This is a genomic window from Saccharopolyspora sp. 6M (genome assembly GCF_020176775.1).
Classification (GTDB): Bacteria; Actinomycetota; Actinomycetes; order Mycobacteriales; family Pseudonocardiaceae; genus Saccharopolyspora_C; species Saccharopolyspora_C gregorii.
Window position 1 is genome coordinate 1 of sequence record NZ_JAIUJZ010000037.1, and the last position, 88,067, is coordinate 88,067.

81 protein-coding genes are annotated in these 88,067 nt (G+C 71.3%); 20 read left to right on the plus strand and 61 right to left on the minus strand.

What is annotated here, in order from left to right:
- Positions 1 to 718 precede the first annotated feature (718 nt).
- The gene (locus LCD31_RS06425) at positions 719 to 1,813 is read left to right on the plus strand and encodes a CopD family protein (RefSeq protein ID WP_224956603.1); all 1,095 of its coding nucleotides are present in this window, start codon (positions 719 to 721) and stop codon (positions 1,811 to 1,813) included.
- A gap of 60 nt (positions 1,814 to 1,873) precedes the next feature.
- Here the strand turns inward: LCD31_RS06425 and LCD31_RS06430 are convergent, their stop codons facing one another.
- On the minus strand, positions 1,874 to 2,665 hold the full coding sequence (locus LCD31_RS06430; RefSeq protein ID WP_224956604.1) for a GH25 family lysozyme: 792 nt from the start codon (positions 2,663 to 2,665) through the stop codon (positions 1,874 to 1,876).
- Between the two features lie 484 nt (positions 2,666 to 3,149).
- Between LCD31_RS06430 and LCD31_RS06435 the strand changes: the two genes are divergently transcribed.
- The 9 genes from LCD31_RS06435 (at position 3,150) to LCD31_RS06475 (ending at position 12,310) form a co-directional block, all read left to right on the plus strand.
- On the plus strand, positions 3,150 to 3,854 hold the full coding sequence (locus LCD31_RS06435) for a DUF4232 domain-containing protein (RefSeq protein WP_224956605.1): 705 nt from the start codon (positions 3,150 to 3,152) through the stop codon (positions 3,852 to 3,854).
- A 118-nt stretch (positions 3,855 to 3,972) separates the two neighbouring features.
- Positions 3,973 to 4,776: an alpha/beta hydrolase gene (locus tag LCD31_RS06440; protein WP_224956606.1), complete on the plus strand. Its 804-nt coding sequence runs from the start codon at positions 3,973 to 3,975 to the stop codon at positions 4,774 to 4,776.
- A gap of 241 nt (positions 4,777 to 5,017) precedes the next feature.
- On the plus strand, positions 5,018 to 6,028 hold the full coding sequence (locus LCD31_RS06445; RefSeq protein ID WP_224956607.1) for a DUF2382 domain-containing protein: 1,011 nt from the start codon (positions 5,018 to 5,020) through the stop codon (positions 6,026 to 6,028).
- A gap of 213 nt (positions 6,029 to 6,241) precedes the next feature.
- The gene (locus LCD31_RS06450; protein WP_224956610.1) at positions 6,242 to 7,087 is read left to right on the plus strand and encodes a hypothetical protein; all 846 of its coding nucleotides are present in this window, start codon (positions 6,242 to 6,244) and stop codon (positions 7,085 to 7,087) included.
- 178 nt (positions 7,088 to 7,265) lie between these two features.
- Positions 7,266 to 7,526, plus strand: a complete 261-nt coding sequence (locus tag LCD31_RS06455; protein WP_224956612.1) for a hypothetical protein — start codon at positions 7,266 to 7,268, stop codon at positions 7,524 to 7,526.
- A 1-nt stretch (position 7,527) separates the two neighbouring features.
- Positions 7,528 to 7,779, plus strand: a complete 252-nt coding sequence (locus LCD31_RS06460; RefSeq protein WP_224956613.1) for a hypothetical protein — start codon at positions 7,528 to 7,530, stop codon at positions 7,777 to 7,779.
- Between the two features lie 138 nt (positions 7,780 to 7,917).
- The gene (locus LCD31_RS06465) at positions 7,918 to 10,710 is read left to right on the plus strand and encodes an FtsK/SpoIIIE domain-containing protein (protein WP_224956614.1); all 2,793 of its coding nucleotides are present in this window, start codon (positions 7,918 to 7,920) and stop codon (positions 10,708 to 10,710) included.
- The gene (locus LCD31_RS06470; protein ID WP_224956615.1) at positions 10,707 to 11,093 is read left to right on the plus strand and encodes a hypothetical protein; all 387 of its coding nucleotides are present in this window, start codon (positions 10,707 to 10,709) and stop codon (positions 11,091 to 11,093) included. Before LCD31_RS06465 ends, LCD31_RS06470 begins: the two co-directional genes overlap by 4 nt.
- A 197-nt stretch (positions 11,094 to 11,290) precedes the next feature.
- Complete coding sequence (locus LCD31_RS06475) at positions 11,291 to 12,310, plus strand: NADP-dependent oxidoreductase (RefSeq protein WP_224956616.1); 1,020 nt, start codon at positions 11,291 to 11,293, stop codon at positions 12,308 to 12,310.
- A 285-nt stretch (positions 12,311 to 12,595) separates the two neighbouring features.
- Here LCD31_RS06475 and LCD31_RS06480 read toward each other — a convergent pair whose 3' ends face one another.
- Positions 12,596 to 14,254 (minus strand): FAD-binding oxidoreductase, encoded by a 1,659-nt coding sequence (locus LCD31_RS06480; RefSeq protein ID WP_224956617.1) that lies wholly within the window; start codon positions 14,252 to 14,254, stop codon positions 12,596 to 12,598.
- Positions 14,255 to 14,270: 16 nt separating this feature from the next.
- Between LCD31_RS06480 and LCD31_RS06485 the strand changes: the two genes are divergently transcribed.
- The 4 genes from LCD31_RS06485 to LCD31_RS06500 are packed head-to-tail and all read left to right on the plus strand — an operon-like array spanning position 14,271 to position 18,676.
- Positions 14,271 to 14,927: a TetR/AcrR family transcriptional regulator gene (locus LCD31_RS06485; protein WP_224956618.1), complete on the plus strand. Its 657-nt coding sequence runs from the start codon at positions 14,271 to 14,273 to the stop codon at positions 14,925 to 14,927.
- Entirely contained in the window at positions 14,924 to 16,492 is a 1,569-nt protein-coding gene (locus LCD31_RS06490; protein WP_224956619.1) for a glycerol-3-phosphate dehydrogenase/oxidase, read from the plus strand. The genes LCD31_RS06485 and LCD31_RS06490 overlap by 4 nt, the downstream gene beginning before the upstream one ends.
- 49 nt (positions 16,493 to 16,541) lie before the next feature.
- Positions 16,542 to 17,492 (plus strand): ABC transporter ATP-binding protein, encoded by a 951-nt coding sequence (locus LCD31_RS06495; protein WP_224956620.1) that lies wholly within the window; start codon positions 16,542 to 16,544, stop codon positions 17,490 to 17,492.
- The gene (locus tag LCD31_RS06500) at positions 17,489 to 18,676 is read left to right on the plus strand and encodes an ABC transporter permease (RefSeq protein ID WP_224956621.1); all 1,188 of its coding nucleotides are present in this window, start codon (positions 17,489 to 17,491) and stop codon (positions 18,674 to 18,676) included. Before LCD31_RS06495 ends, LCD31_RS06500 begins: the two co-directional genes overlap by 4 nt.
- A gap of 234 nt (positions 18,677 to 18,910) precedes the next feature.
- Here LCD31_RS06500 and LCD31_RS06505 read toward each other — a convergent pair whose 3' ends face one another.
- The 8 genes from LCD31_RS06505 to infA all read right to left on the minus strand — a co-directional run bounded on the left by LCD31_RS06505 (position 18,911) and on the right by infA (position 23,626).
- Positions 18,911 to 19,741 carry a tRNA pseudouridine(38-40) synthase TruA gene (locus LCD31_RS06505; protein WP_224956704.1) on the minus strand — a complete coding sequence of 277 codons (831 nt, stop codon included), beginning with the start codon at positions 19,739 to 19,741 and terminating at the stop codon, positions 18,911 to 18,913.
- 68 nt (positions 19,742 to 19,809) lie between these two features.
- The gene (gene rplQ, locus LCD31_RS06510; RefSeq protein WP_224956622.1) at positions 19,810 to 20,349 is read right to left on the minus strand and encodes a 50S ribosomal protein L17; all 540 of its coding nucleotides are present in this window, start codon (positions 20,347 to 20,349) and stop codon (positions 19,810 to 19,812) included.
- A 50-nt stretch (positions 20,350 to 20,399) separates the two neighbouring features.
- Entirely contained in the window at positions 20,400 to 21,482 is a 1,083-nt protein-coding gene (locus LCD31_RS06515) for a DNA-directed RNA polymerase subunit alpha (RefSeq protein WP_224956624.1), read from the minus strand.
- 143 nt (positions 21,483 to 21,625) lie between these two features.
- The gene (rpsD, locus tag LCD31_RS06520; RefSeq protein ID WP_224956626.1) at positions 21,626 to 22,231 is read right to left on the minus strand and encodes a 30S ribosomal protein S4; all 606 of its coding nucleotides are present in this window, start codon (positions 22,229 to 22,231) and stop codon (positions 21,626 to 21,628) included.
- A gap of 23 nt (positions 22,232 to 22,254) precedes the next feature.
- Complete coding sequence (gene rpsK / locus LCD31_RS06525; RefSeq protein WP_224956627.1) at positions 22,255 to 22,659, minus strand: 30S ribosomal protein S11; 405 nt, start codon at positions 22,657 to 22,659, stop codon at positions 22,255 to 22,257.
- 25 nt (positions 22,660 to 22,684) lie between these two features.
- Complete coding sequence (gene rpsM / locus LCD31_RS06530; RefSeq protein ID WP_224956628.1) at positions 22,685 to 23,065, minus strand: 30S ribosomal protein S13; 381 nt, start codon at positions 23,063 to 23,065, stop codon at positions 22,685 to 22,687.
- A 172-nt stretch (positions 23,066 to 23,237) separates the two neighbouring features.
- On the minus strand, positions 23,238 to 23,351 hold the full coding sequence (gene rpmJ / locus LCD31_RS06535; RefSeq protein WP_184476415.1) for a 50S ribosomal protein L36: 114 nt from the start codon (positions 23,349 to 23,351) through the stop codon (positions 23,238 to 23,240).
- Positions 23,352 to 23,404: 53 nt separating this feature from the next.
- Positions 23,405 to 23,626: a translation initiation factor IF-1 gene (gene infA, locus LCD31_RS06540; RefSeq protein ID WP_009948665.1), complete on the minus strand. Its 222-nt coding sequence runs from the start codon at positions 23,624 to 23,626 to the stop codon at positions 23,405 to 23,407.
- A gap of 581 nt (positions 23,627 to 24,207) precedes the next feature.
- Here infA and LCD31_RS06545 point away from each other — a divergent pair.
- On the plus strand, positions 24,208 to 24,849 hold the full coding sequence (locus LCD31_RS06545) for a methyltransferase domain-containing protein (protein WP_224956629.1): 642 nt from the start codon (positions 24,208 to 24,210) through the stop codon (positions 24,847 to 24,849).
- A gap of 115 nt (positions 24,850 to 24,964) precedes the next feature.
- The gene (locus tag LCD31_RS06550) at positions 24,965 to 25,567 is read left to right on the plus strand and encodes a methyltransferase domain-containing protein (protein WP_224956630.1); all 603 of its coding nucleotides are present in this window, start codon (positions 24,965 to 24,967) and stop codon (positions 25,565 to 25,567) included.
- A 118-nt stretch (positions 25,568 to 25,685) separates the two neighbouring features.
- Here the strand turns inward: LCD31_RS06550 and map are convergent, their stop codons facing one another.
- The 38 genes from map to LCD31_RS06740 all read right to left on the minus strand — a co-directional run bounded on the left by map (position 25,686) and on the right by LCD31_RS06740 (position 62,452).
- Positions 25,686 to 26,477, minus strand: a complete 792-nt coding sequence (map, locus tag LCD31_RS06555; RefSeq protein ID WP_224956631.1) for a type I methionyl aminopeptidase — start codon at positions 26,475 to 26,477, stop codon at positions 25,686 to 25,688.
- Positions 26,478 to 26,509: 32 nt separating this feature from the next.
- Positions 26,510 to 27,064: an adenylate kinase gene (locus LCD31_RS06560; RefSeq protein WP_224956632.1), complete on the minus strand. Its 555-nt coding sequence runs from the start codon at positions 27,062 to 27,064 to the stop codon at positions 26,510 to 26,512.
- A gap of 264 nt (positions 27,065 to 27,328) precedes the next feature.
- Positions 27,329 to 28,633: a preprotein translocase subunit SecY gene (secY, locus tag LCD31_RS06565; RefSeq protein WP_224956633.1), complete on the minus strand. Its 1,305-nt coding sequence runs from the start codon at positions 28,631 to 28,633 to the stop codon at positions 27,329 to 27,331.
- A gap of 518 nt (positions 28,634 to 29,151) precedes the next feature.
- Entirely contained in the window at positions 29,152 to 29,748 is a 597-nt protein-coding gene (locus LCD31_RS06570) for a hypothetical protein (protein ID WP_224956635.1), read from the minus strand.
- An 82-nt stretch (positions 29,749 to 29,830) separates the two neighbouring features.
- Positions 29,831 to 30,436, minus strand: a complete 606-nt coding sequence (locus LCD31_RS06575; protein WP_224956637.1) for a hypothetical protein — start codon at positions 30,434 to 30,436, stop codon at positions 29,831 to 29,833.
- An 89-nt stretch (positions 30,437 to 30,525) separates the two neighbouring features.
- Complete coding sequence (locus tag LCD31_RS06580; RefSeq protein ID WP_224956639.1) at positions 30,526 to 31,026, minus strand: hypothetical protein; 501 nt, start codon at positions 31,024 to 31,026, stop codon at positions 30,526 to 30,528.
- 735 nt (positions 31,027 to 31,761) lie between these two features.
- Positions 31,762 to 32,211 carry a 50S ribosomal protein L15 gene (gene rplO / locus LCD31_RS06585; RefSeq protein ID WP_224956641.1) on the minus strand — a complete coding sequence of 150 codons (450 nt, stop codon included), beginning with the start codon at positions 32,209 to 32,211 and terminating at the stop codon, positions 31,762 to 31,764.
- Positions 32,212 to 32,213: 2 nt separating this feature from the next.
- On the minus strand, positions 32,214 to 32,396 hold the full coding sequence (gene rpmD / locus LCD31_RS06590) for a 50S ribosomal protein L30 (RefSeq protein WP_224956643.1): 183 nt from the start codon (positions 32,394 to 32,396) through the stop codon (positions 32,214 to 32,216).
- A 1-nt stretch (position 32,397) separates the two neighbouring features.
- Positions 32,398 to 33,009 carry a 30S ribosomal protein S5 gene (gene rpsE, locus LCD31_RS06595; RefSeq protein WP_184476393.1) on the minus strand — a complete coding sequence of 204 codons (612 nt, stop codon included), beginning with the start codon at positions 33,007 to 33,009 and terminating at the stop codon, positions 32,398 to 32,400.
- A gap of 42 nt (positions 33,010 to 33,051) precedes the next feature.
- Positions 33,052 to 33,456 (minus strand): 50S ribosomal protein L18, encoded by a 405-nt coding sequence (gene rplR / locus LCD31_RS06600; protein WP_255614166.1) that lies wholly within the window; start codon positions 33,454 to 33,456, stop codon positions 33,052 to 33,054.
- A gap of 2 nt (positions 33,457 to 33,458) precedes the next feature.
- A complete protein-coding gene (gene rplF, locus LCD31_RS06605) occupies positions 33,459 to 33,998 on the minus strand; it encodes a 50S ribosomal protein L6 (protein ID WP_224956647.1) in 540 nt (179 codons plus the stop codon).
- 12 nt (positions 33,999 to 34,010) lie between these two features.
- Positions 34,011 to 34,409 carry a 30S ribosomal protein S8 gene (gene rpsH / locus LCD31_RS06610; RefSeq protein ID WP_184476384.1) on the minus strand — a complete coding sequence of 133 codons (399 nt, stop codon included), beginning with the start codon at positions 34,407 to 34,409 and terminating at the stop codon, positions 34,011 to 34,013.
- A gap of 221 nt (positions 34,410 to 34,630) precedes the next feature.
- On the minus strand, positions 34,631 to 34,816 hold the full coding sequence (locus LCD31_RS06615; RefSeq protein WP_184476381.1) for a type Z 30S ribosomal protein S14: 186 nt from the start codon (positions 34,814 to 34,816) through the stop codon (positions 34,631 to 34,633).
- Positions 34,817 to 34,858: 42 nt separating this feature from the next.
- Positions 34,859 to 35,422, minus strand: coding sequence for a 50S ribosomal protein L5 (rplE, locus tag LCD31_RS06620; protein WP_224956649.1), 564 nt, complete (start codon positions 35,420 to 35,422; stop codon positions 34,859 to 34,861).
- Positions 35,423 to 35,424: 2 nt separating this feature from the next.
- On the minus strand, positions 35,425 to 35,739 hold the full coding sequence (gene rplX / locus LCD31_RS06625) for a 50S ribosomal protein L24 (RefSeq protein WP_224956651.1): 315 nt from the start codon (positions 35,737 to 35,739) through the stop codon (positions 35,425 to 35,427).
- The gene (gene rplN, locus LCD31_RS06630) at positions 35,739 to 36,107 is read right to left on the minus strand and encodes a 50S ribosomal protein L14 (protein WP_224956653.1); all 369 of its coding nucleotides are present in this window, start codon (positions 36,105 to 36,107) and stop codon (positions 35,739 to 35,741) included. Before rplN ends, rplX begins: the two co-directional genes overlap by 1 nt.
- A 140-nt stretch (positions 36,108 to 36,247) precedes the next feature.
- The gene (gene rpsQ, locus LCD31_RS06635) at positions 36,248 to 36,529 is read right to left on the minus strand and encodes a 30S ribosomal protein S17 (protein ID WP_224956655.1); all 282 of its coding nucleotides are present in this window, start codon (positions 36,527 to 36,529) and stop codon (positions 36,248 to 36,250) included.
- Positions 36,526 to 36,768 carry a 50S ribosomal protein L29 gene (gene rpmC, locus LCD31_RS06640; RefSeq protein WP_224956657.1) on the minus strand — a complete coding sequence of 81 codons (243 nt, stop codon included), beginning with the start codon at positions 36,766 to 36,768 and terminating at the stop codon, positions 36,526 to 36,528. Before rpmC ends, rpsQ begins: the two co-directional genes overlap by 4 nt.
- Positions 36,768 to 37,187, minus strand: coding sequence for a 50S ribosomal protein L16 (rplP, locus tag LCD31_RS06645; RefSeq protein WP_224956659.1), 420 nt, complete (start codon positions 37,185 to 37,187; stop codon positions 36,768 to 36,770). Before rplP ends, rpmC begins: the two co-directional genes overlap by 1 nt.
- A gap of 3 nt (positions 37,188 to 37,190) precedes the next feature.
- Positions 37,191 to 38,090, minus strand: a complete 900-nt coding sequence (rpsC, locus tag LCD31_RS06650; protein WP_224956660.1) for a 30S ribosomal protein S3 — start codon at positions 38,088 to 38,090, stop codon at positions 37,191 to 37,193.
- A complete protein-coding gene (rplV, locus tag LCD31_RS06655; protein ID WP_224956661.1) occupies positions 38,090 to 38,503 on the minus strand; it encodes a 50S ribosomal protein L22 in 414 nt (137 codons plus the stop codon). The genes rpsC and rplV overlap by 1 nt, the downstream gene beginning before the upstream one ends.
- A 32-nt stretch (positions 38,504 to 38,535) precedes the next feature.
- Entirely contained in the window at positions 38,536 to 38,817 is a 282-nt protein-coding gene (gene rpsS / locus LCD31_RS06660; protein ID WP_224956662.1) for a 30S ribosomal protein S19, read from the minus strand.
- An 18-nt stretch (positions 38,818 to 38,835) separates the two neighbouring features.
- A complete protein-coding gene (gene rplB, locus LCD31_RS06665) occupies positions 38,836 to 39,669 on the minus strand; it encodes a 50S ribosomal protein L2 (protein ID WP_224956663.1) in 834 nt (277 codons plus the stop codon).
- 32 nt (positions 39,670 to 39,701) lie between these two features.
- Positions 39,702 to 40,001, minus strand: a complete 300-nt coding sequence (gene rplW / locus LCD31_RS06670) for a 50S ribosomal protein L23 (RefSeq protein WP_224956664.1) — start codon at positions 39,999 to 40,001, stop codon at positions 39,702 to 39,704.
- Positions 39,998 to 40,669, minus strand: coding sequence for a 50S ribosomal protein L4 (gene rplD, locus LCD31_RS06675; RefSeq protein WP_224956665.1), 672 nt, complete (start codon positions 40,667 to 40,669; stop codon positions 39,998 to 40,000). The genes rplW and rplD overlap by 4 nt, the downstream gene beginning before the upstream one ends.
- Entirely contained in the window at positions 40,669 to 41,319 is a 651-nt protein-coding gene (gene rplC / locus LCD31_RS06680; protein ID WP_224956667.1) for a 50S ribosomal protein L3, read from the minus strand. Before rplC ends, rplD begins: the two co-directional genes overlap by 1 nt.
- A gap of 63 nt (positions 41,320 to 41,382) precedes the next feature.
- Positions 41,383 to 41,688: a 30S ribosomal protein S10 gene (rpsJ, locus tag LCD31_RS06685; protein ID WP_009948626.1), complete on the minus strand. Its 306-nt coding sequence runs from the start codon at positions 41,686 to 41,688 to the stop codon at positions 41,383 to 41,385.
- Positions 41,689 to 42,303: 615 nt separating this feature from the next.
- A complete protein-coding gene (gene tuf, locus LCD31_RS06690; protein WP_224956669.1) occupies positions 42,304 to 43,497 on the minus strand; it encodes an elongation factor Tu in 1,194 nt (397 codons plus the stop codon).
- A 161-nt stretch (positions 43,498 to 43,658) separates the two neighbouring features.
- Complete coding sequence (gene fusA / locus LCD31_RS06695; RefSeq protein ID WP_224956670.1) at positions 43,659 to 45,761, minus strand: elongation factor G; 2,103 nt, start codon at positions 45,759 to 45,761, stop codon at positions 43,659 to 43,661.
- A gap of 76 nt (positions 45,762 to 45,837) precedes the next feature.
- Entirely contained in the window at positions 45,838 to 46,308 is a 471-nt protein-coding gene (rpsG, locus tag LCD31_RS06700) for a 30S ribosomal protein S7 (protein ID WP_224956671.1), read from the minus strand.
- Positions 46,308 to 46,682, minus strand: coding sequence for a 30S ribosomal protein S12 (rpsL, locus tag LCD31_RS06705; protein WP_009948619.1), 375 nt, complete (start codon positions 46,680 to 46,682; stop codon positions 46,308 to 46,310). Before rpsL ends, rpsG begins: the two co-directional genes overlap by 1 nt.
- A 525-nt stretch (positions 46,683 to 47,207) precedes the next feature.
- Entirely contained in the window at positions 47,208 to 48,836 is a 1,629-nt protein-coding gene (locus LCD31_RS29485; protein ID WP_224956672.1) for a TNT domain-containing protein, read from the minus strand.
- Between the two features lie 61 nt (positions 48,837 to 48,897).
- Positions 48,898 to 51,480: a type VII secretion system-associated protein gene (locus LCD31_RS06715; protein ID WP_224956673.1), complete on the minus strand. Its 2,583-nt coding sequence runs from the start codon at positions 51,478 to 51,480 to the stop codon at positions 48,898 to 48,900.
- Complete coding sequence (locus LCD31_RS06720) at positions 51,480 to 56,204, minus strand: hypothetical protein (RefSeq protein ID WP_224956674.1); 4,725 nt, start codon at positions 56,202 to 56,204, stop codon at positions 51,480 to 51,482. The genes LCD31_RS06715 and LCD31_RS06720 overlap by 1 nt, the downstream gene beginning before the upstream one ends.
- Positions 56,201 to 56,509 carry a type VII secretion target gene (locus LCD31_RS06725; protein WP_224956675.1) on the minus strand — a complete coding sequence of 103 codons (309 nt, stop codon included), beginning with the start codon at positions 56,507 to 56,509 and terminating at the stop codon, positions 56,201 to 56,203. The genes LCD31_RS06720 and LCD31_RS06725 overlap by 4 nt, the downstream gene beginning before the upstream one ends.
- A 15-nt stretch (positions 56,510 to 56,524) precedes the next feature.
- Complete coding sequence (locus LCD31_RS06730; RefSeq protein WP_224956676.1) at positions 56,525 to 57,058, minus strand: YbaB/EbfC family nucleoid-associated protein; 534 nt, start codon at positions 57,056 to 57,058, stop codon at positions 56,525 to 56,527.
- A 148-nt stretch (positions 57,059 to 57,206) separates the two neighbouring features.
- Positions 57,207 to 61,079 carry an ADP-ribosylglycohydrolase family protein gene (locus tag LCD31_RS06735; protein ID WP_224956677.1) on the minus strand — a complete coding sequence of 1,291 codons (3,873 nt, stop codon included), beginning with the start codon at positions 61,077 to 61,079 and terminating at the stop codon, positions 57,207 to 57,209.
- Between the two features lie 272 nt (positions 61,080 to 61,351).
- The gene (locus tag LCD31_RS06740) at positions 61,352 to 62,452 is read right to left on the minus strand and encodes an ADP-ribosylglycohydrolase family protein (RefSeq protein ID WP_224956678.1); all 1,101 of its coding nucleotides are present in this window, start codon (positions 62,450 to 62,452) and stop codon (positions 61,352 to 61,354) included.
- 94 nt (positions 62,453 to 62,546) lie between these two features.
- Between LCD31_RS06740 and LCD31_RS06745 the strand changes: the two genes are divergently transcribed.
- A complete protein-coding gene (locus LCD31_RS06745; protein ID WP_224956679.1) occupies positions 62,547 to 63,950 on the plus strand; it encodes a PLP-dependent aminotransferase family protein in 1,404 nt (467 codons plus the stop codon).
- 123 nt (positions 63,951 to 64,073) lie between these two features.
- Positions 64,074 to 64,577: a DUF6319 family protein gene (locus LCD31_RS06750; RefSeq protein WP_224956681.1), complete on the plus strand. Its 504-nt coding sequence runs from the start codon at positions 64,074 to 64,076 to the stop codon at positions 64,575 to 64,577.
- Positions 64,578 to 64,668: 91 nt separating this feature from the next.
- On the opposite strand, the gene LCD31_RS06755 is transcribed toward LCD31_RS06750, so the two are convergent.
- On the minus strand, positions 64,669 to 65,247 hold the full coding sequence (locus LCD31_RS06755) for a zinc-binding dehydrogenase (RefSeq protein WP_224956683.1): 579 nt from the start codon (positions 65,245 to 65,247) through the stop codon (positions 64,669 to 64,671).
- 97 nt (positions 65,248 to 65,344) lie between these two features.
- Between LCD31_RS06755 and LCD31_RS06760 the strand changes: the two genes are divergently transcribed.
- Positions 65,345 to 65,680 carry a hypothetical protein gene (locus LCD31_RS06760; protein ID WP_224956685.1) on the plus strand — a complete coding sequence of 112 codons (336 nt, stop codon included), beginning with the start codon at positions 65,345 to 65,347 and terminating at the stop codon, positions 65,678 to 65,680.
- 374 nt (positions 65,681 to 66,054) lie between these two features.
- Here LCD31_RS06760 and LCD31_RS06765 read toward each other — a convergent pair whose 3' ends face one another.
- Positions 66,055 to 69,966 (minus strand): DNA-directed RNA polymerase subunit beta', encoded by a 3,912-nt coding sequence (locus LCD31_RS06765; protein ID WP_224956686.1) that lies wholly within the window; start codon positions 69,964 to 69,966, stop codon positions 66,055 to 66,057.
- A gap of 111 nt (positions 69,967 to 70,077) precedes the next feature.
- A complete protein-coding gene (gene rpoB / locus LCD31_RS06770; RefSeq protein ID WP_224956687.1) occupies positions 70,078 to 73,560 on the minus strand; it encodes a DNA-directed RNA polymerase subunit beta in 3,483 nt (1,160 codons plus the stop codon).
- Between the two features lie 748 nt (positions 73,561 to 74,308).
- Here rpoB and LCD31_RS06775 point away from each other — a divergent pair.
- Positions 74,309 to 77,476, plus strand: a complete 3,168-nt coding sequence (locus tag LCD31_RS06775) for a CHAT domain-containing protein (protein ID WP_224956688.1) — start codon at positions 74,309 to 74,311, stop codon at positions 77,474 to 77,476.
- Between the two features lie 71 nt (positions 77,477 to 77,547).
- Here the strand turns inward: LCD31_RS06775 and LCD31_RS06780 are convergent, their stop codons facing one another.
- From LCD31_RS06780 to LCD31_RS06825, 10 genes are read right to left on the minus strand one after another with little or no spacing between them, the layout of a single operon-like run.
- The gene (locus LCD31_RS06780) at positions 77,548 to 78,603 is read right to left on the minus strand and encodes a hypothetical protein (RefSeq protein WP_224956689.1); all 1,056 of its coding nucleotides are present in this window, start codon (positions 78,601 to 78,603) and stop codon (positions 77,548 to 77,550) included.
- Between the two features lie 46 nt (positions 78,604 to 78,649).
- On the minus strand, positions 78,650 to 79,204 hold the full coding sequence (locus tag LCD31_RS06785) for a hypothetical protein (RefSeq protein WP_224956690.1): 555 nt from the start codon (positions 79,202 to 79,204) through the stop codon (positions 78,650 to 78,652).
- A 35-nt stretch (positions 79,205 to 79,239) separates the two neighbouring features.
- Complete coding sequence (locus tag LCD31_RS06790) at positions 79,240 to 80,346, minus strand: MlaD family protein (RefSeq protein WP_224956691.1); 1,107 nt, start codon at positions 80,344 to 80,346, stop codon at positions 79,240 to 79,242.
- Positions 80,346 to 81,542 (minus strand): MCE family protein, encoded by a 1,197-nt coding sequence (locus LCD31_RS06795; protein ID WP_374201643.1) that lies wholly within the window; start codon positions 81,540 to 81,542, stop codon positions 80,346 to 80,348. Before LCD31_RS06795 ends, LCD31_RS06790 begins: the two co-directional genes overlap by 1 nt.
- On the minus strand, positions 81,542 to 82,765 hold the full coding sequence (locus LCD31_RS06800; RefSeq protein WP_224956693.1) for an MCE family protein: 1,224 nt from the start codon (positions 82,763 to 82,765) through the stop codon (positions 81,542 to 81,544). Before LCD31_RS06800 ends, LCD31_RS06795 begins: the two co-directional genes overlap by 1 nt.
- A complete protein-coding gene (locus LCD31_RS06805) occupies positions 82,762 to 83,742 on the minus strand; it encodes an MCE family protein (RefSeq protein ID WP_224956695.1) in 981 nt (326 codons plus the stop codon). Before LCD31_RS06805 ends, LCD31_RS06800 begins: the two co-directional genes overlap by 4 nt.
- Positions 83,739 to 84,764, minus strand: coding sequence for an MCE family protein (locus tag LCD31_RS06810; RefSeq protein ID WP_224956697.1), 1,026 nt, complete (start codon positions 84,762 to 84,764; stop codon positions 83,739 to 83,741). Before LCD31_RS06810 ends, LCD31_RS06805 begins: the two co-directional genes overlap by 4 nt.
- On the minus strand, positions 84,761 to 86,116 hold the full coding sequence (locus LCD31_RS06815) for an MCE family protein (protein WP_224956699.1): 1,356 nt from the start codon (positions 86,114 to 86,116) through the stop codon (positions 84,761 to 84,763). The genes LCD31_RS06810 and LCD31_RS06815 overlap by 4 nt, the downstream gene beginning before the upstream one ends.
- Positions 86,113 to 86,943 (minus strand): MlaE family ABC transporter permease, encoded by an 831-nt coding sequence (locus LCD31_RS06820; RefSeq protein WP_373690092.1) that lies wholly within the window; start codon positions 86,941 to 86,943, stop codon positions 86,113 to 86,115. Before LCD31_RS06820 ends, LCD31_RS06815 begins: the two co-directional genes overlap by 4 nt.
- 15 nt (positions 86,944 to 86,958) lie before the next feature.
- Positions 86,959 to 87,708, minus strand: a complete 750-nt coding sequence (locus tag LCD31_RS06825) for an ABC transporter permease (protein WP_224956703.1) — start codon at positions 87,706 to 87,708, stop codon at positions 86,959 to 86,961.
- Positions 87,709 to 88,067: the final 359 nt, after the last annotated feature.

An 88,067-nucleotide genomic window follows, 5' to 3' on the forward strand; every position in this document is an offset into this window, starting at 1 on the left:
CCCCATGATGGCCCCGGCCCGCTCACCCCCGGGTGCACTTCCGACGATCCGACCGGTTCGCCCTGGACACCGGCGTCCGATTCGACCGAACACCGCAGCGACGACCCGTCGCCCCCGGCATCGTCCGTTCCGCGCAAGGGATCACCCGGACCACCCCGTTCGACACCCGGGCCCCGCTGCTCCCGTTCGACCGCGGCCCGCGCGATAAGACTTCCAGCTCCGCGAGAACCCGCGGGGAAACAATCAGCGAATAGCCGCGAACGGCCCGCGCGCGCGAAACGCGCGGGCGCCCCGCGGAAGCCTCGAACCGGATATCGGGAATGCGTGCCGTGAACGGTCGAACGCGGGCGGTGCCGGTTCGGTCGCTCGACGGCGCACACCTCCGGGGAATCCGCGGGCACGAGCAGCGGCGGGGTATGCGCCACATACCCCGCCCACTCATTACCTCCCGCTTGATCCACGTGCACGACTGTAGAACAAGACCCCTGAGACGCTTGTCAGCAACACAACGAACAGCGGTTTCCCGCCGCGGTCGCCGCAGCCGTTGCGAACCGCGCACATCGTTGCGCCGCAGGAATAAACGCACGCCAGCGGGCGACGACCGCACAAACAAGATCAACTAATCGCCGGTGGATCGTGATAGGACCAACACCCTGAACCGTTCCCGGTGAGCCGCGGACCGCTCCCCCGGACCTGCCGGGGGTGGGACGATGCTGCGATGCCCGCCGACCCCGGGACCGCGCCCGAACCCACCGGCCGCACCTCCCCGTCCGCCCGGCGGCCGAGCACCGGCGTCGGCCGCTCGACCCGAGCAGCCCCGGCGCTGCTCGCCGTTCCCGCACTGCTGGCCGCGGCCGCGGCCTGGGCCGCGACCCTGCACGTCGGCGCGGACGACGTACCCGGCCTGGTCGATCCCGCGGTCGCGGTGCGCTACGGCGCCCCGGTCGTCCGCGCGCTGCTCGACGTGGCCGCCGTCGCCACCGTCGGACTCGGCATGCTGCCCCGCCTGGTCCCGGACCACGGTGGCCGCGCCCGCGCCCTGCTCGCGCTGACCCGGCGCGCCGCGGTGGTCACGGCGCTGAGCTGGCTGGCCTGCTCGCTGCTGCTGCTCGGGCTGTACACGGCCGAGCTCGCCACCGGCAGCCCGACCGCGGAGGACGTGGCCCGCTACGTCAGCGGCGTCCCGGCCGGAGCGGCGCTGGCGCTGGGCGCGGGGTGCGCCGCGGGCTGCGCGGCGCTCGGCCTCACCGGGGTCGTCCGGGATGCCCGCGGGAACGGCGCGGACCGGCTCACCGACGACCTGGGCGCGGTGCTCGCGCTGCTCGGGCTGCTGCCGATGCCGCTGACCGGGCACGCCGTCGACTGGGAGTACCACGACCTGAGCATGCTCTCGGTGCAGCTGCACGTGCTCGCCGCGGCCGTGTGGGCGGGCGGGCTGGCCGCGATCGCCGCGTTCGTCGCCCCGCGCCGCGGTCTGCTGGCGAGCACGCTGCCGCGCTACTCGAAGCTGGCGACCGGCGCGATCGTGCTGGTCGCGGTGTCCGGGGTGTTCAACGGCGGCACCGAGCTCACCACCGCCGGCGCCGGGCTCGGTGGACTGATCGGCACCGGGTACGGCCGGATCGTGCTGCTCAAGGCGGTGCTGCTGGTGCTGCTGGCCGCGCTGGGCGGGCACGCCCGGTTCCGGCTGCTGCCGCTGGTGGAACGCCACCGGCGCACCGCGCTGATCACCTGGGCGGCGGTGGAGGTGGGCGTGATGGGCGCGGCCTACGGGCTGGGCGCGGTGCTGGCCCGCGCCCCCGTCCTCACCTGACCGCGCACCGGCGAACGGCCCACCCGCCGTCCGGGTGGGCCGTTGAGCACCTGAGCCGGGTCAGCGCGGGATGCGCAGCACCTGGCCGACGTAGATCAGGTTCGGGTCGGTGATCCCGTTGGCCTGGGCGATCGACTGCCAGGCCACACCGACCTTCGCGCCGATCCCGGAGAGCGTGTCCCCGGGCTGCACCACGTAGGGCGGGGGCGCGGGCGGGGGGGGGGGCGGGGGCGGCGCCTCGGTGCCGCCGGTCAGCACCGGCAGGTCCACCAGCGACACGTTCAGGTCGGTGTCACCGGCGATGCCCGGCACCTTGCCGTCGGAGGCGTGCTGGTGGATCGCCACCCGGTCGGTGAGGAAGCCCGGCTGGCCCGCGGGGCGGCCGTAGTGCGCGACCCACAGGAACACCCCGGGGTCGACCCACGAATCGGTGGCCAGCTTGTCGCTGAACCACGTGGACGAGGCGTACACGACGACCTCGTTGCGCCCCGTGTGCCCGCGCAGCGCGTCCACGAACCCCTTGATCCACGCGCCGAGGTCGGCGGCCTCGGTCTCCATGTCCAGGCACGGCGGCAGGTTCCCCGGCCCGGCCGAGCCGGTGCGGGCCAGCTGGCCCGCGAAGTCCGCGGCTTCGGCCTGCGGCGAGTTCGTGTCCGGTCGGGCGAAGTGGTACAGCCCGGTCACCAGGCCGGCCCCGCGAGCCCCGCCGAGTTGCGAATCCAGCGTCGGGCTCACATAGCCGACGCCTTCGGTCGCCTTGATGTAGGTGAAGGCGAATCCGGCGCCGCGCACCGCGGCCCAGTCCGGTTCTCCTTGATATCGCGCGACATCGATTCCTGGAATGCTCGCCATCCCCGAACCCCCTCACTTCACCGGATGCGGCCCGGTGCGCGAGTCGCGGCGCACGAACCGGATCGGCGGTCTCGTCTCGGTCTTCGGTCTGTTCCGCCGACCCCGGCGCCGGCATTTCTTCCGAAAGCGAGGAACGATCTTCGCTGCCGGGCGGGGACAGTTCTCACAGCCAACGTATCGAAGGTCAACGATCATCGAGTTCCGCCGTTCAGGTCAAGAGCTCCACCCGATCGGTCCTGTTTTCGCCAAAGCGATCATGTCGCCCGCCGACCGCCGTAGAAATCGATCATGCTCGGCCGCGCGGGTCGCGAACCCGACCGGGTGGCGGCAGAGTGGGGGCGGCCCGCACGGCGGCGCCTCCATCCGGGGGAACTCCGGGCGGACCGCGCAAGACGTGCAACCACCTGTGGCGCCGAACGTCTTCACAACAGCGGACCGGATACGACGACGGGCCGTACGAGGCGGCCGATGGAGGTGGGCAACCGTGTTCTCGCAACGACTGGACGCAAGGAAGCCGGGCAGGACGAACCGGGCGAGCCTGAGGATCGGCCCGCTCGCAGCCGCGGCACTGGGCACGGTGCTGCTCGGCGCCTGCGGTTCGCCGACCGGGCAGGTGGCCTCGACCGCGGACGCCCCGGCGTCGACCATCCCGCAGCCGACCCCCTCGGAGGCGCAGCCCGCCCCGGCGGAGACCTCCGACGCCGATCCGTCGACGGCCGCGCAGAGCAGGTCGGACGCCTCCGGCCAGGCCGCGGCGGAACCGCGCGACCAGGTGGAGCGCTGCCACACCTCGCAGCTGTCCGGCGCGGTGGGTCACGGGGATTCCGGCGCGGGCCAGCGGTACGCGGAGCTCACGCTCACCAACACCAGCGGCGAGGCCTGCACGCTCTACGGCTACGGCGGCATGCAGCTGCTCGGCGCGGACGGCCAGCAGCTGCCGACGCAGCTGGAGCGCACGCCGAACCCCGGCCCGCAGGTGGTGCGGCTGGCCCCCGGCGAGTCGGCCAGCTCGACGCTGCACTGGACCGCGGTGCCGCACGAGGGCGAGTCGGAGCAGGGCCCGTGCCAGCCGGAGCCGGCGCGCGCCCTGGTGACCCCGCCCGACGAGGAGGACCCGCTGACGGTGCGCTGGGACCTGGGCTCGGTGTGCGGGTTCGGATCGATCGACAACAGCGCCTACCACGCCTGAGCGCGGTGCGGACGTCGTGCCCGGTGCCGTCGGCACCGGGCACCTTCGCGGAACGACCAGGTGACAGGCTCATCGCGGGTGCTGGTCTTGCCGGTGCGGTTGTGCTGGGGTGGAAACCATGATCGAGGCTATTCAGCGGTCCGTCGGGGGTTCGCAGGGCGAGCTGTTCGTGCGCGAGTGGTCGGGGCGCGCCCCCGGCTGGGTGGCGCTGCTGGTGCACGGCTACGGCGAGCACTCCGGCCGGTACGAGTGGCTCGCCGAGCAGCTGGTGGCGGCGCGGGCGCTGGTGGTGGCGCCGGACCTGGTCGGGCACGGCGAATCCCCTGGTGAGCGCGTGCTGATCGGGGACGCCGAGCAGGTGGTGGCCGATCTGGGCGCGGTGCGCCGCGAGGTCTCGGATCGGTACCCGGACCTGCCGGTGGTGCTGATCGGGCATTCGCTGGGCGGGTTGTTCGCGGTGCGGTTCGCGCAGGAGCACCAGGACGGGCTGGCCGCGGTGGTGCTGTCCGGGCCGGTGCTGGGCACCTGGCACGTGCTGGACCTGCTGGAGTGCGACGAGATCCCGCAGGCCCCGATCGATCCGTCGACGTTGTCCCGCGACCCCGAGGTGGGCCGGGCGTACGAGGCGGATCCGCTGGTGTGGCACGGCTCGTTCAAGCGCCGCACGTTGAACATGATCGACCGCTGCCTGGAGGCGGTGAACGACGGCCCGGTGCTGCGGGTGCCGACGCTGTGGGTGCACGGCGAGGAGGACGAGCTGGTCCCGGAGGCCGACACCCGCACGGGCATCGACCGGGTGCGCGGGCAGGACTTCCACGAGCACATCTACCCGGGCGCGCGGCACGAGCTGTTCCACGAGACGAACCGGGCCGAGGTCGTCGACGAGGTGCTGACGTTCGTGGGGCGCGAGCTCAACACCTGAACCGGCGATCACTCGTCGGCCTGACTGCTACTACTGGCTCGCACGCAACGCTACGACCAGCTGCCGAACGCCCCCACCGGGTGCTCACCCACACGAGCGAAGTGGGCGGCACCGCCGATTGCGGGCGAATCCAGCAGGGCACCACGGGTGTACGCGGCACCGCACGAACGGCCGGGCGCGCTTCCCCGGCCGGAGCGACGAGCCCGGGCTGCGATCCCAGCAGACGAGTGAGGCGGTAGTCATGAAGGACGTCAAGCGTGCACAGGACCTCATCGGCAGCGAGGTGTACGACCGGGAAGGCGACCGGATCGGCCGGGTCGGCAACGTTTACGTCGACGACGCCGACCACCAGCCGGAGTGGGTGACGGTCCGCACCGGGATGTTCGGCACGAAGGAGAGCTTCGTCCCCCTGTCCGGCGCCGAGCGCGGTGAGAAGGGGATCAACGTCGGGGTGACCAAGGAGAAGGTGCGCGACGCCCCGCGCGTCGACGCCGAGCAGGGCCACCTGTCGGACAAGGAGGGCCACGACCTCTACGACTACTACGGCCTCGCCCGCGGTTCGGCGTCCCCGCAGCAGCGGGACGTGCCGCAGCAGCAGAGCGGCACCACCGAGTCCGGGTCGGGCACCGCGGCGGCCGGCGGCATGGCGGCCGGTGGGGCGGCCGCGGGCGGCGCCGCGCCGACCGGGGGCCGCACGTCGACCGGCGCCACCGAGCGGGACACCGCGAAGTCCGGCACGACGGGTTCCGGCAGCGGCACGGCGACGACGAAGGGCTCGACCGGCAAGACCACGTCCGGCTCCGCGACGGCGGGCTCCGCCGGGGACGCGGCGGGCATGAAGTCGATGACCCGCTCCGAGGAGCGGCTGCGGGTCGACACCGAGCAGATCGAGACCGGCCGGGTGCGGGTGCGCAAGTACGTGGTGACCGAGCAGCAGTCCGTCACGGTACCGATCAGCCACGAAGAAGTGCGCATCGAGCGGGAGCCGATCGCCGAGTCGGAGCGCGGATCGATGGGCCGGTCCGGTTCGCTCGCCGAGGACGAGCAGGAGGTCGTGCTGCACGAGGACCGTCCGATGGTCACGAAGGAGACGGTGCCGGTGGAGCGGCTGCGGCTGCGCACCGAGCTCGTCACCGAGGAGCGGACGGTGCAGGACGAGGTGCGCCGGGAGCGGTTCGACGTGCAGGACCGCACGGGCGGCGGCAAGCACGAGCGCTCCGACGAGCAGCGGGGCGGTTCGAGCAGCGGCTGACCACCGCGCGGTTCGGCCCCGCCGTCCTCCTCGGGCGGCGGGGCCGTCGCACGTCCCGGGTAGGTGCGAACGGGTGGCGGGACCACCCGTCCGGACGGCTCCGAGGCCACCGTCCGGGTCGGGTGGGCCGCTGCCGGATGAGCCGGGCGGCGACGCGGTTCACCTGATCAACCCTTCGTCCCGGGGTGCCGGATGCGAGACAATGCCCCGGCGATGGTTGAGAACTCTGGGCTGGAACTGCTCATCACCGTCGTCGTGGGCGCCGACGACGACCGATCAGCACGCGACGCGTGCCGCGCCCTGCTGCACCGGGTCGGTGGCCGGATCGTGGAATCCGGGGACTGCTCCGACGAGGAGCCGGGCTGCTGGTCGGTGACGATCGGTCGTTCCGCCGCGGAGCCGGACGAGCGGCCGGGCCCCGCGGCGCTGGCGCGCGCGGTGCGGAACTTCCTGCGCGAGCTGGGGCCGGGCTACTCGGGGCACCGGGTGGCGTGCGAGCCGCCGACGGCGTGGACGGTGATCGACGAGCCGGAGTTGCTCGGAGCCCTGGTGGCGGGCGGCGAGCGGTTGCTGGTGGAGGCGTGGGCCGGTTCGGTGCTGCCCGGCGGGGCCGGTGCCGGCCCGGCGGTGGACGACCCGGACGAGCCCGCGCCGGAACCGGAACCGGCGGTGGACGAGCTGGACGAGCACGGCAGGCCGCGGCCGCGGCTGGAGCTGCTGGTGGACGTGGTGACCGAGCGCAAGGCGGGCGCGGAGTGGCCGGCCCGGGCGTTGGCGAGCCGGTTGTCCCGGAACTCGACGATCGTGGACTGGACGGAACGACCACCGATGGTGCGGATCGTGCTGGACCTCGGCCCGTCGGTGGGCGCGCCCGCGGACATCGTGCGGGACGCGGTGCGCGTGCTGGGCGGCGGCGGCTGGTCCCGGTTGCAGGTGCGTGAACGGTCGGCGAAATCCCGGTGGTCGGCGGCGCCGACACCGCCGTCCGGGATCGCCGCGGTGGAGCTGAGCGCGGCCGTACCCGCTCCGGGCGCGGCGGAGCGGCAGCCCGCGGGATGACCGGCTGGAGATCGTCCGAGGAGGTCCGCCGCGGGCGCGGCGGCACCGCGCGGAGGGGCCTCGGCGCGGTCACCACCTCTGATCAACATCGTCCGCCCTGCGCGCGAACGGGCTAGTGGCGGGCGCTAACTTGTGGATCGACGTACCCCGATCAGCTCCCTCCGGAGGTTGGCTGCAGATGGCGAGCGTGGACGATGTTCGCAGTGGAGTTGCTCATGCCAAGCAGAAGGCCGACGAGGCGATAGGCGCGCTCCAGCAGGCGCATTCCGCGCTGGACGAGGCGCAGAACATGCTGACGCAGGCCATCCAGGGCAGCGGCCAGGACGAGATCCTGATGGCGCGCAACATGCTGGTGGAGGCGACGGAGAACCTGCGGATGGTGGGCGGCACGATCCGCAGCAGCATCGACTCGGCCGAGAGCTGGGCGGGGCGGTTGTGACGTGTCGTCGCTGACCGAACTGCTCGCCGCGGTGCGCGCCACCGAGGCGAAGCTGGACGAGGCGCGGCGGCAGCTGTCCACGGGCAGGCGTTCGCTGTCGGAGACGCGGGCGGCGCTGGCCCGGCTGGACCCGGACAACCCGGAGACGGTCGTGCCCGCGGACCTGCGCCGCGCCGACGACGGGCTGGAACGCACGCTGGACTCGATCACGCACGTGGTCGAAGCGCTGCGCGCGTTCGCGATGCGGCTGTGAGCCGGTTGCCGGGCGGGCCGCCGCCGGCCGGTCGCCGCGCGCTCGATGCGCGGTGGCCCGCGCCACCGCGCGCCGTTGACCACACATTCCGAGTGGTAGTTTCCTCACGGTCTGCAACACCAGGTGCCGAGGTGGGGTGTGCGCAAACGCAACGAGCGGCGTAGCAGCATCGAGACGGCTTTCGAGCACCTGCGCACCACCGTCGCGACCGCCCTCGGCGCCGCCGAGAACGAGCTCGAACGGGTCCGCGCCTCCTACGCCCAGCGGGAGTTCGCCCAGCGCATCGCCGCGGTCGGCCTGGCCAGGGCGGAGCGCGATCCCTCCGTGGTCTGCGATTCCCGCGACCTCGCGTTCGACGGCGCGATGCAGGAGGCCCGGTCCGAGCGCGAGCAGATCTTCACCGAGTGGAGCGGGCACGGCCCGGACCGGCTGGCCGCGCTGGTCGCCGAGGCCGCCCCCGGCACCGCCGGACGCCCGTGGCAGGACTGGCTCGGCGAACCGGGCACCGCCGAGGCGAGCTCGCTGCCGCCGCAGCTGTGGCGCATCGGCACCGGCCAGGTACCCGCCTCCCCCGACCCGCGCCCGTTCCCGGTGGCCGTGCCGATGATCGACGAGGCGCACCTGCGGATCACCTCGAACCGGCAGAACCTGGAAGCCCGCGAATCCCTGGTGCAGAACCTGGTGCTGCGGATGCTCAGCCACTACAAGCCGGGCCTGGTGCGGGTGCACGTGTGGGACGTGGCGCAGCTGACCGGGACGCTGCCGGGCCTGTACCCGCTGACGAACGCGGGGCTGCTCACCGCGCACGACCCGACGCGGCTCGGCGAGATGCTGGAGGAGCTGTCCGACCACATCCGCCGCATCCACACCAGCGCGCTCAACGGCGGGCACATCTCGCTGCGCGCGCTGGCGGAGGACACCGGGCAGCGGGACGAGCCGTGGCGGATCGCGGTGCTGTTCGGCGACGGCGAACCGTTGCGGGAGGAACAGCAGCAGCAGTTGCAGCGGGTCGCGCGCAACGGGCTGGCCTGCGGCATCCAGCTGATCGTGGCGGACCTGCCGATGACGGTGAACAGCTCCGTCGAGTCGGTGACGCTGCACGCCGAGGAGGCGCGCACCAGCATGACCGGCCCGGAAGCGGTGGTGCGGCTGGACGCACCGCCGTCGCGGGAACTGGTGACGAAGGCCTGCTCGGCGATCGCCACCGAGTTCGTGACGCGCCGCTCGCGGGTGCGCACCTTCGCGGACCTGGTGCCGGAGACGCTGTGGGTGCAGCGCTCCGCCTCCGGGCTGCAGGCACCGGCGGGGTTCCACGAGGGCGAACCGGTGAAGGTGACGCTCGGGGACGCGAGCCCGCACACGCTGATCGGCGGCCCGAGCGGCTCGGGCAAGACCAACTTCCTGTACTCGATGCTCGGCGGCATGGTGGCCCGGTACTCGCCGGACGAGCTGGAGCTGTACCTCCTGGACTTCAAGGAGGGCGTGTCGTTCGCGCAGTTCACCCCGGGCCGCCGCGACCCGACCTGGCTGCCGCACGCGCAGCTGGTCGGTGTGAACGTGAACGAGGACCGCGAGTTCGGCCTGGCGCTGCTGCGCTTCCTCGCGACCGAGATGCGCCGCCGCGCGGACGCGGCGAAGGCGCACGAGGTCACCAAGCTGGAGGAGCTGCGGGCGGAGAACCCGTCCGGGCGCTGGCCGCGGATCGTGGCGGTGATCGACGAGTTCCAGTACCTGTTCGCCGAGCGGGACACGGTGTCCGCGCAGGCCACCTCGCTGCTGGAGGACGTGGCGCGGCGCGGCCGCTCGCAGGGCATCCACCTGGTGCTGGCCAGCCAGGACGTCTCCGGCATCGAGGCGTTCTGGGGCAAGCCGGCGATCTTCGAGCAGTTCATCCTGCGGATCGCGCTGCCGAAGGCGCGGCGGGTGCTCGCCGACCAGAACGAAGCGGCGCTCGCGCTGCCGCGTTGGCACGCGGTGATCAACCACGAGTCGGGGGTGAAGCACGGCAACGAGGTCGCGCGGATCCCGGACGCGACCGCGAAAGGCACCTTCGACGAGCTGCAGCGCCGGTTGTGGGAGCGGCGGCAGGAGGGTGCGGCGCCGCCGCGGCTGTTCGACGGCTCGCTGCTGCCCGCACTGTCCGAGCTGCCGGACTTCACCGGGCTGACGACGGGCGCGGAAGCCCCGGTCGCCCTGCTCGGGCAGGTCATCGACGTGAACGGCACGGCGGCGGCGGTGCGGATGGAGCGTTCGCCGGGCCGGAACCTCGCGGTGATCGGGTCGGTGCGGGTGGACGCGGTGAGCGTGCTGGGGGCGGCGGCGTTGTCGCTGGCTCGGCAGCACGACGCGAAGAAGGCGCGGTTCACGGTGCTGGGCCTGGTCGAAGAGGTCGCGCCGGACGTCGAGCAGCTCAAGGGCAAGCTCGAAGAGCTGGGCCACGAGACGGATGTGCGGCACGGCGTGGACGCGGCAGTGGAGGTCGTCGGCGAACTCGCCCGCAAGATCGATGATCGATCCGGGTCGGTGGGGAACACCGAGACCTCGGAGTACGTCCTCTTCTACGGCGTCGACGCCGCGCACTCCGCGATGGAGAAGAAGGGCCCCGACTTCACCAGCGGCCTCGACCACCTGCGCAAACTGCTCAAGCAGGGCCCGGAGCAGCGGGTGCACGTGCTCGGCTGGTGGCGCAGCGCGCAGCGGGTGAAGACGACGCTGATGGGCCCGGTGGACGAGATCGGCGCCTGGGTGGCGTTCGACGTGCACGGCCAGGAGCTGTCGAGCTTCGCCGCCGGGCAGCTGGTGCACTGGTCGCCGCGGGCGCGGCGCGGCTTGTTCTTCGACCGCTCGGTGCACTCCCAGCCCGAGGTGGTGCTGCCGTTCGACCTGGCGGGCGCGCTGGCCGCGGACATCCCGGAGGAGGACGCGGAATGAGCGAGGCCCCGGCTTCGGCCCGCTACAAGGAGATCATCGCGACGGCGACCGGCGCGGCGGAGCGGATGCGCGAGCACGAGCGGGAGAAGTCGGCCCGGCTGGCGCAGGAGGTGGCGGTCGCCGAGCAGCGGATCGCGGCGGCGGCGGAGGCTCGCGACGAGGTCGTGGCGGGCGTGGAGCTGCGCTGGAAGCACGCGATGGAGGCGCTGTGGGACGAGCGCTGGATGCGGGTGACGCCGATGCCGCACCCGGATCGCCGGGTGGCGCCGGGCCGCGCGGCGGACCTGATCGCGTCGGTGCAGTCGGCGTACCTGGTGCTGCGCCGCTCGTTGGAGAAGTCCCGCTGGTCGCCGTCGCGGCGCCGCGGGAAGCCGCCGGAGTGATGTTGCCAAGGCTACTCGAACCTGGTTCGATTTCGTTAGCGATGCCACTGCCGCGACAGGAATAGGTCCACCTCGGAGTGGGGTTTCCCGGTGGGGCGCCGTCGGCGCGCACGCGCGGCGCCGTCGTCCCACCATGAGTGCACCCTCAGTGCGCACTATTTCCGACACGAACCAGTTTCGTATATATGGAGGCCAGCGTGACGAACCAGGAACTTCCGGACACCGGCGTCGAGATCCGGCTCGCGAGCCGTCCGCAGGGCTTCCCCACCCACGAGAACTTCGAGACCGTCGAAGCCCCGGTCACCGCGCCCGGAGAAGGCCGGATCCTGGTCCGCAACGTCGTGATGAGCGTCGACCCGTCGATGCGCGGCCGGATGAACGACACCAAGTCCTACGTGCCTCCGTTCCAGCTCGGCAAGGCCCTCGAAGGCGGCGCGGTCGGCGAGGTCATCGCCTCCGCGTCGCCGCTGTTCCAGGTCGGCCAGCACGTGCTGCACTACGGCGGCTGGCGCGAGTACGCGTCGGTGCAGGCCGAGCGCGCCGTCCCGGTCGACCCGGACGCCGCGCCGCTGAACGCCTACCTGGGCGTGCTCGGCATGCCCGGCTGGACCGCCTACACGGGGCTGTTCGAGATCGCGAAGTTCGAGGAAGGCGACACCGTGTTCGTCTCCGGCGCGGCCGGCGCGGTCGGCTCGCTGGCCGGGCAGCTCGCGAAGCTCAACGGCGCGGCGAAGGTCATCGGCAGCGCCGGTTCCGCCGAGAAGGTCCGGCACATCACCGAGGACCTCGGCTTCGACGCGGCGTTCAACTACAAGGACGGCTCGATCCGCGAGCAGCTGGCCGAAGCCGCACCGGACGGCATCGACGTGTACTTCGACAACGTCGGCGGCGACCACCTGGAAGCCGCGATCGACCAGCTCAACGACTTCGGCCGGGTCGCCGCCTGCGGCGCCATCTCGGTCTACAACGACACCGAGCCCGCACCCGGCCCGCGGAACCTGTTCAAGATCGTGAAGAAGCGGCTGAGCATCCGCGGGTTCATCGTCATCGACCACGAGGACCTGCGGGAGCGGTTCCAGGCCGACGTGGCGCCGCTGGTCCGCGACGGGAAGATCCACTACACCGAGACGGTGCTGGAGGGGCTGCGCAACGCGCCCGACGCGCTCATCGGACAGCTGCGCGGCGAGAACACCGGGAAGATGCTCGTCACCATCTGATCGGCCGTCCCCGCTCCTGCCGCGAGCGGCTCGGTCGGCGGGACCTCGGCGGCCCCTCGCCGCGTCCTCGCGGGTGGCTCAGCCACCTGCACGGGACGCCGGAGGGGCCGTCGAGAACCCGCGAGCGCCCGGGTGGCCGGCCATCGGCGGGAAGACCTCGCGCAGGCCGGTGAGCCGTGCGGCGGACCTCGACGGGCGGTTCCTCCGCGCCGACGCCCGCCAACGCCCGGGGACCGCCGCGGTCTTCGGCGGGCGCACCCGCGTCCGCGACCCGGCGGCGGGCGGTCACGGACCGACGAGCTTGCCGGGGTTCAGGATTCCGGTCGGGTCCACGGCCTGCTTGACCGCGGCGAGGACCGAGGTGCCGATGCCGCCGATCTCCGCTTCGAGCCACGGCAGGTGGTCGGTGCCCACCGCGTGGTGGTGGGTGAGCGTGCCGCGCCCCAGCTCGTGGCCCGGCACCCGCTCGGTGATGGCGCCGGTGGCGGCCTCCTTCGCCCGCCGCCACTGGTCGACCGGGTCCGCGCCGCGCGCCGCCAGCACCGTGAAGTACAGCGAGGCACCCGTCTCGTACGCGTGCGAGAGGTGGCACATCACGATCGGCGGCTGCCCGTCCCGGTCCAGCTCGCGCACCAGCGCCGCCCGCACCGCCGAGCGCAGCTCGCTGAGCCTCGACCAGCAGGTCGCCGTCTCCAGCGTCTCCACGCACACGCCCACGTCGAGCAGCGCGTCCCGCTGCCGCGGGCCCGCGAACCGGGCCGCGTGCCAGGCCTCCCCGCCGCGCGGCCCGAGCCGCAGCGAGCGGAACCCGTGCAGCGCCCGCATCGTCGCCGCGCGGCGCTGCTTGAGCTCCGCCGCGGAGGCCGCCTCCCAGCCCAGCACCAGCAGGCACGGTTCGTCGATCCGGCTGCCCAGCAGCAAGGTGCGCAGCGCCCGTGACTTCACGCCGCCGGAGAGCTCCAGCTGCACCGCCGTCTCGTCCACATCGGACAGCCGGGTGACGTCGGCGAGGACCCGCTGCTGCGCCAGCGCGCGCACCGCGTCCGCCGCCGCCTGCCAACCGTCCAGCACCAGCGCCTCGTAGCGCATCTCGGTGGGCTTCGGCCGCACCCGCACCGCCACCTCGGTGATCACGCCCAGCGCGCCCTCCCCGCCGATCGCGAGCTGCCGCAGGTCCGGACCCGCGGCCGAGGCGGGCGCGGCACCGAGCCGCCACTCCCCCACCGGCGTCGCCACCCGCACGCCCTCCACCATGTCCGCGAACCGCCCGTACCCGGCGGAGGCCTGACCGGCGGAGCGCGTCGCCGCGAACCCGCCGATGGTGGCGCGTTCGAAGGACTGCGGGAAGTGGCCCAAGGTGAACCCGTGCGCGGCCAGCAGCGACTCCGCCTCCGGCGCCCGCACCCCCGCCTGCAGCACGGCGACCCGCGACACCGGGTCCACCGACACCAACCGGTCCAGCCGAGCCAGGTCCAGCGCCACCACGGCGCGCTTCGCGCCGCGCAGCGCGGTCACCCCGCCGACCACCGAGGTCCCGCCGCCGAAGGGCACCACCGCCACGTCGTGGCGCACGCACACCTCCAGCACCCGCTGCACCTGCTCCGGATCCGCGGGCAGCAGCACCGCGTCCGGCACCGCCAGGCCCACGCCGTCGCGGCGGCGCAGCAGGTCGCTGTAGGACAGGCCGCCCGTTCGCCCCAACCGGGCGGTGGCGCCGGTCTGCACCTGATGCTCGCCGAGGAGCTCCACGAGCTCCTCGCGCGCCTCCACGGGCAGTGCGCCGTCCGGCACCTCCAGCAGCGACGCCGGCGCGGCGGGCGTGCTGGCACCGTCCAGGCCGAGGCGCCCGGACAACCAGCGCAGCGCGTGGGTGGGCAGCGGTGCGGCACCGGCCCCGGAGGGCGTCCAGCCACCGCGCAGGGTGTGGTCGATCAACTCGCTCACCAGTACAGTGTTACACATGGCGCCGCAACGTCACAGCGCCGCGGGCTGGCCGGGACTTCCCACCCGGACCGCGGCGAACCGCGTCGAGGACACCGCGATCCTGCGCGCCGCGCGGGACAGCGTCCTCGCGCACGGGGTGCGGCGCACCACCCTCACCGACGTCGCCCGCCGCGCCCGCATCAGCCGGATGACGCTGTACCGGCGGTTCCCCGACGCCACCGCGCTGGTCGGAACCCTGGTGGGCTGCGAGTTCTCCGGCATCCTGCGCAGCGCCCGGGAACGGGAGAGCGGCGGGACCGCGCGCGAGCGGCTCGTCACCGCTCTCCTCGACGTCGTCGCACAGCTCCAGCGCTCCGCGCTGCTGCGCCGGATCATCGACACCGACGCCGAGCTGCTGCTGCCGTACCTCGTCGACCACCTCGGCAGCACCCAGCTCGCCGCGGAGGCATTCCTGCTCGACTACCTCGCCGACGGCCGCGCCGACGGCTCGGTGCGGAGCTCCGATCCCGCCGTGCAGGCCCGGGCGCTGCTGCTGCTCTTGCAGTCCTTCGTGATCTCCGCCCGGCCGGGCACCACCGGCACCGACCCCGACGCGCTGCACCGCGAACTGGGCGAACTGCTCGACGCGGCACTGCGCCCCGCACCCCGACCGACCGTCCCGGAGGCCCCATGAGCACCACGCCGCTGCCCGCGGGTTCGCTGCGCGCCACCTCGCTGAACGCGGCACGGCGCGCCACCGAGCTCACCGCGGCCGCCGAGGACGCGCTGGACCTGCTGGTGGTCGGCGGTGGCGTCACCGGCAGCGGCATCGCCCTGGACGCCGCCTCCCGCGGGCTGCGGGTCGCGCTGGTCGAAGCCGAGGACCTGGCCCGGGGCGCCGCGCGCTGGTGCGGCGAGGCCGCGCACGCCGGGCCGCACGGGCTCGTTCCGGGCGACCTCGCGCTGGCCAGGGAGAACGCCGTGGAACGCGACGTGCTCATGACGCGGACCGCGCCGCACCTGGTGCGCACGCTGCCGCAGCTCATCCCGCTGCACGAGGGCACGCCCCGCCGGACCGAAGCACTGCTGACCGCCGGGCTGCACGCGGCCGACGCGCTGCGGCGCACCGCCCGCACCCCGTCCGCGCTGCTGCCCGCGCCGCGCCGAGTGCCGGCCGCCGAAGCGGGGGCGCTGGTCCCCGGACTGCGCGCCGGAAGGCTGCGCGGCGGGCTGCTCGGCTACGACGGGCAGCTCCTCGACGACGCCCGGCTCGTCGTCGCCCTGGCCCGCACCGCCGCCGGGTTCGGCGCCCGCGTGCTCACCCGGGTGCGCGCCACCGCGCTGGACCGGAACGGCGCGGACGCCGTCGACGAGCGCACCGGCCGGCGGCTGCGGCTCTCCGCGCGGGCCGTGGTGAACGCGACCGGGGCGCGGGCCGCCGAGCTCGACCCCGAGGTGCGGCTGCGCACCGTCCGCGCCGCGCACCTGGTCGTGGACGCCGAAGCGGCAGGCATCACCGCCACCGGGCTGGTGCTGCCCGCCGAATCCGGGCGGTGGACCGCGCTGCTGCCGCAGGCCGACGGCACCGCGTTGCTCGGGCTCGCCGCCGAACCGGCCACCGGCCCCGTCCCCGCCGAGGCACCCGACTCCGATGTGGACTCGCTGCTCGCCGCGGTGCGCGAAGCGCTGGACGTGCCGCTGCGCCGGGAGCACGTGCTCGGCTCGTTCGCCGCGCTGCGCCCGCGGTACGACGACTCCGCGGGCAACCGCAAGGACTCCCCCGACCTGTTCCGCAAGCACGCGATCCGCACCTCGCCGGACGGCGTGGTCACCGTCGTGGGGGGGGGGACCACCGGCTACCGCAGGCTGGCCGCCGACGCCGTCGACACCGCGGTCCGCGCCGCCGGACTGCCCGCCGGCCCGTCCCGCACCACCGCGGTCCCGCTGGTCGGAGCCGCCGAACGGGCTCGGCTGCACGAGATCGACGGTCCGCAGCGGCTCGTCGCCCGGCACGGCACCGAAGCCGCCCGGGTCGCCGCGCTCGCCGAACTCGACCCGGACCTCGCCGACCCCGTCGCACTCGGCACCGAGCTCACCGCCGCCGAAGTGCTGTGGGCGGTGCGGCACGAAGGCGCGCTCGACGCCGACGACGTGCTCGACCGCCGCAGCCGCCTCGGCATGCACCCCGAGCTGCGAGCGCGGGCCGCGCCCGCGGTGACCGCACTGGTCGACAAGGCCCTGCACGGTCTGCTCGGCTGACCCGCGGGGAATTCCCCCGGCGCCCACTCCGGCGCTGCCATCGGGGACGATGATCCGAGTCGGCAGCCGACCGGAGGAGGCGTTGCACGTGGTGGACGGCGGTCTGGAGATCGACCACATCTCCAAGCGCTACGGCGAGATCGCCGCCCTGCGCGACATGGTGTTCACCGTGGGACCCGGGGAGCTGTTCGGCTTCGTCGGCAGCAACGGCGCGGGCAAGACGACCACCATGCGCATCGCGCTCGGCGTACTCGCCGCCGACTCCGGCGAGGTCCGCTTCCGCGGCCGGCCGCTCGACCTCGACGTGCGCAGGCGCTTCGGCTACATGCCGGAGGAACGCGGGCTCTACCCCAAGATGAAGGTCGCCGAGCAGCTCGCCCACCTCGGCGAACTGCACGGCATGAGCCGTGCCGACGCCCGCGCCGCCGCCGAGCGCTGGACCGACCGGCTCGGCCTCCGGGAACGGCGCGACGACCAGGTGCAGCGGCTCAGCCTCGGCAACCAGCAGCGCGTCCAGCTGGCGGCGGCCCTCGTGCACGACCCCGACGTGCTGGTGCTCGACGAACCGTTCTCCGGCCTCGACCCGGTCGCCGTCGAAGTGATGGGCGAGGTGCTGCGCGAAACCCGCGACCGCGGCGTCCCCGTGCTGTTCTCCAGCCACCAGCTCGACCTGGTGCAGCGGCTCTGCGACCGGGTCGGCATCGTCCGCGGCGGCAGCATGATCGCTTGCGGCGGGGTGGACGAGCTGCGCGAGCGGGGGCCCGCCCGGCTCGTGGTGCACGCGCCGCAGGCCGCGCCCGGCTGGACCGACGGGCTCGCCGGCGTCCGCGTCCTCGGCCAGCAGCACGGCCGCAGCACCCTCGAACTCGCCGACGGCACCGACGACCAGGTGGTGCTGCGCGCCGCGCTCGCCACCGGGCCGGTGCACGAGTTCCGCCGGGACCGCCCCGACCTCACCGACCTGTTCCGCACCGTCGTCACCGAGGAGCACGCCGCATGAGCCCCGCCCGCACCGTGTGGCTCGTCGCCCGCCGCGAGGTCAACACCCGCATCCGCACCCGATCGTTCCTGCTCAGCACGGCAGCGATCCTGGTGATCCTGATCGGCTACGCGGGGCTGATGTTCTTCATCGGGCAGCAGAGCGGCAGCACGAAGATCGGGTTCACCGGCCAGGCCACCGCCGTCGCCACCCCGCTGCGGAGCACCGCGGCCCGGCTCGGCACCACCGTCGAGAGCAGCCGGATCCCGGACCGGGCCACCGGGGAACGGCTCGTCGCCGACGGCGAGCTGGACGGGCTGGTCACCGGAGCCCCGGACGCGCTGCACCTGGTGGTGCGCGGCGAACCGGACTCGGCGGTGCGCACCGCGCTCGACGAGGTGGTGCGCCAGCAGGCCCTCGACGCCCAGCTCGCGATGGCCGGGTTGGAACCCGCCGACGTGCACCAGGTGCTGGCCGGAGCGCACGTGGACGTGCGCACCCTGGAACCCGCGGACCCCCAGCGCGACCAACGGCTCGGCGTGGCCGTGGGCGCCGGGATGCTGCTGTACTTCTTCCTGATCATGTTCGGGCAGGCCGTGGCGCAGGGCGTCGTGGAGGAGAAGACCAGCCGGGTCGTGGAGATCCTGCTGTCCACCATCCGCCCCGCCCAGCTGCTCGCCGGGAAGGTGCTGGGCATCGGCCTGGCCGGGCTCGCGCAGTTCGTGCTGATCGGCGGCATCGGGCTGGCCGCCGCCATGGGGTCCGGTGTGCTCGCGCTGCCGTCGACCGCGCTGGCCGGGACCTTGGTGTGGACGCTGGTGTGGTTCCTGCTCGGCTTCTACCTGTACGCGACGGTCCTCGCGGCGGCGGCCTCGCTGGTCTCCCGGCAGGAGGACCTGCAGAGCGTCGTCAGCCCGGTGATCATGGTGCTGGTGGTGCCGTTCCTGGTGGGGGTCACCGTGCTGGCGCAGGACCCGGAGAGCCGGCTGGGCGCGGCGCTGTCCCTGGTGCCCGGCTTCTCACCGGTGCTGATGCCGATGCGGACCGCGCTGGGCGTCGCCGAACCGTGGGAGTGCGTGGTGTCGGTGCTGCTCGGCGTCGCCGCGCTGCTGGTGCTGCTGCGGCTCGGTGGGCGGATCTACGCGAACGCGGTGCTGCGCACCGGAGCCCGGGTCAAGCTCACCGAAGCCCTGCGCCGCACCTGACCGGCAGGCCCGACCCTCCCGCTGCCCGGCAGGTCTTGGCCGTGTCTTGTCAGCGGCGAAGCCGCTGAGCGGAGACCCAGCACGCAACGGGACCACCCGCGGGTTCTCAGCGGTTCCCTCGCGAGGACAGCTTTTTCGCATGTGGCGGAGCCACCTGCGAAAACGATCCCGCAGCGAGGGGGCCGCTGAGGTTCCGCCGCCCCACCACCCGAGCAGCAGGGGGACGGCGCAGCCTCACCCGAGCGAGCGGAGGCCGCGCGTCTGTTCGGCCCGCACCGCCAGCTCGGCCTCGTCCGGGTAGTCCACGCCGAGCAGGGTGAGCCCGTGCGCGGGCGCCACCGCGCTGGTGCGCTCCCCGGCTCCGGCGAGCTCCGCGGGCCAACCACCGCCGCGCCGCCCGTCCCCGACGAGCAGCAGCGCCCCCACCAGGCTCCGCACCATCGAGTGGCAGAACGCGTCCGCGCTCACCCGCGCCACGATCAGGTGCTCCGCCACCCGCTCCCATTCGAAGCGCTGCAGCTCCCGCACCGTCGTCGCGCCCTCCCGCGGCTTGCAGAACGCCGCGAAGTCCCGCAACCCCAGCAGGTCCAGCGAGGCCGCGTTCAGCGCCGCCACGTCCACCGGGCGGTTCCACGCCAAGGTGTCCCGCCGCCGCAGCGGATCGACTCCCCACGACGCGTCCGAGACCTGGTAGCGGTAGTGCCGCCGCAGCGCCGAGAACCGGGCGTCGAACCCCGCGGGAGCCACCCGCGCGTCCAGCACCCGCACGTCGCCCGGCAGGATCCGGTTCCAGCGGTGCCGCATCCGCTCCAGGTCCGGGATCCCGCGCTCGTCCACGGGGATCCGCACGGTCGAGCCGGGCTCGAACGGCACCACGTCCACGTGCACCACCTGACCGGTGGCGTGCACCCCGGCGTCGGTGCGTCCGGCCACCACCACCGAGCGCGGGACGTCGCGGCCCGGGGGCTGCTTGGCCAGCGCGTCCTCCAGCAGCCCCTGCACGGTGCGCCTGCCGGGCTGCTTCGCCCAGCCGGAGAAGTCGGTGCCCTCGTAGGACACGTCCAGGCGGAGACGAACGAGCCCGCCGTCCCCGTGGGGAGCGGCGGGCTCGTCCGCGGCGTCGTCGACCCGAATCAGGACTCGTCCTTCTTCGCGGTCTCCTCGACCCCTGCCTCAGCGGCGTCGTCGGCCTTGGCCTCGACGGCCTCGTCGGCCGTGGTCTCCTCGACCGCGGGAGTCTCCTCCGCAGCCGGGGTGGCCTCGGCGTCCTTGGCGAACTTGGTGCCGCGAGCGGCTTCCGCCTCGGCGGTGACGGTCTTCTCCGTCACCAGGGCGATCACGGCCATCTTGGCGCTGTCACCGCGACGCGGCATCGCCTTGACGATCCGGGTGTAGCCGCCCGGCCGCTCCGCGAAGTGCGGACCGATCTCGGCGAAGAGCTTGTGCACGACGTCCTTGTCGCGGATGGTCTTCATGACCTCGCGACGGTTGTGCAGGTCGCCCTTCTTGGCTTTGGTGATCAGGCGCTCGGCGAGCGGACGCAGCCGCTTCGCCTTCGCCTCGGTAGTCGTGATCTTGCCGTGCTCGAACAGCGACGTGGCCAGGTTGGCCAGCATCAGCCGCTCGTGCGCCGGCGACCCGCCGAGACGCGCTCCCTTGGTGGGGGTGGGCATCGCTTGCTCCTCTCAAGGCGCGGATCGGGTGGCCCTCCCGCGCAACACAGCTACAGCTGCTCTGTCTCCGCGTAGTCCTGACCGTCGTCGTAGCCGTTGTCCTCGGCCACCGACAAGGAGCCCAGCGGGGTGTCGTCGTCCGCCGACCAGCCCTCCGAGGCGTACTCGGCAGCGGCGGCCGACGGGTCGAACCCGGGCGGGCTGTCCTTGAGGGACAGGCCCAGACCCACCAGCTTCAGCTTGACCTCGTCGATGGACTTCGCACCGAAGTTGCGAATGTCCAGCAGGTCGGCCTCGCTGCGCGACACCAGCTCACCGACGGTGTGGATCCCCTCCCGCTTGAGGCAGTTGTAGGAACGCACCGTCAGGTCCAGGTCCTCGATCGGCATCGCGTAGGCCGCGATGGTGTCGGCCTCCGCGGGCGACGGCCCGATCTCGATGCCCTCGGCATCCACGTTGAGCTCGCGCGCCAACCCGAACAGCTCGACCAGGGTCCGACCGGCCGACGCGACCGCGTCGCGCGGCGTGATCGACGGCTTGGTCTCGACGTCCAGGATCAGCTTGTCGAAGTCGGTGCGCTGCTCGACGCGGGTCGCCTCGACCTTGTACGTCACCTTCAGCACCGGCGAGTAGATCGAGTCGACCGGGATGCGGCCGATCTCGGCACCGGTCTGCTTGTTCTGCACCGCCGGGACGTAGCCGCGACCGCGCTCGACGACGAGCTCGATCTCCAGCTTGCCCTTGCCGTTGAGCGTGGCGATGTGCAGATCCGGGTTGTGCACGGTGACCCCGGCCGGCGGCACGATGTCGGCCGCGGTGACCTCACCGGGGCCCTGCTTGCGCAGGTACATCGTGACCGGCTCGTCCTCCTCGGAGCTCGTGACGAGCTCCTTGAGGTTCAGGATGACGTCGGTGACGTCCTCCTTCACGCCCGGGATGGTGGTGAACTCGTGCAGCACACCGTCGATCCGCAGGCTGGTGACGGCCGCACCGGGGATCGAGGACAGCAGGGTGCGGCGCAGCGAGTTGCCGAGGGTGTAGCCGAAGCCGGGCTCCAGCGGCTCGATGACGAACCGGGAGCGGGTCTCGGTCACGGCCTCTTCGGCCAGTGAGGGTCGCTGGGAGATGAGCATGTGAGTTTCCTTTGCCTACGACGCCCGCTATTTGACGTCGGTGGAATGGCTGCCCGCGGCGAACCGCGGGCGGACGGCGGAATCCGGCTCCGCCGCCCGGACGGCCACCGCCGGCGACCTGGTGGGGCCGCCGGCGGGAAGCATCACTTCGAGTAGTACTCGACGATGAGCTGCTCGGTGACCGGGGTGTCGATCTGCGCGCGCTCCGGGAGCTGGTGCACCAGGACGCGGAGGTTCGACGGGACGACCTGCAGCCACGCCGGCACCGGCCGCTCGCCCAAGGTCTCCTTGGCGATGATGAACGGCGTGGTGTTGATCGACTTCGGCTTCACGTCGATGATGTCGAACTTCGAGACCTGGAAGCTCGGAACGTTCACCTTGGTGCCGTTGACCACGAAGTGGCCGTGGCTGACCAGCTGCCGCGCCATCCGCCGGGTGCGGGCCAGGCCCGACCGGTAGATCACGTTGTCCAGGCGGGACTCCAGCAGCTGCAGGAGGTTCTCGCCGGTACGGCCGGTGCGGCGGTTGGCTTCCTCGTAGTACGAGCGGAACTGGCGCTCGAGGATGCCGTAGGTGAAACGAGCCTTCTGCTTCTCCTGGAGCTGCAGCAGGTACTCGGTTTCCTTGATGCGCGCGCGCCCGTGCTGACCCGGCGGGTACGGACGACGCTCGAACGCCTGGTCCCCACCGATGAGGTCAACCTTCAGACGGCGGGACTTGCGGGTCGCGGGACCGGTGTAACGTGCCATCTTCTTCTACTCCTCTCCCGCGATCAGACCCGGCGCCGCTTGGGCGGCCGGCAACCGTTGTGCGGCTGCGGGGTCACGTCCTGGATCGTGCCGACCTCGAGGCCGGCGGCCTGCAGCGAGCGGATCGCCGTCTCGCGGCCCGAGCCCGGGCCCTTCACGAAGACGTCGACCTTCTTCATGCCGTGCTCGGCGGCCTTGCGGGCAGCGTTCTCAGCGGCCATCTGCGCGGCGTACGGGGTGGACTTGCGGGAGCCCTTGAACCCGACGTGGCCCGCGGAGGCCCAGCTGATCACAGCACCGGTCGGGTCCGTGATGGACACGATGGTGTTGTTGAAGGTGCTCTTGATGTGCGCCTGTCCGTGCGCGACATTCTTCTTTTCCTTGCGCCGCACCTTCTTGACGGCGCCGGTGCGAGACTTGGGTGGCATAGCTGTCGTGGTCTCCTAGCGACGCTTACTTCTTCCCGGCCTTCTTCTTGCCGGCGACCGTCTTCTTCGGCCCCTTGCGGGTACGGGCGTTGGTCTTCGTCCGCTGCCCGTTCAACGGGAGGTGGCGGCGGTGCCGCGTCCCCTCGTAGCAACCGATCTCGATCTTCCGGCGGATGTCGGCCGCGACCTCGCGGCGCAGGTCACCCTCGACCCGAAAATTGTTCTCGATGTAGTCGCGGAGCTTCGCGAGCTGCTCGTCGTCGAGATCCTTCGCGCGGGCGTCGAACGAGATGTCCGTCGCCTTCAGGATCTCCTGGGAACGGCTGCGGCCGATCCCGAAGATGTAGGTCAGCGCGACCTCCATGCGCTTGTCGCGCGGGAGGTCGACACCGGTGATCCGTGCCATTGCGGCAGGTCTCCTTCGTGTCGTTCCAGGTCTGCAACCCCAGCCACCTCCGCGCCGCGGACGGCGCGAAGCCCCGGCCTGGAACCGGGGGTCGACCGGCTCACCTCGCGAGCCGGCAGGTCAGGGGAGTTCCCTTGGATTGTCTGTAGCTACCCGTCTGCGACGGACGCGATCAGCCCTGGCGCTGCTTGTGGCGCTGGTTGTCGCAGATGACCAGGACCCGCCCGTGACGGCGGATGATCTGGCACTTGTCGCAGATCTTCTTCACACTCGGTTGGACCTTCACGGCCTGTGCTCTCCTGCTCGGACGCGTGCCCGGTCTCCCGGACACCGTGGAGGTCACTTGTAGCGGTAGACGATGCGCCCACGGGAAAGGTCGTAGGGCGAGAGCTCCACGACGACCCGGTCCTCGGGCAGGATGCGGATGTAGTGCTGACGCATCTTGCCACTGATGTGCGCGAGGACCTTGTGCCCGTTCTCCAACTCGACGCGGAACATCGCGTTGGGGAGCGGCTCGATCACGCGACCCTCGACCTCAATGGCCCCGTCTTTTTTGCCCATGTCCTCCGCGTTTCGTGACGGTGACGGTTGGTAAGGCTTGCGCCTTCGGCCACCTGACCAGGAGACTTCCCCCAGGACTGGTGGCAGGCGCACTGCGGCCGGTCCGGACGCCCTGAGCCCTGCGGCGTGAACCGCTGGACACCCGTGGGGCGACTTGGCCAGCGAGCCGGAACCGACCCCCTGCACGCGCCCCCTGCGAGCAGGACGCACGACGAACCGGCGCGATGAGTGCGCCGTTGCTCCACTGTACGCGCACGCGGATCGCGCCTTCACCCGGGGCCGGGCAACACCCCAGGTCGGCGGGCTCGGCCGGTTCGGCGGACGCCCGCGGGCCGGGTCCGTCCCGGCGCGGCGGTGGGACGGGACCGCCCACTCGGGCGGTTGCGGGGCCGCTCGCGGGCTGTCTACGTTCGATCTCACCCGGCGGCGCGACGACGACGTCGCCCGGAGCCGCGGGCACTCCGGTCACCGGTGCCTCCGCCGCGCACCCCGGCCACGGGAAGCCGCGAGGCCGCCCGCCCAGGGCATCGGCCACCCCAGCGATCCCGTTCCGACCACCGAACCGCGCTTCGAGGAGAGCAGTGACCGCCCAACAGGACCGTCCCGCCAGCACTCGCCCGTCCGGCCTGCCCGGCAAGCTCGGCGAGTACCGCGCCTTCCTCGCCGGAGCCGTGCGCAACCCGCAGAAGGTCGGCGCGGCCACCCCCACCTCGGCGGCGGTCGCCGGGGTCGTCGCCCAGGTGGTGCCCACCACCGGCCAGCCCGTGGTGCTGGAGCTCGGCCCCGGCACCGGTTCGCTCAGCGGCGGCATCCGGGATCGGCTGCCCGCCGGGGCCCGGCACGTCGGCATCGAGCTCGTCGACGAGATGGTGCGCCACCTGCAGGTGCACGCCCCGTGGATGGAGCTGGTCCACGGCGACGCAGGCGACCTGGTCCCGCTGCTGGCCGAACGGGGCGTCGACCAGGTGGACGCCGTGATCAGCAGCCTGCCCTGGTCGCTGCTGGGCGAAGCCGACCAGGACCGGATCCTCGGCGAGGTCACCAAGGTGCTCGCCCCGCACGGCGCGTTCACCGCGCTGACCTACCTGCCCGCCGAGCACAACACCGGCGGGCGGCGCTTCCGGCAACGGCTCGCCGCCACCTTCGACGAGGTCATCACGCACACCACGTGGCGCAACCTCCCGCCGATCCTGCACTACATCTGCCGCCGACCGCTGCTCTGATCGGACGGACCGCCCAGCGCACGCAATTCCCCCGCACGGCAGCGTCATCGCCCGCGCGCGGCGCCCGAGTCGCTACCGTGCCGCACGGACCGCCCGACCGATCCAGGAGCGCCGAGTGAGCAAGCGAGCCAAGCTGCACGAGTACCGCACCTTCGTCACGCGAGCCGTGCGGCAGCCCGGAACCGTAGGTGCGGTGCTGCCCACCTCCGAGCACGTGGCCCGCGCGGTCGCCGAGGTCGTACCCGCGCACGGGACGCCGACGGTCCTCGAACTGGGCCCCGGCACGGGGGCGCTGAGCGGCGCGCTGCACGAACGGCTGCCCGCGGGTGCCGACCACTTCGCGGTGGAGATCGACTCGGAGATGGTGCGCTACCTCGCCGCGACCAAGCCGTGGCTGGAGGTCATCGAGGGCGACGCCGGGCACCTCGGCGACCTGCTGCGCACCGCGAACCGCAACCAGGTCGACGCGGTGATCAGCAGCATCCCGTGGACCCTGCTGCCGGCGGACAAGCAGCGCGAACTGCTCGCGGAGGTCGCGAAGGCGCTGACCCCCGGCGGCGTGTTCACCACCGTCACCTACGTGACGACGCTGTGGCGGCGGAACACGATCGCCTTCACCGAACTGCTGCGGGAGACCTTCGAGGAGGTCCTGCCGCGCAGCACCGTGTGGCGCAACGTCCCGCCGGCCCGCGTCTACGTCTGCCGCCGCCCCCGCTGACCCCTGCCGCCGCAGCCCTGCCGCGAACGCGTGCTCGCGGGCGGGCCGGTGGCCCCGAACAGCGGAACGCCCCACCCGCCGGATCGGCGAGCGGGGCGTCCTGCGCGTTCGGGTCCGGTCAGCTCTCCGGGGCGGTCAGCACCCAGGGGCCGTTCTCGGTGATCGCGACGGTGTGCTCCCAGTGGGCCGCGCGGGAGCCGTCGACGGTGACCACGGTCCACTCGTCGTCGAGCTCCTCGGTCTCCGCGGAACCCAGCGTCAGCATCGGCTCCACCGCCAGCGCCATGCCGACCCGCAGCTTCGGGCCGCGGCCCGGCTTGCCGAGGTTCGGCAGGAAGGGCTCCATGTGCATCTCGGTGCCGATGCCGTGCCCGCCGTACTCGGCGATGATCCCGTACTGGTTGCCGTCGGCCTTGGCCGCGGCCTGGGCGGCGCTCTGCACCGCGTGCGAGATGTCGGTGAGGTGCGCACCGGCCTGGGCGCGCTGCAGACCGGCCCACATGGCCTTGCGGGTCGCGTCGGACAGCGCCTGGTCGCGGGCGCTGACGGTGCCGACGGACAGCGTGACCGCGGAGTCCCCGTGCCAGCCGTCCAGGATCGCCCCGCAGTCCACCGAGAGCAGGTCGCCGTCGGCGAGCACCTCGGACTTCGAGGGGATGCCGTGCACGACCTTCTCGTTCAGCGACGCGCAGATCGACGCCGGGAAACCGTGGTAGCCCTGGAACGACGGGACCGCGCCCGCGTCCCGGATCACCTGCTCGGCGAGCTCGTCGAGCTCACCGGTGCTCACGCCCGGCTCCGCTTTCGCGGTCACCGCGGCGAGCGCGTCGGCGACGACCAGCCCAGCGGCCCGCATGGCCTCGATCTCGCCGGTCGATTTGAGCTCGATGCCCTTGCCTCGCCGAAACACCCGTGCTCCCGTCCGTTCCTCGGTGCCGCTCGTCAGGCCTTCTGGCCCAGCGCGTCCAGCGCGCGGTCGGTGATCTCCTCGACCGAACCGAGCGCGTTGATCTTGACCACCTTGGGGCGGTAGTAGTCCAGCAGCGGCTCGGTCTCCGAGTGGTAGACCGCGAGCCTGCGCCGGATCACGTCCTCGGTGTCGTCGGAGCGGCCGCGGGCCAGCATGCGGCTCACCAGCTCCTCCTCCGGCACGTCGAACTGGAGGACCGCGGAGAGCTCCATGCCGTTCTCGGCCAGGATCTCGCCGAGCACGTCGGCCTGCGGCGTGGTGCGCGGGAACCCGTCGAGCAGGAACCCCTTCTGCGCGTCCGGCTCCGCGAGGCGCTCCCGCACCATCTCGTTGGTGACCTCGTCGGGCACCAGTTCACCGGCGTCGATGTAGGACTTGGCCTGCTGCCCGAGCGGCGTGGAATTGCCGATGTTCGCCCGGAACAGGTCGCCGGTGGAGATGTGCGGAACGGCGAGCCGTTCGCCCAGCACGGCCGCTTGGGTGCCCTTGCCCGCACCCGGCGGGCCGACGAGAACCAATCGCACCAAGGGTCTGCCTCCGAATCATTCCGGTGGTCTGCCGCCACCTTCGTCGAGCGCTCCGCACTCACCCCGTGGAGTGCGGATGCTGGTCACCGCGCGCGTTGCCCGGCGCTCCGGCGACCGTGCGGTGCGCCTGGGATCTCAGCCCAGGCAGGCACCGCGTCAGACGTCGCCGCGGACGGACACCCTAGTGCAAGCGCTGCGCGGAACGCCCGTGAGTGAGCTTCCGCGATGCGAAACGCCGTGTCCGGTATCCGTTGTCCGACGAGTTTACCGGAGGAAACCCTCGTAGTTCCGCTGCGTGAGTTGGCTCTCGATCTGCTTCACCGTGTCCAAGCCGACGTTGACCATGATCAACACAGCGGTGCCGCCGAACGGGAAGTTCTGGTTCCCGCCCTGGCCGGTCAGGCCCAGGAAGAAGTTCGGCAGGATCGCGATGATGCCCAGGTACAGCGAACCGGGCAGCGTGATCCGGGAGAGCACGAAGCTCAGGTACTCCGCGGTCGGCCTGCCGGGCCGGATGCCGGGGATGAACCCGCCGAACTTCTTCATCTCGTCCGCCCGCTCTTCCGGGTTGAACGTGATCGAGACGTAGAAGTAGGCGAAGAAGATGATCATCGCCATGTACAGCAGGATGTGCACCCAGCTGGACGGGTCGACGATGTAGGTCTGGATGAACCGCGCCCACCAGGAGTCCTGGTTGCCCGCGAGCTGCCCGAGCAGCTGCGGCAGGTACAGCAGCGAGGAACCGAAGATCACCGGGATGACACCGGCCTGGTTCACCTTCAACGGCAGGTAGGTCGAGGTGCCGCCGTACATCCGGCGCCCGATCATCCGCTTCGCGTACTGCACCGGGATGCGGCGCTGCGCCTGCTCGATGAAGACCACCGTCGCGATGATGGCCACCGCGAACACCAGGATCACCGCGAACACCAGGCCGCCGTGCGTCTGCAGGATCTGGCCGCCCTCGGCGGGGATCCGCGCCGCGATCGAGGTGAAGATGAGCAGCGACATGCCGTTGCCGATACCGCGCTCGGTGATCAGCTCGCCCATCCACATCAGCAGTGCGGCGCCCGCCGTCATCACGACCACGATCGTGATGAGGTTCAGCACCGAGCTGTCCGGGATGACGTCCGCGGTGCAGTTCGGGAAGAGCTGGCCGCGCTCGGCGAGCGCGACGATGCCGGTCGCCTGCAGCACCGCCAGCGCGATCGCCAGGTACCGGGTGTACTGCGTCAGCTTCGCCTGGCCGGACTGGCCTTCCTTCTTCAGCTGCTCGAAGCGTGGAATGACCACCTGGAGCAGCTGCACGATGATGCTCGCGGTGATGTAGGGCATGATGCCCAGCGACAACACCGACAACTGCAACAACGCGCCACCGCTGAACAGGTTCAACAGCGAGAAGACGCTCTGACTGCCCTGCAACTCCTGGTAGCACTGCTGGACGTTCGGGTACGAGACCCCCGGGGAGGGAATCGTGGCGCCGAGCCGGTACAGCACGACCATGCCCAGAGTGAACAGGATCTTGCGGCGCAGGTCCGGCGTCGCCAGAGCCGAGCGGAAGGCGCCGAGCACGCGAACCTCCTGGTGCGCAAGCCGGGAGTACCGGCCGAACGATGGCCGGCTTCCCAATTCCTCGTACACGGGGCCGGCACGGCTGGAAAATCCACAGCACCGTGCTCGGCACGGTGCTGCCTGGGCGACTCTAGCAGGTCGCCTAACGCGTCCCGCCGGTCGGCGGTGATCCGCCGCACCTCGGATCGTTCCCGTTCGACGAACACGACTGGGAACGACCCGAGCGACGCACGGTGACCGCCACCGCCGAGGCCGAGCACCCCGCTCCGCGCGACGGGGAAAACCCCCACACCGCCCGAATTCGAAACCACACGAAGAGTCGCGCGGTCCGCCATGTCAGCGGCGAAGCCGATGAGCGGAGACCACCCGAGCAAGAGGACCACCCGCGGGTTCTCAGCGTTCTCCTCGCGAGGACAGCGTTTCCTCCGGTGGCGGAGCCACCGGTGAGAACGATCCCGCAGCGAGGAGGACGCTGAGGTTCCGCCACCCCACCCCCGGAGCAAGACGAGCGGAGCAGATCAGCCGCAGTTCGCGGCGTGCTCCTCCTCCGTCATCGGGCTGGTGTCCTGGACGACCGTGCTCTGCTGGTCCTCGGCCGGGCCGGTGACCTCCATCGGCACGTACCAGATGTAGTGGTCGTAGAACTTGTCCTCGAAGTGCAGCTCGTAGGTGCCCGTCACCTTCTGCATCTTCGGTCCGTAGTAGACCCGCCCGGCGTCGCCCGGCTGCACGTCGATGTTCGTCGTCTGGCTCTCGGTGTGGGATTCCTTCCACTCGTGGCCGTAGCTGGCCTTGAAGGTCACCTTGAACACCTCGCCGAACGAGGTCGACATGGACAGCCCGAGGCTGTTGCTCTCCGAGGTGGTGTCGGACCAGCTGACGCCCATCCGCTGCGGCAGCTCGGTGCAGTTGAACGTCGGGCTGCCCACCTGCTCCGAGGTGTTCTGGAAGTACTCGGGCTCGCCCTCCGGGTGGAACACGCAGCTGTCGGTGCCGTTGTCGCACTTCTCCAGGAGTTCGCGAGCGGTCGGTTCCTCCGCGGCGGAGGCGGGCGGGGCGATCAGCAGTCCCGCGGCGGCGGTCGCGGCCGCGGCGGTGGCGATGCGTCGGATCATCGGGAGACCTCTTCTCGATGGGCGGGGGGCGGGGGCCGGGGGGCGGGGGGGGGGGGGCCGGGCGGCGGGCCCGCCGTTCCCGTCACGGGCATTGGGAGATCTCCTCCTCCGTCATGTCCCGCACGTGCTGGCTGACCGCGCTCGTCGGGTCCGGGGCCGGCCCGGTGATCTCCATCGGCACGTACCAGATGTAGTGGTCGTGGAACTTGTCCTCGAAGTGCAGCTCGTAGGTGCCCTTCACCTTCTGCATCTGCGCGGCGCGCTCCACCGAACCCACCTGGTTCGGTTCGGTGTCCACGTGGGTCGTCTGGGATTCGGTGTGCGATTCCTCCCAGGTGTGCTCGTAGCTCTGCTCGTAGGCGACGGCGAAGACCTTGCCGAACCCGGCTTCCGTGGTCATGGACAGGCCGACGCTGTTGCTCTGCGAGGTGGTGTCCGACCACTCCACCGAGAACCGCTGCAGGCCGTCGGTGCAGTTGTAGACCGGGTCGCCGACGGTGTGCCGGTCCTCCACGTAGTACTCGGGTTGCCCTTCCGGGTGGAACACGCAGCTGTCGGTGCCGTTGTCGCACTTCTCCATCAGCTCGCGGGTGGTCGGTTCGTCGGCGGCCGAGGCCGCGGGGGCGAAGGCCAGCGAGGCCAGCGAGAACGCGGAGACGAGCACCGCGCTGGTCCGGCGTGGGGACATGGCTTCTCCTCGTTGAGAGCGGGGCCCGCGGCGGAACTCGGTGCGGGGGGGGCGGATCGCGCCGCGGGGAGACCCGGCCGCCCGATCGCTCAGCTCAGCCCGACCGACTGGGTGCGGTCGTTCATCAGGTCACCGACGTAGGCGGTGTTCTCCTTGAACGGCCCGTCGCGGTCGCCGCCGAGGCCCGGCTCGGGGTACAGCCAGATCCAGCAGTCGCCCCACGGCTGCACCGAGGTGACCCGGTCCTTCCAGTCGTCCGGCAGGTCGATCTGGTAGTCGACCCAACCGTCCTTCTCGCACAACCCGGAGCCGTAGATGGTGAAGCTGTCGCCGCCGTAGTTCTCCTCGTCGAACAGCGTGCCCTGGACGACCTCGCCGTCCCGGGTGTCCGCGGCGGCGGCGCCGGCGCTGCCGGTGGCTTCGGCGAGGGTGTCGAAGCAGTGCTGCTGCCCGGTGTCGGCGTGGAAGGCGCAGTGCCGCGCGGGGGCGGCGTCCGTGGTCCCGGCCGCGGTGGCGACTCCGGGAATGGCGGCCGTCAGCAGCGACATCGCCACCAGCGGGAGTCCTGCGCGCAACGTTCGAAGCCGCATGTCCGCTCCTCAGGTCTTCGTCGATCGGAGGTGTGCTTCGGGGCACTTGCCCGATCAAGGTAGAGCGGCCCGAGATTGGTCTGCACCAGCAAATGGGAGGGCTGCATTCGGCGGAACGGCGGCGGGCGCTCACACTTTTCGCGGCGGCCGTTCGGCGCAGCACCACTGCTCCGAGAGCCCCGCGCGGCGACCGGAACCACGAGCGCCGAACGACGAAACCCCAGCGCAGCAAGGCCCTCATCCGCTCGGCGCCGACATCGGCCGCACCCGGTCGGGAACGCGGAGCGGACCGGCCGCGCACCACCGCCGTTCACCGCGGCGGCACGATCCGTTCACCACGGCGGCGCGGAAACCGCGGCGCAGCGCGCCCCGCACCCGGCTGACGAACCGGAATCGCAGGTCAGCACCTCGCGCCCGCGAGGTGGAACGGCGAAGAACCAGGAAATCACCAGAATCCGGCGTTCCGGCCCCGCACATGCGTGAGGGGCCGCCCCCCCCCACCCGGGCCCCCCCCCCCCCCCCCCCCAAACCCCCGGGTTGTGGGTCTTTTTTTGGGCGCCGCCGCGGGGCCACTTTAGCTCCCCCCGGGCGGGCGCCACAGCCGGGTTCCCCGCGCGCGCCCCCCCCCCCCCCCCCCCCCCCCCCCCCCCCCCCCCCCCCCCCCCCCCCCCCCGGCCCCCCCCCCCCCCCCCCCCCCCCCCCCCCCCCCCCCCCACGACCGGATCACCGCGTCGTTCAGCTGTCCAGCTTGGTCGCCGAACCGCCCGCGGCAGTGATCTTCTCCTGCGCGCTGCCGGTGAAGGCGTGCGCGGTGACGTCCAGCTTGACGCCCTCCAGCTCGCCGCCACCGAGGATCTTCACCAGTTCGCCCTTGTTGGCGAGACCGGCCGAAATCAGCTCGTCGAGACCGACGGTGCCGCCGTTCGGGAACGCAACGGCCAGGCGGCCGAGGTTCACGCCCTGGTACTCCACGCGGTTGCGGTTCTTGAAGCCGCGAAGCTTCGGCAGCCGCATGTGGATCGGCATCTGCCCGCCCTCGAAGCGCGGGGAGACGGTCTTGCGAGCCTTGGTGCCCTTGGTACCGCGGCCCGCGGTCTTGCCCTTGGAACCCTCACCACGGCCGACCCGGATCTTGTCCCGGTTCGAACCCGGCGCGGGCCGCAGGTCATGGATCTTGATGACCATGATCAGTCGACCTCCTCAACCGTCACCAGGTGGTGCACGGCCTTGATCAGGCCACGCGTGTTCGCGTCGTCCGGGCGAACAACCGACTGGCGGATCTTGCGCAGCCCGAGGGTGCGCATGCTGTCCCGCTGGTTGCTCTTGGTGCCCACCAGACCACGCGTCTGAGTGATCTTCAGCTGTGCCACGTCACGCCCCCTGACCGGCACGGGCGCGCAGCATGAACGCGGGAGCCACGTCCTCCAGCGGCAGACCGCGGCGGGCCGCGACCTCCTCCGGACGCTGCAGGCTCTTCAGCGCCGCCACGGTGGCGTGCACGATGTTGATCGGGTTGTCGCTGCCCAGCGACTTGCTCAGCACGTCGTGCACGCCGGCGCCTTCCAGCACCGCGCGCACCGGGCCACCGGCGATGACACCGGTACCGGCGCTGGCCGGGCGCAGCATGACGACGCCTGCGGCGTCCTCACCCTGCACCGGGTGCGTGATCGTGCCGCCGAGGCGGGGGACGCGGAAGAAGTTCTTCTTCGCCTCCTCCACGCCCTTGGCGATCGCCGCGGGCACTTCCTTGGCCTTGCCGTAGCCGACACCGACCATGCCGTCGGTGTCACCGACGACCACGAGCGCGGTGAAGCTGAACCGCCGGCCGCCCTTGACGACCTTCGCGACGCGGTTGATCGTCACGACGCGCTCGAACTGCATGCTCTTCTCTTGGGCCGCCCCGCCACGGCCACCGTCGCGGCGGTCCCGGCGGTCTTTGCCGCCGGACTCCGAACCGCCGTCACGCCGAGTGCGTCCAGGCATCAGGCGTCCCTCTCGATCGTTGTCATCTCAGTCGTACGCATGTCAGAACTCCAGGCCGCCCTCGCGAGCGGCATCGGCCAGCGCCGCGACGCGGCCGTGGTAGGCGTTGCCGCCCCGGTCGAACACGACCTTCTCGACCCCGGCGTCCTTGGCGCGAGCCGCAACCAGCTCGCCGACCTTGGTCGCCTTGGCCTTCTTGTCGCCCTCGAGGGTGCGCAGGTCGGCTTCCATGCTGGAGGCCGACGCCAGCGTGTGACCCGCGACGTCGTCGATGACCTGCGCGACGATGTGCCGCGTGGACCGGGTCACGACCAGGCGCGGACGCGCAGGCGTGCCGCTGATCTTCTTGCGGAGCCGGAAGTGGCGGTTGGCGCGGGCGATCCGACGCACGGTCGAGATGTCCTTGCCCACGGGCTTGCGCTTCGTAGCAGTGGTTGTCTCGCTCATGGTCACTTACCCGTCTTTCCGACCTTGCGGCGGATGGTCTCGCCGGCGTACCGGACGCCCTTGCCCTTGTACGGGTCGGGGCGGCGCAGCTTGCGGATCCTGGCTGCGACCTCGCCGACCAGCTGCTTGTCGATGCCCTTGACCGACAGCTTGGTCGCGCCGTCGACCGCGAACTCGATGCCCTGCGGCGGCTCGATCACGATGGGGTGGCTGTAGCCCAGGGAGAACTCGAGGTTCGATCCCTTGAGCAGCACGCGGTAACCCACGCCGTGGATCTCGAGGTTCTTCTGGTAGCCCTGGCTGACGCCGAGCACCATGTTGTTGACCAGGCTGCGCGAAAGACCGTGCAGCGAGCGGCTCTCCCGCTCATCGTCCGGCCGCTTGACCAGGACCGACCCGTCGTCATCCTTCTCGACGATGATGGGCTCGGCGATGTTCTGTTCCAGGGTGCCCTTCGGCCCCTTGACCGTCACCGCCTGCCCGTCGATGGTGACCTCGACGCCGGAGGGCACGGTGATCGGAAGCTTCCCGATGCGCGACATGCTCCTCCTCCCTTACCAAACGTAGGCGAGGACTTCCCCGCCCACGCCTTGCTTGATGGCCTGCCGGTCGGTCACCAGACCACCCGACGTGGAAATGATCGCGATGCCCAGTCCGCCGAGAACCTTCGGCAGGTTGGTGGACTTCGCGTAGACCCGCAGGCCGGGCTTCGAGACCCGTCGCAGGCCGGCGATGCTGCGCTCCCGGTTCGGGCCGTACTTGAGCTCGACGACCAGGTTCTGGCCCTTCTCGCCCTGCTCGGCACGGGAACCCGTCACGTAACCCTCGCGCTTGAGGATCTCGGCGATGTTCGCCTTGAGCTTCGAATGCGGCATCACGACCTCGTCGTGATAAGCCGAGCTTCCATTCCGCAGACGCGTCAGCATGTCTGCGATGGGATCGGTCATCGTCATGGTGACCTGGTCCACCTTTCTCACCCGGTTCCGACGGACCCGGACGCGCCCCGCGCTGCGGGAGGTCTGGATCCTGGCCTAGGCGAAGTCGGATCACGCCTGCTCGATCGGCAGGCTCATGTCAGCGGCGCGCACGCGCGCCAGCCCGCCGAAGCGGGCAAAAGACCTGGTGGTGCCCGCCGAGCGTACCCGTCACCGGGTGGCGCTCAGCGGGCGGGCACTCACCAGGAAGACTTGCTCACGCCCGGCAGCTCGCCGGCGTGCGCCATCTCGCGGAAGCACACGCGGCACAGGCCGAACTTGCGGAAGACCGACCGCGGACGCCCGCAACGCTGGCAGCGGGTGTAGCCGCGCACCTTGAACTTGGGCTTGCGGGCGGCCTTGTTGATCAGCGCCTTCTTGGCCATCGGCTCAGTTCTCCTTGTTTCGACGCCCAGCGATACCCGACATCACTGCTCCTTGAACGGGAAGCCCAGGTGGCGCAGCAGCCGCCGGCCTTCCTCATTGGTGGTGGCCGTGGTCACCACGGTGATGTCCATACCGCGAGGACGGTCGATCGAGTCGGGGTCGATCTCGTGGAACATCGACTGCTCGTTGAGCCCGAAGGTGTAGTTGCCGTTGCCGTCGAACTGCTTCGGCGACAGGCCGCGGAAGTCACGGATGCGCGGCAGCGCGATGGTGACCAGGCGGTCGACGAACTCCCACATGCGGTCGCCGCGCAGCGTGACGCGCGCGCCGATCGGCATGCCTTCGCGCAGCTTGAACTGAGCGATGGACTTGCGGGCCCGGCGGATCTCGGGGCGCTGACCGGTGATGATGGTCAGGTCGCGGACCGCGCCTTCGATGAGCTTGCTGTCCCGGGCGGCGTCGCCGACACCCATGTTGACGACGACCTTGACGACGCCGGGCACCAGCATGGGGTTCGCGTACTCGAACTCCTGCTGCAGGGCCGGGCGGATCTCGTCGCGGTACCGGGTCTTGAGCCGGGGGACGATCTTCTCTGCGGTAGTCATGATCAGATGTCCTTCCCGTTGCGGCGAGAGACGCGGACCTTCTTGCCGTCCTCGCCGATCCGGTAGCCCACGCGAGTGGGGTTGCCGTCGGAGTCGACCACCATCACGTTGCTCACGTGGATGGCCGCTTCCTGGGTGACGATGCCGCCGGACTGCGCACCGCGTTCGGTCCGGGAGACCTTGGTGTGCTTCTTGATCCGGTTGACGCCCTCGACGAGGACGCGCTCGCGCTGCGGGTAGGCCGCGATGACCTTGCCCCGGGCACCCTTGTCCTTGCCGGAGATCACGACGACCGTGTCGCCCTTCTTGATCTTCATCACAGCACCTCCGGCGCGAGCGAAATGATCTTCATGTACTTCTTGTCGCGCAGCTCGCGGCCGACGGGGCCGAAGATGCGGGTCCCGCGCGGACCACCGTCCGGCTTGATCAGCACCGCGGCGTTCTCGTCGAACCGGATGTACGAGCCATCCGCGCGGCGCTTCTCCTTCTTCTGGCGGACGATGACGGCCTTGACCACATCGCCCTTCTTCACACCGGCACCCGGGATGGCTTCCTTCACGGTGGCGACGATGACGTCACCGATACCCGCGTAGCGCCGGCCGGAACCACCGAGGACGCGGATCGTGAGGATCTCCTTGGCCCCAGTGTTGTCAGCGACGCGAAGTCGCGACTCCTGCTGGATCACGTCTGACTCCTGACCCTAAGTGCCCGCACCCTGCGCGCGGACACACTCTGGCGCGCCAAATTTCCGACCTGACGCGCGCGGTCATCACCCGAAGCGGGCCGGGCGCCGACATACCGGCGACCGGCCCGCTTCCGATGTCCTTACTTGGCCCGTTCCACGACCTCGACGAGGCGCCAGCGCTTCGTCGCGGACAGCGGCCGGGTCTCCATCAGGAGAACGCGGTCGCCGATCCCGGCCGTGTTGGCCTCGTCGTGCGCCTTGACCTTGGTGGTCTGGCGCATGACCTTGCCGTAGAGAGCGTGCTTCTTGCGGTCCTCGAGGGAGACCACGATCGTCTTGTCCATCTTGTCCGAGACGACGTAGCCCTCGCGGGTTTTGCGGTAGTTCCGCGCCACGCTCTGTCCTTCTGCCTGGCTGCTCATGCCGCGCCCTCCTCGGTCGCGTCAGGGGACACCGTCAGGCCGAGCTCGCGCTCGCGCATGATGGTGTAGATCCGGGCGATGTCCCTGCGGACCACGCGCAACCGGCGGTTGTTCTCCAACTGCCCGGTCGCCATCTGGAACCGAAGGTTGAACAGCTCTTCCTTCGACTCCCGGACGCGGGCCAGCAATTCCTCGTCGCCCAGCTCCCGGAGCTCACCAGCGGTGACACCAGCCGCCATCAGAAGTCACCACCCTCGCGGGACACGATCTTGCACTTCATCGGCAGCTTGTGCGCCGCACGGGTCAGCGCCTCCACAGCCGTCTTCTTGTTCGGGAAGTTCAGCTCGAACATGACGCGGCCGGGCTTGACGTTCGCGACCCAGGACTCGGGCGAACCCTTACCGGAACCCTGCCGGGTCTCGGCCGGCTTCTTCGTCAGCGGGCGGTCCGGGAAGATGTTGATCCAGACCTTGCCGCCACGCTTGACGTGCCGGGTGATGGCGATACGAGCCGACTCGATCTGCCGGTTGGTCACGTAGCCGTGCTCGATCGCCTGGATGCCGTATTCGCCGAAGTTGATGCGGGTGCCGCCCTTGGCGAAGCCCTTGCGCTTCGGTGCGTGGCTCTTGCGCCACTTCACCCTGCGTGGGACCAGCACTGCTCAGCCCTCCGTCTTCTGATCGGCCTGCGGCTCGGCCACGGCCGGGGCGTTGGCGGTCGCCGCGTCGCCCGCGGTCTGCGCCTGCTCCGGGCTCTCCGCCGTACCGCCCTTGGCTGCGGCGCGGCCGGCCTCGGTGCCGCCGGCACCGGTGGTGCCGGAAGCGCCGGAGCGACGGCGGCCACCGCGCTCGGAACGGCCGCCGCGCTCACCGCGGCCGCCACCCTCGCCGCGAGGCGCGCGCACCTCGGACTGCTCCTGCTTCTGCTTCAGGCCGCCGACCAGCTCGCCCTTGTAGATCCACACCTTGACGCCGATGCGACCGAACGTGGTGCGGGCCTCGAAGAAGCCGTAGTCGATGTCCGCGCGCAGCGTGTGCAGCGGGACGCGACCCTCGCGGTAGAACTCGGAACGGGACATCTCGGCCCCGCCCAGCCGGCCACCGCACTGCACCCGGATGCCCTTGACCTGCGGCGAGCGCATGGCCGACTGGATGGCCTTGCGCATCGCGCGCCGGAAGGACACGCGGTTGGACAGCTGCTCGGCCACGCCCTGCGCGACGAGCTGCGCGTCGGCCTCGGAGTTCTTGACCTCGAGGATGTTGAGCTGGACCTGCTTGCCGGTCAGCTTCTCCAGCGAACCGCGGATGCGGTCCGCCTCGGCACCGCGACGGCCGATGACGATGCCCGGCCGGGCGGTGTGAATGTCCACCCGGACCCGCTCGCGGGTGCGCTCGATCTCCACCTTGGAGATCCCTGCGCGCTCCATACCGCGAGAGAGCCGACGGCGGATCTTGACGTCCTCCGCAACGTATTCCGCGTACTGCTTGTCGGCGTACCACCGGGACTTCCAGTCCGTGGTGATGCCGAGTCGGAAGCCGTGCGGGTTGATCTTCTGACCCACTACCGGGCACTCCCCTTCTGGCTCTTCGTCTTACCGGCCGCCTTCGGCCGCGACTCCACCTCGATGGTGATGTGCGCGGTCCGCTTGCGAATCCGGTACGCACGGCCCTGGGCACGGGGCTGGAACCGCTTCAGCGTCGGTCCCTCGTCCACGTACGCCCGGTGCACCCACAGGGTGTCGGGGTCGAGCGACTGGTTGTTCTCCGCGTTGGCGACGGCACTGGCGAGCACCTTCGACACCGGACCGCTGGCGGCCTGCGGCGCGAACTGGAGCACTGCCAGGGCTTCGCTGGCGCTACGGCCCTTGATGAGCTCGACCACGCGACGGGCCTTCATCGGCGTCACGCGGACGAAGCGGGCCCGCGCCACCGCGCGGGTGTCAGCCGCAGCGGTGTCGTCGGAACGGGCTGTCATCCTGCTACCCCTTGCTCTTGGTTCGCCCCCGCTCAGCGGCGGCGCGACTTCCGGTCATCCTTGACGTGGCCCTTGAAGGTCCTCGTCGGCGCGAACTCGCCCAGCTTGTGTCCGACCATCGACTCGGTGATGAACACCGGGATGTGCTTGCGACCGTCGTGCACCGCGAAGGTGTGGCCGAGCATGTCCGGGATGATCGTGGACCGGCGGGACCAGGTCTTGATCACGGTCTTCTTGCCCGACTCGTTCAGCGCGTCCACCTTCTTGAGCAGGTGGTCGTCCACGAACGGGCCCTTCTTGAGGCTGCGTGGCATGTGCTTCTACCTCCCTGCTCAGCGCTTCTTGCCGGTGCGACGGCGCCGGACGATGAGCTTGTCACTGGGCTTGTTGCGGCGGGTGCGACCCTCGGGGCGGCCCTTGGGGTTGACCGGGTGGCGACCACCGGAGGTCTTGCCCTCACCACCACCGTGCGGGTGGTCGACCGGGTTCATGACGACACCGCGGACGGTCGGGCGCTTGCCCTTCCACCGCATGCGGCCTGCCTTGCCCCAGTTGATGTTCGAGTGCTCGGAGTTGCCGACCTCGCCGACGGTGGCCCGGCAGCGCGCGTCCACGTTGCGGATCTCGCCCGAAGGCATCCGCAGCTGGGCGTACGGGCCGTCCTTGGCCACCAGCTGGACCCGGGCACCGGCGGAACGCGCGATCTTGGCGCCGCCACCGGGGCGGAGCTCGATCGCGTGGATCACGGTACCGGTCGGGATGTTGCGCAGCGGGAGGTTGTTCCCGGGCTTGATGTCAGCCCGCGGCCCGCTCTCGACCCGGTCGCCCTGCCCGATGCCGTTCGGCGCGATGATGTAGCGCTTCTCGCCATCCAGGTAGTGCAGCAGCGCGATGCGTGCGCTGCGGTTCGGGTCGTACTCGATGTGCGCGACCTTGGCCGGCACACCGTCCTTGTCGTTGCGGCGGAAGTCGATGATGCGGTAGGCCCGCTTGTGGCCCCCGCCCTGGTGCCGCGTGGTGATCTTGCCGTGCGCGTTGCGGCCGCCGCGACCGTGCAGCGGACGCACCAGCGACTTCTCCGGCTCCGACCGGGTGATCTCGGCGAAGTCGGACACGCTGGAGCCGCGACGGCCCGGCGTCGTCGGCTTGTGCTTGCGAATGCCCATCTCTGTAGAAACCTCGTCCTAATCAGCGCCGGTCAGGCGGCCGGTCCGCCGAAGATCTCGATCGGCTTGCTCTCCGGGGACAGCGTCACGATCGCCCGCTTCGTGTCCTTGCGCTTGCCGTACCCGGTGCGGGTGCGCTTGCGCTTGCCGTTGCGGTTGATCGTGTTCACGTTGGTGACCTTGACATCGAAGATCTTCTCAACGGCGATCTTGATCTCGGTCTTGTTCGAGCCGGGGCGAACCAGGAAGGTGTACTGGCCCTCCTCCAAGAGCCCGTAGCTCTTCTCGGAGACGACCGGCGCCAGGATGATGTCTCGCGGGTCGGGGATCACTGCTGTGCCTCCTCAGCGCTCGCGGCCGTGGCGACCTGCGCAGGCCCGGCGACGAACCGCTCGAACGCGGCCTTGGTGAACACCACGTCGTCGTTGACCAGCACGTCGTAGGTGTTGAGCTGACCCGGCGTGATCAGGTGCACGTTCGTCAGGTTCCGCAGGCTCAGCCAGGAATTGGCCTCCTCCGCGTTGTTCAGCACGACCAGCACGCGCTTCGCCTGGGTCCAGGTGCGGACCGCGGCCTTGGCGGCCTTGGTCGACGGCGTCTCGCCACCGACCACGTGCGTCACGACGTGCAGCTGGCCGGCGCGAACGCGGTCGGACAGCGCACCGCGCAGCGCGGCGGCCTTCATCTTCTTGGGGGTGCGCTGGGTGTAGTCCCGCGGCTGCGGGCCGTGCACCGTGCCACCACCGGTGAACTGGGGAGCCCGGATCGAGCCCTGGCGGGCGTTACCGGTGCCCTTCTGCCGGTACGGCTTCTTGCCGCCACCGGAGACCTGGCCGCGAGTCTTCGTGGCGTGCGTGCCCTGGCGAGCGGCGGCCAGCTGGGCCGTCACCACCTGGTGCATCAGGGCCACGTTGGCCTGCACGTCGAAGATCTCGGCGGGCAGCGTCACGCTGCCGTCGGTCGCGCCGTCCGGGGTACGGACGTCCAGCGTCGCGCTCATCACGCACCACCCTTCGCGGGGCTCTTGACCAGAACCAGGCCGCCCTTGGGGCCGGGAACGGCACCCTTGATCAGCAACAGGCCGGACTCGCCTTCCACCCGGTGAACCTTGAGGTTCTGGGTGGTCACGCGGTTGGAGCCCATCCGGCCCGCCATCCGCATGCCCTTGAAGACACGACCCGGGGTGGCGCAGCCACCGATCGAGCCGGGCTTGCGGTGCACGGCCTGCGCACCGTGGCTCATCGGCTGGCGGTGGAAGCCGTGCCGCTTGATCGTGCCGGCGAAGCCCTTGCCCTTGCTGGTGCCGACGACGTCGACGACCGCACCGGACTCGAACACCTCAGCGGTGATCTCCTGGCCGACTTCGTACTCACCGGCGTCGTTCGTGCGCAGCTCCACGAGGTGGCGGCGCGGCGTGACCCCGGCCTTGGTGAAGTGGCCGGTGCGCGGCTTGTTCACCTTGCGGGGGTCGATGGCGCCGAACGCCAGCTGCACGGCCGAATAGCCGTCCTTGTCGGGGGTACGGATCTGGGTGACCACGTTCGGCCCGGCCTGCACGACGGTCACCGGGACGACCCGGTTGTTCTCGTCGAAGACCTGGGTCATGCCGAGCTTGGTGCCCAGAATCCCCTTGATCTGCCTGTCAGACATCAGTCTTGTTCTCTCCGCACTACGGCCGGCCCGCGGACGAGCCGTCTCAAGATGGGCCGACCCTTACTGGATGTTCACGTCGACGCTGGCCGGCAGGTCGATGCGCATCAACGCGTCCACCGTCTTCGGCGTCGGTTCGAGGATGTCGATGAGCCGCTTGTGCGTCCGCATCTCGAAGTGCTCCCGCGAGTCCTTGTACTTGTGCGGAGAGCGGATGACGCAGTAGACGTTCTTCTCCGTCGGCAGCGGCACCGGCCCGACGACCCGAGCGCCGGTGCGCGTCACGGTCTCGACGATCTTGCGCGCGGACGCGTCGATCGCCTCGTGGTCGTAGGCCTTGAGCCGGATGCGGATCTTCTGTCCCGCCATAGTGGCTTGCCGTTCCTCTAGTCTCGTGCCGCCAGTGGTCGGCGCTGTGGCGGTCCTCAGCTCGATGCTGACGACGGCGCCTGCGCCCATGGGCTTCGGGTGCCCGTCGCGGCCTGGGCCGGTGAGCTCCCGGCGGGATGACTCCCGCACGGAGGGCCCAGCCCTCGGTCCGCCCCTGTTCAGGTTGCTGGTGCCCGGTACACGCGGTCGGGCGTGTCGCCCACTGCGCACAGACCGGTCCCACCGAACTTCGCCGTTGGGATGGATCCGAGAGCTTCTCGAAAGACACCCTCTAAGACCCGTACACCTAGTTCTTTGCACCCTGCCGGACGGCGACGCGGGAAGACTCCCGTCGCAGCGCCCAGGCCCGGCCGAAACCGGTCCTGCTCCGAAACTCCAGGGCGCGGGGCTTCTCGTGGCGGAGCGGCCGGGACTTCCACTGACAGGTGATGAACACCCGGGAAACCGGCCGCTCCGAACGAGCAACCCATACAGGATGACACACGCCGGATGCCAGCCCGAATCGGGGGGTGGTTTCCGGGTCCGCGCCGCGGCACGACCCCGAAAACCAGCGAGGGCCTGCCCCCTGGGAAGGAAGCAGGCCCTCGCGGTGGATCACTTGATGATCTTGGTGACGCGACCCGCGCCGACCGTACGACCACCCTCGCGAATCGCGAAGCGGAGGCCGTCGTCCATCGCGATCGGCTGGATCAGCTGCACCGTCATCTCGACGTTGTCACCCGGCATGACCATCTCGGTGCCCTCGGGGAGGGTCACGACGCCGGTCACGTCGGTGGTGCGGAAGTAGAACTGCGGCCGGTAGTTGTTGAAGAACGGGGTGTGACGGCCACCGTCCTCCTTCGACCGGATGTAGACCTGGCACTCGAACTCGGTGTGCGGGGTCGTGGTCTTCGGCTTGACGACCACCATGCCGCGCTCGACGTCCTCGCGCTTGATGCCGCGCACGAGCAGACCGACGTTGTCACCGGCCTGGCCCTCGTCCAGCAGCTTCCGGAACATCTCGACGCCGGTGACCGTGGTCTTCAGCGCGGTGTCCTTGATGCCGACGAGCTCGACCTCTTCGTTGACCTTGATGATGCCGCGCTCGATGCGACCGGTCACCACGGTGCCGCGGCCGGTGATCGAGAAGACGTCCTCGACCGGCATCAGGAAGGGCTTGTCGGTCTCGCGCTCCGGGTCCGGAACGTTCTCGTCGACCGCGTCGAGCAGCTCGACGATCTTGTTGGACCACTCGGGGTCGCCCTCGAGCGCCTTCAGCGCGGAGACGCGGATGACCGGAGCGTCGTCGCCGTCGTACTCCTCGCCGGAGAGCAGCTCGCGCACCTCCATCTCCACGAGCTCCATGATCTCCTCGTCGTCGACCATGTCGGCCTTGTTCAGCGCGACGAGGATGTAGGGCACGCCGACCTGGCGAGCCAGCAGCACGTGCTCACGCGTCTGCGGCATCGGACCGTCGGTGGCGGCGACGACCAGGATCGCCCCGTCCATCTGAGCGGCACCCGTGATCATGTTCTTCACGTAGTCGGCGTGACCGGGGGCGTCGACGTGCGCGTAGTGACGCTTCTCGGTCTGGTACTCGACGTGCGCGATCTGGATCGTGATGCCGCGCTGCTTTTCCTCGGGAGCCTTGTCGATCTCGTCGAACGGCGTGAAGGGGTTCAGCTCCGGGTACTTCTCGTGCAGCACCTTGGTGATGGCCGCGGTGAGCGTGGTCTTGCCGTGGTCAACGTGACCGATGGTCCCGATGTTGACGTGCGGCTTGTCCCTCTCGAACTTCGCCTTAGCCACTGGATTGTCCTCCTGGACTTGGTTCTCTTTCCGCCGTACGACTAGCCAGTCCCCGCGTTGCGCGAAGATTCAGTGCCAGGCGGAGTCCTGTCGGGTTTGGCAGCGGAGGGCTCCGGTCCTCCCGCGGAGGCCGGAGCCACCCGCCGCCGAACTACAGGGAATTACTCGCCCGTAGCCTTCGCGATGATCTCCTTCGCCACGTTCGCGGGAACCTCGGCGTAGGAGTCGAACACCATCGAGTAGTTCGCGCGGCCCTGCGTCTTGGAACGCAGGTCGCCGACATACCCGAACATCTCGGACAGCGGCACCTGCGCCTTGACGACGCGCGCACCGCTGCGCTCCTCCATGGCCTGGATCTGGCCACGGCGGGAGTTGAGGTCGCCGATGACATCGCCCATGTAGTCCTCGGGCGTGATCACCTCGACCGCCATCACCGGTTCGAGGATCGCCGGGGAGGCCTTCTGCGCGGCCTCCTTCAGGGCGATGGAACCGGCGACCTTGAACGCCATCTCCGAGGAGTCGACCTCGTGGTACTGGCCGTCCAACAAGATCACCTTGACGCCCACCAGCGGGTAGCCGGCCAGCACGCCGTACTGCATGGCGTCCTGCGCGCCCTGGTCCACCGACGGGATGTACTCGCGCGGGACGCGACCACCGGTGACCTTGTTCTGGAACTCGTACGTCGCACTGTCCGCAGTCTGCTCGATCGGCTCGAGGCCGATGATGACGCGGGCGAACTGCCCGGAGCCACCGGTCTGCTTCTTGTGCGTGTACTCGTACTTCTCGACCGGCTTGCGAATCGTCTCCCGGTAGGCCACCTGCGGCTTACCGATGTTCGCCTCGACCTTGAAGTCCGACTTCATCCGGTTGACCAGGACTTCCAGGTGCAGCTCGCCCATGCCGGACAGGACCGTCTGACCGGTCTCCTCGTCGTGGTGGACGCGGAAGGTCGGGTCCTCCTCGGCGAGCTTCTGGATCGCCGTGGACAGCTTCTCCTGGTCGGCCTTCGTCTTCGGCTCGACCGCGACGTCGATGACCGGCTCCGGGAAGGTCATCGACTCCAGGACGATCGGGTTCTGCGGGTCGGACAAGGTGTCACCGGTGGTGGTGTCCTTGAGCCCGACGACCGCGTAGATGTGACCGGCCTGGGCCTCGTCGACCGGGTTCTCCTTGTTGGAGTGCATCTGGAAGAGCTTCCCGATGCGCTCCTTGCGCTCGCGGGTCGAGTTCATGACCTGCGAACCGGAGGAGAGCTTGCCGGAGTAGACCCGGATGTAGGTCAGCTTCCCGTAGAACGGGTGCACCGCGATCTTGGAGACCAGCGCGGAGAACGGCTCCTGGGTGCTGGGCTTGCGCTCGGCGGCGGTCTCGCCGTCCAGCAGCAGGCCCTGCACCGGCGGCACGTCCAGCGGCGCGGGCAGGTAGTCGACGACCGCGTCGAGCATGGGCTGCACGCCCTTGTTCTTGAACGCGGTACCGCACAGGACCGGGAACGCGGTGCGCTCGACGGTCAGCTTGCGGATGCCGGCCTTGATCTGGTCGGTGGTCAGCTCCTCGCCGCCGAAGTAGGCCTCCATGAGGGCCTCGTCGGTCTCGGCGACGGCCTCGATCAGCTGCTCGCGGTAGGAAGCGGCGGCCTCGGCCAGGTCGGCGGGGATCTCCTCGACCTCGTACTGCTCGCCCTTCTTGACGTCACCGCGCCAGGTCAGCGCCTTCATGCTGACCAGGTCGACGATGCCCTCGAAGTCGGACTCGCTGCCGATCGGGAGCTGGATGACCAGCGGAGTGGCGTTCAGCCGCTCGCGGATGGTCTTCACGGTGAAGTAGAAGTCCGCGCCCAGCTTGTCCATCTTGTTGACGAAGCAGATGCGCGGGACGTCGTACTTGTCCGCCTGCCGCCAGACCTGCTCGGACTGCGGCTCGACACCTTCCTTGCCGTCGAAGACCGCGACGGCGCCGTCCAGGACGCGCAGCGAGCGCTCCACCTCGACCGTGAAGTCGACGTGCCCGGGGGTGTCGATGATGTTGATCTGGTAGTCGCCCCAGAAGGTCGTGGTGGCAGCCGAGGTGATCGTGATACCCCGCTTCTGCTCCTCTTCCATCCAGTCCATCGTCGAGGCGCCGTCGTGCGTCTCGCCGAGCTTGTGGTTGATCCCGGTGTAGTACAGGATCCGCTCGGTCGTGGTGGTCTTGCCCGCGTCGATGTGGGCCATGATGCCGATGTTGCGAACCTTCGTGAGGTCCGTCAGCACGTCGCGTGCCACGAGTTTCTTCCCCGTTCCTACAGCAGATGCAAGCCGTCGAATCGGTGTGCCGAGGCGGGCAGGAGCCGACCCGACGTCACCAGCGGTAGTGCGCGAAGGCCTTGTTGGACTCCGCCATCTTGTGCGTGTCTTCGCGCTTCTTGACGCTCGCGCCGAGGCCGTTGCTGGCGTCGAGCAGTTCGTTCATGAGGCGCTCGACCATGGTCTTCTCGCGGCGCGCCCGCGAGTAGGTGACCAGCCAGCGCAGGGCCAGCGTGGTCGAGCGGCCGGCGCGGACCTCGATCGGCACCTGGTAGGTCGCGCCACCCACGCGGCGGCTGCGGACCTCCAGGGTCGGCTTCACGTTGTCCAGCGCACGCTTGAGCGTGACCACCGGGTCGGTGCCGTTCTTCTCCCGAGCGCCCTCGAGCGCCGCGTACACGATCTTCTCGGCCAGCGAGCGCTTGCCGTCGACGAGGACCTTGTTCACCAGCTGGGTGACCAGCGGCGAGGCGTACACGGGATCGGCGTTGAGCGGCCGCTTCGGGGCCGGACCCTTGCGGGGCATCAGCTCTTCTCCTTCTTCGCGCCGTACCGGCTGCGAGCCTGCTTGCGGTTCTTCACACCCTGCGTGTCGGCCGACCCGCGGATGATCTTGTACCGCACGCCGGGGAGGTCCTTCACACGGCCGCCGCGAACCAGCACGATCGAGTGCTCCTGGAGGTTGTGCCCCTCACCCGGGATGTAGGCCGTGACCTCGATGCCGCTGGTGAGCTTGACACGAGCGACCTTGCGCAGTGCCGAGTTGGGCTTCTTCGGGGTGGTGGTGTACACGCGGGTGCACACGCCACGCCGCTGCGGGCTCCCCTTGAGCGCCGCGGTCTTGGTCTTGGCGACCTTGTCCTGGCGGCCCTTACGGACCAGCTGCTGGATGGTGGGCATGGACCGGCTTTCTCTTGAGCGTTCGCGTCTTCGTGGTTGCTCTCGCCCGGCGGCGCTCGCACACGTCGGCGTCCGGGCACGTGCCCTGGCGCCGAGCACCTGGCAGGCACTGTTTACTTGGGACTCCCCCGCACCACGAGGTCGGGCGTGTCGCCCACTCCCCGGCCTTGCGGCGCTGGTGGTGCCCGCGGGAGCGCACCGACAGGAACGAACCCGATGGTTGTCAGGAGAGTTCCGCACGGCCCATGTCCGCGATCACGACCACCGAAGTGGTCACTGCTCACGCACGGGCATACGGACCGACCCGATAGCTTTCGGGTCCGATAAGCAAAGATACCCGCCCCGTTCTGAGGGGGTCAAAACGGGGTCCCCAAGACCTGCTCGATCTTCCCCGAAGCGCCGCGGACCGAGCTAGTGGTGTGGTGTTGCCCGCGACCTTACCGCCGCTGGCAAGAGCCGCCAGCGGGCGCGGCGGGCGTCCCACGACTCGGGCGGGCCGGCGTCCGACCAGGCACGAGGTGCCGATCACACCTCCGCGAGCCAGCCGCCGGCGACGAGCTCCCCGACCGGCTGCGGCAGCAGGTGCGCCGTGCCGCCGCCGACCTGCCCGTGGTCCGGCCTCGCCACCGCGGTGAGCACCTCGAAGCTCCGCACCACCCGGTACCGCCGGTACTCCCCCGGCTCCCGCCCCGGCGGCAGCGAACGCTGCGGCAGCGTCGTGCCCGCGACGAAGACCGCGTTGCCGTCGGGCGCGCCGAAGCGGTCCACTTCGGCCCCGTCGGGGAGCATCGCGTGCCGCCGGTCCTCGTAGGCGGACAGCGGCCGGTCCGGTCCGAGCGGCACGATCCGGCACTCGTACTCGGCCAGCGGCTCGTCCGGCTCGCGCTGCATCGAGTCCCGGGTGAGCGCGACCGCGCCGATCAGGTGCGCCGCCGCAGCGTGCGCCTCCGGGAAGCGGGAGCTGTTGCGCACCTCGCCACCGTCCACGCAGAACACCGACCACCAGCCGTCCGCCTCGCGCAGCATGCTCCAGCCGCCCTCGACCGGTTCCGCGAAGCTGTAGAAGCGGCGGCTCACGCCCAGCGCCGCGATGAAGCGGCGCGCCAGATCGATCGCGCCCGCGGTCCGCTCCGCGTCGAACGCGTCCGGTTCGGACCCCAGCACCAGCGCCTTGGCCTGCTCCACCGCGTGATCGGCGACGACCTCCGGCAGCCGGTGCGCCCGCGCCCGGACGTGGTCCAGGAAGTCGCGCGGCGGGGAGATGTCGTGCACGTCCAGGTAGTAGGCCATCGACAGCGGCCACACCCAGGTGCCGTCGGTGTGGAAGCGCTTCGGCACCTCCGGCGGACGGCCCGGGTCGACCTCGTCCGCCGACGTGCTGCGGGCGGCCAGCACCACCGCGCCACCCGACAGGTACTCGATCAGCAGCCGCTTCTCCACCCACGGCAGCACCGGCCGGTACGCCAACGGCCGGCCCTCCGCGTCCGCGCCGTCGAACAGCCGCGCCATCCGCACCGGGCCCGCTCCGGCGTCCGCGCGGTGCTGCTCGTAGTGGTGCCACGCGGGCCCCAGCAACCACTCCGCCGCCTGCGCGCGCGGGAAGAGGCGGAGCTCGTCGAACGCGTCCTGCGGAGCCACCTCGGCGGGCCGGTCCTGTCCGAACTCGACGACCGGCGCACCATCCGGCGCCACCGAGCAGCGGGTCGTCGTCCACGCCCCGGACTCCGGGCGGTACTCGACGTCCCGGGCGCGGCGCAGCGCGTCCAGCACCTCCTGCGGCGGGATCCAGGCGTGCTCACCGGTGTCGGTCGTGGCGGTCCCGGAGACCTCGAAGCGGGTGCCGAGCGCCGTGCACTCGACGCCGACGCCCCACGCCCCCGCGGGCACCGCGCCCCGCAGCACCGCACCCAGCTCCGCGCGCACGTCCGGGCGCAGCGCGGGCTCGGTCGGCGCGCCGTGCGCGGCCGGAGCCGGGAACGCCCGCCCCGGCTCGGGCGGCTCGCCCTGCACCACGACGACGGACCCGATCCGCTCCACCGGCACCGGCGCCTCGAATCCCGTCAGCACCGCGGACCCGTCCCGCGACTCCGACCACCCGTGCCACCGGCCGTCCACCAAGGCCAAGGTCCCCGCCACCGGCGTCCCGACGATCACCCTGCACTCCCCCTCGTCACCGACCCGACTCCGATCATCCCGCCCCGCACCGACCCACCCCTCACCAACCCGGGTAGCGCTGGAACCAGGTGGGGTCGGTGGGGGGGTGCGGGCCGAACTCCGCCTGGGCGTCCCGTGCCGAGACCTCCACGACGTCCCGCAGCTCCAACGGGCCCAGCCACTCCGGTGGCAGCGCCTCGACCCCGTGCAGCGCGCCCGCGATGTTCCCGCACACCATCCCGGTCGACGCCGAGTCGCCGGAGTGGTTCACCGACAGCAGCAGCGCCGAGCGGAGATCGCCGGTCGCCAGCGCCGCGTACAGACCGATCGCCAACACCTCCTCGGCCAGCACGCCGTGGCCGAGGACCGCGTTGATCTCCTCCGGGCTCACCGGCCCCTTGCCCCCCAGCTGCACCGCGGCGTCCAGGCGCCACAACTGCTCCTCGTGCAGCGGCCAGCGCACCAGCAGCTCGCGCGCCGTGCGCACCGCGTCCGGCAGCGGCACCTCCCGGATCAGCTGGTGCACCACCACCGCCAACACCCCGGCGGACAGGAAACCGCTCGGATGGCCGTGGGTGAGCGCCGCGGTGCCCACTGCGACGCGGAACACCTCGGCGGGATCGTGCGACCACACCGCCACCGGCGCCGCTCGCACCACACCGCCGCAACCCTTCGAATCGTTGAGCCGGTGCTGCGGAGTCGCGAAGCGGTGCGTTCGCGCGAAGTTCTCCACCGCCTGCAGGCAGGTGCCGCCCGGCGACCGCTGCGCGAACAATCCGGGGTTCGTGATCAACCATCCGTCCGGCCGCTGCAGGTGGTGCGCGTACGGCCCGCCCGCTTGCGCCCACGGGCGGCCCTGAGCGTGCAGCCAACGCTGATAAGCGTGCTGCACCTCGGGAATCGGATCGTCGTCCGCGGGCTGAGCCCGCCGTGCCACGTGCGCCCGGATCAGCCCCTCCACCGTGAACAGCATCAGCTGCGTGCCATCGGAGACCGGCGCGACACCGCCGTGCAGCACCGGTCCGGTGAGGCCGGCCGGACCGTGCTGCTGCCGGATGACCGCGACGTCGTGGAACTCGAGCGCGTAACCGAGCGCATCACCGGCAGCGCCGCCGAGCAGAGATCCGGTGAAGCGCTCGTGCGGTTCCGGGGCCGTCCGTGCGGAACCCGCCCCAGCCTGCGCGACGGCTCGCGAGGTCAACACCGCCGCGTCGAAGGAGAACAGCTCGTACCTGCCGCAGTAGTCGCTGATCGCTCCGCCTTCGTCCAGCACGCTGGTCACGGTTCCCCAGCGCTTGTGGACGAAGTGCAGCTGCGCCGAGCCACCCGACTCCCGCACGACGTAGGCCGGGCCGACATCGGCGACATCGGCAGGACCGGTCAACCCCGTTGCCGCGCGGACCCGCTCGATGGCGTGGTCGTCGGAGGCGACCGCCGGAACCGGACGCGGAGCCGCGCGGAACGAGATCAGATCCGAAGGATCGGCCCCGGCCAGCTCGGCGACCTGGTTCCGCAGCGCTTCGGGCAGATCCTGCGCGCAGGACAACAACGGCCCTGCCAAGTCGGCTCGCGAGACCTCGCGCCGTTCAGGCGGCAGGAACGGGGAGGTGAGGTCTGCGACCCGGTGGGCGAGCACGATTGCGCGCACCTGCCACGGCAGCTCGTTGAGATGGCCCGAGTAGTCCTGGAAAACCAGCTCCGGGTTCACATCCCCTGGCACTTCCGGGCTCACCGCCGCCCGCAACAACATCGCCACCGGCAGCCCTTCGTCCGGGACCTTGGTCACCCGCTCGCGCAGGCCGGCGTACCGGGGTTCCACACCGCGGAACGCCGCTGCCGCCGCGAGCACGTCCGGATCGGTGACACCACTGGCCACCAGCACCTCGACCGCGACGATCCCCAGCACAGCGGATCGAGCGCCCTCTCGGTTGAGCGCGCTTCCGAGCGTGCCCCAACGCGCCAAAGCACGTTCCGCCGCGGCGAAGGTCTCCTCGCCCACCGCTTCGACCAACCTCGGGCCGTACTCCGCCCAGATCGGAGGCCCGACGCAGGTACCGCCCTCGGGATCGTCCAACAGCATCTGCGCCGCGCGCATCGCCGCCACCAGATCCGGGACCGGATACCTCGCCTGCACTCCGGCAGTTCCCGTCAACACCACGGACGCCTCGGTCGGCAGCTTCGGCACGACCCGGGGGAGGTACATTCGCTCGATCCGCACGTCCTCCGGCACGGCCTTCGGCGTGCTGTACGTCATCAGGCAAACGCCGTCGTCGGCGTCGAGCAGGAGCGGGTTCCCCTGCTCCGACACGAGGACCGGCAGCACCGCGCCGGCCACGTAGCGCAGGAACTGCTCCTGGTCGAAGCGGCCCGCCAGCGTCTCGCGCAAGCCGTGATCGACCAAGCCCGCCGGCGGCTCCGCCTCCTCCACCCGCGACGGTCGATAGTTCGGATTGGGGTGGAAGTCCCCGATCTCCCCGTTCTCGTCGACGCCGAAAGCGCCCTTGATCCCGTGCGGGGGCACGTCGCCATCGGGGTCGTAAGCGGGATCCGTGACGTAGAGGTATCCGCCCGCACGCGCCCTCGCCGCTTCCCGCATCGACGCCGTGATCACCGGAGTCCCGGGAGTCTCGTTCGACGAGCTCATCAACCTGATTCCTTCCAAAAATGCGGGTTGTGGTGGTGGTTAATCACCTCACCTGTCCTCTTGTCCACCTCCATGCACTTTCGGATGAATCTGACATCGATGTTCTTCACGAACGCCACTTCCGACTCTCGTGAGTCCCCGAGATTCATCTCGTCGACGTCGACACCGCCGGGAGCTTCGATCACGTACACGTACGACACGCCCCCCTTTCCGCTGCCAACAGCGCGGTCGAAAGCATGGGACTCGCTACGCGTGGTCGCGACCAACCCGCCTCTCGAATTTTCCAAGTGTTGCCAGAGATCAACGCGCTCCCCCCGTGCACGGAACCCTCCTCCGTCAGCGAAGATCTGTTCCGGAGGTCGGTCATCATGGCGGTAGAGCGTGTCTCGATCGGCGCGCCACACAACGTCGCGCTCACCCGAGTACTGCCGCGTCAAGGACCTCTCAACGCTAGCCTGGTCGAGTTCAGCACCATCAGATAGGTGGCCGAGCGGCTCACTGAAATCAGGCTCTCGAATCGGGGTTCCTGGAACGCCACCCTCTCCGGGCGAATCCGGATCAGCCCTGTCGGTTCTCGCAACCGACGGCTCGGATGCGGAATTCGCCTGCTCATGCCTCGCAGGCGATTGAGCCAGGTGCGGCGCGCCTCGTCCGCCGAGATCGCTCTCCCACGTCCGCGGGTTCGGCTCGCCCTGCTGCCCTCGGGTGGTGCTTCGTGGTCCGCCAGGCCCGCTCCGAGTCGTATCGGCATGGGCGGAGTCCCGCGATCGTGCGGTCGTCTCACCGAGGCCTCCCGCATCACGCTGCGGGTACCGTGGATCTGCCCCCTGTCCGTCTCGCGCTCGCATGCGCGGCAGAGCCGGGTCGGTAGCACCGTCCAAGGACCGCCGCTGCGCGGCGAGGTCCGCGTTCGACTGCGACTGCTGAGGGGGCTGCTGGCCCGGGGCATCGTGGCGGCCGAGGTTCTGCTCGGAAGATCGTCCAGCCGGGCCGAGTCCGCTCCGGCCCTGGAAAGGCTGCTGCGGCGCAGGGTTGCGCGGCGACCCGACGCGCGGATCCCCCGGGTTGCTCGGCGACGCCTGCACCGGTCTCGGGCGCTGCGCTTCCGGCTGCGCGCCGGGGTGCAGGTGGGACTGCCGTTCCTGCGGGAGATGCCCACCGCCCTGCGGGCGGGGCACCGAGTTCGGGTGGGCCGCAGGGTGCGGGTAGGGGCCCGCAGCCGGAGGCTGGGCCTGTTGTCCGCGGGCGAGGTCGTGGCCGCCGGGCTGCTGCTGGAACTGCGGCGGGCCCTGCTGCACGCGTCCCGGCGGCTGTGCCGGTCCTGGTGCTTGCGGGCTCCCGGGCTGCTGCGCGTATCCGGTCGACTGCGGGTGACCGGGCTGCTCCGGGTGACCGGGCTGCTGCGGATATCCGGGGTGCTGCGGGTGCCCCTGGGCCGCCGGGTAGCCCTGCGGGTGTTCCTGCGGCAGCAGGTGCCCTTGGTGCTGCCACGGCGTCCTGGGGTCCGGCCACATCTGCTGGTGCCCGGGTGGCGGGCTCGGATCTCGGGGCCGGAAGCCGAAGAACTCGGCCAGCTTGCGCAGCAGGCCCCGCTGCTCGGCGTCGTCGGCGAGCCGGCCGTTGCGGACCCATTCAGGTTCGTGGCCGGGCGGGTAGGGGCTGTCGTGGACGGCGGTGGTGCCGTCGGGGCGGAAGGCGGTCCACTGGCCGGGTTCGTCGAAGCGGGGCTGCGGGGCGCCGGAGGCGTCGGGTTCGAAGGAGGCGCGGTCCTTGCTGGCGTAGACGTTGCCGAAGTTGTCGACCCAGGCGTCCGTGGACGGCGCCACGACCTCGGCGTCCAGTTCCTTCGCCAGCTGCTGCGCGAAGTTCGGGGTGCCGTCGCCGGTGTCGGCGCCGGTGCGGCAGGAGATCAGGCGGACCGGTTCGCCGGGGCGGTAGCCGGGTGCGGCCTTGATGACCTCGGCGAGTTCCTTCGCGTCGAGGTCGCGGTCGCCGAGCCGCACACCGTCCGGTCCACCGTGGACTTCGACGGTGAAGCGCTTCGGGTCGACGGCCGCACCGGGCGGCGGTTCGACACCGGAACCGCTGCGCACCATCGAGATACCGGACTCCGTCGCCCCGATGTCGTGGGCGTCGTCGCCGAGCTTCGCGCGCAGCTCCGGGGACAGGTCGAGCTCGGCAGGCCCGTCACCGGGGCGGTTCCAGGCGTGCTGGACCTGCTCGTGCCGCGGCACCGGACGTTCGGCGGCCATCGATTCGGCGGTCGACCGCTCCGGTGCGCGCTGCGGCTGCGCGTCGGGATGGCTCCGGTGGCCCGTGCCCCACGGCACGGCCGAGTTCGGGGCGACGTGGGCGAAATCCGACCCGTCGAGCCGCGACCACGGCCGCTCGTCCGGGAACCTCGGCTGCGGCGCGGCGGGACGCGGGGCGGATGTCTGGTGGCGCGCTCCCGGCGAGTCCGGGCCGGGAGCGTGCGGCGTGCCGGGGCCGTCCGGCCGGGGCGAGGGTGCCGCGGGGGCGTCTCCTCGCGGCGGTACCGGTGGATCCGTCCGAGGCGGTACCGGCGCGGCGGCACGAGGCGGAGTCGGCGCATCCGCCCGCGAAGGCACCGGCCCATCCGCCCGCGGGGACACCGGCGCGTCGGCCCGCGGCGACACCGGGGCATCCGCCCGAGGCGGAGTCGACCCATCCGCCCGCGGCGGCACCGGCGCATCCGCCCGCGAAGGCATCGGCGCATCCGTCCGAGGGGACACCGGCCCGTCCGCCCGCGGCGGAGTCGGCGCATCGGCCCGTGGCGGAGCGCTCGGTGTTTGTGGCGCATCCGCTCGTGATACCGCGGCGCGCGGATTCCCGGGCTGCTGCGGCGAATTCCCTTGGTCGGGCGCATCCCGGTGCGCGTGCGCGGCTCGTTCCGGCGCCGTGCGGGGGCCGTCCGGCGCATGCGGCGCGCGAGGCCCGCTCGGCAGGTGGGCGGCGCCGGGGCTGCCCGGGGTGCCGGTCCAGCCGGCCGGTCGGGCGCCGCGAGCGCCGGGCGCGCCCGGCGCACCCGCCTGCGGAGCTCCTCCGGCGGGGCCGCCGCCTGCCGACGATCCGCTGGAGGGCGCGGCACCCGGCTGGTCCGGCTGGCGTGGCGGAGTCGGCGCCGCGGCGGGCGCGTCCGCGTTCGGCGGGCGCACCGGGGCATCGACCGCGGCGGACGTCGTCGCCGCGGGCCTGCTCGGCACGTCGGCGTGCCCGGCGGACGAGCCCGGCAGGTACCCACCGGCACCACCACCGTCCGATGTGGACGTCGCGGGGCCGCCGGCGGGCGCCTCGCCGCTCTGCGCGGTGAACCGGCCCGCAGCCGAACCGGCCTGCTCGCCCGGTGCGGTGCCGCCCGAGCTCGCGGTGTCCGGCCCGCCACCTGCGCGCCCGCCCGCGTCGACCGGGGCGCTCCGCACCTCGGCCGAGGTCCCGCTCTCGGGCGCGTGCCCGACCGGTGCGCCGCCCGCGTCCGAGCGGAACGAGGAACCGCCACTCGCCTGTCCGCCGGACGTGGAACCGCCGCCGGACGCGCTCTCCGCGTCCGCTCGACCCGGCGCCGCATCCCCCGCGGATCGCATCGACGTGCCAGCGCCGGTCGGCGTCTCGGGCCCGTCGCCGGTGGACCTGCCGGTCGGCGCCTCCGGCCCGTCGCCGCTGGACCTGCCCGCGGCGGTCCGCACCTCCGACCCGTCCGCACTCGACCTGCGCGCGTCCGCGGGGGAATCGGTTCCGCCACCGTCCGAGTCCGAGCCTCCGGAGTCGCCGCCACCGGCCCTGGCGTGGTGCCTGCCCGCCACGTCGGTGTCGAAGACGTCGTCGAGCTTGCGCCAGGCCTTGTCCGCGGCCTTGTCCGCGATCTTCCCGGAGACGTCGAGCTTGTCGGCGACCTTCGAGGCGATCTTCCCGGCCGCCGCGACCTTCTCCGCGGAGAACTTCGCGCCCTTGCCGAGCATCTTCATGAGGTCGCCGAAGACCTCGACCATCCGCGCCATCTTCGGCCCGACGTTGCCGATGGTCTTGATCAGCTTCCCGACGATGTCGGCGATCTTCGTGACGGTCCGGGCGATGAACGCCACCGCCTGCGGCACGACCCAGGCGAGGGAGACCACGGGTGGCGCGAGCGCTTCCAGCGCGTAGGTGATGAGCCGGGAGATGCAGTCGGCGACGAGGTCCCGGACGAAGTCGCGCACGAAGGACACGACCATGCCCATCGTGCCCACGACGCTGGAGATGGTGCCCGCGAGCTCGCCCGCCCCGGTCAGCGCCGTCGCCCGCTCCGCGGCGTGCCGCCGGTACGCGTCGCCGGCAGCGCCGGTCCAGTGCGCGGTGTCGGCCCGCACGGAGTCGCGGTACTGCGTCGCGGCCGCACCGACCGAGGTCGCGACCTGCTGCCACTGCTCGGAATAGGCCTGCACCCCGTCGGGGTCACCGGCGAACCAGTCGAGGGCTTCCTGCAGCGGCTGGATGTGCTCGATCAGCCACGCCACCCCGTAGGAGAGCAGGGTGCCGACCGGGTCGACGACGACGCTGACCGCTTCCATCGCGAGCCCGCCGTAGCCGAGGCTGCTCTCCAGCCAGGTGGACTCGTCGTTGAGGCTGGTGACGTCGTGCCAGGACTCCACGATGCCGATGCCCGTGATGCCGTCCGGCGGTTCCGAGGGATCGACGGCGTTCTGCGCGTTGACGAGCGGATTGCTCACGCCTGCATCCCGTCGAAGTTCCGGCTGTTCCCGTCGTCGGTGGCCTGGTACTCCTCAGCCGCGGCGCGCACGTCCGAGGCGGTGCCCCGGATGGCTTCGGCAGCGTGCTGGAGGGTGTCGATGCCGTGCTGCTCGGCCTGGTCGACCATCCATGCGAAGGGGCGGCACAGGATCCCGTAGGCGTCGTTGTCCATCGTCACGGCCCGCGAGGCGTCGACGGCGGCGTCCAGCGCCTCCGCCACTCCGTCCACTTTGGACGCATGGGCGCGGAGGTCCTCGATGACGACGTTCATGTCTTCGGACATCGGTTCTCCCCGTCGTCAGCGCAGGAACGAGCCGCGGCTGAAGTCCTCGTCGTCGAAGTCGTCCGGGCCGGGCCGCCGCGGTGCGCGGTTCGGCCGGCGCGGCGGCCGCGGACCGTCGTCCTCGGGGCCGATGCGCATCTCCTGCACCCCGGGGCGGCGCGGCGGCTCCTCCGGTTCCTCCGGCGGCTCCGGGAAGAATCGCTTGGCCTGGCCCAACATGTGGCGCACGGCTTCGTCGCCCTCACCGACGGTGCTCGCCGCGGCTTCCTGCATGCGTTCCGGCAGCTTCGACTGGGCCAGCCGCACCGTGCGCATGATCTCGCCCGCGAGCTTCGCCATCGGGCGGTTCCCGGCGTTCTCGGCGAGCACCAGGTCGTCGAGCATGCCGCTGGAGCCGACCGTCACCCGCACCGCGCCGTCGCGGGAGGACTCGGTGACCGAGATCTGCTCGATCTGGGCCTGCATGCGGCCGAACTTCTCGGCCTTCTCGGTCGCGCGTTCCTGCCACTCGCGGACCATCCGCTCAGCCGCGCTGATGTCCTCAGGCACTCCGCCCCCGAACGTGTGCGGAGGTCGGGCGCCGCGGCCCGACCGATCCGATCTTCTCCTCGTGCGGCGGGAACGCTACCAACACGCCTCGGCGGCCCGGGCCGGATCACGCCGATCCCGGTGTATCCCTGCTCACCTGGCCCGGTGGTCAGCCCTCGCCGTCGTAGGCGGGCTGCGGGCCCTGGATGCGGCGCGGCGACGGCTTCGGCGCCGGGAACGCCGCCAGCGGCTCCGGTTCCGGTTCGGGCGGCGCCGGTGGTTCCTGCTCCGGCGGCTCGACCCCGACTGCGGGCAGCAGCGCGGTAGGCGGATCACCGGGGTCGTCGGCACGCGGTTCCGGCTGGACGGGCGGCGCCGCTTCGGCCGCGATCGGCAGCCTCCGCACCGGGTAGCGCTCGTCCCACTCCTCGTCGGCGGGGCGCTCGCTCGCCGGCGGTTCCGGCGCGTCCGGGTCGCGGGACAGCGAGTCGCCGAACTCGGCCACGCAGTCCAGCGCGATCTGCTCCACGACGTCGCGCAGCTCCAAGTCGGCCAGCCAGCCGACCGGCAGCCCGCTCACCCCGATCAGCGCGCCGACGATGTTGCCGCAGATCGCCCCGGTCGAGTCGCTGTCGCCGTCGTGGTGCACCGCGATGCGCAGCGCCTTCGCCACGTCGTCGCCACCGGCCAGCGCACCGCACACCGCGATCGCCAGCGCCTGCTCGCCGACCCAGCCGCCGCCGAGGGTTCCGGCGATGTCCTCGGGCGTCGGATCGCCCCGCTCCGCCAGCTCGACGGCCTGCTTGAGCAGCGCGCTCGTCTCCTCGTGCCCCTCCCAGGTCTCCAAGACCTGCAGCGCCAGCCACACCCCGTCGTCGAGGGTCTGGCCCAGCAGCGCCTGCTGCACGATCACCGCCAGCGCGCCCGCCGACAGGTAGCCGGACGGATGGCTGTGGGTGAGCGCGGCGGCGCGCGCGGCCAGCTCGAACGCCACTGGCGGGTCCGGCGAGTACAGCGCCATCGGCGCCGACCGCATCACCCCGCCGCAGCCCTTCGAGTCGTTGATCGGCTCGGTGATCGACCCGGCCGACTGCCCGTCGCCGAACCGGGCCAGCGCGCGGAAGATCGTCTTGCCGGGAGCGCGGTTCGAGAACAGCCCCGGCACCTCCACCAGCCAGCCGTCCGGCTCCGGGTACACCGAGCGGAACGCGCCCGCCGCGGCCTCCCATTCCACGCCCTGGGTGTGCAGCCAGCGCTGGTAGGCCAGCTGGATCTCCGGAAGCGGGTCGGTGCTGCCGAGGGTGCGCCGCGCGATGCCACCGCGGATGAGGCCTTCCGCGCTGAACAGCGTCATCTGGGTGTCGTCGGTGATCGCGCCCTGCACGCCGTAGGCCTCCCGGAGACCTTGCGGGCCGTCCGGGCCGAACCGCTCGGTGATCTGCTCGGCGGTGACGAACTCCAGGTCGGAACCCATCGCGTCGCCGAGCGCACCGCCGAGGAAGCAGCCCAGCACCCGCTCGGTCAGCGCGGGCGCGACCTCGTCGACGGCCTCCGACTTGGCGTGTCCGCCCGCGCCCGGCGATTTCGCGATCCGCGCCTCGACGGGCGCCTCCGCGTCGGCGGCGTGGTGCGCCGGTTCCTCGCGATCGGCGGCGAAGTCCGGCTCCTCCGGTTCGGCCTGCTCGTGGCGGTCGTGCGGTTCGGGGTCCGGGCGCTCGGCCCACTGCTCGGGAGACGCGTCCACTCGACCCGCGGGGAACTCGGCCGTTTCGGGACCGGCCTGCTCGCGGTCGTCCGGTTCCGGAGCGGTGAGCGGTTCCTCGTGCGGCGGGTCGCCGTGGTGGTGCGGCGGTTCGCCGTGATGGTGCGGCGGGTCGCCGTGGTGCGGCAGCGCGCCGTGCTCGTGGTGCGGCGGTTCCCCCCGGTGCTCGTGCTGCGGCGGTTCCGCGTAGGGCTCGTGCTGCGGCGGCTCCGCATCGTGGTCGTGGCGCGGAGGTTCGCCGCCGTGGTCGTAGCGCCGCGAGTCGTCGGGCCGGTCGTGCTGCGGCGGTTCCGGTTCCGCGGCGGGTTCGGGGCGCGGGGGCACCGGCTCCTCCCGCGGGATCCGCCCGGCCGCCTCCGGCCGGATCGACACCAGCTTCGCCAGCCGGGCGAGCTCCTCGCGGTCGGTGCGATCCGTCGAGAGCTGGAAACCGCCCGCGCCGAAGTCCGGCATCGGCCGCGCTTCGTCGGCGTCCTCGGCGGGCGGCCGGTGCGCGGCCAGCATCGACAGGTCGGTGCGGTCGGTTGCCTGGGTGAACGCGTTGACCGGTTCCGGTTCGGGTTCCGGCCGGGGGACGGGCGGGGCCTGCGGCGGCTCCGCGCGGAGGTCGGGCCGGGATGGGGATTCCTGCCGGAGCTGGGATTCCGGCCAGGACTGGGATTCCCCGCGCGGCTGGGCTTCCTGGCGGGACTGGGCTTCCTGGCGGGACTGGGCTTCCTGGCGGGACTGGGCTTCCTGGCGGGACTGGGCTTCCTGACGCGGCTGCGAATCCTGATGGGCCGGGGATTCCGGGCGAGGCCGGGATTCCTGCCGGGCCGGGGGCTCCTGCCAGGGCTGCGGTTCCCGCGGCTCGGCTTCGTGCCGGACGTGGTGCTCCGCGCTCGCCTCGACGACCGGTTCCGGCGCGGGTTCGGCGGCCGGGTCGCCGAACTCCGGTGCGTCCGGGTGCGAGTTCAACCGGCTCAGGTCGATGATCATCGTTTCTTCGTTGCTGCCGTCCACCGGCCGCACCGGCTCCGGCCCGCGGCCGCTGTCCACCGTGGTCGTCAGCGGGGCGTCCAGCTCCCGCGGCCCGGACGAACCGCGCGGATCGCCCACGTAGCGCTGCGCCCACTTCGGCAACGGCGGCGGGGGCGGCGGCGGGGCGAACGCCTCGGCCGCGTCGGCGCACAGCGTCTCGATGATGTCGCCCAGTTCCAGCTCGTCGCGCCACCGCGGCGGAATCGCGTCCGGCCCGTGCAGGGCACCGGCGAGCTGACCCGCCATCGCACCCGTGACGCTGCTGTCCGCCGACACGTTCACCGCCATCAGCACGGCCTCGGCGAAGCTCCCGGTCGCCGCCACCGCAGCCAGCGCGGTGCCCAGCTCACCCGGCTTGTGCTCGGTGTCGAACTCGGCGTCCAGCTCGGCGGGCTGCGGGCGGCGGCCGTCGCGGGTCGCGAACATCGCCGCGTGCACCGCCCGGCGCACCGCGGCCGGCCCGTCGGCCCCGCTGTGCAGCGAGCTCAACCGGGCGTCGGTGAGGCCCACCGCCTCCCACAACCCGATGTCGCCCTGGATCAGCTGGGTCAGCACGTCCGCGTGGAACCCGGCCGCGCCCTGCACGTTCACGTCGTCGGTGAGCAGCCGGGCCACGTCGGCGCCCGCCGCGAACACCCGCTCCTGCGAGGTGCTCCACACCATCGTCGGCGCCGCCCACACCGCGCAGTCGGCGAAGCCCGGCCGCACCACCGGCCCGGACCGCGCGTCGGCGGCGTGCTGCTGCGTCGGCGGCTGCGCGGCGAGCTTGCCCAGCCCGGACAGCGCCCCGCCCGCCGGGTTGCGGGTGGAGAACAGCTGCGGCGTCTCCAGCAGCCAGCCGCTCGGCTCCGGATGCGTCTGCAGGTAGCCGGACATCGCGAACTCCCACGGCACCCCCTGCGTGTACAGCCAGCGCAGGTGGTTCGTGCGGATCACCGGAGTGGGCAGCCACTCCACCGAATCGCCGTTCACCGCCCGCGCCCGCAGCAGCGCCTCCAAGGTGAACACGGCCAGCTGCGTCAGCTCCGTGGCGCCACCGCGCCGCCCGAACACGGGCAGGTAGTCGGTCACGCCCTGCTTGCCGAACCAGTGCTGGATGTCCCACGCCGACCTGGTGCGCACCCCCGCGCCCAGCGCATCGCCCACGGCGCCGCCGAGCAGCGCGCCGCGGAACCGGTCCGACCAGCTCAGCGCGCGCGGCTCCCGCCGCGACACGGCCGAACCGTGCGTGTTCGCGAACCACGAGGTGTCACCGGTCATCCCCAGTCTCCTGTCGGGTCACCGTGCGGGGCAGCGCCCACGACCTCCGGCCGCGGACGTCGGTCGCAAGGCCGCCGCACCGCTGCGGCGGAGGCCCGGGAGCTTTCCCGGCTCCGGCGGGGCACCGCCGATCCCTTGGACCGCACCCCGCCAATGTTGCCGCACTTGACCGACGCCACGGCCGACTCCCCCGGGTGATCGAACGACCGGGTGGCGTGCTGCGGGTGGATCAGCGGTGGCCACGGCGGGTACCGCGGTGATCGAGAGCTTGCTCACCACGCGGGATAGCGCCTGCTCCACGCGGCGTCCGCGGGTGGGGCCGGGCTGAACTCGGCGAGCGCGTCGCGGGACAGCGCCGTCACCACCTCGCGCAGCTCCAGCACGTCCAGCCACTCCGGCGGGAGGGCGCGGACCCCGTGCAGCGCGCCGACGACGTTCCCGCACACCATCCCCGTCGAATCCGAATCACCCGAGTGGTTCACCGACAGCAGCAGCGCCCGCCGCGCGTCCGGCACCGCCAGCGCCGCGTACAGGCCGATCGCCAGCGCCTCCTCGCCCACCCAGCCGCCGCCGAGCCGTTCCGCGAGCTGTTCCGGCGGCACCGGGCCCCGCTCGGCGAGCTCCACCGCCGCGTCCAGCAGCCGCAACTGCTCCTCGTGACCGCGCCAGCGCAGCAGCAGGTCCCGCGCCAGCCGCACCGCGTCCGGCAGCGGTACCTCCCGGATCAGCTGGTGCACCACCACCGCCAACACCCCCGCCGACAGGTAGCCGGACGGGTGGCCGTGCGTCAGCGCCGCCGTTCCCACCGCCGCGTGGAACACCTCGGCGGGATCGTGCGACCACACCGCCACCGGCGCCGCCCGCATCACCCCGCCGCAGCCCTTCGAATCGTTCGCCGCGTTCTCCGGCGTCGCCTGCCGGTGGGTGCGCCCGAACTCGATCAGCGCCAGCATGCAGGTGTTGCCCGGGGCGCGGACCGCGAACAGCTCGCGCTGGGCGATCAGCCAGCCGTCCGGTTCCGCCAGGTGCACCCCGTACGGCCCGGCCGCCTCCGCCCAGGTGCGGCCCTGGGTGTGCAGCCACCGCTGGTAGGCGTGCTGCACCTCCGGCACCGGATCGTTGTCCACCGGCTGCATCCGCCGCGCCACGTGCGCGCGGACCAGGCCTTCCAGGGTGAACAGCATCAGCTGCGTGTCGTCGGAGATCTCCGCGCGGCCCTGCGCGAGCACCGGGCCGGTCACGCCGTCCGGTCCGTACCGCTCCCGGATCGCGTCGATCCCGCGGAACTCGACCGCGAACCCCAGCGCATCGCCCAGCGCACCGCCGAGCATGCTGCCGAGGAAGCGCTCGTGGGAATCCGGCCCCTGTTGCACTCGTCCGCCCCTCACCGTGATCCGGCGAAGGTTATCAACGGAACGCGCCCGGCCGGGCCGGTTCCGCCGCCGGCGTTCGATAAGCTCGGCAGCCGTGAACCGCGAACGGTCCGGTTCGCTCGAATCCGGGCTGGACCTGCACCTGGACTGGTCGGGGCGGCCCGACAGCAGCACCCTCGCGGAGGCCCTGCGCGCGGCGATCCGCGACGGCCGCCTCGCCGCGGGAAGCCGCGTGCCCTCCACCCGCACCCTCGCCCACGACCTCGGCATCGCGCGCGGCACCGTGACCAGGGCGTACGCCCAGCTCGGCACCGAAGGGTTCCTGCTGTCCCGGCAAGGCGCGCCCACCACCGTCGCCGAGCGGCTCCGCAGCGGCGAACGCCCCGACCCGCCGGCGCCCCGCCTGACGGGCCGCGCGCCGCGCTGGGACTTCCGCCCGGGCAGGCCGAACCTGAGCGCCTTCCCGCGCAAGGACTGGCTGGCCGCGAGCCGCCGCGTGCTGCGCGCCATGCCCGCCGACGAGCTCGACTACGGCGATCCGCAGGGCCCGCTCGCGCTGCGCGAAGCGCTCACCGAATACCTGCGACGCGCCCGGGCCGTGCACACCACCCCCGATCGGCTGGTCGTCTGCAACGGCTACAGCGAGGCGCTCTCGCTGATCAGCAGGGTCCTGCGCGCCCGGGGCGACTCCTCGATCGACTTCGAGGACCCGTCGCTGCCGCACTTCCGCGACATCGCCGCCGAGGACGGGATGACCGTGCGCGGCGTCCCCGTCGACGACGGCGGCATCGACGTGTCCGCGCTGCGCAGCCCTGCCGTCGTCGTCACCCCCGCGCACCAGTTCCCGCTCGGCGTCACCATGCGGGCGCAGCGCCGCGCCGAGCTGATCCGCCGCGCCAAGGCCGACGGCGTGCTCGTCGTCGAGGACGACTACGACGGGGAGTTCCGCTTCGACCGCAAACCCGTCGGATCGCTGCAGGGCATGGCCCCGGACGCGGTGATCTACGCGGGCACCGCGAGCAAGACCCTCGCCCCCGCGCTGCGCATCGCCTGGCTGGCGCTGCCCGCCCGGCTGGTCGAACCGGTGCGGGCGATGCGCACCCACGGGCGGTTCGGGCCGCTGTTCGACCAGCTCGCGCTCGGCGAGCTGCTGCGATCCGGCGCCTACGACCAGCACGTGCGCCGGTCCCGGGCCGTGTACCGGGCGCGGCGCGAGCAGCTGCTGCACGGCCTGGACGGGTTGCGCGCCGGGCACCGGCGCTACCCGGCGGGCATCTCCGCCGGCCTGCACCTGACGTTGCGCCTCGACCCCGACGGTCCCGACGAGCAGCAGGTCCTCGCCCGAGCCCGCGCCCGCGGCGTCGAACTCGACGTGCTCGGCCCGTGGTGGGTGCGGCCCGGCGACCACCCCGCCGGAGTGGTGATCGGCTACGCCGCGCCCGCCGAGCACGCGTTCCGCCCCGCCTTGGCGGCGCTGCTCGACACGCTCGACCCATGACCACCACCGGCGCGGAGGCTCCCGCTACAGTGCCCACGCGCGCCGGTCCCCGCCCGCCGACACGGCGCAGGGGAACTGGTGTTCTATCCTGGGTCACCGACCGGCGCACAGCAAGGAGAATCCGTGGGCGAGCAGGAAGCAGACCAGGTGACCAGCGAAGAGACCCAAGGCGAGCAGGCATCGGCGCAGCCGGAGAACGGCACCGCCCAGGCCGAGGCGGACACCGCGCAGGCCGCGGCGACGCCGTCCGAGCCCGCCGCGGCGGCCCCGGCCCCGGCCGACGCCGCTCCGGCCGACGCGACGCCGGAGCCCGCGCCGAAGAAGACCCGCGCGCCCAAGAAGAGCACCGCCAAGAAGACCCGCACCGTCGAGCTCACGCTGACCGTGACCGGCACCGCGGAAGGCGAGTGGCAGGCCGAGCTGATGCACGCGGGCAAGCGCGTCGTGCAGGGCCTGCCGGTCCCGGCGGCCGCGGTCTCCAAGGCGGCGGCGGAACTCCACCAGGACATCTCCGAAGCCATCGAAGAGGTCCTGAGCGCCGCGCGCGAGCAGCACGAGGCGAAGCTCGCCGAGCTCGAAGCCGAGGTCGAGCGGGTCCGCAAGGCCCTGCTGGAGCTCGAGGGCTGACGACCGCACCGGTCGGCCGAGTCCCCGGACGCCGCCACCCCCGTTCCGGGGCGGACGCGGCGGGGGCACCCGGTTCGCGGCGCCGTCCCGATCAGAACTCCAGCACCAACCGGCCCCGCACCCCGCCGGCTTCCAGCGCGCGGTGCGCCTGCGCCGCCTCGCCCGCCGGGTAGGTCCGCGCCAGCCGCAGGGTCAGCACCCCTTCGTCCACCTGGGACCGCGGCCGGTCCAGCTCTTCCCACTCCTGCGCGTACTCGCGCCCCGCCACCGGCCGGTAGGTGATGCCGCGCTCCGCTCCGGCGGTGAAGAACCGCGCGGTCGAGATCCGGCCGCCGTCGCGCACCGCGGGCACCAGCCGGTCGTTGAGCAGCGCGCCGTCCGCGATCCCCGCCACCCCGGCCGGTGCCGCCTCGCGGATGCGTTCCGCCACGTCGTCCCCGCGCGCCACGACGACGTCCGCCCCGAGCGACCGGACCAGTTCCCGGTCCCGGTCGGCCGCGTCCGCGACGACCCGCAGCCCGTCGGCCTTCGCCAGCTGCACCACGCAACCCCCGAACGCCCCCGCGGCGCCGGTGACCGCGATCGCCTCGCCCGGCGCCGAGTCCAGGAGGTCCAGCGCCTGGCGGGCGGTGAGCGCGTTCATCGGCAGGGTCGCGCCGATCACTCGCATGCCCGGTGCAACCTGCCGCCGGGCCGCCGCTGTTCCGCCGGAGGACCACCCGCTCGTGTAGTGGCGAACGCGTGTTCGACTCCGGATGATCGGAGTCATGGACCCCAGACACCGCACCCACCGCAGGCTGCACCTCGTCCCGGCGGCGGCCGGCCCGGCCGCAGGGGGAACCGGTCCGCCGACGTCCACCGGCGCCGCGCCCGATCCCGGGAGCGGTGGCGGCGAGCGGTGGCCGTCCGCTCCCGAGCCGCTCACCGACGACCGCGTCGCCGAGTGCACCGATGCCGGGCTCGTCGCCGAGATCCGCGCGTGCGAGGCGTTGCGGCACCGCCTGCTGCACGACCAGCTGACCCTGCTCACCGAAGCACGCCGCCGGGGGCTCCGACTGCCCGCCGGCCCGTCGCCCGCCCGGTCCGGAGGAGCCCCGACATGATCGCCGGAACCACCACGATCGCGGCCGCGGTGCATCGCGCCGTCCGCTCCTGCACCACCGGTCTCCGAACGCTCGGCCGCGGGTTCGCGGCCACGCGCCCCGAACAGCGGGGGGGGGGGGCCGGGGCCCCCCCCGGGGGGCCCCCCCGGGGGGGGGGCGCGCCGCGGGGGGGGGGCGGGGGGGGGCCGCGGCCCGGGCCCGGCGCCCGGCCGCGCCCGGGGCGGGCCCCCCCCCCCCGCCCGATCCCCCCGCCGCCCCCGGCACCGCGGCCGGGGGGCCGGCCCCCCCCCCCCCCACCCCCGGGGGGGGCCCCCGCCCCCCCCGGGGGGGCCCCCTCCCGTGCACTGCTCCGCGACCTGCGGCCGCCTACCGGATCACCGGTAGTCGCGACCGAAGTCGTAGTCGTCCAGCGGCACCGCGGCACCGGTGCCTGCGCCGAACACGTCCGGCGTGTAGTAGCCGTCGTCGTAGGACGGGATCGCGTACGCCGCGGCCCGCGCCTCCTCGGTCGGCTGCACCTGGATGTTGCGGTAGCGGTTGATGCCGGTACCGGCCGGGATCAACTTACCGATGATCACGTTCTCCTTCAGGCCGACCAGCTTGTCACTCGCGCCCTCGATCGCGGCGTTCGTGAGGATGCGGGTCGTCTCCTGGAAGGAGGCCGCCGACAGCCAGGACTCCGTGGCCAGCGAGGCCTTGGTGATGCCCATCAGCACCGGACGGCCCGAAGCCGGGTCGCCGCCCTCGGCCACCACGCGGCGGTTCTCGCCCTCGAACTGCGAGCGCTCCACCGGCGAGCCGGGCAGGAACTCCGTCGCACCCGAGTCGATGATGATGACGCGCCGCAGCATCTGCCGGACGATGACCTCCACGTGCTTGTCGTGGATGCCGACGCCCTGCGAGCGGTAGACCTCCTGGACCTCGCGGACCAGGTGCAGCTGGGCCTCGCGGGGCCCCATCACGCGCAGCACCTCGTGCGGGTCGACGGCGCCTTCCAGCAGCTGCTGGCCGACGTCGACGTGGTCGCCGTCCGCGATCTGCCGCTCGCTGCCGTCCACCGAGATCGTCGCGAGCCGCTGCCGCTTGGACAGCTTGTCGTAGACGATCTCCTCGCTGCCGTCGTCCGGGATGACCGTGATCTTCCAGTACCGGTCGTTGTCCTCCATCCGGATCCGTCCGGGGGCGTCGGCGATCGGCGCCTTGCCCTTCGGGACCCGGGCTTCGAACAGCTCCGTGACACGCGGCAGACCGGTGGTGATGTCGTCACCGGCGACACCGCCCTGGTGGAAGGTGCGCATCGTCAGCTGCGTGCCGGGCTCACCGATCGACTGGGCGGCGACGATGCCGACGGCCTCGCCGACGTCCACCAGCTTGCCGGTGGCCATCGAGCGGCCGTAGCAGACCGCGCAGACGCCGACGCCGGACTCGCAGGTCAGCACGCTGCGGACCTTGACCTTGGAGATCTTGGCCGCGAGCAGCTTCTCGATCGCCGGGTCGCCCAGGTCGGAACCGCGGGCGAGCACGATGTTGCCGTCCGAGTCCGTGACGTCCTCGGCGGTCGTGCGGGCGTAGATGCTGGTCTCGACGTGCGCGTCGCGCAGCACCGTGCCGTCCGGCAGCACCTCGGCGATCGGCATCTTGATGCCGCGCTCGGTGCCGCAGTCGGTCTCCCGCACGATGACGTCCTGCGAGACGTCCACCAGACGACGGGTCAGGTAACCCGAGTCGGCGGTGCGCAGCGCCGTGTCGGCCAGACCCTTGCGGGCACCGTGGTTGGAGATGAAGTACTCCAGCACGGACAGGCCTTCGCGGTAGTTCGCCTTGATCGGGCGCGGGATGTACTCGCCCTTCGGGTTCGACACCAGGCCACGCATGCCGGCCAGCTGCACGACCTGGGTCATGTTGCCCGCCGCCCCGGACTTCACGATCATGCTGATCGAGTTGTCCTCGGGGAAGTTCTTCTCCATGGCCTCGGCGACCTCGTCCTTGGCCGCCGTCCAGACCTTGACGAGCTCCGCGTTGCGCTCCTGGTAGGACAGCGCACCACGGCGGTAGCGCTTCTCCACCTGCTCGGCGCGCTGCTCGTAGGAGTCGAGGATCTCGCTCTTCTGCGGCGGGACGACCACGTCGGAGATCGACACGGTCACGCCGGAACGGGTGGCCCAGTGGAAACCGGCGTCCTTCAGCTTGTCCAGCGTCTGGGCGACGGTGACCATCGGGTACCGCTCGGCGAGGTCGTTGACGATCGCCGCCTGCCGCTTCTTCGGCAGCAGGTCGTTGACGAACGGGTAGTCCTCGGGCAGGAGCTCGTTGAAGAACACCCGGCCGAGCGTGGTGTCGGCGAGCCACGGCTTGCCCGGCTCCCAGTCCTCCGGCGTGGCCTCCTTGGCGGGGACCACGTCGCGGAGCCGGATCCGGATCTTCGCCTGCAGCGAGAGCCCGCCGCGGTCGAAGGCCATGATGGCCTCGCCCACGGAGGAGAACGCCTGGCCTTCACCCGGTGCACCCTCGACCAGCCTGGTCAGGTGGTACAGGCCGGTGACCATGTCCAGACGCGGCATCGCCAGCGGGCGACCCGACGCGGGCGAGAGGATGTTGTTGCTGGACAGCATCAAGATCCGGGCCTCGGCCTGCGCCTCGGCCGACAGCGGCAGGTGCACCGCCATCTGGTCACCGTCGAAGTCGGCGTTGAACGCCTCGCACACCAGCGGGTGCAGCTGGATGGCCTTGCCTTCGACCAGCTGCGGCTCGAAGGCCTGGATGCCCAGGCGGTGCAGCGTGGGAGCACGGTTGAGCAGCACCGGGTGCTCGGCGATGACCTCTTCCAGCACGTCCCACACCTGCGGGCGCTGGCGCTCCACCATCCGCTTCGCGGACTTGATGTTCTGCGCGTGGTTGAGGTCCACCAGCCGCTTCATGACGAACGGCTTGAACAGCTCGACCGCCATCTCCTTCGGCAGGCCGCACTGGTGCAGCTTCAGCTGCGGGCCGACGACGATGACCGAACGGCCGGAGTAGTCGACGCGCTTGCCGAGCAGGTTCTGGCGGAAGCGGCCCTGCTTGCCCTTGAGCAGGTCGGACAGCGACTTCAGCGGCCGGTTGCCGGGCCCGGTGACCGGGCGCCCGCGACGACCGTTGTCGAACAGCGCGTCCACGGACTCCTGCAGCATCCGCTTCTCGTTGTTGACGATGATCTCGGGCGCGCCGAGGTCGATCAGTCGCTTGAGGCGGTTGTTGCGGTTGATGACCCGGCGGTACAGGTCGTTCAGGTCCGAGGTGGCGAAGCGGCCACCGTCGAGCTGGACCATCGGACGCAGGTCCGGCGGGATCACCGGCACGCAGTTGAGCACCATGCCGCCGGGGTTGTTCCCGGTGGCCTGGAACGCGGCGACGACCTTGAGCCGCTTGAGCGCGCGCAGCTTCTTCTGCCCCTTGCCGGAGCGGATCGTCTCGCGCAGCAGCTCGGCCTCGGCACCGATGTCGAAGTCCTGCAGCAGCGCCTGGATGGACTCGGCACCCATGCCGCCGGTGAAGTACTCGCCGTACCGGTCGTAGAGCTCGCGGTAGAGCATCTCGTCCGAGATCAGCTGACGGGGCTCCAGCTTGGTGAAGGTCTCCCAGATCTCGTCGAGCTTGTCGATGTCGCGCTGCGAGCGGTCGCGCAGCTGGCGCATCTCGCGCTCGCCGCCCTCCTTGACCTTGCGGCGCACGTCGCTCTTCGCACCCTCGGCCTCGAGCTCGGCCAGGTCGGCTTCGAGCTTCTGGGCACGGGCTTCGAGGTCCGCGTCACGCTGGTCGGAGACCCGCTTGCGCTCGACCGCCATCTCGTTCTCGAGCGTGGACAGGTCGTTGTGCCGCATCTCGGTGTTCACCGAAGTGATCACGTACGCGGCGAAGTAAATGATCTTTTCGAGATCCTTGGGAGCCAGGTCGAGCAGGTAGCCCAGCCGACTCGGAACGCCCTTGAAGTACCAGATGTGGGTCACCGAAGCGGCGAGCTCGATGTGCCCCATCCGCTCGCGGCGCACCTTGGCCCGGGTCACCTCGACGCCGCAGCGCTCGCAGATGATGCCCTTGAAGCGGACCCGCTTGTACTTGCCGCAGTAGCATTCCCAGTCGCGGGTCGGACCGAAGATCTTCTCGCAGAAGAGCCCGTCCTTCTCCGGCTTCAGGGTTCGGTAGTTGATCGTCTCGGGCTTCTTGACCTCGCCGAACGACCACTGGCGGATGTCGTCGGCCGTGGCGAGGCCGATGCGGAGTTCATCGAAGAAGTTGACGTCCAGCACGTCGGGTCTTCTCCCTTAGTCGAAAGGTCCGGCCGGCTACCGGCCGGGAATGCCAGGTTGGGTCGATGGCCGGTCCGCGGGCAGGCACATGCCCGCGGACCGGCGGCGAGGTCACTGAACGACGTCGTCCACCGAGGGGGACTCGTTCCGGGACAGGTTGATGCCGAGGTTCGCCGCGGCACGCTCCAGGTCCTCGTCGTCTCCGTCGCGCATCTCGATGGCAGCACCGTCCGTGGAGAGCACCTCCACGTTCAAGCACAGCGACTGCAGCTCCTTGAGGAGCACCTTGAACGACTCCGGGATACCCGGGTCCGGGATGTTCTCGCCCTTGACGATCGCCTCGTACACCTTCACGCGGCCGATGACGTCGTCGGACTTGATCGTCAGCAGCTCCTGCAGGGTGTACGCGGCACCGTAGGCCTGCATGGCCCAGCACTCCATCTCACCGAAGCGCTGACCACCGAACTGCGCCTTACCGCCCAGCGGCTGCTGGGTGATCATCGAGTACGGGCCGGTCGACCGGGCGTGGATCTTGTCGTCCACCAGGTGCGACAGCTTCAGGATGTACATGTAGCCGAGGGCCACCGGGTACGGGTACGGCTCCCCGCTGCGGCCGTCGAACAGCTGCGCCTTGCCGTTGGCCTTGACCATCCGCTCACCGTCGCGGTTCGGCAGGGTGGAGCCGAGCAGGCCGGTGATCTCCTCCTCGCGGGCACCGTCGAAGACGGGGCTGGCGGTGTTGGTGCCGGCCTCCACCTCGTAGAGGTCCGCGGGCAGGCGCTTGGCCCAGTCCGGGTCGCCGTCGATGGACCAGCCCTGCGAGGCGATCCACCCGAGGTGGGTCTCCAGCACCTGACCGATGTTCATCCGTCGCGGCACACCGTGGGTGTTCAGGATGATGTCGACCGGGGTGCCGTCCTCGGTGAACGGCATGTCCTCGATCGGCAGGATCTTGCCGATGACGCCCTTGTTGCCGTGCCGGCCGGCGAGCTTGTCGCCGTCCTGGATCTTGCGCTTCTGCGCCACGTAGACGCGGACCAGCTCGTTGACGCCCGGGGGCAGCTCGTCGTCCTCGTCGCGGTTGAAGACGCGGACGCCGATGACCTTGCCGGTCTCGCCGTGCGGCACCTTCAGCGAGGTGTCGCGGACTTCGCGGGCCTTCTCGCCGAAGATCGCGCGCAGCAGCCGCTCCTCCGGGGTCAGCTCGGTCTCGCCCTTCGGCGTGACCTTGCCGACCAGGATGTCGCCGCCCTGCACCTCGGCACCGATGCGGATGATGCCGCGCTCGTCGAGGTCGGCCAGCACGTCCTCGGAGACGTTCGGGATGTCCCGGGTGATCTCCTCGGCACCGAGCTTGGTGTCGCGGGCGTCGACCTCGTGCTCCTCGATGTGGATCGAGGTGAGCACGTCGTCCTGCACCAGGCGCTGGGACAGGATGATCGCGTCTTCGTAGTTGTGCCCCTCCCACGGCATGATGGCCACGCGCAGGTTCTTGCCCAGCGCCATCTCGCCGTTCTGGGTGCACGGCCCGTCCGCGATGACCTGACCGACCTCGACGCGATCGCCTTCGTTCACGATCGGCTTCTGGTTGGTGCAGGTGCCGTGGTTCGAGCGGTTGAACTTCTGCAGCCGGTAGGTGTGCCGGGTGCCGTCGTCGGCCATCACCGTCACGTAGTCGGCGCAGATCTCCTCGATCACACCGGCCTTGTCGGCGGTCACCACGTCACCGGCGTCGACGGCGGCGCGGAGCTCCATGCCGGTGCCGACCAGCGGGGACTCGCTGCGCAGCAGCGGCACCGCCTGGCGCTGCATGTTCGCGCCCATCAGCGCGCGGTTCGCGTCGTCGTGCTCGAGGAACGGGATCATCGCGGTCGCAGCGGAGACCATCTGCCGCGGCGAGACGTCCATGTAGTCGATCTCGGTCGGGGCGAGGAGCTCGACCTCGCCGCCCTTCCGGCGACCCAGCACGCGGTCGTCGAGGAACACGCCGTCGTCGTCGATCGGCGCGTTGGCCTGCGCCTTGACGTAGCGGTCCTCTTCGTCGGCGGTCAGGTAGTCGATCTGGTCGGTGACCCGGCCGTCGACGACCTTGCGGTACGGCGTCTCGATGAAGCCGAACGGGTTGACCCGCGCGAACGTGGCCAGCGAGCCGATCAGGCCGATGTTCGGGCCTTCCGGCGTCTCGATCGGGCACATGCGGCCGTAGTGCGAGGGGTGGACGTCGCGGACCTCCATGCCCGCGCGCTCCCGGGACAGACCGCCCGGACCGAGCGCGGAGAGCCGACGCTTGTGCGTCAGGCCCGCGATCGGGTTGGTCTGGTCCATGAACTGCGACAGCTGCGAGGTGCCGAAGAACTCGCGGATCGCCGCCACCACGGGACGGATGTTGATCAGCGTCTGCGGCGTGATCGCCTCGACGTCCTGGGTGGTCATCCGCTCGCGGACGACGCGCTCCATGCGGGACAGGCCGACGCGGACCTGGTTCTGGATCAGCTCGCCGACGGTGCGCAGGCGGCGGTTGCCGAAGTGGTCGATGTCGTCGACCTCGACCGGCACCTCCAGGTCGCCCTCGCCCATCGAGGTCTCGCCCGCGTGCAGGCGGACCAGGTACTCGATGGTGGTGACGATGTCGTCCTCGGTGAGGACGCCGGAGTCGAACGGCAGCTCCAGGCCCAGCTTCTTGTTGACCTTGTAGCGGCCGACGCGGGCCAGGTCGTAGCGCTTCTCCTTGAAGAACAGGTTCTCCAGGAGGGTCTGCGCGCTCTCCTTGGTCGGCGGTTCGCCCGGGCGCAGCTTGCGGTAGATGTCGAGCAGCGCCTCGTCCTGACCGGCGGTGTGGTCCTTCTCCAGCGTCGCCATCAGCGTCTCGGAGAAGCCGAACCGCTCGCGGATCGCCTCCGCGCTCCAGCCCAGGGCCTTCAGCAGCACCGTCACCGGCTGGCGGCGCTTGCGGTCGATGCGGACACCGACGGTGTCGCGCTTGTCGACGTCGAACTCCAGCCACGCACCGCGGCTGGGAATGATCTTGACGCTGTAGACGTCCTTGTCCGTCGTCTTGTCGACCGAGCTGTCGAAGTAGACGCCGGGCGAGCGCACGAGCTGGGACACCACGACGCGCTCGGTGCCGTTGATGATGAAGGTGCCCTTGTCGGTCATGACCGGGAAGTCACCCATGAACACCGTCTGGCTCTTGATCTCGCCAGTGGTGTGGTTGGTGAACTCCGCCGTGACGAACAGCGGGGCCGCGTAGGTCATGTCCTTGTCCTTGCACTCGTCAACCGAGGCCTTGACCTCGTCGAAGCGCGGATCCGTGAAGGACAGGGACATCGATCCGGAGAAGTCCTCGATCGGGGAGATCTCGCTGAGGACTTCTTCCAGGCCACCGACAGGGCTTTCGTCGCCGGCGTCGACCCGGCGCTGGAACCAGGCCTCGTCGCCGACAAGCCATTCGAAGGACTGGACCTGCAGATCGAGCAGATCAGGTACTTCCAACGGTTCGCGGATGTTCGCGAACGAGACCCGCCTGGGTGCCCCAGCGATCCCCGACGTGTAGTTGGAAGCTGCAGAGACCTTGGTCGCGCGGGAGACTGCCAAGATGCGTCCTTCCGGGACTCTGAACTGGCTACAGCCGCGTCAGGAGGCGTTGGCAACCAGCTAACACGACTGTCAAGGGTGCAATGGCGCCCACGATCCTAGATCCCGTCATGGGGAGGGCGGAAAGAGGGCAGCGCAAAGTAGCAGTCTAGACGCTACGACGCCACCTGTCGAGGGGCCCGCCGACGAACCGTCCCGGAAGTCGTCTGCGGAGCCGCACCTCGCGAGGCCCTGCCCGTGTTGGGAACCAGAGTGAACCCGCCGCCGCCGACAGTCAAGAGATCACGCTCCGATCACCCTCGTGGCGCAAGACACGATCACTACACGTGATCGCCAACAGGCCCGTTCCGCCTGGTCAAGGCTTCACCGAGTGGTAGTTCAGGCGACTTTCCGCCAGGGTCGGCGCCCGCCGGAACCGACCGCTCCGATCGCGCACAGCACTCGGATTCACCGGTTTCCGCCACCGGGGAGCACCCCGGTTCGCCTATGATCCAGAAAGCCGCCGGCGTTGTCGGCCATCTCACGCCGCAGGCCTCCGCCCAGGTGTTCCAGCGGGGAGTGCGGCCGGGAAACGCCGCCCGGCTGACCTCGCAGGGGGTCGCGGTTCGTGCACGGAGCGGGTGCACCGGTCCTCGACTCCCCGCAGCGAACGCACGGGCTATTCGGTACCGGTGAACATCGGTACGGTGAAACGCCCCGCGACGCCGCGACGCTGGTAGTCGTGTGAGCATGCCACAGGAGAATCGGGATGAATGACGATGCGGGTCGGCCGGACGAACTCGCCGACGGGCGAGCGCGTTCGACCGGGGATCAGCAGCGCGCCGATGCCGGAGCGTCGTGGTTCAGCTCCGCGGAGGGCCAGGCCGCGGCGGACCGCTCCGGCGGCCAGGCCCGGCCCAGCGCCCCCGCGGACACCACCCGAGCGACCGCCCAGGACCGCCCAAGCCCGCAGCAGCGGTACGCCGACGCCATCACCGCGATGAACGCCGTCATCTCCACCCTCGACTTCGAGCAGCTGCCCTGGGTGACCGAGGTGTTCCGCGCGACCGCGGGCGTGCTCGACGACCGCGATCCGGCGCGCGCGGGCGTGCTGAACAACCTCGGCAGCGCCGCCCAGCTGCGGTACTTGCAGAGCAAGCAGGTCGAGGACCTGGAGGACGCGGTCGGCTACTACCGGGACGCCTCGACCGGCGCGCACCAGGACGACCCCGACCTGGTGCTCTACCAGTGCAACCTGGCGCTGGCGCTGACCGAGCTCGCCGTCACCGGGGAGGACCCCGCGCACGCCGCGGAATCGGTGCGCGCGGCCCGGCTGGCCACCGAGCAGACGCCGCGGCGCGATCCGCGGCGGATCATGACCCTGGTCCGGCTGGCGAACGCATTGAAGACGCACGCGCGCCTCGCGGGCGACCCCCGCTCGGACGACGAGTCGATCGACGTGTTCCGGGAGGCGGCGCGGGCGGCCTCCCGCGGCGGGGGCACCGAGGCCGCGGAGCTGCGGATCAACCTGGGTGCCGCGCTGCTGCGCCGCTACCAGCGCAACGGCTCGGCGCAGGACCTGGACGAAGGCATCACGCACCTGCGGCGCGGGGCCGACGGGCTGGCCGACGGGGAGGCGCGCCGGGGAGCGCTGTGCCACCTGGCCAGCGCGTTGCGGCTGCGCTTCGAGCAGGCCGGGGACCTCGCCGACCTGGAGGCGGGCATCGGCGAGCTGATCGGCGTGCTGGGCGTGCTCAGCCCCGGGCACCCGCTGCTCGGGCGCGCTCTGGTGCTGCTGGCCGAATCGACCGCCGAGCACGTGGACAGCACCGGCGAGCCGGGCCCGCTGCGCCGCACGTTGCGCGCCTACGCGGTGAGCGCCCGCGGCATGGCGGCCGAGGACCCCGAGCGGTCGTTCGCGCTCGCCGGCTACGGGGCCTTGCTGCGCAGGCACTTCCTGCACGGCGCGGAGGCCGACGCGCTCGACACCGCGGTCGCCGCCGGGGAGGCGTCGGCCGAGGGATCGCTGGACGGCAAGGTGCTGCACTCGCTGGCGCTGACCCTGCTGACCCGCTACGAGAACAACGCGGACGAGGACGACCTGGACCGCGCCAAGCAGGTGTGCGACCAAGCGGCCACCGCGCCCGAGACCCCGCAGCACCTGGCGTGGGCGAAGCTCGGCGTGATCGCCGCGCACCGGTTCCGCCGCACCACCCGCACCGGCGAGTTGGAAGCCGCCGTGGAGTGGTTCGACCGCGCGCTGGAGGCGATGTCCGCCGACGCGCCGGAGCGGGCCGCCGTGGCCACCCACCTGGGCCGGGCCCTGCAGTCGCTGCACCAGCGCACCGGCAGGCGCCGGTTCTACCGCTGGGCGCGGCGGGTGCTCGCCGAGGCCGCCGCGCAGCCGTCCGCACCCGCCGATCAGCGGCTGCGGGCCGCGAGCCTGAACGGCAGGCTCGCCGCGGGTGCCCAGCGCTGGTCGGAGGCCGTGGAGTCGTTCACCACGGCGGTGGAACTGCTGCCGCTGGTCACCCGGGCGAAGCGGGCGGTGGCCGCCCCCGCGATGCAGCAGCGGTGGGCGCGGATCGCCGCGGACGCGGCCGCGTGCGCGGTGGAGAACGGCGAACCGGAGCGCGCCGTGGAGCTGCTGGAACACGGCCACGCCGCGCTGCTGTCGGACTTCCTGCCCGCGGGCGGCGAGCTCGGTGCGCTGCACCGCGACCACCCGGAGCTCGCCGACGAAGCCGTCCGGCTTCGCCGGCTGCTGGACCGGCCACCGGGCGAGCCCGCGCTCACCGACCCGGCGGAGGGCGGCGTGCTGCGCGCCCGGCTGGTCGACGCATGGGAAGACCTGCTGCGCGAGGTGCGCTCCGATCCGGCGCACGCGAACCACCTGCGGTTGCGCCCGTTCGCCGACCTCGCCGGGGAGGGCGAGGAGGGCTCGGTGGTGCTGGTCAACCTGAGCCGGTACCGCTCGGACGCGCTGGTGCTGGTCGCGGGCCGGGTGCTGACCGTCCCGCTGCCGGGCGCGGGCCCGGAGGCGGCCGCCGAGCAGGCCAGGGCCGGGTTAGGCGTGACCGACCAGCGCGATCAGCGCGCGCTGCTGGAGGCGCTGGACTGGGCGTGGCACAACGTCACCCGCCCGGTGCTGGACCGGATGGGATACGTGCAGCCGCCGGCGGAGGGCCAGCGCTGGCCGCGGCTGTGGTGGTGCGTGCTGGGGCCGCTGGGCTTCCTGCCGCTGCACGCGGCCGCGGCGCGGGACGGGGCGAGCACCCTGGACCGGGTGGTGTCCTCGTACGCCCCGACGCTGGGCGCGTTGAACGAGACCCGGCACCGGCCGGTCCCGGACCAGGGCCGGGCGCTGGTGGCGGCGGACTCGCTGGAGCCGGGCGCGCGGGAGCTGCCCAGGGAGAACCAGATCCTCGCCCGTTACTGGCCGGACGCGGAGGTGCTGTCCCCGGCGACGACGTCGGCCACGGAGCTGCAGCAGCTGCTGCCCGGCGCGGCGTGGGTGCACGTGTGCGAACCGAGCGCCCAGTACCCGGCGCAGCCCGCGGCCGGACTGGTGCTGGACCGGGAACCGCCGCAGCGGGGGCTGGGGCTGGTCGAGATGGGCCAGCTGGGCCTGCACCAGACGGAGTTCGGCTACCTGGGCCGCTGCTCGACCTTCGTGGACGCCCCGTCGGCGGCGGCGGTGCCGCTGGCGACGGCCCTGGGATTCGCGGGCTTCGCGCACGTCATCGGCTCGTTGTGGGAGGTCGACGAGGAGTGCGCGCTGGAGGTGCACTCGGAGGTCTACGAGGCGGTGTTCGGCGCGGAGGAGTTCGACACCGGTCGTTCCTCGCACGCCCTGCACGACGTGGCCCGGCGGCTGCGCGCCGAGTTCCCGGACATGCCGTCGCGCTGGTCGGCGCACCTGCACGTCGGGCCCTGATCGCGCTAGCCCAGACCGGCGGCTAGCCCAGATCGGCGAGCGCACCGGTGCGGGGCGCTCGCCGCGGGCGGTCAGTGCTGGCTGATGTTCGCGATCTTCCACTGGTCGCCGTGCCGCTCCGCGCTGATGACGACCTGCGCGGGCCCGACCGACGGTTCGCCGCCGATGTCGGTGCGGGTGGCGTTCTGGTCCACGAACAGCAGCACCTCGGCGCGGTCGCCTTCCAATCGGGTGACGCTGCTGGCCTTGACCGTGGTGGTGACGACCAGCTTCTGGATGGGCGCCTGCTGCTTGACGGTGGTGAACAGCTGCTCGTACTCACCGACGGCGCGGCCGACGAGCAGGTCCTTCGCCGCGCGCTCGGTCTTGCCGGTGTCGGCGAAGTCGTAGGAGAAGATCTTCTCGACGCCGTCGGTGATCTGCCCGTTCACCTCGCTGGTGCCTGCCTGGTCGGCGAGCGCCCGATTGCCGTAGAACGCGCCGTAGGCCTCGACGCCGAACCAGGTCGCGAGTCCGGCGAGCACGACGGTCACCGCGAGCAGGGCGGCGACGAGCCCGGTGTTCCCGCTCCGCTCGGCGTCGGCGCCGCCGTGCTCATCGGTGGGCTGGTCCGCTCCGGGCTCGGCCGCGCCGGACGGGTCGGCGGGTTCGGTGCCGGTCCGGTCGTCGGCGGGCAGGTCGGCGACGGCGTGGAAGCGCTGCTCGGTCCCGTCGGAGTCCGCTTCCCCGGAATCATCCGGTTCGAGGGCGTCGCCGGTGCCTGCGGGCTCGCCCTCCGAGGTGACCGTGGAGGACGCGGACCGAGCGGTCTCCTCGTCGGCGGCACCGGATTCCTCGTCGGCGGCACCGGATTCCTGGTCAGCAGCAACGGAATCCTGGTCGTCGGCACCGTCCTGCTCGACCGCAGCAGCCCGGTCACCGGCGGCCTCCCGCCCGGCCTCCGCGGCGGACTCCCGCACACCGGACGTCGAACCGTCCACATCGGACGATTCGGCACCCGCCGGCGTCGCCTCCTCCTCCGGCCGGTTCAACCCGATCCGCGAACCGGAGTTCTGCGAACCGGTGCGGTTGCGCTGACCGGCGACGCGCCGCCGCGACGTCGATCCGGGACGACGGGGATGGGGCACGGGAACCACTCCTAGTGCGTACGGGTTCGGCGGCTTGCTCGGGGGATCAGCCGACCGCGACGGGGCCGAGGACGCTGAGCTTCCAGTCCTGGCCCTCGCGGGTCAGTTCGGCCTGGTACCGGCTGCGCTTCTCGGCGGGCTGCTGGCCTTCCGGGGTGACGGTGACCTTCACCACCGCGATCATGCGGGCCTTGCCCGCGCGGTCGTTGAGCTCGGTGAGCCCGGCGGAGAGGACTTCCGCCTTGGTGACCGTCTTGGCCTGCGTGATGCTGTCGGCGTACTGCTGCCGCCCGCGCACCACGTCCTCGTGCAGCGGGCCGGTGGAGGACCGCTCCCACAGGTCGAGCCCGGGCTGCACGTCGCGGAAGTCCAGCGTGTTGAAGTTGATGATCGCCTGGGTGCCCGCCTGCAGCGCGTCGTCCCGTTCGGCCGCGTAGGCGGCGTTGCCGTTGCTGGCGGCGACGGCCCAGGTGATGCCGGTGACCAGGGCGGCCACCACGGCGACGGCCAGCGCGATTCCCGAGACCAGCACGGGCCACGGTCGTCTCGCGGTCGGGCGGTTCTCGGTCTCCGGGCCGGGTTCGGCCGCGTTCTCGGTCATCGGCTCACCTCGTTTCGCGGTGCCGTCGGGCTGGCTCACTGTCCGGGGGCGTTCTGAGCGCCGCGCACGTTGATCGGGCTGCCCGGCGGCTCCGCACAGTGTGCATCAGTGTTCAGCGGTGTCGGCGCCAGGTCGTTGCCCGCACGCTTCTGGGTCGCTTCGTAACCGGCCGTGCACGGCAGCGGGTCGAAGATGTTCAGCGCCAGCCCGAAGTGGGCGGTGCCGTCGCCGGGCACCACGCTGTAGCCGCCAGCGGAGACCATCGGGTAGGTGACCAGCAGCTGCTCGATCCCATCGGTGTTCGCGGCGAGCAGGTCGGTGGTGCTGGTGAGGTTCCGCACCAGGGTGCCGAGCTGCGGCCCGGTCTCGTTGAGCAGCCCGCTGACCTGGCGCGCGGCGGGCGGCGCCTGCTTGATCAGGTTGCGGATGTCCGGGTCGGAGCTGCGCAGCTGCTCGGCCAGCAACCGCAGGTCGGAGCTGTAGGAGCGGATAGCGGAGCCCTGCTCGTTCTGGGTGGCGAGCACGGTGGTGCCGTCCTCCAGCAGCTTCCGGGTCTGCGGCAGGTGCTGCTGGGCTTCGGTGGTGAACTCGCGCGTGGTGTCGAGCACCCGCTGCAGGTTGCCGCCGTTGTTGCGGAACGCGGTGCCGAGCTCGTCGACGACGGTCCGCAGCGAGTCCGGGGGCACCGACTTGGAGAAGTCGTCCAGGTTGGTCATGAGCTCTTCGACCGGCAGCGGCGTGCTGGTGGCCTGCCGCTCGATGACCGACCCGTCCTTCAGGTACGGCCCGGAGCCGGTCCGGGGCCGCAGGTCGACGTACTGCTCGCCGACGGCGGACCGGTTGGTGACGACGGCGTCCACGTCCCGCGGGATGCGGTCGTGGCCCGCGTCGATGTCCAAGGGCACTTCGATGCCGTCGGAGGTCAGCTTCATCTCCCCGACGCGTCCGATGGGCACGCCCCGGTAGGTGACCTCGGCGTTGTCGAAGATGCCGCCGGAATCGGCGAGGTTCATGGTCACCACGTAGCCGCGGGGGCCGAGCAGCCGGTCCAGCCCGGCGTAGCGGGCGCCCGCGTAACCGATGCCGACGAACGCGATCACCACGAACGCGATGACCTGCAGGCGGGTTTTGCGCGTGAGCATCAGTCATCGCCTCCGAACAGGAAGTCGAGCAGCCCGCCGTCCTTCTCGTCCGGTTCGGTGCTCGGCTCGGTGGACGTCTCCGGGGGCGGCTGCGGGGCCGCGGTGCCGGGCTGGGGCTGCGGTTGCAGCGGCAGCGGCGGGGCGCCGGGCAGCTGGACCAGCGGCTGCCGGGAGCGGCCGATGTTGCCGAGGATGTTGGTGAGGTTGAGGTCCGCGTCGATGTACAGGTTGGTGTAGTCGCCCTTGATGCCCTGCACGGCGCCGTCGGTGAACGGGTAGGTCAGCAGGATCTCGAAGGACTTCGGCAGGTCGTCGCCCGCGGCTTCGAGCTGCGCGAGCGTCGGCTGCAGCGCCTGCAGGTTGTGCACCAGGTCGTCCTGGCTGCGGTTGACCACGTCGGTGGCGACCCCGGAGAGCTCGTCCAGCGACTGCAGCATGGTGACCAGCTGGGTCCGCTGGTCGTTGAGCACCTTCAGCCCGGGTTCGAGGTCGCGCAGCGCGGTGTCGATGTTGCCGCGCTGCGCGTCGAGGCTGGCGGAGAGCCGGTTGACGCTGTCCAGCGCGCGGGTGATGTCGTCGCGCTGCGCGTCGAGCCCGGCGACGAGTTCGTCGAGGTTTCCGAGCAGGCTGCGGGCGTCGGCCTCGCGCCCGTCGAGGGCGGTGTTGAGCTCGCGGGTGATGTTCTGCAGCTGGGCGACGCCGCCGCCGTTGAGCAGCAGGGACAGCGCACCGAGGACTTCTTCGACCTCGGGGTTGCGGCCGCTGCGGTCCAGACTGATCACGTCGCCGTTGATGAGCCGGCCCTGCGGTGCTTCCGGTGCGGGCGGCGCGGCGAGTTCGACGTACTTCTCGCCGAGCAGGCTGGACTGGCGGAGCCGGGCGATGGCGTTGCCGGGCAGCTTCACGTCCCGGTTGACCTCCAGGACGGCTTCGGCGTCCCAGGAGCCGTCGGCGAGCCCGATCGTGCTGACCCGCCCGACGGGCACGTCGTTGACCCGCACCCCGGCGTTGGGCACCAGGTCGAGCACGTCGTCGAAGCGCACCTTCACCCGGTAGGGCTTGTCGCCGAGGTCGGCGCCACCGGGCAGGGGTAAGCCGGAGACGCCGGTGAACCCGCAGCCGCTCACCAGCACGAGCGCGCTGGTGGCGAGGGCGAGGACCTTCCCGGCACGGCGGGCCGGGGTTGCACGGCCGATCACTGGCCACCTCCGGTGACGAGCGGGGTGCCGACGCCGCCGAGCGGCAGCGCCGGGTCGCCGGTGGCCGCGCCGTTCTGCTGCGCGGGCGGGTTGCCCTGCGCCTGCGAGAGCAGGTCGGCGATGCTGGTGAACGGCAGGATCCCGTCCAGCACCGGCTGGATCGCGTTGCACGCGTCGAGCACGTTGTCCGGCAGTTGCAGCGGGGTTCCGGCGGTGGGCTGGCGGACGAGCTTGCACACCCCCACCAGCGGCGGCTCGTTCAGCTCGTTGATGACCGCGCGGGTGTCGAGGGTCCCGGAGGCGGCGTTGTAGGAGTTCTGCAGGTTGCCCAGCGCCAGCGGCGCGTCCCGCAGCGATTCGGACAGGGCCGCCTTCTGGTTCACCAGCACTTGGGCGACGCCGTTGAGCTGGTCCACGTTGGACTTGAGCTGCCCGCGGTTCTCCCGCACGAACTGCTCGACCTTGCCGAGCGCGACGGCGAGTTCGGCGAAGGACGCGCCGAGGTCCTCCCGCTCCCCCGCCAGCAACGAGCTGACGTCCTGCATCTGGGTGTTGAACCGGCGCACCTGCTCGTCGTTGTCGTTGAGCATGGTGGTGAACCGCTGCAGGTTGTCGACGGTGGCGAACAGGTCCTTGCTGCTGCCGGAGAGCGTGCTGCCCGCCTGGCCGAGGTGCTGCAGCGTGTCGGCGAGCGCCTGGCCGTTGCCGTCGAGGTTGGCGGCACCGGTGTCGAGCAGCCGGGTCAGCGCCCCGTCCTTGTTCGCGCCGTCCGGCCCGAGCGCCGCGGTGATGTCGTTGAGGCTGCGGTACACCTCGTCGAGCTCGACGGGGGTGGCGGTGCGCTCCTTCGGGATGACGGCGCCGTCGGCTAGCTTCGGCCCTCCCTTGTAGACCGGGGCGAGCTGCACGTACCGGTCGCTGACGACGCTCGGCGAGACGAGCACCGCGTTCACCTCGGCGGGCACGTCCACGTCGCGGTCCAGCGACATGGTGACCTTCACGGTCTGCCCGTGCGGTTCGACCTGGTCGACGGTGCCCATCGGGACGCCGAGCATCCGCACGTCCCCACCGGGGTAGACGCCGACCGCGGCGGAGAAGTAGGCGGTGACGCGCTTCTCGTTCGCCCCGTAGAACAGCCACCACACGGCACCGGTGGCCAGCAGCGCCACCGCGCAGGCGATCGCGATCATGCTGGTGAGGGGTGGTTTCCGGGTGCTCATGGCTTGCAGCCCTCCGGGTTGATCGGGCCGACGCTGGGCGGCAGCAGACCGCAGATGTAGGTGTCGAACCAGCGGCCGGTGCCGAGCACGTTCGAGAACACCCGGGTGAACGGGCCGAACGCCTCGATGCTGCGGTCGAGGTTGTCCTGGTTGCGCTGCAGCATCTTGGTGACCTTGTCCAGCTGGGCCAGGGTCGGTCCGAGCTGCGCCTGGTTGTCGTCGACGAGTCCGCTCAGCTGGGCGGAGAGGGCCCGGGTGCCGTCGAGCAGCGAGCTGATCTGGTCGCGCCGCTCGCGGACCTCCTGCAGCAGCAGGTTCCCGTCGGCGAGCAGCTTCTCGAACTCGGCGTTGCGGTCGGCGACGGTGCGGGAGACGTTCGCGGTGTTCGCCAGCAGCTCCTTGAGCTGCTGGTCGCGGGAGGAGATGGTCTGCGACAGCGCGGACAGCCCGTTGAGCGCGCCGCGCACGTCGTCGGGGGTGTCGGAGAACGTGTCGGACAGCGTCTGGAAGCTCTCGGCGAGCTGCTCGGTGTCGATGCTGCCGACGGTGCGCTGCAGGCCGCTGAACGCCTCGATCACGTCGTAGGGAGCCATGGTCCGGTTCAGCGGGATCGGGTCCGAACCGGACTGCTCGCGGTCACCGCGCGGATCCAGCGCCAGGTACTTCTGCCCCAGCAAGGTCTTGATCTTGATGGCGGCGGTGGTGTTGTTCCCGATCCAGGTGTCCTTGACCCGGAACGAGACGGCCACGTGGTCGCCTTCGAGCTCGACGGAGCTGACGGTGCCGACCTTCACCCCGGCCACCCGGACCTCGTTGTCCGGCATCAGCCCGGCGGCCTCGCTGAAGTTCGCCTGGTAGCTGGTGCCGCTGATCAGCGGCAGCCGCTCGAAGTTCATCGCGATGACGAACCCGATCAGCAGCACCAGCAGGCCGGCGACGCCGATCTTCAGCGGATCGCGTTTCTGGAAAGACGTCATCCTTGGCACCTCGGCTGGGTCACGGGCATCAGCGGCAGCGGGATGTTGACGTCGCCGATGCCGACCTTCCCGGACAGCCCGCACAGGAAGAAGTTGAACCAGGCGCCGTGCGTACCGGTGCGCGTGATCGTCTCCAGCTTGTCGGGCATGTTCTGGAGGGTCCGCTCGGTGATGTCCTCGTTGTCGTTGAGGTTCTTGGACAGCTCGCCGAGCCCGGCGATGTCCTGCTGCAGCGGCGGTCGCGCCTCGGTCAGCAGGCCGGCGGTGGTGTTGGTGAGCCCGTCCAGCGCGCCCACCGCGTCCCCGATGGACTCGCGGTCCTCGGACAGCCCGGACACGACCTGCTGGAGCTGCACGATCAGGCCGGACAGCTGGTCGTCGCGGGCGTTGACGGTGCCGAGCACGTTGTTCAGGTTGGTGACGACCTCGCCGATCACCTGGTCCTTCGCGGCGAGCGTGGAGGTCAGCGACGCGGTGTGCGACAGCAGGCTCTGCACCGTGCCGCCCTCGCCCTGCAGGACCTGGATGATCTCGTAGGACAACTTGTTCACGTCGTCCGGCGACAGCGCCTGGAACAGCGGTTTGAACCCGCCGAGCAGCACCGTGAGGTCCAGCGCCGGTTTGGTCTGGGCGAGCGGGATGGTGCCGCCCGCGGGCAGGTAGTCGTTCGGCGCGCCCGCGCCCTGCTCCAGCGCCACGTAGCGCTGCCCCACCAGGTTCCGGTACTTGATCGTCGCCCGGACCGACTTGGGCAGCTTGCGCTCCGAGACGCTGAACTCGACCTCGGCGGTCCGCCGGTCCACCACCTGCACGTCCTCGACCTGGCCGACCTTGACGCCGGAGATGCGGACCTCGTCGCCCACGTTGAGGGCGGTCGCGTCGGTGAACCGGGCCTTGTAGTTCTCCGCGGACCGCAGGTCGTTGTTCGCGATGGTGATCACCAGGACCCCGGTCGCCAGCAACGTGACGAGCACGAAGATGCCGAACTTGACCAGGGGGCCGAAGACGCCGCGCGCGTTCACCGGTAGCTCACCTCCGCTCCGCGCAGGACCGGGCCCACCAGCAGCGAACCCCAGCCGGGCACGTTCTGGGCGGGCTCACCGATCGTGGGTGCCAGCACCGTCGAGACCATGTCCCGTTCGGCCGGCGAGTTCTGCACTCCGAGGTCGTCGGAGGCGGGCGCCGCCTGCGGCGTGGTGCTCGCGGGAGCACCGCCGCTGGGCAGCAGGCCGTCGTTGCCGGTGCGGGACGCCGGCGGCGGCACCGAACCGTCGTTGAGCGGGCCGTCCGGCGGGTACTGCGGGAAGGGCTTGGGGCCGTTCACGAAGTCGTAGCAGCGCGGGCCGCGCTTGTCGCCGTACACCGGCTCGTCCTGGTTCGGGACGTACTTGCCGCGGTTCGGCACGATCTCCAGCGTGATGTGCAGGCCCGGTTCCTCCGTGCCCACGCCGAACGCCTGGTCGATCAGCGGCACGTAGTCGGCCATGCCCTTGAGGAAGCAGGGGAACGCCGGGGAGTACTTCGCGAGCACGTCCGCGGTGGGCCGCGCCGACTCGCCGAGCCGGATCAGGTCGTCGCCGTTGGCTTCGAGGAACCCGGTCGCGTCGTTCGACGTGGTCGTCAGCTGCGAGGTGAGCCCGCGCAGGTCCTCCTGCTGGTCCACCAACGTCCGCGAGGTCTGCGACAGATCACCCAGCGCCGCCAGCACGTCCGGCGCCGCCTGCTCGTAGGTCTCCGCCACCCCGACCAGCTGCCGCAGGTTCTCCTGCAACTGCGGCACCGACGGGTTCAACCCCGCCACGTACTCGTTCAACCGCGAGATCGTGTCCCCGATCGACTCACCACGACCGTCCAACGCCTGGCTCAACGAATTCAACGTCACCGCCAGATCGTCCGGGTGGATCGCCTCCAGCACCGGCATCGTGTCCGCCAGCACCGTCTCCAACTCCACCGACGCCCGCGTCCGATCCTGCGAGATCACATCACCCGAAGCCAACCGCACCGACGACGCCCGCTCCGGCACGTCCAACGACACGTACCGCTCCCCGAACAACGTCCGCGGCAACAACCGCGCCGACACGTTCGACGGCAACAACCGCGCCTTCTCCGGCTCCAACGCCAAGTGCAACTCCGCACCGCCGTCGACAGGCCGCACCTCGGAGACCCGGCCGATGATCATGCCGCGGGCTTTGACGTCCGAGTCCGGCATCAGCTGGTTCCCGGTGGACGCCGCCTTCAGCACCACGTTCACAGTGGACTCGAAGGCCCGCTGGTAGGTGGCGATCGAGAACGCCAGGAACAGCACGATGACCATCAGCAGCGCCAGGCCGAGCAGCCTGCGCCGCACCGTGAGCAGTGCCGTGCGAGTACTCATCCCGTGATCCGAACCGTCGTCGTGGTGCCCCAGATCGCGAGGCTGAGGAAGAAGTCGAGCAGGGCCGTCGTCACGATCGCGGTGCGCACCGCGCGCCCCACCGCGACGCCGACGCCCGCCGGACCGCCGCTGGCCCGGTAGCCGTAGTAGCAGTGCGTCATGATCACCACGACGCTGAAGACCAGCACCTTCCCGAAGGACCACAGCACGTCCTCCGGTGGGAGGAACAGGTTGAAGTAGTGGTCGTAGGTGCCCGCCGACTGCCCGTACAGCTGCACCGTCACCGTCCGCGCCGCCAGGTACGAGGTGAGCAGCCCCAGCACGTACAGCGGCACCACCGCCACGAACCCGGCCATCACCCGGGTCGTCACCAGGTACGGCAGGCTCGGCACGCCCATGACCTCCAGCGCGTCGATCTCGTCGGAGATCCGCATCGCGCCGAGCTGCGCGGTGAACCCGGACCCGACCGTCGCCGACAGCGCCAGCCCGGCGACCAGCGGCGCGATCTCGCGGGTGTTGAAGTAGGCCGAGACGAACCCGGCGAACGCCGAGGTGCCCAGCTGGTTCAGCGCCGCGTAGCCCTGCAGGCCCACCACGGTGCCGGTGAACAGCGTCATGCCGATCATCACGCCGACCGTGCCGCCGATCACCGCGAGCGCCCCGCTACCGAAGCTGACCTCGGTCAGCAGCCGCAGCGTCTCCTTGGCGTAGCGGGTGACGGACTTCGGGATCCAGCCCAGCGTCCGCAGGTAGAACGACATCTGGTCGCCCAGATCGTCGAGCATCTGAAGTGGCCGTCGAGCCACGCTCTTCACGCGCTGCGTCATCGTCGTCATGCCCGCTCACATCCCCTTGGGCGGCACGACCTGCAGGTAGATCGTGGTCAGAATGAAGTTCACCGCGAACAGCAGCAGGAAGGTGATCACCACGGCCTGGTTCACCGCGTCGCCCACGCCCTTCGGCCCGGGCGGCGGGTTCAACCCGCGGTAGGCCGCGACCACGCCCGCCAGGAAACCGAAGATCAAGGCCTTGAGCTCGCTGATCCACACGTCCGGCAGCTGCGCCAGCGCGTTGAAGCTCGCCATGTAGGCGCCGGGCGTACCGCCCTGCATGATCACGTTGAAGAAGTAGCCGCCGAGCACGCCGACGACGCTGACCATGCCGTTGAGCAGCACCGCCACCAGGATCGCCGCCAGCACCCGCGGCACCACCAGCCGCTGCACCACGGAGACGCCGAGCACCTCCATCGCGTCGATCTCGTCGCGGATCTTCCGCGAGCCGAGGTCGGCGCAGATCGCCGAACCACCGGCACCGGCGATCAGCAGCGCCGTCACGATCGGGCTGGCCTGCTGGATGATCGCCAGCACGCTCGCGCCACCGGTGAACGACTGGGCGCCGATCTGGCGGGTCAGCGAACCCAGCTGCAGCGCGATGACCGCGCCGAACGGGATCGCCACCAGCGCGGTGGGCAGGATGGTCACGCTGGCGATGAACCAGCACTGCTGGATGAACTCACGGAACTGGAACGGCCGGCTCGGGATGGACCGGACCACGTCCAGTCCCAGTGCGAACAACCGGCCCGTCTCGCGCAATGCTCCCGATCCCGGGAAGGATCGTGCGCTGCTCGCCCGCGATCGCGTGGGCGGTGCGCTCACTGCTCACCACCTTTGCGGCGTCCGAACCAGCGGCGGCGCGCGCTCACCGGTTCGTCATCGGGCTGGAAACCGGACTGCAGCGGCGGTTCCCCGCGCGGGCGGGGCCGCGGCGAGGGGCGCGCCCCGTGTCCGGGTTGGGCGGGTCCGTGCGAACCCGGGGTCTGAGCGGGCCTGCCCTGCGGGGCGGGCGCCGGTTGCTGCCGGGTGTTTTTCGGGTCGCCTACGCGGGGTGCGATCGGCTGCCACAGTTTCCCGGTTTCGGGCAGGCCGCCGTAGTCCGGTGGTTCGTGCAGCGC

What these genes read in the sequence shown, in the direction of transcription:
- LCD31_RS06785 (WP_224956690.1), bottom strand. Translation starts at nt 79,204, where the DNA reads ATGACCGAGAACGCGGCCGAACCCGGCCCGGAGACCGAGAACCGCCCG.
- LCD31_RS06775 (WP_224956688.1), top strand. Translation starts at nt 74,309, where the DNA reads ATGAATGACGATGCGGGTCGGCCGGACGAACTCGCCGACGGGCGAGCG.
- rpsG (WP_224956671.1), bottom strand. Translation starts at nt 46,308, where the DNA reads ATGCCCCGCAAGGGTCCGGCCCCGAAGCGGCCGCTCAACGCCGATCCC.
- LCD31_RS06450 (WP_224956610.1), top strand. Translation starts at nt 6,242, where the DNA reads ATGGTTGAGAACTCTGGGCTGGAACTGCTCATCACCGTCGTCGTGGGC.
- LCD31_RS06760 (WP_224956685.1), top strand. Translation starts at nt 65,345, where the DNA reads ATGGACCCCAGACACCGCACCCACCGCAGGCTGCACCTCGTCCCGGCG.
- rplE (WP_224956649.1), bottom strand. Translation starts at nt 35,422, where the DNA reads ATGACTACCGCAGAGAAGATCGTCCCCCGGCTCAAGACCCGGTACCGC.
- LCD31_RS06735 (WP_224956677.1), bottom strand. Translation starts at nt 61,079, where the DNA reads ATGACCGGTGACACCTCGTGGTTCGCGAACACGCACGGTTCGGCCGTG.
- LCD31_RS06755 (WP_224956683.1), bottom strand. Translation starts at nt 65,247, where the DNA reads ATGCGAGTGATCGGCGCGACCCTGCCGATGAACGCGCTCACCGCCCGC.
- LCD31_RS06615 (WP_184476381.1), bottom strand. Translation starts at nt 34,816, where the DNA reads ATGGCCAAGAAGGCGCTGATCAACAAGGCCGCCCGCAAGCCCAAGTTC.
- rplC (WP_224956667.1), bottom strand. Translation starts at nt 41,319, where the DNA reads ATGTCTGACAGGCAGATCAAGGGGATTCTGGGCACCAAGCTCGGCATG.
- LCD31_RS06815 (WP_224956699.1), bottom strand. Translation starts at nt 86,116, where the DNA reads ATGAGTACTCGCACGGCACTGCTCACGGTGCGGCGCAGGCTGCTCGGC.
- rpsJ (WP_009948626.1), bottom strand. Translation starts at nt 41,688, where the DNA reads ATGGCGGGACAGAAGATCCGCATCCGGCTCAAGGCCTACGACCACGAG.
- rpsD (WP_224956626.1), bottom strand. Translation starts at nt 22,231, where the DNA reads ATGGCACGTTACACCGGTCCCGCGACCCGCAAGTCCCGCCGTCTGAAG.
- LCD31_RS06715 (WP_224956673.1), bottom strand. Translation starts at nt 51,480, where the DNA reads ATGAGCTCGTCGAACGAGACTCCCGGGACTCCGGTGATCACGGCGTCG.
- LCD31_RS06575 (WP_224956637.1), bottom strand. Translation starts at nt 30,436, where the DNA reads ATGTCCCCACGCCGGACCAGCGCGGTGCTCGTCTCCGCGTTCTCGCTG.
- rplV (WP_224956661.1), bottom strand. Translation starts at nt 38,503, where the DNA reads ATGACAGCCCGTTCCGACGACACCGCTGCGGCTGACACCCGCGCGGTG.
- LCD31_RS06820 (WP_373690092.1), bottom strand. Translation starts at nt 86,943, where the DNA reads ATGACGCAGCGCGTGAAGAGCGTGGCTCGACGGCCACTTCAGATGCTC.
- LCD31_RS06580 (WP_224956639.1), bottom strand. Translation starts at nt 31,026, where the DNA reads ATGCGGCTTCGAACGTTGCGCGCAGGACTCCCGCTGGTGGCGATGTCG.
- rpmC (WP_224956657.1), bottom strand. Translation starts at nt 36,768, where the DNA reads ATGGCGGCTGGTGTCACCGCTGGTGAGCTCCGGGAGCTGGGCGACGAG.
- LCD31_RS06440 (WP_224956606.1), top strand. Translation starts at nt 3,973, where the DNA reads ATGATCGAGGCTATTCAGCGGTCCGTCGGGGGTTCGCAGGGCGAGCTG.
- LCD31_RS06515 (WP_224956624.1), bottom strand. Translation starts at nt 21,482, where the DNA reads ATGCTCATCTCCCAGCGACCCTCACTGGCCGAAGAGGCCGTGACCGAG.
- rplR (WP_255614166.1), bottom strand. Translation starts at nt 33,456, where the DNA reads ATGAGCGAGACAACCACTGCTACGAAGCGCAAGCCCGTGGGCAAGGAC.
- rplB (WP_224956663.1), bottom strand. Translation starts at nt 39,669, where the DNA reads ATGGGCATTCGCAAGCACAAGCCGACGACGCCGGGCCGTCGCGGCTCC.
- rpsE (WP_184476393.1), bottom strand. Translation starts at nt 33,009, where the DNA reads ATGCCTGGACGCACTCGGCGTGACGGCGGTTCGGAGTCCGGCGGCAAA.
- LCD31_RS06800 (WP_224956693.1), bottom strand. Translation starts at nt 82,765, where the DNA reads ATGAGCACCCGGAAACCACCCCTCACCAGCATGATCGCGATCGCCTGC.
- rplF (WP_224956647.1), bottom strand. Translation starts at nt 33,998, where the DNA reads ATGTCGCGCATCGGGAAGCTTCCGATCACCGTGCCCTCCGGCGTCGAG.
- LCD31_RS06725 (WP_224956675.1), bottom strand. Translation starts at nt 56,509, where the DNA reads ATGTCCGAAGACATGAACGTCGTCATCGAGGACCTCCGCGCCCATGCG.
- LCD31_RS06455 (WP_224956612.1), top strand. Translation starts at nt 7,266, where the DNA reads ATGGCGAGCGTGGACGATGTTCGCAGTGGAGTTGCTCATGCCAAGCAG.
- rplQ (WP_224956622.1), bottom strand. Translation starts at nt 20,349, where the DNA reads ATGCCCACCCCCACCAAGGGAGCGCGTCTCGGCGGGTCGCCGGCGCAC.
- LCD31_RS06495 (WP_224956620.1), top strand. Translation starts at nt 16,542, where the DNA reads ATGATCCGAGTCGGCAGCCGACCGGAGGAGGCGTTGCACGTGGTGGAC.
- LCD31_RS06485 (WP_224956618.1), top strand. Translation starts at nt 14,271, where the DNA reads ATGGCGCCGCAACGTCACAGCGCCGCGGGCTGGCCGGGACTTCCCACC.
- rpsS (WP_224956662.1), bottom strand. Translation starts at nt 38,817, where the DNA reads ATGCCACGCAGCCTCAAGAAGGGCCCGTTCGTGGACGACCACCTGCTC.
- LCD31_RS06430 (WP_224956604.1), bottom strand. Translation starts at nt 2,665, where the DNA reads ATGGCGAGCATTCCAGGAATCGATGTCGCGCGATATCAAGGAGAACCG.
- LCD31_RS06790 (WP_224956691.1), bottom strand. Translation starts at nt 80,346, where the DNA reads ATGCTCACGCGCAAAACCCGCCTGCAGGTCATCGCGTTCGTGGTGATC.
- rplD (WP_224956665.1), bottom strand. Translation starts at nt 40,669, where the DNA reads ATGAGCGCGACGCTGGACGTCCGTACCCCGGACGGCGCGACCGACGGC.
- LCD31_RS06500 (WP_224956621.1), top strand. Translation starts at nt 17,489, where the DNA reads ATGAGCCCCGCCCGCACCGTGTGGCTCGTCGCCCGCCGCGAGGTCAAC.
- infA (WP_009948665.1), bottom strand. Translation starts at nt 23,626, where the DNA reads ATGGGCAAAAAAGACGGGGCCATTGAGGTCGAGGGTCGCGTGATCGAG.
- rpsH (WP_184476384.1), bottom strand. Translation starts at nt 34,409, where the DNA reads ATGACGATGACCGATCCCATCGCAGACATGCTGACGCGTCTGCGGAAT.
- LCD31_RS06490 (WP_224956619.1), top strand. Translation starts at nt 14,924, where the DNA reads ATGAGCACCACGCCGCTGCCCGCGGGTTCGCTGCGCGCCACCTCGCTG.
- rplO (WP_224956641.1), bottom strand. Translation starts at nt 32,211, where the DNA reads ATGGTCATCAAGATCCATGACCTGCGGCCCGCGCCGGGTTCGAACCGG.
- LCD31_RS06570 (WP_224956635.1), bottom strand. Translation starts at nt 29,748, where the DNA reads ATGATCCGACGCATCGCCACCGCCGCGGCCGCGACCGCCGCCGCGGGA.
- LCD31_RS06445 (WP_224956607.1), top strand. Translation starts at nt 5,018, where the DNA reads ATGAAGGACGTCAAGCGTGCACAGGACCTCATCGGCAGCGAGGTGTAC.
- LCD31_RS06470 (WP_224956615.1), top strand. Translation starts at nt 10,707, where the DNA reads ATGAGCGAGGCCCCGGCTTCGGCCCGCTACAAGGAGATCATCGCGACG.
- rpsM (WP_224956628.1), bottom strand. Translation starts at nt 23,065, where the DNA reads ATGGCACGGATCACCGGTGTCGACCTCCCGCGCGACAAGCGCATGGAG.
- rpsQ (WP_224956655.1), bottom strand. Translation starts at nt 36,529, where the DNA reads ATGAGCAGCCAGGCAGAAGGACAGAGCGTGGCGCGGAACTACCGCAAA.
- LCD31_RS06805 (WP_224956695.1), bottom strand. Translation starts at nt 83,742, where the DNA reads ATGACGTCTTTCCAGAAACGCGATCCGCTGAAGATCGGCGTCGCCGGC.
- rpsK (WP_224956627.1), bottom strand. Translation starts at nt 22,659, where the DNA reads ATGCCACCCAAGTCTCGCACCGGCGCCGTCAAGAAGGTGCGGCGCAAG.
- rpsL (WP_009948619.1), bottom strand. Translation starts at nt 46,682, where the DNA reads ATGCCCACCATCCAGCAGCTGGTCCGTAAGGGCCGCCAGGACAAGGTC.
- LCD31_RS06425 (WP_224956603.1), top strand. Translation starts at nt 719, where the DNA reads ATGCCCGCCGACCCCGGGACCGCGCCCGAACCCACCGGCCGCACCTCC.
- rplX (WP_224956651.1), bottom strand. Translation starts at nt 35,739, where the DNA reads ATGAAGATCAAGAAGGGCGACACGGTCGTCGTGATCTCCGGCAAGGAC.